At 54.4% G+C, this 113,209-nt stretch carries 117 protein-coding genes and 6 pseudogenes (1 of these 123 cut by a window edge); 86 read left to right on the top strand and 37 right to left on the bottom strand.

The features are described 5' to 3' along the window. The 24 genes and pseudogenes from ACIQAL_RS22315 to pilV form a co-directional block, all read left to right on the top strand. On the top strand, positions 1–442 hold the 3' portion of the coding sequence (locus ACIQAL_RS22315) for a DUF2786 domain-containing protein (protein ID WP_401149590.1). The gene continues 257 nt to the left of window position 1, outside the view; the window shows 442 of its 699 coding nt (coding positions 258–699); the start codon falls outside the window, past its left edge; the stop codon is at positions 440–442. Beyond that, entirely contained in the window at positions 439–1,785 is a 1,347-nt protein-coding gene (dnaB, locus tag ACIQAL_RS22310) for a replicative DNA helicase (protein ID WP_401149587.1), read from the top strand. The genes ACIQAL_RS22315 and dnaB overlap by 4 nt, the downstream gene beginning before the upstream one ends. Continuing rightward, positions 1,782–2,468, top strand: a complete 687-nt coding sequence (locus ACIQAL_RS22305) for a hypothetical protein (protein WP_401149584.1) — start codon at positions 1,782–1,784, stop codon at positions 2,466–2,468. The genes dnaB and ACIQAL_RS22305 overlap by 4 nt, the downstream gene beginning before the upstream one ends. Next, positions 2,468–2,794: a hypothetical protein gene (locus ACIQAL_RS22300; protein ID WP_401149582.1), complete on the top strand. Its 327-nt coding sequence runs from the start codon at positions 2,468–2,470 to the stop codon at positions 2,792–2,794. Before ACIQAL_RS22305 ends, ACIQAL_RS22300 begins: the two co-directional genes overlap by 1 nt. Further along, complete coding sequence (locus ACIQAL_RS22295; RefSeq protein WP_401149580.1) at positions 2,791–3,141, top strand: Arc family DNA-binding protein; 351 nt, start codon at positions 2,791–2,793, stop codon at positions 3,139–3,141. The genes ACIQAL_RS22300 and ACIQAL_RS22295 overlap by 4 nt, the downstream gene beginning before the upstream one ends. Positions 3,142–3,143: 2 nt before the next feature. After that, complete coding sequence (locus ACIQAL_RS22290) at positions 3,144–4,925, top strand: ParB family protein (protein ID WP_401149578.1); 1,782 nt, start codon at positions 3,144–3,146, stop codon at positions 4,923–4,925. A gap of 34 nt (positions 4,926–4,959) precedes the next feature. Next, positions 4,960–5,679: an STY4526/YPO1902 family pathogenicity island replication protein gene (locus ACIQAL_RS22285; protein WP_401149575.1), complete on the top strand. Its 720-nt coding sequence runs from the start codon at positions 4,960–4,962 to the stop codon at positions 5,677–5,679. Beyond that, positions 5,679–7,049: an STY4528 family pathogenicity island replication protein gene (locus tag ACIQAL_RS22280; protein ID WP_401149815.1), complete on the top strand. Its 1,371-nt coding sequence runs from the start codon at positions 5,679–5,681 to the stop codon at positions 7,047–7,049. The genes ACIQAL_RS22285 and ACIQAL_RS22280 overlap by 1 nt, the downstream gene beginning before the upstream one ends. An 835-nt stretch (positions 7,050–7,884) precedes the next feature. After that, positions 7,885–8,664 carry a PFL_4669 family integrating conjugative element protein gene (locus ACIQAL_RS22275; RefSeq protein ID WP_401149573.1) on the top strand — a complete coding sequence of 260 codons (780 nt, stop codon included), beginning with the start codon at positions 7,885–7,887 and terminating at the stop codon, positions 8,662–8,664. After that, positions 8,661–9,233, top strand: coding sequence for a DUF3158 family protein (locus ACIQAL_RS22270; RefSeq protein WP_401149571.1), 573 nt, complete (start codon positions 8,661–8,663; stop codon positions 9,231–9,233). The genes ACIQAL_RS22275 and ACIQAL_RS22270 overlap by 4 nt, the downstream gene beginning before the upstream one ends. Before the next feature lies 1 nt (position 9,234). Beyond that, complete coding sequence (locus ACIQAL_RS22265; protein ID WP_401149569.1) at positions 9,235–9,690, top strand: single-stranded DNA-binding protein; 456 nt, start codon at positions 9,235–9,237, stop codon at positions 9,688–9,690. Positions 9,691–9,794: 104 nt separating this feature from the next. Further along, positions 9,795–10,019, top strand: a complete 225-nt coding sequence (locus ACIQAL_RS22260) for a hypothetical protein (RefSeq protein ID WP_401149567.1) — start codon at positions 9,795–9,797, stop codon at positions 10,017–10,019. Between the two features lie 188 nt (positions 10,020–10,207). Next, complete coding sequence (locus ACIQAL_RS22255) at positions 10,208–10,387, top strand: CrpP family ICE-associated protein (RefSeq protein ID WP_401149814.1); 180 nt, start codon at positions 10,208–10,210, stop codon at positions 10,385–10,387. Positions 10,388–10,493: 106 nt separating this feature from the next. Next, entirely contained in the window at positions 10,494–12,368 is a 1,875-nt protein-coding gene (locus tag ACIQAL_RS22250; protein ID WP_401149564.1) for a PcfJ domain-containing protein, read from the top strand. Further along, on the top strand, positions 12,369–14,324 hold the full coding sequence (locus ACIQAL_RS22245) for a DEAD/DEAH box helicase (RefSeq protein WP_401149561.1): 1,956 nt from the start codon (positions 12,369–12,371) through the stop codon (positions 14,322–14,324). A 116-nt stretch (positions 14,325–14,440) separates the two neighbouring features. Beyond that, positions 14,441–15,631 (top strand): TcpQ domain-containing protein, encoded by a 1,191-nt coding sequence (locus ACIQAL_RS22240; protein ID WP_401149813.1) that lies wholly within the window; start codon positions 14,441–14,443, stop codon positions 15,629–15,631. After that, positions 15,628–17,454, top strand: coding sequence for a PilN family type IVB pilus formation outer membrane protein (locus ACIQAL_RS22235; protein WP_401149559.1), 1,827 nt, complete (start codon positions 15,628–15,630; stop codon positions 17,452–17,454). The genes ACIQAL_RS22240 and ACIQAL_RS22235 overlap by 4 nt, the downstream gene beginning before the upstream one ends. A 3-nt stretch (positions 17,455–17,457) precedes the next feature. Then, complete coding sequence (gene pilO2, locus ACIQAL_RS22230; protein ID WP_401149556.1) at positions 17,458–18,783, top strand: type 4b pilus protein PilO2; 1,326 nt, start codon at positions 17,458–17,460, stop codon at positions 18,781–18,783. Further along, entirely contained in the window at positions 18,773–19,261 is a 489-nt protein-coding gene (pilP, locus tag ACIQAL_RS22225; RefSeq protein WP_401149553.1) for a type IV pilus biogenesis protein PilP, read from the top strand. Before pilO2 ends, pilP begins: the two co-directional genes overlap by 11 nt. Before the next feature lie 9 nt (positions 19,262–19,270). Beyond that, complete coding sequence (locus ACIQAL_RS22220) at positions 19,271–20,830, top strand: GspE/PulE family protein (protein ID WP_401149551.1); 1,560 nt, start codon at positions 19,271–19,273, stop codon at positions 20,828–20,830. Further along, a complete protein-coding gene (locus tag ACIQAL_RS22215; RefSeq protein WP_401149549.1) occupies positions 20,827–21,951 on the top strand; it encodes a type II secretion system F family protein in 1,125 nt (374 codons plus the stop codon). The genes ACIQAL_RS22220 and ACIQAL_RS22215 overlap by 4 nt, the downstream gene beginning before the upstream one ends. A gap of 18 nt (positions 21,952–21,969) precedes the next feature. Continuing rightward, a complete protein-coding gene (locus ACIQAL_RS22210; RefSeq protein ID WP_401149547.1) occupies positions 21,970–22,491 on the top strand; it encodes a type 4 pilus major pilin in 522 nt (173 codons plus the stop codon). A 1-nt stretch (position 22,492) separates the two neighbouring features. After that, on the top strand, positions 22,493–23,428 hold the full coding sequence (locus tag ACIQAL_RS22205) for an ATPase, T2SS/T4P/T4SS family (RefSeq protein ID WP_401149545.1): 936 nt from the start codon (positions 22,493–22,495) through the stop codon (positions 23,426–23,428). Further along, positions 23,425–24,474: pseudogene (gene pilV, locus ACIQAL_RS22200) on the top strand (shufflon system plasmid conjugative transfer pilus tip adhesin PilV); the annotation flags it as partial. The gene ACIQAL_RS22205 and the pseudogene pilV, both read left to right, overlap by 4 nt. 744 nt (positions 24,475–25,218) lie before the next feature. Here pilV and ACIQAL_RS22195 read toward each other — a convergent pair. Both ACIQAL_RS22195 and ACIQAL_RS22190 read right to left on the bottom strand, forming a co-directional pair. Beyond that, positions 25,219–26,355 carry a tyrosine-type recombinase/integrase gene (locus tag ACIQAL_RS22195; protein WP_401149543.1) on the bottom strand — a complete coding sequence of 379 codons (1,137 nt, stop codon included), beginning with the start codon at positions 26,353–26,355 and terminating at the stop codon, positions 25,219–25,221. Continuing rightward, positions 26,330–26,605 carry a helix-turn-helix domain-containing protein gene (locus ACIQAL_RS22190; protein WP_401149540.1) on the bottom strand — a complete coding sequence of 92 codons (276 nt, stop codon included), beginning with the start codon at positions 26,603–26,605 and terminating at the stop codon, positions 26,330–26,332. The genes ACIQAL_RS22195 and ACIQAL_RS22190 overlap by 26 nt, the downstream gene beginning before the upstream one ends. 235 nt (positions 26,606–26,840) lie before the next feature. Here ACIQAL_RS22190 and pilM point away from each other — a divergent pair, with 235 nt between their 5' ends. The 3 genes from pilM (at position 26,841) to ACIQAL_RS22175 (ending at position 30,920) form a co-directional block, all read left to right on the top strand. Beyond that, a complete protein-coding gene (pilM, locus tag ACIQAL_RS22185; protein WP_401149537.1) occupies positions 26,841–27,281 on the top strand; it encodes a type IV pilus biogenesis protein PilM in 441 nt (146 codons plus the stop codon). 96 nt (positions 27,282–27,377) lie between these two features. Next, positions 27,378–29,384: a DNA topoisomerase III gene (locus tag ACIQAL_RS22180; RefSeq protein WP_401149535.1), complete on the top strand. Its 2,007-nt coding sequence runs from the start codon at positions 27,378–27,380 to the stop codon at positions 29,382–29,384. Between the two features lie 663 nt (positions 29,385–30,047). Further along, positions 30,048–30,920 (top strand): hypothetical protein, encoded by an 873-nt coding sequence (locus ACIQAL_RS22175; RefSeq protein WP_401149532.1) that lies wholly within the window; start codon positions 30,048–30,050, stop codon positions 30,918–30,920. An 11-nt stretch (positions 30,921–30,931) separates the two neighbouring features. On the opposite strand, the gene ACIQAL_RS22170 is transcribed toward ACIQAL_RS22175, so the two are convergent. Continuing rightward, the gene (locus ACIQAL_RS22170; RefSeq protein WP_401149529.1) at positions 30,932–31,225 is read right to left on the bottom strand and encodes a hypothetical protein; all 294 of its coding nucleotides are present in this window, start codon (positions 31,223–31,225) and stop codon (positions 30,932–30,934) included. 618 nt (positions 31,226–31,843) lie between these two features. Between ACIQAL_RS22170 and ACIQAL_RS22165 the strand changes: the two genes are divergently transcribed. The 8 genes from ACIQAL_RS22165 to ACIQAL_RS22130 all read left to right on the top strand — a co-directional run bounded on the left by ACIQAL_RS22165 (position 31,844) and on the right by ACIQAL_RS22130 (position 39,762). Next, on the top strand, positions 31,844–32,215 hold the full coding sequence (locus ACIQAL_RS22165; RefSeq protein WP_401149527.1) for a hypothetical protein: 372 nt from the start codon (positions 31,844–31,846) through the stop codon (positions 32,213–32,215). Between the two features lie 735 nt (positions 32,216–32,950). After that, a complete protein-coding gene (locus ACIQAL_RS22160) occupies positions 32,951–33,583 on the top strand; it encodes an STY4534 family ICE replication protein (protein WP_401149524.1) in 633 nt (210 codons plus the stop codon). A 471-nt stretch (positions 33,584–34,054) separates the two neighbouring features. Continuing rightward, positions 34,055–34,405, top strand: a complete 351-nt coding sequence (locus ACIQAL_RS22155) for a hypothetical protein (RefSeq protein WP_401149522.1) — start codon at positions 34,055–34,057, stop codon at positions 34,403–34,405. A 15-nt stretch (positions 34,406–34,420) separates the two neighbouring features. Beyond that, positions 34,421–35,014 carry a DUF3275 family protein gene (locus tag ACIQAL_RS22150; protein WP_401149519.1) on the top strand — a complete coding sequence of 198 codons (594 nt, stop codon included), beginning with the start codon at positions 34,421–34,423 and terminating at the stop codon, positions 35,012–35,014. A 91-nt stretch (positions 35,015–35,105) separates the two neighbouring features. Next, positions 35,106–35,708, top strand: coding sequence for a hypothetical protein (locus tag ACIQAL_RS22145; RefSeq protein ID WP_401149812.1), 603 nt, complete (start codon positions 35,106–35,108; stop codon positions 35,706–35,708). Then, positions 35,686–35,928, top strand: coding sequence for a hypothetical protein (locus tag ACIQAL_RS22140; protein WP_401149517.1), 243 nt, complete (start codon positions 35,686–35,688; stop codon positions 35,926–35,928). Before ACIQAL_RS22145 ends, ACIQAL_RS22140 begins: the two co-directional genes overlap by 23 nt. 36 nt (positions 35,929–35,964) lie before the next feature. Next, the gene (locus ACIQAL_RS22135; RefSeq protein ID WP_401149514.1) at positions 35,965–37,419 is read left to right on the top strand and encodes a DUF6094 domain-containing protein; all 1,455 of its coding nucleotides are present in this window, start codon (positions 35,965–35,967) and stop codon (positions 37,417–37,419) included. A gap of 90 nt (positions 37,420–37,509) precedes the next feature. Next, the gene (locus ACIQAL_RS22130; protein ID WP_401149512.1) at positions 37,510–39,762 is read left to right on the top strand and encodes a DEAD/DEAH box helicase family protein; all 2,253 of its coding nucleotides are present in this window, start codon (positions 37,510–37,512) and stop codon (positions 39,760–39,762) included. 83 nt (positions 39,763–39,845) lie between these two features. On the opposite strand, the pseudogene ACIQAL_RS22125 reads toward ACIQAL_RS22130, so the two are convergent. After that, positions 39,846–41,004: pseudogene (locus ACIQAL_RS22125) on the bottom strand (DUF4113 domain-containing protein); the annotation flags it as partial. 186 nt (positions 41,005–41,190) lie between these two features. On the opposite strand from ACIQAL_RS22125, the gene ACIQAL_RS22120 reads away from it, so the two are divergent. Both ACIQAL_RS22120 and ACIQAL_RS22115 read left to right on the top strand, forming a co-directional pair. Continuing rightward, a complete protein-coding gene (locus tag ACIQAL_RS22120; RefSeq protein WP_401149510.1) occupies positions 41,191–42,624 on the top strand; it encodes a Shedu immune nuclease family protein in 1,434 nt (477 codons plus the stop codon). Positions 42,625–42,833: 209 nt separating this feature from the next. Further along, positions 42,834–43,793: a DNA translocase FtsK gene (locus ACIQAL_RS22115; RefSeq protein WP_401149508.1), complete on the top strand. Its 960-nt coding sequence runs from the start codon at positions 42,834–42,836 to the stop codon at positions 43,791–43,793. A gap of 45 nt (positions 43,794–43,838) precedes the next feature. Here ACIQAL_RS22115 and ACIQAL_RS22110 read toward each other — a convergent pair. Continuing rightward, positions 43,839–43,958, bottom strand: a pseudogene (locus ACIQAL_RS22110) (hypothetical protein); the annotation flags it as partial. Beyond that, complete coding sequence (locus tag ACIQAL_RS22105; RefSeq protein ID WP_401149506.1) at positions 43,945–44,376, bottom strand: LexA family protein; 432 nt, start codon at positions 44,374–44,376, stop codon at positions 43,945–43,947. The gene ACIQAL_RS22105 and the pseudogene ACIQAL_RS22110, both read right to left, overlap by 14 nt. A gap of 218 nt (positions 44,377–44,594) precedes the next feature. Here ACIQAL_RS22105 and ACIQAL_RS22100 point away from each other — a divergent pair, with 218 nt between their 5' ends. From ACIQAL_RS22100 to ACIQAL_RS21980, 25 genes are all read left to right on the top strand, one after another. Beyond that, on the top strand, positions 44,595–45,305 hold the full coding sequence (locus ACIQAL_RS22100; protein WP_401149503.1) for a hypothetical protein: 711 nt from the start codon (positions 44,595–44,597) through the stop codon (positions 45,303–45,305). Between the two features lie 8 nt (positions 45,306–45,313). After that, positions 45,314–46,051 (top strand): TIGR03759 family integrating conjugative element protein, encoded by a 738-nt coding sequence (locus ACIQAL_RS22095; RefSeq protein WP_401149501.1) that lies wholly within the window; start codon positions 45,314–45,316, stop codon positions 46,049–46,051. Positions 46,052–46,059: 8 nt separating this feature from the next. Beyond that, complete coding sequence (locus ACIQAL_RS22090) at positions 46,060–46,605, top strand: lytic transglycosylase domain-containing protein (protein ID WP_401149811.1); 546 nt, start codon at positions 46,060–46,062, stop codon at positions 46,603–46,605. Continuing rightward, a complete protein-coding gene (locus ACIQAL_RS22085) occupies positions 46,602–47,108 on the top strand; it encodes an integrating conjugative element protein (RefSeq protein ID WP_401149498.1) in 507 nt (168 codons plus the stop codon). The genes ACIQAL_RS22090 and ACIQAL_RS22085 overlap by 4 nt, the downstream gene beginning before the upstream one ends. Before the next feature lie 7 nt (positions 47,109–47,115). After that, positions 47,116–49,275, top strand: a complete 2,160-nt coding sequence (traD, locus tag ACIQAL_RS22080; RefSeq protein WP_401149496.1) for a type IV conjugative transfer system coupling protein TraD — start codon at positions 47,116–47,118, stop codon at positions 49,273–49,275. A gap of 17 nt (positions 49,276–49,292) precedes the next feature. Further along, positions 49,293–50,042, top strand: coding sequence for a TIGR03747 family integrating conjugative element membrane protein (locus ACIQAL_RS22075; RefSeq protein ID WP_401149494.1), 750 nt, complete (start codon positions 49,293–49,295; stop codon positions 50,040–50,042). A 22-nt stretch (positions 50,043–50,064) separates the two neighbouring features. Further along, complete coding sequence (locus ACIQAL_RS22070) at positions 50,065–50,550, top strand: hypothetical protein (protein ID WP_401149492.1); 486 nt, start codon at positions 50,065–50,067, stop codon at positions 50,548–50,550. A gap of 16 nt (positions 50,551–50,566) precedes the next feature. Continuing rightward, on the top strand, positions 50,567–52,054 hold the full coding sequence (locus ACIQAL_RS22065; protein WP_401149489.1) for a UvrD-helicase domain-containing protein: 1,488 nt from the start codon (positions 50,567–50,569) through the stop codon (positions 52,052–52,054). A gap of 70 nt (positions 52,055–52,124) precedes the next feature. Beyond that, complete coding sequence (locus ACIQAL_RS22060; RefSeq protein WP_401149486.1) at positions 52,125–52,424, top strand: DUF4177 domain-containing protein; 300 nt, start codon at positions 52,125–52,127, stop codon at positions 52,422–52,424. A gap of 120 nt (positions 52,425–52,544) precedes the next feature. Next, complete coding sequence (locus ACIQAL_RS22055) at positions 52,545–52,901, top strand: RAQPRD family integrative conjugative element protein (protein ID WP_401149483.1); 357 nt, start codon at positions 52,545–52,547, stop codon at positions 52,899–52,901. Positions 52,902–52,903: 2 nt separating this feature from the next. Next, positions 52,904–53,143: a TIGR03758 family integrating conjugative element protein gene (locus ACIQAL_RS22050; protein WP_401149481.1), complete on the top strand. Its 240-nt coding sequence runs from the start codon at positions 52,904–52,906 to the stop codon at positions 53,141–53,143. Between the two features lie 22 nt (positions 53,144–53,165). After that, positions 53,166–53,534, top strand: coding sequence for a TIGR03745 family integrating conjugative element membrane protein (locus ACIQAL_RS22045; protein WP_401149478.1), 369 nt, complete (start codon positions 53,166–53,168; stop codon positions 53,532–53,534). A 16-nt stretch (positions 53,535–53,550) separates the two neighbouring features. After that, the gene (locus tag ACIQAL_RS22040; RefSeq protein WP_401149475.1) at positions 53,551–53,943 is read left to right on the top strand and encodes a TIGR03750 family conjugal transfer protein; all 393 of its coding nucleotides are present in this window, start codon (positions 53,551–53,553) and stop codon (positions 53,941–53,943) included. Further along, the gene (locus tag ACIQAL_RS22035; RefSeq protein ID WP_401149472.1) at positions 53,940–54,608 is read left to right on the top strand and encodes a PFL_4703 family integrating conjugative element protein; all 669 of its coding nucleotides are present in this window, start codon (positions 53,940–53,942) and stop codon (positions 54,606–54,608) included. The genes ACIQAL_RS22040 and ACIQAL_RS22035 overlap by 4 nt, the downstream gene beginning before the upstream one ends. A gap of 95 nt (positions 54,609–54,703) precedes the next feature. Then, on the top strand, positions 54,704–55,531 hold the full coding sequence (locus ACIQAL_RS22030; protein WP_401149809.1) for a TIGR03749 family integrating conjugative element protein: 828 nt from the start codon (positions 54,704–54,706) through the stop codon (positions 55,529–55,531). Then, positions 55,521–57,017, top strand: a complete 1,497-nt coding sequence (locus ACIQAL_RS22025; protein WP_401149469.1) for a TIGR03752 family integrating conjugative element protein — start codon at positions 55,521–55,523, stop codon at positions 57,015–57,017. The genes ACIQAL_RS22030 and ACIQAL_RS22025 overlap by 11 nt, the downstream gene beginning before the upstream one ends. After that, a complete protein-coding gene (locus ACIQAL_RS22020) occupies positions 56,995–57,453 on the top strand; it encodes a TIGR03751 family conjugal transfer lipoprotein (protein WP_401149467.1) in 459 nt (152 codons plus the stop codon). Before ACIQAL_RS22025 ends, ACIQAL_RS22020 begins: the two co-directional genes overlap by 23 nt. Continuing rightward, positions 57,453–60,443 (top strand): conjugative transfer ATPase, encoded by a 2,991-nt coding sequence (locus ACIQAL_RS22015; RefSeq protein WP_401149464.1) that lies wholly within the window; start codon positions 57,453–57,455, stop codon positions 60,441–60,443. The genes ACIQAL_RS22020 and ACIQAL_RS22015 overlap by 1 nt, the downstream gene beginning before the upstream one ends. Beyond that, complete coding sequence (locus tag ACIQAL_RS22010) at positions 60,440–60,757, top strand: hypothetical protein (RefSeq protein ID WP_401149462.1); 318 nt, start codon at positions 60,440–60,442, stop codon at positions 60,755–60,757. The genes ACIQAL_RS22015 and ACIQAL_RS22010 overlap by 4 nt, the downstream gene beginning before the upstream one ends. Continuing rightward, entirely contained in the window at positions 60,754–61,455 is a 702-nt protein-coding gene (locus tag ACIQAL_RS22005) for a DsbA family protein (RefSeq protein ID WP_401149459.1), read from the top strand. Before ACIQAL_RS22010 ends, ACIQAL_RS22005 begins: the two co-directional genes overlap by 4 nt. Positions 61,456–61,544: 89 nt before the next feature. Beyond that, entirely contained in the window at positions 61,545–61,988 is a 444-nt protein-coding gene (locus ACIQAL_RS22000) for a TIGR03757 family integrating conjugative element protein (RefSeq protein ID WP_401149457.1), read from the top strand. 41 nt (positions 61,989–62,029) lie between these two features. Next, a complete protein-coding gene (locus ACIQAL_RS21995) occupies positions 62,030–62,923 on the top strand; it encodes a TIGR03756 family integrating conjugative element protein (RefSeq protein WP_401149808.1) in 894 nt (297 codons plus the stop codon). A 38-nt stretch (positions 62,924–62,961) separates the two neighbouring features. Then, positions 62,962–64,308, top strand: coding sequence for an integrating conjugative element protein (locus ACIQAL_RS21990; RefSeq protein ID WP_401149806.1), 1,347 nt, complete (start codon positions 62,962–62,964; stop codon positions 64,306–64,308). Positions 64,309–64,370: 62 nt separating this feature from the next. Continuing rightward, positions 64,371–64,670 (top strand): hypothetical protein, encoded by a 300-nt coding sequence (locus ACIQAL_RS21985; RefSeq protein ID WP_401149454.1) that lies wholly within the window; start codon positions 64,371–64,373, stop codon positions 64,668–64,670. Continuing rightward, positions 64,667–66,205 (top strand): conjugal transfer protein TraG N-terminal domain-containing protein, encoded by a 1,539-nt coding sequence (locus tag ACIQAL_RS21980; protein ID WP_401149452.1) that lies wholly within the window; start codon positions 64,667–64,669, stop codon positions 66,203–66,205. The genes ACIQAL_RS21985 and ACIQAL_RS21980 overlap by 4 nt, the downstream gene beginning before the upstream one ends. 36 nt (positions 66,206–66,241) lie before the next feature. Here the strand turns inward: ACIQAL_RS21980 and ACIQAL_RS21975 are convergent, their stop codons facing one another. The 8 genes and pseudogenes from ACIQAL_RS21975 to ACIQAL_RS21940 form a co-directional block, all read right to left on the bottom strand. Next, the gene (locus tag ACIQAL_RS21975) at positions 66,242–66,787 is read right to left on the bottom strand and encodes a DUF3742 family protein (protein WP_401149449.1); all 546 of its coding nucleotides are present in this window, start codon (positions 66,785–66,787) and stop codon (positions 66,242–66,244) included. Further along, a complete protein-coding gene (locus tag ACIQAL_RS21970; RefSeq protein WP_401149446.1) occupies positions 66,775–67,173 on the bottom strand; it encodes a type II toxin-antitoxin system VapC family toxin in 399 nt (132 codons plus the stop codon). The genes ACIQAL_RS21975 and ACIQAL_RS21970 overlap by 13 nt, the downstream gene beginning before the upstream one ends. Further along, the gene (locus ACIQAL_RS21965; protein ID WP_401149443.1) at positions 67,170–67,433 is read right to left on the bottom strand and encodes an antitoxin; all 264 of its coding nucleotides are present in this window, start codon (positions 67,431–67,433) and stop codon (positions 67,170–67,172) included. Before ACIQAL_RS21965 ends, ACIQAL_RS21970 begins: the two co-directional genes overlap by 4 nt. 262 nt (positions 67,434–67,695) lie before the next feature. Then, positions 67,696–68,640 (bottom strand): hypothetical protein, encoded by a 945-nt coding sequence (locus ACIQAL_RS21960; protein WP_401149441.1) that lies wholly within the window; start codon positions 68,638–68,640, stop codon positions 67,696–67,698. A 101-nt stretch (positions 68,641–68,741) separates the two neighbouring features. Further along, positions 68,742–68,974 (bottom strand): annotated as a pseudogene (locus tag ACIQAL_RS21955) (helix-turn-helix domain-containing protein); the annotation flags it as partial. Between the two features lie 95 nt (positions 68,975–69,069). Further along, the gene (locus tag ACIQAL_RS21950; RefSeq protein WP_401149438.1) at positions 69,070–69,387 is read right to left on the bottom strand and encodes a helix-turn-helix domain-containing protein; all 318 of its coding nucleotides are present in this window, start codon (positions 69,385–69,387) and stop codon (positions 69,070–69,072) included. Between the two features lie 64 nt (positions 69,388–69,451). Beyond that, positions 69,452–69,760, bottom strand: a complete 309-nt coding sequence (locus ACIQAL_RS21945) for an addiction module antidote protein (RefSeq protein ID WP_401149435.1) — start codon at positions 69,758–69,760, stop codon at positions 69,452–69,454. Then, positions 69,757–70,055, bottom strand: a pseudogene (locus ACIQAL_RS21940) (type II toxin-antitoxin system RelE/ParE family toxin). The gene ACIQAL_RS21945 and the pseudogene ACIQAL_RS21940 overlap by 4 nt, the downstream one beginning before the upstream one ends. A gap of 204 nt (positions 70,056–70,259) precedes the next feature. Between ACIQAL_RS21940 and ACIQAL_RS21935 the strand changes: the two are divergent. Then, complete coding sequence (locus ACIQAL_RS21935; protein WP_401149805.1) at positions 70,260–70,883, top strand: recombinase family protein; 624 nt, start codon at positions 70,260–70,262, stop codon at positions 70,881–70,883. A 666-nt stretch (positions 70,884–71,549) separates the two neighbouring features. Here the strand turns inward: ACIQAL_RS21935 and ACIQAL_RS21930 are convergent. The 6 genes from ACIQAL_RS21930 to ACIQAL_RS21905 all read right to left on the bottom strand — a co-directional run bounded on the left by ACIQAL_RS21930 (position 71,550) and on the right by ACIQAL_RS21905 (position 77,030). Continuing rightward, positions 71,550–72,137, bottom strand: coding sequence for a hypothetical protein (locus tag ACIQAL_RS21930; protein WP_401149433.1), 588 nt, complete (start codon positions 72,135–72,137; stop codon positions 71,550–71,552). A gap of 922 nt (positions 72,138–73,059) precedes the next feature. Further along, a complete protein-coding gene (locus tag ACIQAL_RS21925) occupies positions 73,060–73,434 on the bottom strand; it encodes a tautomerase family protein (protein WP_401149430.1) in 375 nt (124 codons plus the stop codon). Between the two features lie 87 nt (positions 73,435–73,521). Continuing rightward, positions 73,522–74,160 carry a glutathione S-transferase gene (locus ACIQAL_RS21920; RefSeq protein ID WP_401149428.1) on the bottom strand — a complete coding sequence of 213 codons (639 nt, stop codon included), beginning with the start codon at positions 74,158–74,160 and terminating at the stop codon, positions 73,522–73,524. A gap of 65 nt (positions 74,161–74,225) precedes the next feature. Further along, positions 74,226–75,338, bottom strand: a complete 1,113-nt coding sequence (locus ACIQAL_RS21915; protein ID WP_401149425.1) for an alkene reductase — start codon at positions 75,336–75,338, stop codon at positions 74,226–74,228. 53 nt (positions 75,339–75,391) lie between these two features. After that, positions 75,392–76,138: an SDR family NAD(P)-dependent oxidoreductase gene (locus ACIQAL_RS21910; protein ID WP_401149422.1), complete on the bottom strand. Its 747-nt coding sequence runs from the start codon at positions 76,136–76,138 to the stop codon at positions 75,392–75,394. 46 nt (positions 76,139–76,184) lie between these two features. Further along, complete coding sequence (locus ACIQAL_RS21905) at positions 76,185–77,030, bottom strand: alpha/beta fold hydrolase (protein ID WP_401149420.1); 846 nt, start codon at positions 77,028–77,030, stop codon at positions 76,185–76,187. Between the two features lie 151 nt (positions 77,031–77,181). Between ACIQAL_RS21905 and ACIQAL_RS21900 the strand changes: the two genes are divergently transcribed. Next, positions 77,182–78,084 (top strand): LysR family transcriptional regulator, encoded by a 903-nt coding sequence (locus ACIQAL_RS21900; protein ID WP_401149418.1) that lies wholly within the window; start codon positions 77,182–77,184, stop codon positions 78,082–78,084. 73 nt (positions 78,085–78,157) lie between these two features. On the opposite strand, the gene ACIQAL_RS21895 is transcribed toward ACIQAL_RS21900, so the two are convergent. Together ACIQAL_RS21895 and ACIQAL_RS21890 are read right to left on the bottom strand one after the other, a co-directional pair. After that, positions 78,158–79,261: an alkene reductase gene (locus tag ACIQAL_RS21895; RefSeq protein WP_401149415.1), complete on the bottom strand. Its 1,104-nt coding sequence runs from the start codon at positions 79,259–79,261 to the stop codon at positions 78,158–78,160. Between the two features lie 347 nt (positions 79,262–79,608). Further along, a complete protein-coding gene (locus ACIQAL_RS21890; RefSeq protein ID WP_401149413.1) occupies positions 79,609–80,718 on the bottom strand; it encodes an alkene reductase in 1,110 nt (369 codons plus the stop codon). Between the two features lie 361 nt (positions 80,719–81,079). On the opposite strand from ACIQAL_RS21890, the gene ACIQAL_RS21885 reads away from it, so the two are divergent. The 3 genes from ACIQAL_RS21885 (at position 81,080) to ACIQAL_RS21875 (ending at position 85,239) form a co-directional block, all read left to right on the top strand. Then, positions 81,080–82,297 carry an MFS transporter gene (locus ACIQAL_RS21885; RefSeq protein WP_401149410.1) on the top strand — a complete coding sequence of 406 codons (1,218 nt, stop codon included), beginning with the start codon at positions 81,080–81,082 and terminating at the stop codon, positions 82,295–82,297. A 39-nt stretch (positions 82,298–82,336) separates the two neighbouring features. Continuing rightward, the gene (locus ACIQAL_RS21880) at positions 82,337–83,527 is read left to right on the top strand and encodes an MFS transporter (protein ID WP_401149407.1); all 1,191 of its coding nucleotides are present in this window, start codon (positions 82,337–82,339) and stop codon (positions 83,525–83,527) included. A 722-nt stretch (positions 83,528–84,249) separates the two neighbouring features. Further along, positions 84,250–85,239 (top strand): zinc-dependent alcohol dehydrogenase family protein, encoded by a 990-nt coding sequence (locus ACIQAL_RS21875; RefSeq protein WP_401149404.1) that lies wholly within the window; start codon positions 84,250–84,252, stop codon positions 85,237–85,239. A gap of 571 nt (positions 85,240–85,810) precedes the next feature. On the opposite strand, the gene ACIQAL_RS21870 is transcribed toward ACIQAL_RS21875, so the two are convergent. The 4 genes from ACIQAL_RS21870 to ACIQAL_RS21855 all read right to left on the bottom strand — a co-directional run bounded on the left by ACIQAL_RS21870 (position 85,811) and on the right by ACIQAL_RS21855 (position 89,595). Continuing rightward, positions 85,811–86,737 (bottom strand): LysR family transcriptional regulator, encoded by a 927-nt coding sequence (locus tag ACIQAL_RS21870; RefSeq protein ID WP_401149402.1) that lies wholly within the window; start codon positions 86,735–86,737, stop codon positions 85,811–85,813. Between the two features lie 173 nt (positions 86,738–86,910). Beyond that, the gene (locus ACIQAL_RS21865; RefSeq protein WP_401149401.1) at positions 86,911–87,567 is read right to left on the bottom strand and encodes a peroxiredoxin-like family protein; all 657 of its coding nucleotides are present in this window, start codon (positions 87,565–87,567) and stop codon (positions 86,911–86,913) included. A gap of 82 nt (positions 87,568–87,649) precedes the next feature. Continuing rightward, on the bottom strand, positions 87,650–88,765 hold the full coding sequence (locus tag ACIQAL_RS21860) for an alkene reductase (RefSeq protein WP_401149400.1): 1,116 nt from the start codon (positions 88,763–88,765) through the stop codon (positions 87,650–87,652). Between the two features lie 464 nt (positions 88,766–89,229). Further along, positions 89,230–89,595, bottom strand: coding sequence for a DUF427 domain-containing protein (locus ACIQAL_RS21855; RefSeq protein WP_401149398.1), 366 nt, complete (start codon positions 89,593–89,595; stop codon positions 89,230–89,232). A gap of 389 nt (positions 89,596–89,984) precedes the next feature. On the opposite strand from ACIQAL_RS21855, the gene ACIQAL_RS21850 reads away from it, so the two are divergent. The 5 genes and pseudogenes from ACIQAL_RS21850 to ACIQAL_RS21830 all read left to right on the top strand — a co-directional run bounded on the left by ACIQAL_RS21850 (position 89,985) and on the right by ACIQAL_RS21830 (position 94,693). After that, a complete protein-coding gene (locus tag ACIQAL_RS21850) occupies positions 89,985–90,947 on the top strand; it encodes a helix-turn-helix domain-containing protein (RefSeq protein WP_401149395.1) in 963 nt (320 codons plus the stop codon). 46 nt (positions 90,948–90,993) lie between these two features. Next, positions 90,994–92,445: an ergothioneine biosynthesis protein EgtB gene (gene egtB, locus ACIQAL_RS21845; RefSeq protein ID WP_401149392.1), complete on the top strand. Its 1,452-nt coding sequence runs from the start codon at positions 90,994–90,996 to the stop codon at positions 92,443–92,445. Positions 92,446–92,486: 41 nt separating this feature from the next. Continuing rightward, positions 92,487–92,762, top strand: a pseudogene (locus ACIQAL_RS21840) (transposase); the annotation flags it as partial. Positions 92,763–93,131: 369 nt separating this feature from the next. Beyond that, a complete protein-coding gene (locus ACIQAL_RS21835) occupies positions 93,132–93,737 on the top strand; it encodes an N-acetyltransferase (protein WP_401149389.1) in 606 nt (201 codons plus the stop codon). Then, positions 93,734–94,693, top strand: coding sequence for a tyrosine-type recombinase/integrase (locus ACIQAL_RS21830; RefSeq protein WP_401149386.1), 960 nt, complete (start codon positions 93,734–93,736; stop codon positions 94,691–94,693). Before ACIQAL_RS21835 ends, ACIQAL_RS21830 begins: the two co-directional genes overlap by 4 nt. Before the next feature lie 50 nt (positions 94,694–94,743). Here the strand turns inward: ACIQAL_RS21830 and ACIQAL_RS21825 are convergent, their stop codons facing one another. Beyond that, positions 94,744–95,103, bottom strand: a complete 360-nt coding sequence (locus ACIQAL_RS21825) for a hypothetical protein (protein ID WP_401149383.1) — start codon at positions 95,101–95,103, stop codon at positions 94,744–94,746. A gap of 820 nt (positions 95,104–95,923) precedes the next feature. Here ACIQAL_RS21825 and ACIQAL_RS21820 point away from each other — a divergent pair. Continuing rightward, positions 95,924–96,199: a DUF3509 domain-containing protein gene (locus tag ACIQAL_RS21820; RefSeq protein ID WP_401149380.1), complete on the top strand. Its 276-nt coding sequence runs from the start codon at positions 95,924–95,926 to the stop codon at positions 96,197–96,199. A gap of 125 nt (positions 96,200–96,324) precedes the next feature. On the opposite strand, the gene ACIQAL_RS21815 is transcribed toward ACIQAL_RS21820, so the two are convergent. Continuing rightward, positions 96,325–96,615: a hypothetical protein gene (locus tag ACIQAL_RS21815; RefSeq protein WP_401149377.1), complete on the bottom strand. Its 291-nt coding sequence runs from the start codon at positions 96,613–96,615 to the stop codon at positions 96,325–96,327. A gap of 96 nt (positions 96,616–96,711) precedes the next feature. Beyond that, positions 96,712–96,927 carry a DUF2934 domain-containing protein gene (locus ACIQAL_RS21810; protein ID WP_401149374.1) on the bottom strand — a complete coding sequence of 72 codons (216 nt, stop codon included), beginning with the start codon at positions 96,925–96,927 and terminating at the stop codon, positions 96,712–96,714. Between the two features lie 393 nt (positions 96,928–97,320). Here ACIQAL_RS21810 and ACIQAL_RS21805 point away from each other — a divergent pair, with 393 nt between their 5' ends. Continuing rightward, complete coding sequence (locus ACIQAL_RS21805) at positions 97,321–97,512, top strand: general stress protein (RefSeq protein WP_401149371.1); 192 nt, start codon at positions 97,321–97,323, stop codon at positions 97,510–97,512. Between the two features lie 170 nt (positions 97,513–97,682). After that, complete coding sequence (locus ACIQAL_RS21800) at positions 97,683–97,943, top strand: metallothionein family protein (RefSeq protein WP_401149368.1); 261 nt, start codon at positions 97,683–97,685, stop codon at positions 97,941–97,943. Between the two features lie 249 nt (positions 97,944–98,192). Here ACIQAL_RS21800 and ACIQAL_RS21795 read toward each other — a convergent pair whose 3' ends face one another. Beyond that, positions 98,193–99,263, bottom strand: a complete 1,071-nt coding sequence (locus ACIQAL_RS21795; RefSeq protein WP_401149803.1) for a glycosyltransferase — start codon at positions 99,261–99,263, stop codon at positions 98,193–98,195. 1,223 nt (positions 99,264–100,486) lie between these two features. On the opposite strand from ACIQAL_RS21795, the gene ACIQAL_RS21790 reads away from it, so the two are divergent. The 3 genes from ACIQAL_RS21790 (at position 100,487) to ACIQAL_RS21780 (ending at position 103,288) form a co-directional block, all read left to right on the top strand. Beyond that, positions 100,487–101,779, top strand: a complete 1,293-nt coding sequence (locus tag ACIQAL_RS21790) for an APC family permease (protein WP_401149365.1) — start codon at positions 100,487–100,489, stop codon at positions 101,777–101,779. 11 nt (positions 101,780–101,790) lie between these two features. Beyond that, complete coding sequence (locus tag ACIQAL_RS21785; RefSeq protein ID WP_401149801.1) at positions 101,791–102,570, top strand: OBAP family protein; 780 nt, start codon at positions 101,791–101,793, stop codon at positions 102,568–102,570. A gap of 214 nt (positions 102,571–102,784) precedes the next feature. Next, on the top strand, positions 102,785–103,288 hold the full coding sequence (locus ACIQAL_RS21780) for a helix-turn-helix domain-containing protein (RefSeq protein ID WP_401149362.1): 504 nt from the start codon (positions 102,785–102,787) through the stop codon (positions 103,286–103,288). A gap of 127 nt (positions 103,289–103,415) precedes the next feature. Here ACIQAL_RS21780 and ACIQAL_RS21775 read toward each other — a convergent pair whose 3' ends face one another. Together ACIQAL_RS21775 and ACIQAL_RS21770 are read right to left on the bottom strand one after the other, a co-directional pair. After that, positions 103,416–103,634, bottom strand: a complete 219-nt coding sequence (locus tag ACIQAL_RS21775) for a hypothetical protein (protein WP_401149360.1) — start codon at positions 103,632–103,634, stop codon at positions 103,416–103,418. A 289-nt stretch (positions 103,635–103,923) separates the two neighbouring features. Next, positions 103,924–104,169: a hypothetical protein gene (locus ACIQAL_RS21770; protein ID WP_401149358.1), complete on the bottom strand. Its 246-nt coding sequence runs from the start codon at positions 104,167–104,169 to the stop codon at positions 103,924–103,926. A 241-nt stretch (positions 104,170–104,410) separates the two neighbouring features. On the opposite strand from ACIQAL_RS21770, the gene ACIQAL_RS21765 reads away from it, so the two are divergent. The 3 genes from ACIQAL_RS21765 (at position 104,411) to ACIQAL_RS21755 (ending at position 105,870) form a co-directional block, all read left to right on the top strand. Further along, a complete protein-coding gene (locus ACIQAL_RS21765) occupies positions 104,411–104,809 on the top strand; it encodes a response regulator (RefSeq protein ID WP_401149355.1) in 399 nt (132 codons plus the stop codon). Positions 104,810–105,104: 295 nt separating this feature from the next. Further along, complete coding sequence (locus tag ACIQAL_RS21760) at positions 105,105–105,602, top strand: CinA family protein (protein ID WP_401149353.1); 498 nt, start codon at positions 105,105–105,107, stop codon at positions 105,600–105,602. A 193-nt stretch (positions 105,603–105,795) separates the two neighbouring features. Then, positions 105,796–105,870 (top strand): hypothetical protein, encoded by a 75-nt coding sequence (locus tag ACIQAL_RS21755; protein WP_401149800.1) that lies wholly within the window; start codon positions 105,796–105,798, stop codon positions 105,868–105,870. Positions 105,871–106,017: 147 nt separating this feature from the next. Here ACIQAL_RS21755 and ACIQAL_RS21750 read toward each other — a convergent pair whose 3' ends face one another. Further along, a complete protein-coding gene (locus ACIQAL_RS21750; protein ID WP_401149350.1) occupies positions 106,018–106,530 on the bottom strand; it encodes a DUF4142 domain-containing protein in 513 nt (170 codons plus the stop codon). A 223-nt stretch (positions 106,531–106,753) separates the two neighbouring features. On the opposite strand from ACIQAL_RS21750, the gene ACIQAL_RS21745 reads away from it, so the two are divergent. Next, positions 106,754–107,254 (top strand): ferritin-like domain-containing protein, encoded by a 501-nt coding sequence (locus tag ACIQAL_RS21745; protein ID WP_401149347.1) that lies wholly within the window; start codon positions 106,754–106,756, stop codon positions 107,252–107,254. Between the two features lie 109 nt (positions 107,255–107,363). Continuing rightward, positions 107,364–107,552 carry a hypothetical protein gene (locus ACIQAL_RS21740; protein ID WP_401149344.1) on the top strand — a complete coding sequence of 63 codons (189 nt, stop codon included), beginning with the start codon at positions 107,364–107,366 and terminating at the stop codon, positions 107,550–107,552. A gap of 77 nt (positions 107,553–107,629) precedes the next feature. Here the strand turns inward: ACIQAL_RS21740 and ACIQAL_RS21735 are convergent, their stop codons facing one another. Further along, complete coding sequence (locus ACIQAL_RS21735; RefSeq protein ID WP_401149342.1) at positions 107,630–107,851, bottom strand: PLDc N-terminal domain-containing protein; 222 nt, start codon at positions 107,849–107,851, stop codon at positions 107,630–107,632. Between the two features lie 112 nt (positions 107,852–107,963). Then, positions 107,964–108,371, bottom strand: coding sequence for an RcnB family protein (locus ACIQAL_RS21730; RefSeq protein WP_401149339.1), 408 nt, complete (start codon positions 108,369–108,371; stop codon positions 107,964–107,966). A 204-nt stretch (positions 108,372–108,575) separates the two neighbouring features. Between ACIQAL_RS21730 and ACIQAL_RS21725 the strand changes: the two genes are divergently transcribed. The 3 genes from ACIQAL_RS21725 to ACIQAL_RS21715 all read left to right on the top strand — a co-directional run bounded on the left by ACIQAL_RS21725 (position 108,576) and on the right by ACIQAL_RS21715 (position 111,166). Beyond that, positions 108,576–109,085 (top strand): ferritin-like domain-containing protein, encoded by a 510-nt coding sequence (locus tag ACIQAL_RS21725; protein ID WP_401149336.1) that lies wholly within the window; start codon positions 108,576–108,578, stop codon positions 109,083–109,085. Between the two features lie 187 nt (positions 109,086–109,272). Next, a complete protein-coding gene (locus tag ACIQAL_RS21720; protein WP_401149334.1) occupies positions 109,273–110,160 on the top strand; it encodes a manganese catalase family protein in 888 nt (295 codons plus the stop codon). Between the two features lie 478 nt (positions 110,161–110,638). Next, complete coding sequence (locus tag ACIQAL_RS21715; RefSeq protein ID WP_401149331.1) at positions 110,639–111,166, top strand: hypothetical protein; 528 nt, start codon at positions 110,639–110,641, stop codon at positions 111,164–111,166. A 362-nt stretch (positions 111,167–111,528) separates the two neighbouring features. On the opposite strand, the gene ACIQAL_RS21710 is transcribed toward ACIQAL_RS21715, so the two are convergent. Together ACIQAL_RS21710 and ACIQAL_RS21705 are read right to left on the bottom strand one after the other, a co-directional pair. Continuing rightward, positions 111,529–112,008 carry a cupin domain-containing protein gene (locus ACIQAL_RS21710; protein ID WP_401149329.1) on the bottom strand — a complete coding sequence of 160 codons (480 nt, stop codon included), beginning with the start codon at positions 112,006–112,008 and terminating at the stop codon, positions 111,529–111,531. A 492-nt stretch (positions 112,009–112,500) separates the two neighbouring features. Next, a complete protein-coding gene (locus tag ACIQAL_RS21705) occupies positions 112,501–112,686 on the bottom strand; it encodes a hypothetical protein (protein ID WP_401149326.1) in 186 nt (61 codons plus the stop codon). Between the last annotated feature and the right edge of the window lie 523 nt (positions 112,687–113,209).

Below are 113,209 nucleotides of genomic sequence, written 5' to 3'. Positions count from 1 at the left end.
GGCATATCGGGGAACAGCAGAGAGCTACTCCTTCAAGTTCATCGGAGTTGGAGTTTCGCCCGAGCTTGCTGCCTATGCTTACTCAGCACTTCATCAACAGTTGCTGTTGGCGCGCCGCGAACACGTGGCGGCGCAAACACGGTGCAAGCTGTCTACCAAACGCCGACGTGGCCAGCTGTTCGCTGAGTCTTGGATCTCTGCAGTGCATAGCACTGTCGCCCGCTTCTCTGATGAGCAGCCTGAGGACGCCATCCGATCCATAAAAGCCTACCTCGAGCTCCATCACCCCAACTTAGAGTTCAAGAAGGCAAAGACCACTCCTGTGCGCGGGCATGATTCACGCTCGATGATTGCAGGCTGGGAACAAGGCTCATCGGCGTACTTACATCGGGCCGTTGGTGGAAATGCTTCCGGCACTCATCGTTTGGAAGCCAACTCATGAGCCTTACCGAGTTCACCCCTCCCCACTCGATTGAAGCCGAGCAAGGCATCCTTGGTGGGCTCATGCTTGATAATCAGGCCTGGGACGTGATCGTTGATGAAGTTAAAGCTGAGGATTTCTTTCGCAGAGATCACAAGCTCATCTTCCAATGCATCGAAACGCTGGCTCAAAGTGCGAGTCCATTCGACGTCGTGACGGTTTCCGCCTCACTCGAACACCCTGATCAGGTGGGCGGGCTCGGCTATCTGGCGGATCTCGCAAAAAACACACCGTCTGTGGCCAACATCAAATCGTACGCTCAGATTGTCAGCAAGCGTGCTCATCTGCGCCGCCTCATCTCTTTCGGATATCAATGTTCAAGAGAAGCTTCCGAAGAACGAGCCGACCCCGCAGCAGTACAGGAGTCGATTGAGCAACAGATGTTCAATATGGGCCAAGGCCGGAAACGATCGGAGTTCGTTGACATCAATGAGACGTTGCTGAACGTCATTGATGAGATCGACCGAAATTTCAATAGCGGAGACGCCGTCAACGGAGTTCCCTCAGGCATCGAGGATCTGGATCAACTCACCGGAGGGTTCAAGGACACGGATCTCATTATCCTCGCAGCCCGCCCCTCGATGGGCAAAACCAGCCTGGCTCTGAACTTCGTTGACTCAGCACTTCGCAAAGACCCCACCAAGACCGTACAGATCTACAGCTTGGAGATGCCAGCGTCTTCGCTGATCTATCGCCTCCTGGCGATCATCGGGCGTCTGGATTTGAAAAAGCTCATGGAAGGGAAGCTGGAGGATGAGGATTGGCCGAAACTCCAAAGCGCTGTTGCACACATTCAGTCCTACAGATCGCGATTGATTATTGATGACACAGCGGGGCTTTCGCCTTCAGAGATGAGGTCTAGAGCTCGGCGGGGAGCCCGTCAATACGGCACCCCGGCGTTAATCATGATCGACTATCTGCAACTGATGGAAGCACCTGGTGCAGAGAACCGAAACAACGAGGTGGGTGTTATCACTCGCGGTCTTAAAGCATTGGCCAAAGAGTTCGACTGCCCAGTTGTGGCTCTTTCTCAGCTCAATCGTAGCCTCGAGCAACGCGCCAATAAGCGTCCGATGAACGCAGATCTGCGCGAGTCGGGCTCTATCGAACAGGACGCTGACGTGATCATGTTTGTTTACCGGGATGAGGTCTATCACCCGGAAACCGAACACAAGGGCATTGCTGAAATCATCATCAGTAAACAACGAAACGGGCCTCTAGGCACCGCTCGTACTGCTTTCATCCCACACCAAACCCGTTTCGAGAACCTCTCTCCCGCCTATTGGCAAGGAGCGCACACATGAGCCTTCCAGCACAAGAATTGTTCATTAGTCACGAGTGCCTTAACTGTCATCGGCACCACCCAGAGACAGCAGTAAAGCGAGGACGTGCTGTTTCGTGCCCCCATTGCCACAGCGGCGATATTGAGGCCTTACCCGATGCGCAACCACTCCAGCCCTTCCCTGCGCTGCACGCTCGCAGTAATCCCATCAATACCGTTTTTGCGCACGCACAGAAACGTGGCATCGACGCGGATGAGCTGGACGGGTTAACGCAAGCAATCCAGCGCCTAGTCAGACATACCACCACCATCATCACTAGGCGGCAAGCCGGTGAGCTCTCGAATCTGAACGATCTAGGGTACGTCTCCTTCTCACCGACAGCCCAAGGGACCGTCGACGTCGAGCTTCTGGTCCCGGGTGCGCTTCTTAACAGCTATTTCTGGTCGATGTGGGTTCCACATCACCTCCAGTCGAGAGGCTATCAAACCACAGTGATGCCTCAACTGCGTCCCAATGCAGAAGTTCAGCACTGCACGGTGGCCTTTCGTATTACCGGTACTCGAGAGGCAACCCGGCATTTTCTGGCTGATCTGGCCGAACGTTTCAGCGACTTACAGGAAGCCGAAATCGTTCATCTCCAAGCTGGCAACGTTTTCGACGTGCTTACCGACAAGACGACTGGAACTGAACGGAGGGGGTTGTGATGCACACTTTTCATACGACCGATGATGACCTCCCGGGCACAAATGCCCGTGCTCAGGACCAAGCCCGCATCGATCAAGCGGTTGCAGAGTTTTTAGCAGCGGGCAATGAGATCAGAACGGCAGGAGATCCATCTCAGCCCACTCCGACTCCAGTAAATGATGCCGAACTGGTCGAAAAATTGGCAAAGCATTCTGCTGACGGCAAAACACTTTCTGAAGCTGCAAAAGCTTTGAAGGTGCCTGAGGAGCGTTGCCGGCGTTTGGCAGTTGAAAAGCGTATCCCCTTTCGTACGAAGTCATTCCTCAAAAAGAGATCTACAAAATGATCACTCCCCAAACTGCTATGCCGGCGTACAGCGCCAATTCGGGACGCGGGTCTCTTCATGCTGGGGAGCATCTGGCTCTCGAACTTGAAGCATGCACGCCTTTGGCTGCTCAATCGAATGGCCCTATTGATGAAAAATTCGTGGTTCGCTTTCCGGTGGGGATGCGGGACCGGATCGCTCAACGCGCCAAACAACACGGGCGCTCAATGAATGCGGAGATCGTGTACCGCATGAGATCGACTCTTGATCTCGAAGACGAAGTGCTACGCCTCAAAGCTGTAATCGATGCGCTCCTTTCAAACGCCAGCGGCGCGGTTGCTAACCTCGCCCACGGTAAGGAGGTTTGATCATGGCAGGCAAATCGATGTCCCCAGAAGAAATTTCTGGAAAATTGTTACAGGGCTCGTTTACGCGACCAGGTCCATCAGTCGAACGCTTGGCAGATCCGATTGCACCTACGGCTATGGTGTTGACGATCGAGGAGATGATCCCTTACGAGCACAACCCTCGGAAGATGACGAACTCGAAATACGAAGAGCTCAAGGCTTCCATCCGCGCTCGCGGTCTCGATCAACCACCACCGGTTACCCGGCGTCCTGGTCAGCTCAAGTACATCATTCGCAACGGAGGAAACACTCGTCTTCAGATTCTCAGAGAACTCTGGAATGAAACCAAAGACGAGCGTTTTTTCAAGATCAACGTGCTGTTCCGCCCTTGGGATAGCGCGAGAGGCGAAATCATCGCCCTGACTGGCCACCTTGCTGAAAACGATTTGCAAGGGCAGCTCATGTTCATTGAGCGGGCTGTAGGGGTGGATCATGCAAGGCAGATATATGAAGAAGAAGCTGGGGAGCCGATTTCACAACGAGAACTGTCCCGTCGATTGGAGGCTGATGGGTACCCGATCTCGCAATCCCACCTCAGTAAGATGCAGGAAGCGATAAGAACACTATTACCGGTGATTCCGACAGCGCTGTATTCCGGCTTAGGCAAGCCTCAGATCGAAAAACTGCTTTCCTTGCGCAAGGGTGCTGCCCTCACTTGGGAGGGGATTTCGCAACAGACAACAAACCCTGTCGATTTTGAGGTCATCTTTCAGGACGTGTTGTGCCAATTCGACAGCGATGCGTCCGAGTTTGTGTTTGAGCGGTTCCAGGATGAACTGATCGGTACGATGAAATCCGGCACGAGGATGACATACGAACAGGTACTGCTCGATATCACCGAGCACCAAGGTCGCGCTCGGCGCTCGGCTCCCTTGGAGGTTTCTGTCTACCAGAATCGGGCTCCGATTCAAACAGAGAGCCATGCAGCCACACCTCCCAATGAACAGGGTTCAGCGGCGCACCTGAATGAGCAAACCAACGATGCAGGAGCTACCAACCAAAGCGGCGCGCCGATTCGCCGCGAACCTTCGAAACAACCCGAGCCCGCTAAAACGCAAAAAATAGACGCGACCTCGACTGCCTCGGAATTACGTACTGAATCCAAACTCAGTCCAGAGGAGCAAGCTGAGCGAATTGCTGGCCATGTTGTGACACCGGTGGCGACGACGAGTCGAGTCCAAGGCATTAAACAGCAGCTAGCAGCGCTGGACGGAGAAACACTCCCAGACTTCAACTCGAATGCCTTGATATCCATCCCAGTGCAAGCAGGCGGGCTCCATCCAATTTCAGACGTCTGGTACATCGAGCGCGAGATTGATTGGCCAACTGAGCTCCGTCGAGTGTCTGCACAACTGGCACGCGAAATCGCTGAGGTTTCCGAGCTTGGGGGATCGTACGTCGTTGAGGTACCTGGCGGCATTGGGTTCATCTGCAACGAACCACCAGAAGAAATGGAACTTAGTCCCATCGCGATCAACACCCTCACACTGTTGCAAGCGCTGAGCGGTGTGTACGCGATAGCGCTGTCTACACCGGATCCAGATCAACCGCTCAACATCTCAGAGTTCGAGTTCACGGCAGCCTTGGGCCAACTGCTTATGGGCCAGCCGGCTTACGACACATGCCCCCCTTCGATGCTTGGCCGCATTTCGGACGCAGCAACGGTAAAGCTGTTTCGGCTGATTCGCCTCGGCCGTCGCCTGGTCGAGTTGGAATCGAAAGACGCGAGCGAACCCAGACCATGAATATCCGGGCATTGACGTATCGGGGAGAGCTGTCATGGCCAAAAAGCAAAATCCGTTGAATGCAGCGATCATCGATCAGGTACTCCATCAACTACGCAATGGCGAAGTTCGCCGGTGCTTCGAAATGGGGCTTGATCCTGAAATATTGAATCTGCTCCAGATTCCAGGATCTGCGAGCGTGCTGATCAATGCCTCCGTCACGTGGTGCCATGTCGCCGTGGACCAAGAGATGGTCAAGCGCTTGCTCTCTAACAAAGAGCGAAGTGACGAAGAAGCGCGGATCGTACAGCGTGCGCTTCGACTCGGTGCCACGACCCCAATGCTGCAAGAGTTCTTTGGGATGTCTCCCCAAGAAGTCTCGATGCAGCGAATCATGGCTGGTGTGCCAGGAAAGCCAGGACGGAACCGGGATCTACCTGATGACACCCCTCTCTGGCATCGATTCGTGAAACTTATGGAAGAGAACGGTGCAAACCACTTGGACGCCAATGCATTGCTCGACGTTGCAATGCTTCTGACAGAAGAGATCAACGCGCCACTGGATGCCGACACACCAGCCGCAGGAGATCGAATTTCGTTAGGGCTGGTCTGGAGCAAAATTCAGCAATGGCTGAATGAAGGTCTCTACCCAGCAGGACAAGCCCGGAAGCCAGCGAGCCTTGTTCTGTTGAAAAATAACGGCAGGGAAAATTCAGGCCAGGTTAACAAGCAAAAAGGCATTAGTTTGGGCAAGGTAGAAGGCGAACGCATGTGATGAATCAGTCGAGGCGGCCTCTACTCGGCAGAGCAGTCAATGCCGCTGCCGGTGCTTTACAACAGCATGTGCTGCAACAAAACAAAGCCGCAGAGTTACTCAAATCCAGCGCTGCTCAGAGCTCACCGTCTGTCAGAGGCGATGATGAGCAGTACGCTGGGATTGTGTTCAGCGGAAACCCGCACGAAACCGTCCCTCGCCGCTTGTTGCTGGACGACAGGCTATCGCCGCTCGAGCGCAACGCGTGGCAAGTCTTCAGGTTGCTGATCAATAGCGATGGACTCACAGCTTTCCCAACCTATGAGCAACTTCGCCCCTACCTCGGCAGCGAGCCGAGCACGCCGGCATCCAGAGAGACGATCGCCAAAACGCTGACCAAATTGCGATTGACCCGGTGGTTGAGCCTCGGCCGTAGGGTCAGGGATTCGCTCAGTGGCCGCGTACAGGGCAACGTCTACATCCTTCATGACGAGCCAATCGGATGCGCCGAAGCCATGGAGATTGATCGCGACTACATGCTGTTGATAGGCCAGTCTCTGGAACACGCGAACCGTTCGGTAAGACTTCTCGCGGAGCGAGCATTCAATGACGTCGCGTCTGATACGAACCTTCAGACCTCCACGCTTCCATCGCGTTTGGAGGTCATGGAGGAGCGCTTGAGCTATCGAGACATTGCAGATCATCTGCCACCAACAACCGCATTAGAAGCTGAGTTCGGAATCCGAACTCAGATCATTGAAAACACAGAACACCCCAGTTCGGATTCCGAACTCAGCGGTTTAGAGTCGAAAGCTTCTCTCGGGAACCCGAGTTCGGAATCCGAACTCAGACAAAAACTGGCGGATTTGGTCTCAGTTCGGAATCCGAACTCATATAGTACGTATACAAATACAAATACCTCTGTATCTAAAAGCTCTGTACTGCGCGAGCAAGAACCATCAGGTCTGCTGGTCCCTGACCAGTTTCGACGTATGTCTCAAGAGCAGCAGCAGAGAGCCACCACGGCGCTGTCCATGCTCGAAACTCACGTCCAGCAATCTGTCTTGATTCAATGGGGTCATCGAGTGAGCACTGGGACGGTCAAAAACTCATTCGGGTATCTCCTCAGCTGCGTCCAACGGGCGATGAAGGGTGAGTTCAATACGCAGTGGCGAGCTCCATCGGTCCAGGACTCGGGCAGTGCTGTTGCCTCGACATCTGCATCGCAGGTCCGGCCAGACATCAGCCAGACAGGCAGACGCGTTCCGGAACCCAGCTCATCCTCCGCAGGATCTGCACAGCCCGCGAGACCAGAAGCTTCCCTGGAGAACGGGCGAAGCCACATGCTAAGCATTCGGCAAATGGTTGCCCCTAGGATGCCCAAGCCGTGATTTTCGTCAGCCCCTTCCCAACTACGGAGTGTTGCACGGGACTAGCTGGGAGTGTTGCCCCGGGCAACACTCTGGACACAGAAATGAGTTATGCCTTGGGCATAGGTCGAGGTGATTCCGCTGGAATCACTCCGGACACAGATCTGAGCTATGCCACTGACATAGACCAAGGTGATTCCCCGGGAATCTCTCCGGACACAGATCAAGCTATTCCCCGGGAATAGGACGCGGTGATTCCACTGGAATCACTTCGGACACAGATCTGAGCTATGCCTCAGGCATAGGTCGCGGTGATTCCACTGGAATCACTTCGGACACAGATCTGAGCTATGCCACTGACATAGACCAAGGTGATTCCACTGGAATCACTTCGAATACAGATCAAGCTATTCCCCGGAAATAGATCGAGGTGATGCCCCGGGCATCACTCCGGACACAGATCTGAGCTATGCCTCAGGCATAGGTCGCGGTGATTCCACTGGAATCACTTCGGACACAGATCTGAGCTATGCCTCAGGCATAGGTCGCGGTGATTCCACTGGAATCACTTCGGACACAGATCTGAGCTATGCCACTGACATAGACCAAGGTGATTCCACTGGAATCACTTCGCACACAGATCAAGCTATTCCCCGGGAATAGATCGAGGTGATTCCCCGGGAATCACTTCCGACACGGACTCACCCAAGCCATCCAGAGCTCGACCACTCATGACCCCTCCTCTACTTCTCGGGTTTCAAACCATCCGGACATAGAAACGGTTTTCTACTGAAGTAGCAAAACCGGTCCGGCAGTCTTGCCAAGCCCATACACCTATATAGAGGAAGCGCTCAGCATGGCTGACAACTTTCAGGTAAACCTCGGTTCACTGCGTAGCAGCGTCAACCTGACTCTTCATACACACCATGCTTCGCGACTCTGGTTTGGCCGGCAGCGCACCGATGACAAACCCGGGATGATCGGCATGAGTGGGTTCTCCAACCTCCTCGGCCGCATCACTCGTGGAGCTGCTCAGGACGATCCTTATTCAGACTGGTTCATGATCATGATCGAGGAGAAGCTGGCCCAGTCCAAAGAAGAAATGGCCGCCATCGATCAACGCCTGGATCAGGTCATGGCGGCATTACCCAAGATGCTGTCGGTGGGGGAAAACCTATCGGTGCAACCAGCCAAGTTCGATCTGTTTCTCACCAGCCCTCTCGCGTTTCAGGGCATCTACCTTCTGACCGCATATGACGAGCTCGTCCGCCGCGTGCTACTCGCTGGTCACGTAGGCATGATCGACAACCATTCCAAGGGGCAGTGGCTTGACGAGGGTGCTGCAATTCTCCGTCGCCTCTACGGACTGGCCCAAAAGTACAAAGGCTTTTCAGGTGCCAGTCGTGATGACTTTGCAGCAAATAATGCCCGTGCTCAGAATGCACGGGAGATGTACGCGTTTGCCGGCGATCTCCCACAAGACATATTGGAAGGAACACGACGGGCCGCATTCGCACCTCAGATCAATCGTCCGTCGTCGCTGACCAGCCTGCTCGGGGCTGACGACGACTATGAAAGCAGCGATGCGCATGACGATGAAGATGAGCCATGGCAGAGCGGCGCGGCTGATCAATGAGTACCTCCAGTTCTCACACATCAGCTCCAGCGGGCCAGCAACACAGCGCCTTCGAACCGCTGCAACACGAGGCCTTCATCAGCTTGCAACACGCACCCTCCCTAAAAGGCCTTTTGAAACCTTTTAAAGGTAAGGGGGGAATGCTCCAGTTGGCCGAACAGTGCCGCTCTCTTGAAACAGCATTGAATGCGCTGGCCCAGGAAAACATCCATGCCCAGGCCAACCGTTACCCGTTCACTCTTTTGCCCGTGCGTATGACGCTTCAACGCGCAGCCTCCGGAACAGTGTTCTTGCGCTGGCAGGACACAGGTACACGAATGATGGGCGTGGGCGTGTGGACGAACATCTTTCAAGCGTCAAAGACTCCCGACTTCTTACTCCATGACCTGCACCAGATGGAGCTCCAACGCATCGCCTTAAACATGCAAATCAGCCTGGTCCACACCATTGGCCGACAGGCCACTGAATGCGCTGAAAAAATGGCCCAGGCCGATGCCGTGTACGCACAACGGCTGGACCAGATTTCAAATTCCTGCGGCGAGTCGCCGCATCACCCGAAGGAGGCCTGATATGGGCACAGCAGTAGAATGGGAAGGCAACATCGGCTCAGCACCTGAGTTCAAAGAGTTCGCAAACGGCAACAAAGACCCACGACGGCTGCTCCGGCTCAACGTCTACTTCGACAACTCGATCCCGAAAGGCGACGGCTCAGGTTTCGAAGATCGTGGCGGATTTTGGGCCAACGTTGAGTGGTGGCATCAAGATGCAGAGCGCTACAGCAAGCTGTATCAGAAAGGCATGCGGGTAATGATCCAAGGCCGAGCCGTGATGGATTCATGGATCAAAGACGGTGATGAAATGTCTGCCATGAAAGTTCAGGCCAGTCGTATCGCGATTCTCCCGCATCGGGTGTCCGCGGTGACAATGACACCGTCACAGAACTCCCAAGCCTCCAATCAATCACAGCCACCACTGCATGCAGCGAGCGACTACGTCGTGGAGTTCGACGAAGACATCCCGGTGTGAATCAGGATAAAAAAAATCGCCCCTCAGCGTGACTCTCCCGGGCTAAAAAAATTTTCAGCGTCAATCCCCTGGCCCGGGAAAACTCCAATATGTGGAGAACAGCAATGAGCAAATTCATGACGTATGTGATCCGCATGCCGGTATCGGAGGCGGCAAGAGCAGCGCTTTCAAACGGAGTCATCCGTTCGGTTGTCACCAACGGCGGTCAGATAACCGGCCAATCACCAATCGATCACATCACGCTTTCCGAACACCTTGAGTCAAGGCTTGAAATTTGGGATGCCGACGAGGCGCGCAGTGAGGTCGCAACGATCTCTGAACTGCTGTAGGTCCGGGCTTCAAAAAACGCGCCCATACGTGAAGTTGTTGAAAAAAACGGTACTCTTCTTCGGCACTCAGTCGCTCAAAAGACCAGAATTCACCGATAAAATCGCCGAAAAAATCGCGCCAAAGCGTGAAAATGTCGAGTAAACAATCTCGCTATTCGGAATCTCTCGCAGTGACAAAAACTTCGGATATGAAGACCGACCGACGCCAACTCAATAACGCTCATGCCAGTGTGAGAGCCCTTGGCGCAAAAGCGGCGCGGGACGGCTTCCCTATCCATTCTTGTCCCTACAACCATGCAGCGATGCGCGCATCGTGGCTAAAGGGGTTTGCCCAGGAGCAACAGCTTGAGCTTGATCTGGGCATCTGAAGCGCCGTCTGCGCAACTCAAGACAATGGTAGTTACGGTTTACGGTGGAATCTACCGCGTGTGACTTGAGAATTTGGGCTCTGTGTCCGTAAGAGCCTGATCGTCGATGAACGCGCCACTACTGGAGATGGCCGAGGCCACCCCACTCCTGTACAAACTCACCAAATTCTCCGAGCGTCAGCAAGCGGTCGCTGGGACATGGGCCACGCACTTCAGCCTCAGTGGGCTACAACGTACCAGATTTATGGTCGAGTACCTGACCAGCATCACCAGTCGTCGGATCTGGTGTGTCCAATTGAATGACACCAATGAAGGAACGCCCGCACTGCTCCGATTCGGAGACCTCGTGCAGTACTTCGACGGGAAAGTGATCCATGCTCGCATAAGCGACCGCTCCCACAGAGTGCCCAACCGACCTCCAACCCCTGACGCCGCAGGCAAGCTCCTTAGGCGACTTGAGCTGGATCGATGGACTGGCAAATCTGCGCTACTCACTACCTTTTGCGAAAAGGCTAGAGGGTATGCGTTACAAGAAGCCATGAAAGACCTTGGATCTTTCGGGCTTTCTTACACCGTATCGAGGGAGGGCCGTAACAATCGCTTTTTTGGCCCGCGCATGAGGTTCTATCTCTCGCATATGGGCGGAACTCTAAAGCGGTTCTGCAGCGTTCTGGATCAGGGGCTACTTCACGCGATCAGATCAGTGCAGTGTCCATCACCACAACTCTACAACTGGCTCGCAACAGGCAACACGCTCCGTCGATTGCAGGCACTGAAAGCGCAGCCGGTACTGGTGCCTCTGATCGTGTTATCTGAGGAACTGCCACAAGGATGCTATGTGTCCCGCAATCCCCTCCCGGACGGGCTACAGAAGCATATCGCGTATCTCAAAAGGCCCTATGAACACCAATACAACATGGACGGTTTCCACCTTCTCGGTCGGATAGTAGATGCGGGGCTTCCATTGACTGATGTACTCGCGTGGATGCTGGAGACGCCGGTTAGTGCGATTCGATACCTGGGCCAACAGCGCGTATATGACACAGGCAGTGCTCTCACTCGATTCAAGCTCGAAGGCTTCAACAGTGGCTGGCACATGCTGGTAACAGGCGCTCAGCTAGGAAACCGCCGGCCATGCACCAAGAAGCAATGGCAGTCGTTCTCGTACCTTTACGAGTCAATTCCATGGGAAGCACGGTCAGCTCTACGCGACATGAATCGCATGATCAAAGGCTGGCCTACCGACTGGGCACATCCGTCTTGGCCTGCGCACAGGGCGAGCATCCAGGATATCAAAGAGCTGTTCACCAATCTCAACCGAGGTGAGCACCCCGACCTCATGGCGACCTCAGCCAGATTTAAGGCGTTTATTTCATCACTGACAGGCAATGAAATCGCCAGTCTCGTGGATTCCTTCCACCAGGCACTGGCCCAGATCCGCGAAGATTTCGAGAAGGCGAATCCACTGTCTGATTCCGATTCACAAACTCAGTGGCCAGGCTTGCTCCAACAAGGTGCGATCACCACTCCCGAGGGCCTTGAAATCGTAGAGCTCAACTGCCCCGCCGATCTCACAGTAGAAAGCAGGACACTGCACCACTGCATCGATACCTACGACTTCAGGGGCTACAAGGGACTCTGCCGATTGCTATCCGTGCGCGACCAAGGCCGACCGCTCGCTTCGGTTGAAGTGGTTCTTGAAAGACGCCCCAATGAAAAAAACGACATCCCGTGGTCCGTCAGGCATCTCGTGACAGAGCAGATCCGGGGGTTGCGTAACGCCATTCCAAACTCGGCTTCTGCAGAGAGTAGAGCTTATGACTGGTTCATCATGCAGGTCCAAGCCGGCCGGATCCCAGTCAACCTCCAATGGCCCGATCAGACCCAAACGATGAAGCGCTACGCCGACGCAACGGACAGCATCAGGCACTCGCAAGCCGTCGCGAAGTGGATCGACGACTACATGAAGCGGGGTTGCTAAATGGCCCAGCCACGCTTGATGAATCGGCGTCCAGCACTGTTGCGCAAGGTAGTGTTCGACGGCTACGACTTCGGACTCTCATTGAGTTACGTGGAGGGTGCAAACCGATTATTGCTTCGACGGGGTGGCTTTTTTATCCGCAGAGCAGACCACCCGCTGGTTCAGTTTTGGCGGGTACCAGCTACCAAGCTGCTGGATGATCTGGATGTCCTGTTCAGCGAACTGGTCGAACTTGCTGACGGCAAATTCACCGAGAGTTGGCCAACCTTCAGAGAGAAGATTGAGAAAGCTCAAGGAGAGGTGGATCGCAGTGCATTCGTTTGGGGGATGAAACTCAGACTGGCGCCGCTCGTTGAAGGTGGCGTGCTGCTGTCAGGAGACTTTCATCCAGGCTCTGTGGCCGTCTCCAAACGTATGCGGGGGACTTACCTCACTGCGAGCCGTTCATGGCGCATCCATGCGTCACCAGAGGTTGTGCGCAGCAATCTGATTCTCGAGATTGGCATGACCGAAGACCAGTTCGAGCTACTGGATACGCTTCAAGAGCTTTTAAGCGACGGTTCCATCGCTCAAGCATCTGACGTCGTGAGAATGCAGCTGGGCGGCCAGGCGCCAGAAGCAGGCCCAAAATCGGAATCAAACGACGGTGAAGCTGACGTCTATCTGGCGTCCATACCCTCAATTCGCCTAACTGAACTCACGGAGGAATTCATTGATCACGCGCTGCAACAACATTCGCTGATGGAGCATCAGCCAGCAGGTATCCGACACCTGCTACAGCGCACAAGCGCACTACTCGCAGACGACATGGGCTTGGGCAAAACCCGGCAAGCGATCATTGCGGCTGCCATTCGAGCGCAAGGAAAACCGATTTTGGTGATCGTGCTCACGAGCCTGATCATCAACTGGCAACGCGAAATTCAAACTGTTTTCCCAGACGCGCTTATCGCGCTGCAAAAACATGATCCGGGTTGTCAGTGGGTCATAGTCAACTACGAAAGACTCGGAGATTTCGTTCAGTTCGGAAGCCATTTTGCTGTGATGATCGTCGACGAAGCACACAGGCTTAAAGAACCAACCGCAGCATGGACACGCCACGGATTCGACATCGCGGCAAATGTGCCGAATCGATACTTGCTGACAGGCACGCCGGTGCTGAACCGGGAGTCGGAGCTACACACGCTGCTGCGGCTTTCAGGGCATCCGATAGGCCAACTCCCGCTGCGTGAATTTTGTGAGCGATTTGCCGGTAACCCCGATTTTCGCCAGACGCTACGTTCCCAAATTTCCGATTGGATGATGCGTCGTCGCAAAGACGTACTGCCCAACCTCAAGGGTAAGCAGCGGCAAACCGTCTCGGTGGTGCTGACAACTGATGAGCGCAAGGAATACAACGAGATTTTGCGCAGCGATCGACACACGTTCGCACGGCTCGGGGCACTACGTCAGATGCTGGAGCGGATCAAAGTCCGAGTCATCGTGGATTTGATTTCAGAGCTGGACGTCGAGGACAAAGCCATCCTGTTTTGCGAACACAAGGAAACAGTATTCGAACTCGACGATCGCCTCTCGGCAGCAGGCCTTGAATGCGTGACGTTGGTGGGGAGTGACACACCCAAGAAGCGTCAAAAATCGATTGACCGGTTTCAGCAGGATCCTGATGTGCGCTTTTTCATCGGAACCACATCAGCCGCTGGTACGGGCAACAATCTCACGGCGGCAAATTACGTATTTTTTCTCGGACTGCCGTGGACTCCTGGTCTGCAAGATCAAGCCGAGGACCGGGCATTCAGGAACGGTCAATTACGCGCTGTCTTCGTCAAGATTCCACTGGTTGAGGATTCTATCGACCAGCAGCTCTGGCAGATGCTGCAAAGCAAACGATCGCTGGCTCAGGATCTGATCGAGCCCGATCCGATAGCAGCCAGCAGGGAAGCGCTCGCTGCCATTATCTGACTTGGGTTTGAGCCAGGTGCAGCGCAAACCCCAGCCAAACTGATAAGGGTTTGCCGCTGATTTGTGAGCCATGTGCTGGCACCGTGATCCCATCACGAAATGGGGCCATGCCATACATGATCAGGCAGCTGACAACACTTTCCATGCTCGCGCTGGTCGCTGGCTGCATGCAGCAGGAGGTCAAACCGATCAAACCTGCTATCGATAGCAGTCGTAACCCCGAGATCCTATCACCTGATTTGTACCCAAACGGCTCAAAGCCTGAGGACAATGCCAACGTGCGTTACGGGCGATACACGCTTGTGAACACGGCACCAGAAAACGAACAGCGTGATCTGATGGCCCAGATCATTGATGTGAACATCCCGGGGAATATGCACCCACAAGTGCATGACGCTATGCAATACGTGGTGGACCGTTCTGGCTACTCTCTGTGCCCTGACAGCACCGAGCATGTGAGCATTCTCTACACCCGGCCCTTGCCCGCCGCTCAGTACAAGCTTGGGCCCATGACATTGCGCAATACCCTGCAAGTGCTGGCAGGGCCTGCGTGGCAAGTCAAAGTCAATGAAGTCACCCGCCAGGTCTGTTTCGTGTTACGGGCGGGGTATCAGGTGCCTGATTATCCGAAGCCCCCACCGCCACAGACCACGCCTATCGCGGTGAACGCTCCTAAAGCCACTGATCATGATGTCAGCAGCGTAGCTGTCGTGTCAGTCCCTCCGACGACAGCGGCTGTTACAGTGGCTGCAACCACCGTGCAACCTCCGATTACGAGTGCGACACCCGTCGCGGTAGCCGCAAGCAAGTTGCCCGCTTCTCCGGCGAAGCAGAGCCCACAAGAGCACCTCCCCAGTGCTGTGGCCAAGGATCGGCCATCTCCACTGGCATCTGCAAATGTGACTCAGCCGGCCGCTACAACACGCCCAGCACCGGCCGCCGCCGTCGTTTCGCAACCAGCGACCCGAACGCCCGCAATCGAATCAGCTCGCCTGGCTCAAAATGCAGCTCCTGTCGTCGTTCAACCAGCTCAGCCCCAGGAAGCACCAGCCGAAACGTGGGATGCAGCTGTCGGAAGCACGTTGCGCCAGACAGTGGAAGCTTGGGCGAAGAAAGCTGATTGGCAACTGATCTGGGCACAGCCAGATCTGGATTACCCGATTGAAGCAGCCCTGCATTTTCGTGGCAGCTTCGCTGAAGCCATTTCCCAAATTTTTCCTCTGTACGACGGTGCCCGCCGATCATTCGCAGTCGACGGCAACACTTCGCAGAGGATCGTTCACGTATCCGAGAGGAAAAAGCTATGACAGCGCTCCTGAAGTTTGGGGGCCTGTCACTGGTCCTGATGCTGGTCACCAGTTGCTCGGTGCAACGAGTCAACGACTCGGCTCAACGGGCTGAGAATGCAGCTGATCGAGCGTCTGACTATGCAGCAATCGTTCGTAACCAACAGCAGACTCCGCCTCGGGACACAGTCGTGTTCAGCGACAAACCGTGGGTTTCGACCCAACCTATCGTTGCCAAACGAGGTTTGCCGATCGCACTGGACTGTGACCTGGTCTATCGGCCAGCCACCAGCGTCGGCATCAACGACATCGCTCAGTACATTACCAAGCAATGTGGCATCAACGTTCTGGTGTCCCCTGAAGCCGTCAACCCTCGCCTGTTGATGGCCCAGGCTTCTGGTGCAGCCAATAGCAGTGCTCCGGGCTCCGGCAATCCGGATAGCCTCGCAGGGCTGATGCCCGCAGGAATCATCAGTGGCCCAGGGCCGTCAGGCACATACAGCCCACAAAGCCTCGACGCGCCAAGCACGAGCTCCGGTAGCCTTATCAGCGGGATCAAATACACCGGCAAGGCCTCCGGCCTGCTGGATTTAGGTACAGCCCGACTGGGGCTTTCATGGCAGTTTTCCGCGGCGGAACACGCGATCCGCGTGAACTACTTCGATACCAAAGTCTTCGACGTGTACGCATTTGGTGACAAGCAGACGATTGAAAGCACCGTGCGATCGGGGATGAACACATCCTCCGGTACAGGCTCTGGGACAAGCGGCAGTTCCGGAGGAGACTCGAGCAATTCGAGCTCCGGATCATCAGGATCTGGCTCCGGCGTTTCAGGCCAGTCCGGGAGTAACCAGAGCACCAAGAGCGTATTGGAGTCCTCGATAATGGCGGACATCGAGAAAAGCGTACGCGCAATGCTCAGCGTGTCCCCCCCAGGTCGAATGTTCCTGTCCCCGTCAACGGGAACAATCACGGTAACAGACCGCCCCGAAGTGCTGGCCCGTATCGACGATTACGTCAACTCGACCAATCACGCCATCACGCAACAAGTGTTGTTCAACGTCACGGTACTTGAAGTCACGCTTTCCGACAGAGACGACCTGGCACTCAACTGGTCGGCTGTCTACAAGTCGCTTTCAAACAAATGGGGATTGTCGCTTTCCAACTCGGTTGCAGGGATCAGTTCCAGCGCGATCAGTGGGTCTGTCGGCATCGTTGACACTGCCAATTCCGCGTTCGCAGGTTCGAAAGCAATCATTCAGGCACTGTCTGAGCAGGGCCGCGTGTCGAATGTCAGGACGCCATCCGTCACCACCCTCAATTTGCAGCCTGCGCCCATCCAGATCGGTAATGTTCAGGGCTATATCGCTGCAACGACGACCACCAACACCGCACAAGTGGGCTCCAGCACATCACAAACGCCTGCAACGATAACGTCGGGTTTCAACATGACGCTTCTTCCACGCGTCATGAACGAGAACGAAATGCTCGTGAAGATCGATATCAACATGAGCTCCAAACCCGATATCAAGACGTTCGAGAGCAAAGACGGTTCTAGTGCCCAAGTACCTCAGTACGACGCTAAAAGCCTCAGCCCCAAAGTGAAGCTGCGAAGCGGGCAGACGCTGATTCTTTCGGGTTTTGATGAGATGAGCGAGAACACTCTGAAGCAGGGTGTCGGTGACGCCGGATTCATGGGTCTTGGTGGTGCAAAGACCAGAGACACCGAGCACAGCGTGCTGGTGGTTCTGATCACTCCAATCCTCTTGGGAGATGCATCAAACGAGCGTCTCTTTGACGGGTTCGCCTGCCTCGAGCGGATAAAACCGGATTGGGTTGCGTGACAGATGGCCATTCCAATCACTCCACCCAACAAATCCGTCCAGATTCTGACCTACCACGGCAAATCATTCGTGACCGGGCTCTTCTGGCACCCCTTGGGTAGCCTGAACGGCTACATGCGCGAGGCGCGCCAGTTCGGACGCCAGGAAAAGATGGACATCGTGGCCATCCGGCACACTGAGTCGATTATCCAAGCAGGATTTGTCGCTCGCAGCGCAGGTGCCGTCAAAGGCATGTACTCGCTGGCTGCAACGCTGGCAGGGCAGCTAGGGTCGTCCTGGTTTGCCGCATGGAAGCTCAATACAGATGAGGAAAGGTTTGCGCTTGTTGCGGTGTTTGAAGGCGCTGTGATACCGGGCTACGACTTGGTAGGAACAGCAGAAGAGGTCAAGCGTAAGGTCGGCCAGTTGATGAGCCGGCAAATGAAATTTGACCGGACCTATTTGCCGGTCGAATTTGATCCAGAAGCGCAACACCTCAACATCGAGGAGTTGCTGTCTCCAGCAAACCTCAAACGCGAATACCAACTCAGCACTCTTGCATTCGGACTCTCTTCACATGAATTGATGCGCCTGGGCGCACTATGCGGAGTGCTGACTCTATGTCTGATCGGTTGGCAGCAGTGGAGCGCGCACAAGGCTCGCTTGGCACAGGAAGCAGCGATAGCGGCTGAAAAACAGCGACAGGCAGCACTGGAAGCGCTCAATAAGCAGACTCAACAGCAGCAGACAATTCAAGCTCTCGAACATCCTTGGGCGAAGTTGCCGCCTGCTCACGAATTTATCGAGACCTGCAGTGGGGCAATTGATCACCTGGCACTGAGCATCACTGGCTGGCCATTCGCGAGCGCAAAGTGCGAAGGCGAAACCGTCACTGCGACATTCACTCGAGGCGAGACCGCTACATCTGAAGATTTCCTGCGTGCAACGGAAGGCTATTTTTTGGAAGCTCCGATCTTTACCGCAGACGGAAACAGCGCTATCGGCCAGATCAAGCTGAGTTTCTCATTAGCAGGAGATGGACCTCTCCAGGACTCCACAACAGCGCTCAGCCAACTCAGGTCCTGGCTTCACATCCAAAAACTTACACCAACCTTCACCGAACTTGCGGACAAAGCCCCTCAGGTGACGGCCTTACCCGGCCAGCCAGGACCTGCGCCCATGGCGACCCCTGACTGGAGGCACTTCGATGTGAAGTACACCAGCCAACTACCTCCCGCCATCGCGTTGCACGGGGTGCCCGATATCGGACTGCGAATACGCGGGATCGAGACCACGTTACAGAACGACCAACTGAATTGGACCGTCACTGGAGACCTGTATGCGAAATAGCCTTTTGTTGATCACAGCCTTCGGCGCATTCGTCATGCCGGGTCTTGGCACAGCTGCAGGTGAGGCTGGTATGCACGTGGTGAATGTCGGCCAACTCTCCCAGGTTCAGAGCGAAACCATCCTGTTCAAGGCACAGGCTGAAAGAGCCAAGGCGCTCAATTCGATTGAAAGCTCGGCCCCCCAACCCGTGTCTACCGTCGCCTCCGTGCCCTATCAACAATCAACTCGACCTGCGCCCGATCCGGGCAGTCAGCCTCGCACTGAGGGCTTGCCGGTCGTATCGCTCATCTCCGGATCGAGCCGTGCCCCTCAAGCAACTTTGCTGTACAGCAGCGGCTACGAAGTTGAGGCACAGACCATCGGCGCGTCACTACCCGGTGGATTCAAGCTTGCGAGTGTGAGTGTTGATGGTGTGGTCCTGAGCCGAGACGGGAAGCTGTTCCCGCTCGGTTTTTCAAACCATGCCCCGCAACAGTGAGGGGACGAAATGAATACTGCGAGCCAGCTTCAACGTGAAGAAGTACCAGCAAGCGTTATCGAATTCCCGACGCTTAACGTGGTTGAAACAGATCGTCTCCTGACAACTGCCGGCGGACCTTGGGAGATTACCCCGGAACTGCGTCAGCTCTGTGCTCTGACGGCATCCGGCAAACTTTTCATCTCTGCTCACCACGTGAATGACCACTACGTCATGGCATTCATGGATCGCCTGGAACGCGCTGGATTCGAGTACCAGATTCAGAGCGTCACCATGAGTGACGTGAAGGCCTTGTATCAGGCTAACACTGATACCGACGACCTAACCGTCAGCGACATGAGCAAAACCCAAAGACAGCAAGCCGTGATCAAGATCATGGGCCATGCACATGAGAGGAACGCCAGTGACGTCCACTTCGTAGTCGGGCACGAGATCACCCACATTCTGTTCCGTGAACACGGCCTGCTGACGGAATACACCCAGATTCCAAGCTCGATCGGCATCGAGCTGTGCTCGGCGTTGTACAACACCATGTGTGATGTGCAGAAGGATCACTATCAGCCAGCGATACCGCAAGACGCCCGGGTCAGCCGAGCGTTCGTGGACCAGTTGGGGCTCTTCGGCGCTCGGGTCGCGACCCGGCCGCTGGTGGACGGTCCTCTCATGGTTTTGCGTCTTCTGTCTGACGACAAGCGCAAACAGACGCTTGAAGAGCTTGGTTTTTTGCCAGAACAAGTGCGCCTGATGAAGCGGTTCAGAAGCTTGCCGTACGGCGTCATTCTGGTTACAGGCCCGACAGGCTCAGGCAAATCCAAAACTCTGCAAATCACGATCAATCTGATTTCCGCGGAATCACGAGGTACAAAACACATCCTCACCGTTGAGGATCCGCCCGAATACCCATTGATGGCCAACCAGTCTCCGCTGGGGGCCAGTGAGACATGGGACGGCGCTATCACCAACTCAATGCGCCTCGATCCGGACATCCTTATGTACGGCGAGATCCGAGATCTGGCGTCGGCTCAGGCAGCATTTCGCGGGGGCATGACAGGTCACCTGGTCAAAAGTACGCTCCATACCAACAATGCTGTTGGCTCCCTGCAACGGCTCGAGGATATGGGGGTAGATCCAAGCCTTGTGACAGATCCTGCCCTTATGGCCGGGATCATCAACCAATCCTTGCTGCCAGTTCTGTGCGAAAGCTGCCGTGTGCCGGCAACACTGCAACTTGCCACGCTGGACGTCGACCTCGTCGACCGACTGCAGAGGCTCACAGACATCCGGCGGGTGTATCTGGTCGGCAATGGATGTGCGGCATGCCGAGGGCTGGGGGTCACTGACCGTACCGCCGTGGGCGAGGTGCTGCTACCAACCCATAAGTTCATGCAGATCTTTCGCCTCAAAGGCGCAGGCGAAGCACGGAACTACTGGGTCAAGGAGATGGGAGGCATCACCAAAACAGCCCATACGCTGATGAAAGTTTCAGCCGGCCAGATCGATCCTCGGATGGCCGAAACCATCGTCGGACCACTGGACTTTGATCAGTACGTTCTGGAGCGCGATCAATGATTTCGCGCTTGTTCGATGTGTGGTCTTCTCTGGCCGAATCCTGGTATTCCACTCAGTTCGGTGGAAAAGAACGCATCCAGTTCTACGAGAGCATGGTTGCGCTGCTGGAGAACGGCGTCGATATCGACACTGCTCTGGATGAGATCGCAGCGATCTACGGCGGTCGGGACAAAGCCATCACTGCCGGCAAAGGCAAGACGTTCAAGACCTCGAACCATCCGATCGATCTGGCCTGCTCCGGCATGCTGATGAGTGTAAGAAACGGCAAAACATTCGCCTTCAGTTGCAGGACGTGGATGCCCCCGCAAGAGGCATCAATCATCGAGGCCGGTGAAAAATCCGGGAACCTGGAGCAGGCCTTCCGCGACTGCGTACGCATTATCGAGGCGCGCAAACGCATCACCTCCCTCGTGCTCTCGACCACGCTGTATCCAGCGCTACTGTGGGCCTTGATGGCTTACCTGCTACATGTCATTGCTTCTCGCATGGTGCCAGCGATGGCCCGTATGTCGAACCCTGAAGGCTGGAGCGGCGCACCGTATGTGCTGTACCTGATCTCCAGCTTCGTGAATAACTGGGGGGTTATCGCCCTAATTGTTGTGCTGTTGGCCATTGTCATCTCTCTGGTGTCCCTGCCTTATTTTCGAGGTCCGCTTCGGGTGTATCTGGAGCGGATCCCGCCATGGTCCATTTACAAAGCACTCCACGGGTCCACATTCCTTCTCAACATCTCCGTCATGCTCCGATCCAACATCGGTCAGATCGAAGCGCTGGACGCACTCGCCCAAAACGCATCTCCCTGGATGCGTGAGCGGCTCGCAGCGGCGCGCTACGGGGTCAGCATGGGAAAGAACTTCGGGGTGGCCTTGAAGATCGCCGGCCACGACTTTCCGGACAAGATGGCCGTGCAATTTCTTTGCGTTCTCGCAACGCGCCAAGGGTTCTCAGATTCGATTCACCGGTTCAGCAACCGTTGGCTCGACAGTTCCCTAAAACTCGTCGAGCTCTACGCCAAAGGTGTGTTGATGGTCTCGTCAGTGGCCATGGGCTCGTTAATGGTCCTCGTTCTGATCGGCACCTACAGCATGCAATCCAACGTCACCACGACCTTTTCACACTGACCCAAAGAGGTTTTAAACATGCGTCGCAATCAATCAAGGGCTGCACAATCTGGCTTTATCGATCTATCGATGATCTTCGTACTTATCGTCATTGCCGTAGGCGTTGGTTACGCGATGTATAACGGCGGAAGCCTGATGGGTAGCTCCGACGTGAACAACGAGCAATCGAACATCGGCATGCTGATCGCGAACACCCGAAAGCTAAAAGGCAGCACTGGTTACGGCACGTCTGGAACCAGCTTGGTTCCCCAACTGGCCGCCATCAAAGGCCTGCCGAACATGACCTACAGTGGCGGGGCGCTGTACAACGCCTGGGGCGGAACCGTAACGGTGACCTCTGTAGGCAACTCCTTCGCTATTACGGAAAACGGCTTGCCACAGGATGCATGCGTGAGCTTGGGCACGAAGATCGGACGCGGTCAGAAGGTGTCCACCGCCCTCAACGGCGGCACTTCCACAAGTGGTGAAGTCGATGCGGCAACAGCTGCGACCGGTTGCACTGACTCCTCCGCCAACTCTGTCGCATGGACTGTGAACTGAGATGACTGCGATTACCGAGGCCAGTTTTGTGGACCTCTATCTGGGTAATGGCTATAGCGACGTCAAGGGCTTGCACGGTGCGACCGCACGGCGAGTCCCAACTCCTGACGGATGGGAAGCGGACATCGCCCAGCTGCGTGAGCGCTGTATGAAGCACTTCGGCGCGAACAAAGACCCGGAGTTCTCATTGATTGAGGACGGCGTACTGCTCCGGGTTACCCAGTTCGTCGACCCGTTCGGTGAAAACGTGTTCGTGCTTCGAAAATCGAACATCGAGATTCGCGACATCCAGCTTATGGGCTTCCCCAATTCGCTGCTTGACGCCTTGTTGAGTGAGGCCGCACGAGGCTTGGTAGTGATCTGCGGCGATATGGGGGTGGGTAAAACATCAACGGCGGTCGCACTGCTTGTTGCCCGGCTGAAAGCTCACGGTGGGATAGCCATCGCTGCAGAAGATCCCCAGGAAACCAATGTGAGCGGCGTCCACGGGCAGGGACGATGCATACAGATGCAGGTTTCCCGCGCAACCGGCGGCTATGAAGAAAGCCTTACGCGAGCGCTGAGGACGGGGGCCGACATGATCTACGTCGGTGAGATCCGCGATCCTGCCTCTGCCGCGCAAATTGTCCGCGCCTCGATCAACGGCAACTTCATCATCACTACTGGGCACGGAGGTTCAATCTCCGACGTGATCGAGCGCATCGCGTCGCTTGCCGAGCCCTATATCAGCAACGCTCGCGAGATTCTGGCGAAGGGGCTGATCGCGGTCGTTTATCAAAATCTGGAAAACACCGGCAACAAGAAGGTTCTGAAAATCCGGAGCCTCGTCCTGACCAGCGATGACGGGCTGTCGATTCGGGAAAAGATCAGGTCAGGCCACATTCAGCAGATCGAGCACGACGTGGAAAACCAAGCCAAGAGGAGTTTGTGGGGATGATCAAGAACGCACACACCAGATCTCGGGGGTTTGTCTCCATTGAGATAATGTTCACGCTCATCGTGATCGCGATCATGACGTCGATTGGCGTCGCCCTTGAGTCAAAATGGTCGGACTCGCAGAACTATCAGGTCGCCGCTCAACAGCAGCAGGCAGTAGCGGATGCCGCCAGTAAATACCTTAAGGATAATTACTCAGCAGTAGCGACTGCAGCAGCGTCAGCCCCTGTCCAAATCTCAGTCCCAATGTTGCGGACCAGCGGGTATCTGTCATCAGGCTTCTCGGACACGAACGGTTTTGGGCAAACGTTTCTCACGATTGCTCGTAAAGCCGGAACGAACCAACTCGAATCGATCGTCATCACAACGGGCGGCCAAGCAATCGATGAAATAGGAACCCGAGAAATCGCCGAAAACCTCGGAGGATCCGGTGGATTCATTCCTGGAACGAACACTGGCGTTGCTCAAGGCGTTCGCGGTGGCTGGCAGGTCAATCTCGGCAGCTTTGGAATAAGCCCCGGCGTTGGCCACACAGCAAGCGCTTTGTTCCTACAGGACGGCACCTTGGCCAACGATTACCTGTATCGGAACTATATCGCCGGCAAGCCTGAGCTGAACCGCATGAACACCGGGCTCGACATGGGTACGAATGACGTGTCCAACGCCACGAACGTGACCGCACAAGGGCAGGTGCAGGGCGACAAGCTGAAATCAAACAGTCGGACGGAGGTGGGGGAATACATCGACATTCAGAGTGAAGAAGTCGAGGGCACCGCGTGCCCGAAAACAGGGCTCATCTCGAAAAATGCCAAGGGCTTGATACTATCTTGCCAATCCGGTATCTGGACTGCCATGCGCGGCGGAGCGTACGGTGGGACGTTCATGACCAGCTCGAATGCCGGTGATTGCGCTGCACCAAATCCTTATACCAGCGATTGCACGTGCCCGTCGGGTTTTGATGCAGGCAGTGATAAAGGCTGGATCACAACTGCGTCTGGGACTTTTAGCTCTGCCAAGTGTGTAGTTAAAACTAAAAATGTCTATTCCTACACAATCCAGCGGCACGTGAGAATCTATCTGTCTCCTAAAGCCCCTACAACCGTCGACTCAACATGTTACGCCAGCCCATCAGGCTGCGTGTGTCCAGCTGGAACCGTTGCGGCAGCGAGTACAGCAACTTCCTCATACTACACAACCTCAGCGACCTCGATCGTGGACAACAGGCTGGAATATATTAGTTACAGCTGCGTCACAACAACCAGCTAATCCTTATGTTTTGCCCGAAATCAGCCTGTGCTGATACATAGAACCTGTATCTTAGCGGTGCGCTGATCAATGCCTGGATAAGCGAGTGTCTGGTTATCATTAGTCGCCCCGGCAGCTTCCGGCACGCTGCCTGCGGGGCAGGTACAAGGTCCGATATAACAGGATCTGGTTGTAGTAGGCGGGGACGGTTTGTAGATCGTGAGGCTGACCACTTCTTTCAGGTAGTACCAGCTCACCGTTTTCTTGGTGATTTCACAATCAGCAGGAACGTAGTTCAGGTTCTCGGTAACACCGATGCTTCCCCCTGTCGAAGAAGAATATCCACTAGGGCAAGTACATGCCCCCGTCACTGGGTTCGCTAGTGAACACTCACCACCATTGTTCGCATTGGTGAAGTATTTGCCGCCATAGCCACTTCCACGCATGACAGTCCAGATACCGGATTGGCAATGAGGTGTCGGCAATCCTATGGGCCACAGGGGCGCCGCCCCTGATTTACGTTGATACTCTACTGAAATTACGGCTTCAAGCCGCCACCGCCGTCGCTAATGGGTCGATCATAATCACCGCTGATTCATCAACGAGCTCTAAGTACTGGTCAGGAGCAGGTATCGGGCATGCGTCCCGTAGCGACGTCATCAGGCAACGAAGCAGCTTGTCTTGGGCGAGCGCGGTAGCTTGCTCAACCGTTGCCCCACTTGCGCTCACTCCGCTGAAGTCCAGTAGACGGATCGTGACCCCATCGGCGCCCGCGATCACCAAAGCGGGGTATGGGATGAGGTAACTGGCGACAACCTGCTTACCTTTGTGTTTGCCACCTTCGAGCTTGCGAACCAACTTTTGAGCCTTCAGGTGCGTGTATCGCTTGAGCATGCTTAACGATTTGTGACCGCTGATCGCTGCCACTTCCATCATGTCCAAGGTTTGAAGTTCGAAAAGTCGGCTGACAGCCTCGTGGCGAAGGTCATGGAAGTGGAGATCTTTGATGCCCAAACGTTGGATCATGAACCGCCAAGTGGATTTAATACCTGCCGAGGTATAGGTGAAGACCTTTCCCTGCCGGTTGACGCCCATCCGGATCAATGCCTCGCGAGCACGGAGGGAAAGTGGCACATCGCGCCTTGTTCCGTTTTTGGTATCTGGAAGCGCAGCGATGCCAGACTTGAGATTTATGTTTTCCCAGAGCAACCCGAGAATCTCGCCTTGCCGCATTGCTGTTTCTAGGGCTATCACAACTATCGAGTACAGCTCTGGGTTTGAATGGTTGTGGGCGTATCGCAGGATCTGGCGATCCTCTCGTGCAGACAATCGGCGCTCGCGGCCGGGAGGTGATTTGGGCTTGCGAACGTTTTGGACAGGGTTCTGATCCGCCGCTCCCCACTCGATCCTTGCGACATCGAATAGATTGCTGAGCAGAGACATCTCCAAACGCACAGTGGCAGCAGATATCGGCTTTCTGGTTTTGCCATTGAGTTGGCCCAGCCGGGTATCACGATAATCAGCAATGTCGGGACTCGATATCTCTCTTAATGTTTTGAGCGCCATCGATGATCGCTTTAGCTGATCGATCCGGTAGCCCTCTTGCAGGTACCCTTTTTTGGTGATCGATATTTGCAGGCGATATTTGTCGAGCGCGTCAGCGAGAGTTAGATCTTGAGTCATTTTCCCCGTCCAGCGTTGCCTCAACGAGTGTCGACAACTGCGTCAGGGAAACCTGCAGGACCTGACATAGGCGCATGATCGTGTCGAGCGTAGGGGAACGTTTCCCCCGTTCGAGGAGGCTGATAAAAGAACGATCAAAATCAGCCTCAAACCCAAGCTTCTCCTGTGACAAACCCGCGCCCCTTCGCAGATCCGCGAGGACCTGCCCGAACGCAGCATTGTGATCGGCTGAACGAGTGGAAGCTTTCAAGTGAGCGGCCTAAATGAGATGGCCGCGATTGTCGGTTTGATGACTATTGTCGTCAGCGGACTATTGTCTGCAACACGCCCCATTCTGATGCTCAGGGACGCATCTCATGAACTGGTAGGGCTTGAACCCCACAATCCCTCATCAGTGGATAACGATTTGCCGCTGACCTGCGGTTTAAGGAGGTAGACGCTGCATCAGGGCCGTACAACCTGATTCACACCTAGAGAACTGCCAGATGCCAATCTACTGGATTGTATTGTTGCTGGTCGGCATTGCAGCCGGCGCTATGGGACTCGTCAATGAACGAGCAGACGCACACTCCAAGGCTGCTGATCTGTCCTCCATTGCGCACAACATGCTCATTTACCGCAACGCATTGGCAGAATATGCACATGGAAACCAATCGGCCGTAGGGCCTGTCGCAGACGCTGCTCTCGCGTTGCCGTCTTGGTATATTCGTTTACCCGGGATCAGCGGTTATATAGCGTCTGGATCAAGCTACACGTACTACGCCTCACCTCCACAAGGGCTTGTGAGAGAGCTCGTCACGATCACCGGGACATCCCAGGCTGTCGGCTATGTTGTGAATGGTCAGCTCGTAAGCCCGTCAGGAGGGATGATTGGTGTATCGGTTCCTGGGGTCGTTCATAATGGATCAGCTGTCGCCTTCCAGTAAATCCACAGCTCTGCAGTAACGGTTTACTGCGGCGCAGCATGCGGTTAAATGCGACGGTTCTTCGAACAGACAGTGTCTGAACAATCGGAGAATCGAATGCGCTTGTACCTCTGTGAGAAACCTAGTCAGGCGAAAGATATCGCCAAAGTGTTGGGCGCGACCCAGCGGGCGGACGGAGCCATTTTAGGTAATGGAATCGCAGTGACCTGGGGGATCGGTCATTTGCTTGAAACTGCTCCGCCCGAGGCCTATGGCGAGCATTTGAAATCCTGGAACATAGATCACCTTCCCATTCTCCCTCCCAACTGGATAGTTGTCGTCAAACCCAAAACTGCCAGCCAGTTCAAAGCTGTAAAGCAGCTACTCAAACAAGCGAAGCACCTGGTCATTGCGACTGACCCAGACCGAGAGGGTGAAATGATCGCCCGAGAGCTGATCGAGCACTGTGGCTATCGCGGCCCTATCGAGCGCCTCTGGCTATCGGCCTTGAACGACGCATCGATCAAACACGGTTTGACCAACCTGAAGACAGATGCGGAAACCAGACCGCTTTATCATTCCGCTTTGGCCAGATCGCGTGCCGATTGGTTGATTGGGATGAATTTCTCTCGACTCTTCACCCTGCTGGCCAGGCAAGCTGGATTTAACGGGGTGCTCACTGTCGGCAGAGTCCAAACACCAACACTGCGCTTGGTCGTGGATAGAGATCGGGCGATCGCTGCATTTATTCCTGTGCCGTATTGGGACTTGGGCGTCACGCTCTATGCGAACGGACAATCGTTTAGTGCGGATTGGGTTCCATCAGCGAAAGACAGTGATGACCAGGGCAGGTGTCTGAGTCAGGATTCTGCGAGAGCAGCCCAACAGCGCCTTGCTAAAGGCCAAACCGCAATTGCCATCACCGTCGAAACTGAACGTAAAAAAGAGCCTCCACCCCTCCCGTTTTCGCTGAGTGCCTTGCAAGAAACTTGCTCCAGCAAGCTTGGACTAGGCGTCAAAGAAACAGACGGAATAGCCCAGGCGCTCTACGAGACACACAAGGCAATCACGTACCCGCGGACCGACAACGGGTTTCTGCCAGAGAATATGCTGCCGGAAGTCCCACACGTTCTTTCGGCACTCCTGCAGATCGATCCAGATCTCCGTTCTACGGTAGAAACACTTGATACGACGCTCAGATCTCGAGCATGGAATGACAAAGAAGCAGCTGCTCACCATGGCATCATTCCAACACTAGGCGTGTTTAATCTGGCGTCCTTAACCGACAAAGAGCGAGCGGTTTATGAATTGGTCAGAACTCAGTACCTGGCTCAATTTCTCCCTCATCACGAATACGATCGGACCGTTGCGCAATTCGATTGCCAAGGCATCCAGCTCGAAGCGGTAGGGAAACAGATTGTGGTGTCGGGCTGGCGATCACTGTTGGCATCCCAGGGTGAAGAGGAAGACCCCAAGGTTCGGTCCCAAATACTTCCTCAGCTGCAAAACGGCTCGCGTTGCACGGTCCAAGATACCGAGCTCAAGGCTCTCAAAACTCAACCACCCAAACACTTCACGGAGGGGGATCTGATCAAGGCGATGAAGCAGGTCGCTAAATTGGTCAAGGATCCTCGGCTCGCTCAAAAACTGAAAGAGACGACGGGCATAGGTACTGAAGCTACTCGATCAAACATCATTCAGGGCTTGCTCGATCGTGATTTTTTGCAGAAAAAAGGGCGCGCCCTGAAGGCAACGGACAATGGATTTGCGCTTATTGGCGCTGTACCAGCAGTCTTGTCCGATCCCGGTACTACCGCAGTCTGGGAGCAGGCTCTCAGCATGATCGAAGCTGGGGCTCTGACGGTCGATCAGTTCATCGAAAAGCAGTCCGCTTGGATCAGCAAGCTTATTGAACAGCACAAAGGCACAACGATCGCCATCAAAGTCGCTGAGGGTCCGGCATGTCCAATTTGCGGATCGAAAACAACGCATCGTAAAGGCGCAAAAGGCTCATTCTGGGCATGCACAACCTACCCTAACTGTAAGGGCACGGTGAACATCGAAGCCCCGAAGAAGAAGAGCCCTCCTAAATCTGCCAAACCTCGCTCGGTCCGCGCCTCATAGCGGAGAACACCTAATTGGCACGGCGTTGTGCGATATGCCACAATAGTGGCAACAACGGTTTATCAGTTCCACCCCGCTGGTTACTGACGGTCATCAGTGACACCCTGAAGTCGCAGGCTCGCTTGCAGACTTCAAACCCAGAGCACGCTTAGCATCGGGAAGGGCGTGCGGATTTCTGCGTGAATTCTCCCTGTGTCTCCCTGTCCTTCGCTGACACGCAGCCGTCTAACTCGTGAAAACGGGTTCACAGGCACACAGAGTTCACAAGAGGTTCGGTGCATATTTGTCTCAGGACCGCACTGGTGTTGCGGTCCATTTTTTTTATCTACTTGAAGGGTAGCCTGGTCATTTAGCCGGTCCAAATGACCAGGCTACCCTTCAGGGTTTTGCTCATCATTGCCGGCGCCCACCGGTGAAAAAACGGGCTCCCTTTGTGCGCGAATGCGTGCCTTTTAATTACTGGCCCCAGCCACGATGACGGGCCAGGTGAAGTTGATGAAGTGAGTGCGTGTGGTCAATGCCCAGGGATCCACGCCAGTCAAGTCGCTCACAGGTGGCATCTTCCTCCATGATTGCTGACAAACAGAGCCACAAGGGATCACTATCATGCGATCGCTTGTGGCATTTTTTTGCGTTCTGCTCTCAGCATATTGGAAGTGACTGATGGATCAATTTGCTAACGAATCTCCTCGCCTCAAAAAATTTCGGAAAAAACTCATTGCAACCATTCCGAGATTTCCAAACAACAAAGTGACCCTTCAAGCCCTGCAAGCCATGGGACTTACGGAGCTGCTCGTAGTGTATCTTGGGTGGAAAGTGCGGTCGGTCGGCATGCGCCCTCGCCAAGTTATACGTGCTCATCTCTTGGACAAAGATCCAAAGGCAACTGCGTTAATGCCGAACATCGAGGCGTTGTTCAGAGCGGTAGAGGCCGGAGACAACCTGACACCTTACCTGTCCCTTGCTGCGAAGTCGGATGGCTTCACAATCCCAGACCCTAACCACGTCAAGGGTTTGTGGGCCGATAAGGACTTCCTCCTCAACGCTATGGGCTTTCATCATTTCCACCTCGGCCTGACCAAAGAAGCCGCAGGGCATATTGAGCGTACTGACCAAGTCCTTTTTGCCTTGGTCGGCCGGGACGAATTTGAAGTCGTAGGCTTGTTCACACATGACGTCTTTGAACATGATGCTCTAGGGCGCATGACTCCTGAGCGACGAATGCTTTGGTCAATCTACGAAAGAAGGCTCGCGGAAGGAAGATTACCGGGCGAGATGTATATCGGAGGGATGTCAGGTATGGGCGTTTCTGGCTCAGGCGCACCGATAGCAATCGTCGAAACTGCTTTTCACTACATTCGCCAAATCCGGCTCTACGAGAAACAGCTAAAGAATTTCGAGTTTGCCAAGACGCTTTACAGTGATGGGTGCATTCCGGCCACGTCGAAATTTGAGTGGGGATTCAATCACCTGGACTTGGTGCTTCTCGATGAGGCTGCCAGTCTGCGCGCGACAATTGCTAAAGGACCGAATTGATCAGGTAGGGCTTAAGGCAGTACCTCGACGGAAGGTGTGTTTAAAGCACCTGTCAAAGCCATTTTCGCGCCGGATCGCTTAATTATCGGCCCCCAGCTTTCAAGGGTGTAAACCGGGCCGGCCTTGGTGATCTTGACCCCGGCCTGCTCGCCCGCTTGGGTTATGAGGTTGCTGACGGTCTTATTGTCGAGTCCGGTTTTTGCCACAACTTTTACCAGCGTGGCGTCGGGGATTGAGTCGATTGCAGCAAGCACAGAGAGCATGCGCCGCAGGTCGCCTTTTGGATAACTCACAACATCGGTCATTAGGCTGCTCTTGGGTGCTATTAACGCACCAATTTTAGGCGTGCTCATGTGCCTTTGTCACGGCCATAGCGCAATCGCAAAGGTTCGACGCATAACGCCTTGGTCAACCCAAGGTAGGCATGCCCAAGAATCATTTGCACTGCCTCGACGTTGCCGGGCGCAGTAAGGACTTTCGCCGCAGACGAGCGCCTGCCGCTGTGGATTGAGCCGTGTAGATACCAACCGCCGGTTGCGCCTGCTGACTGTCTGCTCAAACGCGTGAAAAGCTCGATATACCTCCGGTCAGCTGTCCAACTAGCGACGTATCAGCCTCATCGTGATCTGCTTACAGCGGGGCAGACTCCAGACATTGCATCTGCTTGACATAGACTCGGCGCCTCCACATTCTTGAGTTATGTTCCGCTGACGCTGTCAGCCACATGCCCGGGCAATCTGGATCTCATGATTGCAATGCGGTTTCCGCATCGATCCTCACCCAAAGTTCGCAAAGCTTCCGGAGGCGCGAACGGTCGATTGGCTCGCCTATCGATGGATGCACACTAAACGCTTCAACCTACCCAGCGGGGATCACTCCCCGTTCAGGGTCGTGCTTCTCCGCAATTTTCCAGGAGAAACACCATGAGCGCACGTACCTTCCAAATCGGCTTTCAAATCGGCACTGTCATGCGCGAATGTATTCGTGCCATCAGCAGCCAATCCAAACCTATAGCTATCACTCTGTCCGCGACGGCCTCCAAGCCTTTCGCTCCACCTCCAGCACCGACATCTGTGCAATTCGAAAGCCTGTGTCGTAGCCCTGCTTTCGTTCGGAACAAAGGTGTTGACCTCAACGCTTGGTTCGCCGCCAACGTACGCGAGTCCCAGCCTTCACCGAAGAAGCCACGCGCTCGTAAGCCCAAGCAGAACCACTCTGAGGCTCTTCCGGTGGCTGTACCAACCGAAAAAAATCATGGTCCGACTTTCGGTTCGCTCAACGAATTGATCGCCTGACTTCGACTCGCGCTTTCACGCACCGACCCTGTTGGGAACCTCCAACAGGAGGTTTCCAATCACATTATTCATGAATGGAAACCCATGAACCCTCATAGACTGGCTGCAATAGCCGAAGACCTGCGTAAGGTGGGAACTACAGCCGTAGCTACCGCTTTAGTCGGCGTATTCTTCAGTGACCACCGGTTCCTAACCGGTTGTGCAGCACTACTTGGTGCGCTACTGTGGACCGTAGGCATCTACCTCACTCGGGAGGATTGACATGAGCCAAGACGCATTCGGCTTGATGATCATGGGATGGATTCTCGCTGTTTCCACTGGCCTAGTCGTTTGGGCCAAATGGCCTGAACTCCAAACTTGGTGGCATAAACACCGATCCCATCGATAGATCAGACGCTATACATAAAGCCCCTTCACTGGGGCTTTTTTTCGTTTTAGGGGATTGACAACCACTTATAGGCTTGGACATTCTTGGGTCATGTTCTGCTGACGTTGTCAGCCACATGCCCGAGGCAATCTGGATCTCAAAATTGCGGTACGATTTCTGTACTGATCCATTCCCGAAGTTCGCCAAGCATTCGGAGGCGCGAACAGTTGACCGGTTAATCCGATCAATGAATGCATATTCAGAATCCCGTGCTTTTGCACAACCTTTCGCTCTATCACCCATGCGGGGAATCCTTCCCCACTGGGCGAAGTATTTCTTCGCTTTCTGCATGAAACTGGAGAACTACTATGAGCAATTCTACTGAAGCCAAATATTTCGACCTGCACACCACTGGCATCGGCTACCTGAATCGCATTCGTGAAGTGAAACCGCGTAAAGGCTCACCCTTCTTCGCCGTCACTGTCGCTGCGTTGAAAGGAAAATCTGATGCTGTCGAGTACTCGTACATCGATTGCAACGTGGTCGGCGCTGAAGCTGAAAAGCTGATCCGCCGCTGCCAGGAAGCTGTCGCAGCTGAAAAGAAAGTCTTGGTGTCCTTCCGAATCGGAGACATCTGGGCTGACTCTTTCACTTACACGAAAGGTGAAAAGCAGGGCCAAGCGGGTGTAAGCCTGAAAGGTCGTTTGCTCTACATCGGAATGATCAAGGTGGACGGCCAAACCGTCTACGAAGCCAAACCGCAAGAGGTGCAACACATGACCACTCCAGCTGAATCGGGAACAAGCTTCGAAGAATGGTATCTCGGGAACAATGAGATTCCTGACGGCGTCGATGTTTTTGAGACTTTCACAGACCCGGACGGTAACGAGCTTTTTTGCTTTGAACATGTTCGAGCTGCACATGCAGAATGGGTAAATGCCCATCCTGTAATGTCGCAAGATACTCCCGCTGATTCTGTTAAACAGTTACTCACTGCCTAACAGCTTCTTTTCATACACAGGCGCCCTAACCGGCGCCTTTTTTTCGTTTCCGTTATGAGGAAGACAGATGGGACACCTTGAACAATTTCAGTTCGTAGACTCACGTGTTGGCGATATTGGCGTTGCGCACACTTTTCCAACGTTTCTTCAAGCACAGGACGCCGCGAGCAAGCTGGGGTTTTCAGGCCACATTCGGACGGTTATCACTGCTTACCCACGTCCACCGTCGGAGCAATTGATGGAGGACCGGGCGCATCGTGAAAAATACGGGTACGGCGATAACGACATCTGCTGGTAACACCCCCTCATCAAAGACCTGGCGATAATGCCGTAACCAGTCGATGGAAATCGTCCTCGCCATTCACGCGTACAACAAGCGTCTTTTCCCAACGCTACTTCGACCATCACACCCAGACAGGGACCGTCTCCCCGTCGGGGAGGGTTCCCTCCTCTGCTTAGGAGAAACCTGCGATGACTAAAACGACTCCAGCAAAAACTCTGCTATCCCGCGACTTCTACCAGCAATGCCCGGTTGTGCTGACAGGCTATGCCTGGAAAAGATTGGTTTACCGGGAGCTTCCCGAAAACTCATCTGAAATTGGGCAGCGACTTGCAACCATCATTACAGCGGCTCACCGAGAGCTCGGCTTCAACACTGAGAAAACGACCTTTCCGTTCGGGCTCTATCACGAAGGTGCTACCGGAGATGAGAGGCAATGGGTAGAGCTGCTTTTGTCAGTCGTAACGCTACCGGGTCAGCCAACCTACCTCCACCTTTCTCTCCTGCACGAGTCCCAAGAACTGGCGAAGGTGTGTGCTTAATCCCGGAGCCTTCATATGATCAAACTCCCCGGCCAGTTGGCCATTCGAACGGTCTCAGGACGCAATGGCGATTTCAACGTAGGACGGTTATCCACGTCTATCGGTGAATTTGTCGTCAAAGATGCGCTGCTAGATCAACACACTGAGGGCAAATATCGTGGTGATTTTGTGATCACCGAAATTCGCCCTTCCTACTACACCACTGGCGGCCGGCTGGTCGTCGAGATTCGTGCAAAGCTCGACAGCATGTCCCTTGAGGATGTCGCCAGTCTTTCACCAGATGAAGTTGATCGACTGTCACAGAGTGAGCAGGATCCTATTGAGGAAGAACGCCGCACTGCTGTGCTATCAACAACTGATCACCCGCCAGTGGGACTGAAAGCCTCTGAGTCCGATGATCGACCGTTTGGTATGGAAGATTCTGTACTTCGTCCTAAATCGATGCCGGAAAACGCCGACGCTGCTTTATTTGGCACGATCTGGCCGCTCGCTAGCTGCGTCAAACTGGATACAACTGTCGATCGGAAACGACTTCGAGCGCAATGCTCCCGGCTCGAAACATTGGGCTACGTACTGGACTTCAAGCAACAGACCTGGAATCTCCACTAATCCACTCACTCCGAGGGGCTGAACAGCCCTTCGCGGGCTCGCAGCCGCTCGATCCACAAGAGACTGCGACGTGCACACGACTTCCACCCCCATGCCGTACCAGATCGAGGAATGCCCTGACCTCTATGTAGACGCCTGCGCATGCGACGAGCAAGGCAATCTGGTCTTTCTTTCCGCTTGGGGCCGCGACACAGCGTTGCAGGAGTTTCTGGCGAGATTGACCTTGGGTTCTGCAGACAATGGGCTGACCCAGTTCCACATTCTTGCGGGCAACAGCCGAATATCTGTTTTTCCCAATCTCGACTTTCTGGACAAACGAACGACCCGGCAGTTGCGCGGCACGTTGTTCGGCAGCCTGCTTCACCTGTGGCTGTTTGATCAACGATGCGCATTGCCGGATCGCGCAAACCATACCGCCTTTGCCCTTCTAAGCCCGGATCAGATTTCGGAACAACGGCTCTGGGCGCTGGCCATGGATATCTGTCCTTTGCCCTTGCTGGACCACTGGCGGGACCAGGTACTCGCGGTCCTGAACCACACCGGAATGCTACACCAGCTCCCTCACACACTTGGCCCGGTCAAGGTATGGCGAATAGCGCTTCAGCTTGAACCGCTGGAAGCCGCTCTCGGCGAATTGATACGCCAGCAAAAACTCACTATCGGAGCAACAAATGACACAGCTACCCCGTGCTGAACTTGTTCAGCTATCGACGCAATTCATCGGCCACGGTCCAAAACTGTTTCACGTCAACCTCTCTGCCGAGGAGTGGGTCACCCCCACCACGTGGCTGGTTGCCGCTACCGATCTGAACGCAGCGTTTGACTTCGCTATTGCTGAATACCCTGAGATTGAACGCGCCGAATTCAACGATGGTCGTGACGGCTATCAAATCGGATTTTTCATCCGCCCTTAATCCTTGCCCGGTTTCCCGGGCCCTACGGAGGCCTCCATGGCTTTGATGTTCCCACGCCTCGCGCGCAATTTTGCTCGTAATGGCTACTACCCTACTGACGAGGTCACGCTCGAGAGAACACTCCAGGCGCTGACGCCGTCACCTAACGGCAAGATGAGGATTCTCGACCCGTGCGCCGGCGAAGGTGTTGCATTAGCTGAAGCAGCGCATGCGCTGGGTCGAGCTGATGTCCTGGCCTACGCTGTCGAATACGATCAAACCCGAGCGGATCATTCTCGAACTCTTCTGGACTGCGTGCTTCACGCGGATCTGATGGATACGATGATTTCGCGACAGTCATTCGGACTGCTGTGGCTCAATCCTCCTTACGGCGACCTGGTTGCCGACCATGCCGGCGCCTCGCAATATCAAGGCACCGGACGTCGACGGCTGGAGAAAGCGTTTTACCAGCGATCTCTTCCACTGCTTCAGTATGGGGGAGTATTGGTTTTCATCGTCCCACACTACGTCCTGGACGATGAACTGTGCGGATGGCTTTGCAATCACTTCACGGATCTGCGTATCTACGCCGGGTCCGACCCAACGTTCAAGCAGGTGGTGATATTCGGCATCCGAATCCGCCGCCAGGACCTAGCTCGAACCAAAGACATCACACTCATCCGCTCGAGGTTGCTTGGCGTAGGTGCAGACCTAAAGACGGCAGAACCGCTTCCTGCCAGTTGGCCATGGGAACCATATCGGGTATTGCCCGTCATCAACGACATTGACCATTTTTATCGGATGACGATGGAGCCGGCACAATTCCAGCTCGAGACTCAACGACTGAAAGGTCTTTGGCCGGATTTCACCCTGCACTTTGGTCAACATAGCAGCGCCTCACGAGCTCCGCTGAGACCGCTCTCACACTGGCACCTGGCATTGGCACTCGCTGCCGGAGCGATCTCAGGCGTTGTTACATCCGGATCAGGCCGCACGCTGATTCTGAAAGGAAACACCTATAAGGATAAAACCCGCAAAACGGAATTTACCGAGGACGAAGATGGCAACGTTAGGGAGGTCAGAATTCTGACGGATCGCTTCGTGCCGATCATCCGTGCGTGGGACATGACGACCGGCTCACCGACCTATGGCCAAGCTCTAATCATCAGCTCGGCTGCGGATGGAGAGTCGCCGCCAGATATAGCGCAAGAGCCGGAGCACCCGCCTCTGGACGTGGCACTATTTGTCCCTGGACGGATGCTTGTAACTCAAACGGTGAAAGCCTTGATGGACAATCATGCCTTTGACGTCGCCCCGTATTTGGCCCGACACCTTTCAGGCGATTGGGGAGACATTGACTCTCAGGATTGGAGCAGTAACCAGCGGGCTCTCGAAACCGGCGACCGTCTTGTCTCGGGATACAACATACACATCAAAGGTGAGTCACGGCTGTTGATCATCACCGACGATAATCGGGAAGCTACCACCGTGATGCTGCCTGCCGACTACTGACCACTTCTAAACCACAAGCATCAATCACCCACAGGGCACACCACCCTGCCGGGGTCGTGCCTGCCCTGTTTCGTCCTCTGGAGAAACATCATGAACGACCTTACCCACGGCTCAGCGTTGGCGGCAAAACCGCCGGTTACTGTAAATCTCAACGACTTCATTGCCGAGTTTGGGGATGATCTGCTGGACTCGCTCAACCGCTCAAACCCGCCGGTCTACAACGGAAACGTCAACATCACCCACCAAGCCGTTATGAACGGTCTAAGCCGCAAGCCCTTTCCGGCTCAGGCCGCCGTGGTGCAGGCCGTAGCCGCCCTGTTGCTTGATCGCAATGAGGATGCCGCGGTTATCAATGCAGAGATGGGCACTGGGAAGACAATGATGGCCATCGCTGTGGCGGCGGTGATGCACAATGTCGGTTACCGCCGAACATTGGTCATCTCGCCGCCACACTTGGTCTACAAGTGGCGTCGCGAGATCCTGGAAACGCTTCCTAGTGCAAAAGTCTGGATACTCAACGGTCCCGACACTTTGGTGAAACTGCTCAAGCTCAGGGCGGCGCGCATGATGACCTATGACGGTCGTCCGGAGTTTTTCATCCTCGGCCGCGTGCGGATGCGTATGGGATTTCATTGGCGGCTGGCTTGCGCCTCACGTAGAACTGCCGGAGGAACGCTGTTGGCCTGCTGCCCTGACTGTGGACGGGCCATCGAGGACCACGAAGGCAATCTCGTAACACTTGAGGCGTTTCACTTGGAAGAACGTCGACGTCAATGCTCTCAGTGCCAAGGAGCTCTCTGGACACTCATCCGCCCCGGAAAACCCGAGGCTAGCAGCAGACATTCGCTCATTCTCAAATCAATGTGTCGGATTCCAACCATCGGCCCTGTTCGTGCGGAACGCCTGATTGCCGACTTCGGTGAGGATTTTCTTGCTGCGATGCTCTCGGACAACGTTTCAGAGTTCATCAATCTGATGGATGCGTCAGGAAACTTCATTTTCAGCGATCGCCAGGCCAACCGCATGGAGCGGGCCATGGCCAACCTCGAGTTTGGATTCGGTGAGGGTGGGTATCAACCCACGGAATTCATCAAGCGCTATTTGCCTGATGGGTTCTTTGACCTCTTGGTCGTTGACGAGGGCCACGAATACAAAAACAGCGGCTCTGCCCAGGGGCAGGCAATGGGAGTACTCGCGGCGAAGGCTCGCAAGACATTGCTGCTGACGGGAACCTTGATGGGTGGCTACGCGGACGACTTGTTCTACCTGCTGTTCCGCATCCTCACACGCCGAATGATCGAGGATGGCTACCGGCCGAATACCCGTGGCAGCATGGCTCCAGCAGCGATGTCATTCATGCGTGATCACGGGGTACTGAAGGACATTTATACCGAGCAGGATGGGGATTCGCACAAAACGGCCAAGGGCAAGAAGCTTTCGGTCCGAACGGTAAAAGCGCCCGGGTTTGGCCCCAAAGGCATTCATCGCTTCGTGCTGCCATATACCGCGTTCTTGAAACTCAAAGACATCGGTGGAAATGTGCTGCCGGCGTACAACGAGGAATTTATCGATGTTGAATTGTCACCGGAGCAGTCCGTTGTCTATAAGCAACTGGCAGGAACACTGACTCAAGCATTACGTCAGGCATTGGCAAAACGGGACACCACGCTGCTTGGCGTGGTTCTCAACGTGTTGCTAGCGTGGCCGGACTGTTGCTTCAGGAGCGAAATGGTCAGACATCCACGGTCTAAAGAAACCTTGGCATTGGTTCCCTCGCTGTTCGGGGATGACGAGCTGATGCCGAAAGAGCGTGCGGTGATTGATCTGTGCCTGAGTGAAAAAGCAAAGGGTCGGAAGGTTCTTGTTTACTCGGTCTACAGCGGCACTCGAGACACGACCTCACGATTGAAACGGCTAATGGATCAGGTGGGTTTAAAAGCGTCTGTACTGAGGGCATCGGTGGACACGATGCGGCGGGAGGATTGGATTCTCGACCAGGTTGATCGAGGGATCGACGTTCTGATCACCAACCCGGAGCTGGTAAAAACCGGGCTGGATCTGCTCGATTTTCCGACCATCGCCTTTCTACAAACCGGCTATAACGTTTACACGCTCCAGCAGGCCGCAAGACGGTCTTGGCGTATCGGGCAACGGCAAGCTGTAAGGGTTCTGTTCTTTGGATACACAGGAACTTCCCAGATCGCCTGCCTGGAACTGATGGCCAAGAAAATCGCGGTGTCGCAAAGCACCTCTGGCGATGTTCCTGACTCAGGACTCGACTCGTTGAATCAAGATGGGGACTCGGTGGAAATGGCCTTGGCCAAACAACTGATTGGTGCTTGAACTCACTTTTACCATCACTTACACCTGAAAAAGAAAACGCCTGGCTTGCCAGGCGTTTTGCTTTTAGATGCCTAGTGTTGAGATCAGTTACAACGTACCGTCCAAAGCTGGTCAGCCTTGGCGTATAACTCTGACTCATCAACTCCCTACGCATCGCCCAGTCAGGGTTGGAGGGCACGCTCGCTGCACGCAGCGTCCCCCTACCCCATCTCTCATTGATCTCATCCAGAACCTCCATTACCTTTTCAGCGGCCACCGGCTGCGCCTGCGCGAACAGGTCGTCGGTAAACTCACCAGGTTGTCGCAGGTCCATCAACAGCACCTCCGCCTTGCTATATTTGAAGCCAGGTCGGAACAATCGATTCACAGCCTCTACAGCCGCTTTCGTTATCAATCGAACGTCGTTCGTGGGATAAGGCAGCTCAACCAGCGCGCCGTTGGCGTATTTGGCTTCCTCCGGATTGAACATCCCGGTGCGAATACTCACCCTGACCTTCTTGCACATGGAGCCTTGGGTCCGGAGTTTTCCCGCTGGGTGTATGTGGCCACCGCCTCTTTGATCGGCTCAATCTCGGTCAAACGCTTACCGAACATTCGGCTGCAGCAGATCTCCTGCTTTGGTGGGTCGCCCTCGCCCAATTCCAGGCACGTAGTGCCAGCCAGTTCCCGAGCTGTCTTTTCGATCACCACGCTGAATTTCTGTCGTAACGTCCAGGCATCTGCCCGAGCCAGATCCATCGCGGTCTTGATACCCATGGCCTCCAGATGCGCTTTCATGCGTTTGCCCACCCCCCAGACCTCACCCACTTCAGTGTTTCGCAGGGTCCAGTCGCGCTTGTATGAATCGCAAATGTCGACCACCCCGCCTGTCTGGGCTTGCAGGCGTTTCGCCGTGTGGTTCGCCAGTTTTGCCAAGGTCTTTGTAGTAGCGATGCCGACGCCAACCGGGATGCCGGTGTCTTTCAGTATCCGCCTGCGGATCTCACGGCCAAACTGGGTCAGATCGCCTTGGATGCCGATCAAATCAGCGAAACACTCATCGATCGAATAAACCTCAGTGGCTGGCACCATCGACTCGATAATCGACATCACCCGCTCGCTGAGGTTGCCGTACAAGGCGTAGTTGCTGCTGAACGCCACCACGCCGTGCCGGCGCAGATGCTCGCGGATTTGAAAATATGGTTGCCCCATTTTGACAAACGGCTTCGCGTCGTAGCTGCGAGCGATCACGCAGCCGTCATTGTATCTGAATGATCCTAACAGTTAGCACAGTGCAACATACTGATTATTAACGTAATTCTTTATCTAACATTTTTTCAAACTTCCGTTGTGTTCACCGTTTTCGTGACGAGGTAGGCTCACAGCCAGAGCCGACATTAGAGAACGTATATTCGGCAGCCAGATATCGACTCCAACGAAGGATGCCAGATGGTAAATGGGATGGGGGCAATTGCGGTCGCGCCGCAGCCGTTTAGTGACGACGACGTGCTAGAAGCGAGCTTCCGATTAGAATCAGCAATCGAGGGAACAGAGCCTGCACGAAAACTCTTCCTCCGAACTTACAGGCTTGCCGACGCTCAGGCTCGAACTTGGCATGCACTGCCTGAGGAGGACTGGCCACTACTGGCGACCATTCTTCCAGACAGAATCATCATGCGGCCGATCCATATCAATCCGTACGCACAGCGTTACCTGGAACCCAAGAACGGGCGTTTCACCACAGTCATCTACGTCGATGACTGTGGCGCCGAGTTGCCGGATGACGCCGAAGCTGCGGCGTTGCGCCTTGACTCACGCTTAGCCTGGCGCCTATTTGATCCTGCAAGCAACGGCCTGGGTCTGACCAAGGATCTTGAACCGGTGTGGCAAGTCGTATCGCGGATTCAGCATGCTGAAGCACTCGTGATCAGCCAGCATCCGGAAATACACGCTAAAGACGGCGTGGTTTCGATTAGCACCCAGGAGATCGATAAACTGCGCCGCGCCTTCGCGCGGGTAACAACGAATGGCCGGAAGCTGATTCGTCAAACAAAGCAAAGTATCGTGCACGACGAACTGCTAACAAGGCTTGATCCAGAGCGATTCCAGCGAGTTGTGCATGAGAACCACACCTTGGTCGCGGTTCGACGCGAAGGTGCGAACCAAGCTGCGGCGCGTGAGCGTGCCGAGCGACGATCAAACGTGCAGGCCTTGCGAAATCAGCTTGGTGCGCTGGTAACGGAGGACCCGCAGGAGCTAATGGTTCTGCACGCCGAAATCGAGCGGGTGACGCTGGCAAAAATGATTGAGGCATTTAAGATGAAGCTCACCACTAAACTGACCGAAGCGCACTGGCAGAAGTTCTTTGAGCAGAACAAATTCGTTTTGAGCATGGCCTTCGCTCGCCCCGTAGAGCTAACTCATACGCAATTCCATGCAATGGGCTCTACCTTGACGGGCGCAGGAGCCCAGATCGGCGACTTCCTTTTCAAAGAATATGGTCAAGCACTTGCCATTGTTGAAATAAAAACGCCGGAAACGGACTTGCTACAGGGCACGGCTTACCGGGGGCAGCATTTATTTGGGCCAAGCTCGCCTCTCTCTGGTGCTGTGACCCAGGTGCTGTTTCAGCAGAGCGAGCTTAGAAAACGCTGGATGAACCATGTTTATGACAACCCGGCCCTGCGCTTGTCCGATGCTGATGTCATCAAATGCGTGGTTGTCGCTGGCCGCACCCCCATAGATCCAATCAAACTGCGCTGCCTTGAGGTGTTCCGAAATGCGTGCAAAGACGTGGACATCATTACCTTTGACGAACTTCTAGCAAAGCTTGAATTCTTGGAGACGGAACTGACTCCGAAGCCTGAACCAGAACTGTTCTAACGCAGACTCCTGTCTGATGATGCCCGTCGCCCCTTGAGCCGAGATCGTCATGCGCTACCCCCTTTGAGCAGTACGACACCGCTGATCATATGGCGTTGAAGCGACAAGCGTTAAGGCCATCGAATTTACGGATTGATGGCAAGTGAACAAATAAAGACCTGGCTCTCGTTAAGCCATCGCAGTTTCTACTCAGCAACATGGAGCGTTAAATGTCTTGGTGGAAAACCCTATTCGGCTGGTCGGCAGTGGAAACAACAGCCCCAGCGGAGTCCTCGCCTCACCTTCACACTGACGTCGGTCTCCCCGCGCTGACCGAAAACGAGGATTCCCTATACATCGATGCTGCGCGCTTTGTTCTATCGACCCGTAAGTGCAGCATCTCTTCTGTTCAACGGCACCTGAAGATTGGATATAACCGAGCTGCACGACTTATCGAAGCTCTTGAGGGTGACCGCGTTATCTCTGAGATGGATCTCAATGGTAACAGGTACCTTTTGAGCGAGCAGGAGCGGAATGCTGCGCGCCAACTGCCGCCCAAAGCAGAGCTCGGACGCCACGGAGAAGCAGTGGACAAATTACTTGTTGATCCTCTGAGTCCCGTTGCTTTAGCTGGTGGGAAGTCAGAATCTGAGCCTGCTCCACCAGTGAAGACCAGTCCGGAACCTGCATCGTCCCTGATCAACTCCATGGGATGCGATCCTAAGCGGGAGTCTTTCGAGACCCAGCCTACGCTCCACGTCAAAACCAGCCTTGCGAAACCAGGAAAGAAGTCAGCCCGCCCCCCTTCTGCGCAAGTCACAGTTCCGCCTCTATCTGGAAGAGTCACAGGGTCGCAGAAATGTGGCTTTGAGATTGTCGGCGAGTCTCACTACCAACCCGCTTTACGCCAACTTCGCAACAGCCGACACATGGCAACCGATAATGACTTTGTTGCCGACATCGTTAGCGAGCCGGACAACCCCCACGACAGCAACGCATGCGCGGTTTACATAGAAAGCTTCAAGGTTGGATACCTTCCACGGGATGCAGCGGCCGAGTTTGTCAGGCAGATGGCGGAAGTAGGCTTATCAGGAGTATTCAGGATACAAGCTCAAGCAAAGCTGTCTGGCGGATGGGGAGACCGCCCATTCATAGGAGTTTTACTCAATCTTCCACCAAGTGTGGACTGAGCATCGCGGACTGTACAGGATTTACTAACGATTTCCACCCCTCAGATCGTTATTCGATAGCACCACTATCGGGGTCTTCGCCAGATCCGGGCGAAAAACTCTTTCGCAGCTCGCGTAGAAGCTGTTGCAATCGATCAACGCAAAGACAGGCTCAAGCTTTGTCATGATCGCGAACGCTATACTTCACAACCCCCCAGATCACCAACTCGTCGCCCTCCATGACGTGCCGCGCCGGGTACCGGGAGTTTTCCGACTGCAAAATGACTTCATTCCCCCGCATGTGCAGACGCTTGCAAACTGGCTCGGAATTGAGTGCAGCAATAACGATGTCACCGTGCTCGGCATACAGGCTACGATCGACAACCACCAAATCGCCGCAGTAAATTCCAGCGCCCTGCATGCTGTCGCCTTCGATTTTCGCCAGATAGACATGAGGGGCTCGAATGTCAAAGAGCTCGTCAAGTGAGATGTGCTTTTCGATGTGATCCGCCGCCGGGGACGGAAAGCCGGCAGGTACTTGAAATGAGTACAGGGGAAGCTTCTCGCCTCCAGTCGCCAATGGACCCAAGATCGTGACGCTCATGATGCAACCCTTATCCTGATTAACTGTATGTACATACAGTTAAAGATCTGAAACCCTTGCGGTCAATCTCCGATGCAAGAAATTTCGACAGATGGTGGAGCTGTGAGCGGCTCGCAGGGTGAAGGCTGCGGAAAACCCATGTGAACTGATTAAGGGTTTTCTGCTGAAGATGCTGTGCGTATTTGCGAAGGTGCCTCGCATCATGAGTGAGGTTGTCCATGAAGTTGCCACTGCGCCCGTCACTATCGAGCCCCATCATCCTCTTGGCATTGTCGGTTTTCGGCTTGGCGGGATGGTGCGGGTACCAGCAATTTGTGATTTTGCGGCTAAGCCAGCAGATCTCAAACGCTGCCAATCAGGAAAGCATTACTGCGTTGGCGCAGCGCGTTGGCGGCATTGAGGATCGGTACGACAAGTCGGCAGACTTCAAGCCCGTCTCAATCGACGACTTCAGGGCCGGTCAGCAAGCCCTCTCCAACCGCATAGATAGCCTTCACGATCAGCTCAAACCACTTCAGCAAACGGTTCAGGAAAGCTCTCAAGCAGCTGCGTCAATGCTCGATGTGGTAGCGCTGGAAGCTAAATTTGAGGGTCTCCAACTGACCGTCCAGGATCTGGTCAGAGTGCGTCCGGAAGCTCCAGCGACGCCTCCAATTCCAAGGCTTAAAACACCCCCCCTCCAAAAGAACGAGGCAGTCGTCAAGGCGGTCGAGTCCACCCCTCCCTTCACCGTGGTCGGGGTCGAGTACCGCGGCGGGGAGCGGTTTCTGTCCGTAGCCCCGCCTGGGAGCACCCGTTTGAGCCAGCTGTACCTCGTGCGTCCTGGCGACATGATCGAGGGCAGCAACTGGAGGCTCAGCGCACTGGACGATAGCCGTGCCCAATTCAACATCAATGGCTCGTCCAGAATCATCGCCTTGAAACCTTAGAGGTTCAAATGCCTTATCAGTGTATCAATCGTTTCGTGTTTTTGGGCCTTATCGGCGCTGCCGCTGCAGGCACCTGTGCGGCGGACTCAACCGATAGGTTGTCGACGGTCCAAAATTCGCAGGGTGCAGCGCTCACGTCGGAAACGTCTGCCTCTGCAGAAGGATTGGAGTGGGGCTTGGACAGGCAGGAGTGGCAGCGTTATCAGGCACTGATGAAAAGCCCTCGAGGAGTCTATTCACCAGGTCTTGATCCATTAACCGCGCTTGGGATCGAAGCTCGCTCAGACGAGGAGCGTCGCCATTATGCCGAGTTGCAAGTCAAAGCCGAGGCGCAGCGCACGGCGAAAGAACTTGCCTACCAACAGGCCTACGATGAGGCCTGGAAGCGTTTTTACCCTAACTTGCTGCCGATCCAATCCAGCACTTCAGTGCAAAAGAGCACAGCACCCACCGCCAGAGGTAGCGGTCGGCTTGCAGTATTCGTGAAAGCGGAATGTGCCGATTGCTCCCTTCAAATTCATAGGCTTCAGGAACAAAAGCAGGGCTTCGACATTTACATGGTCGGCAGCCAAGGTGATGACGCTCGCATCCGCGCTTGGGCTGTTCAGGCCGGTGTAGATCCAACCAGCGTACAAAAACGGCAGATCACCCTGAATCACGATGCCGGACGCTGGCTGAGCCTAGGGCTAGGCGGGGAACTACCTGCGGTAGTACGCGAGGTCAATGGACAATGGCTTCGTCAATAATCGCCCGGATGGTAAAGGCGCTATTCGCTCTGCTGGTGATGCCGTACGCGCTTGCCGCGGAACTTCCACCTCCGGCTTATCAACTCGCTGCATACTCAGCTGGCATCCCTTCAGAGGTGCTTTATTCGGTCGCGCTTCAAGAAAGCGGGACGTACCTACGCGGGCACAAAGGCCAGCTCGTGCCATGGCCCTGGACGCTAAACGTCGCCGGCGCAAGCTATCGCTTTGCCACGCGTGCCGATGCATGCAGCGCACTTCTCATCGCAATTGCAGAGGTCGGTCCAAAGCGCGTCGACTCTGGGCTCGGCCAGATCAACATCGGATGGAATGGCCACCGGTTTAACGATCCTTGCGACTCACTCAACCCGTACAAAAACCTCAGTGTCGCGTCACAAATCTTGGCAGAGCAACATTCCGCAGGTGGCGATTGGTTCGCTGCTGCCGGCCGATACCATCATCCGGCAGGCGGCGTTGCGGCTGCGCGATATCGCAAGCTCTTTGCAAAACACCTCAGCCGGGTAACTGGCATTACACAACTGGCGGACAACCCTTGAACAAGCATAATTATCTGGCTTTTGTGCTGGGGCTGGCCACGTTGCCGGCTATTGCATCGCAACTGGTGATCGTTGACGACAAAGGGGGCACATCAGCACTTCCATATTACCGGGCTCTCAATCCACAAGGCGCACAGTCCGGTTCTGCTACATCAATGGCGAGCTCGGATCATGCTAACCCTCAAGGTTTCCCGGTGATTTCGCATCGACTCACCCCGGCACGGATTCAAGGACGAGCCATTAACGCCCCGGGCTTGCAACCATTGTTCATCATCGGGGACGACGAACTGTCCAGATCCTGGCTGCTCGCGCATGAGCAGGCACTTCGAAATATGCAGGCAGTGGGACTGGTGGTGAATGTCGCGACGGCCGAGCGCTTTGGGGCCATTCAGCGTTGGATCAACGGTGTTCATATATCACCCGCGTCAGGGGATGACCTTGCTCAACGCCTGAACCTTAGCCACTACCCCGCTCTTATCACCGCCACCGCGATCGAGCAGTAGGAATCCCATGCCAAGCAATTTCGCCATTGATTCAATGCTGCGGCCCGCCGTCGAGCTGTACACCGTGGCAGTGTGTGCCGCAGGAGCTTTTTTGTGTGTATTCGCCCCGTGGGCCTTTGCTCTTACCCCGTTATTTGGCGCGATGAGCGCCTTGCTGTTTTTGACGCTGGGTTGGGTCCGTGTGCGGCAAGCCTGGCGAATATTGAAATACCGGAGAAATATCCGGCGACTCCCCCACTACATGATGACCAGCAAAGAGGTGCCTGTGAGCAACGAGCGTCTGTTCATCGGACGCGGGTTTCGCTGGCAGCAGCGACATACTCAACGGCTCATGGATACGTACTTGCCGCAGTACGCAAGCTATGTGGAACCGACAGCCATTTTTCGGATGGCACGCAAGCTGGAACAACGTCTGGAATTTGCCCCCTATCCAATCAAGCTACTGGCGCGAGCGACATCTTGGGACGTCCCCATTAATCCCGCTCGCCCATTGCCCCCAGTAGGCGGGCTGCCCCGCCTTCACGGCATCGAACCCTACGAGGAAAACGTAGGACTACCGCTCGGTGAGCGAGTCGGCCATTCGATTGTCCTGGGCACCACTCGAGTTGGAAAAACCCGTTTGGCCGAGCTTTTCATCACCCAAGACATTCGTAGGAAACGCGGTGGCCAACATGAGGTTGTCATCGTTTTCGACCCCAAAGGCGATGCCGATTTGCTCAAGCGCATGTATGTCGAGTCAAAACGCGCTGGCCGCTTGGGCGAATTCTATGTCTTCCATTTGGGCTGGCCAGATCACTCGGCTCGTTACAACGCAGTCGGACGTTTTGGCAGGATCTCGGAAGTTGCGACCCGGATCGCAGGTCAATTGTCCGGGGAGGGCAATTCCGCAGCGTTCAGGGAGTTTGCGTGGCGATTCGTGAACATCATCGCTCGCGCTCTCGTTGCTCTTGGCCGGCGACCGGACTACCTCCAGATCCAACAGCACGTCATCAACATTGAAGGGCTGTTCCTTGAGTACGCCTTGAAATACTTTTCCGAACATGACGCCAGGGCGTGGGATGCGATTGTCGCCATCGAAGGGAAGCTGAACGATAAAAACATTCCATTCAATATGAAAGGCCGCCCGCTACGCGTCGTCGCGATCGACCAATACCTTTCCCAGACCCGTGTAGCTGACCCGGTCATGGACGGGTTGCGTAGCGCAGTACGCTACGACAAAACTTATTTTGACAAGATTGTAGCTTCGCTCCTTCCCTTGCTTGAAAAGCTCACCACCGGCCGTATGGCGGAGCTGATTGCACCCAACTACCAGGACGTGAATGACCCACGCCCTATCTTCGACTGGATGCAGGTAGTCCGCAAAAGAGCTGTCGTATACGTCGGCCTGGATGCGCTGTCAGACACGGAAGTCGCTGCAGCAGTAGGTAACTCGATGTTTTCCGATCTGGTATCAGTAGCTGGTCACATCTACAAATTTGGCGTCGACGACGGGCTTCCCGGCGCTGTTGCCGGAGCGAAGGTGCCCATCAACCTGCACGCCGACGAGTTCAACGAACTCATGGGGGAGGAATTCATTCCGATGATCAACAAGGGGGGCGGCGCGGGCATGCAGGTTACGGCCTACACCCAAACCTTGAGTGATATTGAGGCAAAAATTGGCAACAAGGCCAAAGCAGGACAGGTGATCGGTAACTTCAACAACTTGTTCATGTTGCGAGTGCGTGAAACATCGACCGCTGAGCTTTTGACCAATCAGTTGCCCAAAGTGCAGGTGTACACGACCACCCCTGCTAGCGGTGCGAGCGACTCGGCCACTGGCGACACCGCGTTTACTTCAAGTTCTCATGACCAGGTGACTGCCGTAAGTGTTCCCATGATCGAACCCGCTCATGTCGTCGGGCTACCGAAGGGGCAGTGCTTTGCTTTGATCGAGGGCGGCAACCTCTGGAAGGTGCGTATGCCGTTGCCTGCAAACGATCCTGAGGAGGTAATGCCACCGGACCTGCAAGCGTTGGCAGAGAGCATGCGTGAAACGTATCAGGTTGGAAAAGTCGGTGAGTCGGGATGGTGGGAAGCACCAGGCTATCGAAATCTCACTGAAGCTCTCCCCTCGGACTTGATATCTGACTTTCAGCAACTTGCATCTGACGCTACCGCCGCCGACTGAGATAGGAGACCACCCTCATGGCCGATGTGGCTGAAAAAGCGCAGCAGCAACAGGTGCGAGAACAGAGCTGGTTCGGATCTCTGCTGACGTTGCCGTTCCGCTTCATTGGAATCATGTTCCTCTCACTGGGCGGGGCTGTTTTCGTGGAGTGGTTATGCCTTTTTTTCATCTGGCCAGAGGCAGGCTGGCATCATTCGCAAGGAATGCTTGATCACGAGCTCGGATGGCTGTCGCAGGGCTTTCTGCAAAGTGTGGTGGTTCAAGAACCGGGGCACACCGCCAAATGGCTGGTCCAACTTACCTACGACTGGCTGATCGTAAAAACCGGCTTGCTCGACTGGCTCACGCAGATGTCGAACATCGCCAAAGCCGGCCAGCATGGTGATGGCCTCGATCTCAATTTTCAGTTGGCACGGACAGTGACCAATATGCAGGACTACGGACTGGCGGCCATCTACACCGTTTTGGTTTTTTGCGTTCGCCTGGTGATCCTCACGCTCGCAATACCACTGTTCACCATGACTGCATTCGTCGGTTTCGTTGATGGATTGGTGCGCAGAGATCTGCGTCGTTTCGGCGCCGGCCGGGAATCAAGCTATCTCTATCACAAAGCTCGATCAACGATGATGCCTCTCGTCATCCTCCCGTGGTCGCTCTACTTGGCGTTGCCATTCAGCCTCAGTCCTTTGCTGGTCCTCTTACCGTGTGCGGCACTGTTGGGTTTGTCTGTGAGCATCACGGCGTCCAGCTTCAAAAAATACCTGTGAGCCATTTGGCGAGGATCTTCAAATGCCTAATCTGATCATCCTTCGGATATTGAAGAGCAACAACGATGACAGCCGTGTGCCGGGACGTTTCATACCCGGCGCCGGCGCGGGCCGAGGAAGCTTCCAGATTGATCCTGATCCGCAGGGATACCCACGCCGTAGAGTCGTGGCTCATGCGCTATTCAAATGGAACAACGACAGCATTCTCAACGAATATGATGAGGAGTCCGGATCAGGCCGATTCGTGCTCGTCGACGGGGACATCCCCTTCCCAGGAACAGTCATTGAGCTGCAGGACACTCTTACGCCGAATTTTCCCTCGGCCCTAGGCCTGACGCTAGGTCCCGAAGGCATCGAGGCGCTCGACAAGTACAGGGCGGCGAGAACGCGTTTCCGCAAGACGGGTCCAGGTGATATGAGAGAGTTTTCGCTTCGACTTGAAGACTGCCAGCGTGAGGGTGCTCAACTGGCGGGTTGGGTGCTGGAAGCGGTATATCCCAACGACTAAAGCAGAGGAGCACGTCATGCGCTGGACCGATGAACAGCTACCAACGATACAGTCCAAATCCCGGAAGTTGCTGGTTCAGGCATTCGCGGGCACGGGCAAAACCACTACATTAGTCGGCTATGCCGAAGAAAACGCATCGGTGAGGATGCTGTACCTTTGCTACAACAAGGCCGTCGAAATGGCCGCGAAAAACCGATTTCCTCGGAACGTGACATGCAAGACAGCTCACGGCCTGGCCTATGCCGTGTACGGCACTCAATATCAGCATAAGCAATCGGGCAACCTTCGTTTGACCGATATTGCCAAAGCTATCAACACCCAGGACTGGGAGCTCGCACGAGACATCGTCAGCACTCTGAATGCATTCATGGCGAGCAAGGATCTGGCTCTGGATGACGATCACTTTGTCCGCTTCAACAATGATCGTCCGCTCACGACATTCCAGCACCAGTACCGCACCAGGGCTTTGGCCTTATCCCGCAGGATCTGGGCGCAGATGATGGACCTAGATGACCGTAGCGTATCCATGACACATGATGGGTATTTGAAGTTGTATCAGATCAGTCGGCCGGATCTGAGCCAGCGGTTCGACGCCATTCTTCTCGATGAAGGTCAGGACGTTAACCCTGTCATCGCAGATCTGGTTCAGTCTCAAAAGATCACACAGGTGACCGTTGGTGATCGACATCAACAGCTCTATCGTTTCCGTGGGGCCGTCGATGCATTGAGTAGCGCGTGGATGGCTGATGCAGAGCGTCATTACCTGACCAAGAGTTTCAGATTCGGGCCGGCAGTCGCGCACGTGGCCAACATCATTCTTTCTTTCAAAGGCGAAACCGTTCCTCTTCAGGGGCTCGGTGAGCCTACGCAGGTGAAGCGATCACTCCCTGACGATCTTCCACATCAAACGTTTCTGCATCGTACCGTCAATGGAGTCATCGAAAATGCGCTGCGATTGGTGGCTAAAAATCACAGAATGCACTGGGTGGGTGGCATCGACAGCTACTCCCTGCGCGACTTGGAAGACCTGTTCTTTTTCAGCAAAGGCCTGAACGACAGCATTCAGAACCGCAAACTACTCAAGGACTACCGGGACTACGACCAGTACGGCCAGATTGCAAAAGCCACGCAAGACCCAGAGATGCTGCGTTCGATCAAAATCATCGAGACTTATCCAGACCTGCCGAAGCGAATTGATGGCCTGCGCAGGTGCTCAGTCACATCAGAACTTGACTCGACTGTCACGCTCACCACTGCACACCGGGCAAAAGGTCTGGAATGGGACTTTGTGTGCTTGTATGAAGACTTCACGGCCGACCCATTGTCGCCAGAGATCGATGCCGGCAAGCGCGACGACGAGCTGAATTTGCTATACGTCGCGGTAACTCGCGCCATGAAAATCCTCGCCGTGAATTCACTGGTGATTAGCCTGATGCAGCACTACAAAGACAACCAGTCGCTGCTCAAGCAGGCCCGCGGAAGCCAACCACTTAACTACGGCTAATGGTTTCAACTTGAAGGGGGCGGCGGTATTTCGCAAGCCTGCGGCTCTGTTCACAAACCGCAGGTGCCCCATGCTTTCCTTTCAATACTGCAACGCTTATCTGCCACTGCCTTATAAATCGGTTACCACGGGCGTCCTGTTTCGCTCGAAGAACGAAACAACAGAGCCCGATGTGAACGCTTACCTTGAGAATCCCGAGTCGAGGGATCTCCTCAACCGACACGGCCAAGATGGATGGGAGCTGATTAGCGTCCAACAAGTAACCCGTGGGCACGATCAAATTGGCAATCAGAATGCCCAGGGATGGGCGTTTGGATACCCGCTCACAATCGGGTTTCTGTTCTTCTTCAAACGACCGGTCCCTGTCTGACACGACTTGCTAGGCCCGGTGGTCAAACCCTCCAGCTCGTGAAAAGGGTTTTCTGCTGATTCAAGTTCGGTCTCTGGTCATGCTGTGGATATTGCCTCCACAGCATCCAGGGTCTGCGAAGTGAATACGTCTCTCCCCGCGAAAAAACTCTTCCCTCTGCGCCGCTGTTACGGGTTGATCGCCGCGGTGTTTGGCTGCCTGCTTTCATCCACGCACGCGGAGGCTGCCGGTACTGCTTCTGAGCAAGCCAACATCGCAATCATGATCCGAGAATTAAACGCTCTCGAGGCCGTGGCCCAGCGCAGCGGCGAACTGCCCAATGACGGATCTCAGCGCTACCACTTCGATTACCAAAGCCTGGCACGGGACATAGCCCGCATGCGGCAGGGACTACAGGACTATCTGACACCCTCTCGCGCCCAGCCTAGAGACACCGCCGAGCTATCCGGGCACTACACCACCAGCAGCGATCACTAGCCATGTCGATGACGTCGGCGCAGGCAAGCGCTTTCTCGACCGCAGGCGGGTTCACGGCAACCGAAAGCAGCACTTTATGGGTAGGCCTAGCGGTGGCCCTGATAGTGCTTTGGGGCGTGTGGACATTTCAGAGCATTTACCGCGGATGGGCCACCCGCAATCTGGATAGAGCAGCTGCTACAGGCGGAGTTATTCGCTGGACCCTGTTGTTCATGATCATGACCTTCATGCTTTTGCACTGACATTCTTCAAAGGAGAAATTCAATGTCGTTCCTTTCCCGCTCAACATCCAGCGGCTTTGGTAAGGCGCTCATTCTAGGCGTGCTGGTAGGCGTCACCGCGCTTCCCGAAATGACTTTTGCAGCACTACCTCAAGCGCAAGCTCCGACACGCGGCGAGGGTAGTAGCTGGATGCAAACGTTCCAGAATTACGCCTATGACGGCTTTACATTTCTGGGGCTGGTTCTTTGCGCTTACGCACTCATCATGGTGGGGCGGCATGCCTTGGGGGTGTATCACGAGATCCACATGGGCAAGGCCAAATGGGCCGACCTTGGCGCGACCGCAGTGGTCGGTGTGAGCTTGATCGGCGTAACGATCTTCCTCGTCACCAAAGCAACTTCCGTCCTCTGATGATGCAGGTGTTCAGATGAGCGAGTTGCTACTAGATCAGCTTGAGGACGGGACACTCAAATTTCTTCCAAGCCGGTTGAACAACCAGCCGGTCGTTATCGGGGGGCTCACAGCCGATGAGATGTGGGCGACCATTTTTGGCAGTGCTGCAATCGGTTTCGTAGCCGGAATCCCGTTTGCATTTTTCATTACCCCCGCGATGCCCGTAATAGGCGCTTTGGGAGGTGGGACACTCGGGCTATTGGTCGCCGCGAAGATTCTTCGCCGCTGGAAGCGCGGTCGACCAGAGACGTGGCTTTATCGCCAAGTCCAGTTGCTGATTGCCCAAAACGGCCCAACCGCTCTGAACGCGGGACGCTTGATCCTTAGATCAGGGGCTTGGACCTGTAAACGGCGGGGGCAGGTATGAGCCGATTCTGGAAGCTTTCGGACGCGCAACGCGCACATATTGTCAGCCTGCGTATCGCGCTCGTAGTGATCGCCAGTGTCTGCGCAGGCCTGGGCTATGGGTGGTGGTCCGCGCCTCGCGACTTGACCATTCACGTGCCTCCAGATCTGCGTTCAGGCAGTACACGGAAGTGGTGGGATATTCCTCCGGAATCTGTCTACACGTTTGGTTTCTACATTTTCCAGCAAATGAACCGCTGGCCAACCAACGGCGAAGATGATTACGACCGGAACCTGTTTCAACTAAGTAGCTACCTGACCCCTTCCTGTAAAGCGTACCTGCAGAGCGACTTCGAACTCCGGCGTAACAGCGGAGAATTGCGTAAGCGTGTTCGCGGCGTCTATGAGATACCTGGCCGAGGATACGGCGATGATCCGACCTACCGCGTACAGCAATTGTCGATCAGTGAGTGGACTGTGAATCTTGATATCACTGCGGATGAGTACCTCGGCGGCGAGCGGGTGAAGCGTGCGCTTGCACGCTATCCACTGCACATCATCAAACAAGACTTCGATGCCGAAAAGAATCCATTCGGTATGGCCTGGGACTGTTACAGCGGAACGCCTCAACGGATCGATCTTAATCCGGATGAGTTACCCAAACCCGCTCAGGCAGGTGGTAAATGAAAAACGATCTTCGTCTTGCACGGGCTGCAATTGCCTTATCGCTGACGCTGCTCACGCTTTCAGCACAGGCCGTTGAAATACTGCGCTGGGAGCGCATGCCTCTCGCTGTACCACTGATCGTGGATCAAGAGCGCATCATCTTTGTCGACCAGAATGTTCGTGTCGGACTGCCCCGCTCCATCAACGACAAGCTCAGAGTGCAGAGCATCGGTGGAGCGATCTACTTACAGGCTAAGGAACCGATCGAGCCCACCCGTCTGCAACTGCAGAACGTACAGACGGGGGAAATTATCCTTGTGGACATCGCCGCAATGCCGCCCCAAAAAGACCAGGCTGCACTGGAACCGGTGAAGATTGTCGCAGGAGAGTCTTCACCCACTCGCTACGGAGGCACAGTAGCCAAGGCACCCTCTAAATCGTCCACTCGGACACCTCCGAAACCGGAGGCATCCAGTGATGAGGAAGAGGCCGAAGAAGAGGCGCCGCCGAAACGCGAAACGCCAGCTCCCGTCGTTCTAACGCGGTACGCCGCTCAAATGCTTTATGCACCGCTTCGAACGGTTGAGCCTGTGAATGGTATTACCCAAGTAAAGCCGGACAGAAAAACCGATCTCTCCAATGTCATGCCAACCCTGCCTGCAGGTGTATCCGTGCTCGGTGCCTGGCGGCTCGATGACTACTGGGTGACCGCGCTCAAGGTGCGAAACCAGACATCCCAGCGCCTAGTGCTAGATCCTCGTGAATTGATGGGGGATTTCGTTACCGCTACTTTTCAGCACAGTTATCTTGGCGCTCGAGGAGATGCTACCGATACCACGACGTTGTACCTGGTAACCCGGGGGCATGGCATCGCCCAGGCAGTGATTCCGGTGGTTGGACAAATAGATCCACGAGCCTCAGCGGAGCGTGCCCATGGCCGGTAATCCATTGCTCAAGTTTTTAGTGCTGCCCGCCGTCGTTCTCGCGATTTTGATCGGCGTCAAAGTTTTCAGCAACAAACCCGCCGATGCAGTGCAACAGGCGCAAACGCCCAAGCTTACGCCAGAGGAAGCAAAAGCGCTCGGCGTCGAGGGTGACACACCCAGTGATACGTTGCGGACCATGGTTGCTGAAAGCCGCGAGCTGAAAGATCAAATCAGCAAAGTGATCAGCGATAACAAAGCCCAAAAACAGGAGAACGATGCGCTAAAGACTCAATTGGGAAACATAAACCAGACCATGGATCAGCGGATCAAAGCAGCTCAGGATCAGATGAAAGAGGATACTCAAGTCCAACAACAGGGGATGGCCGAGCAGCTGAAACAGCAATTCACCAACCTCTCCCAGATCGGCAAGAATAATTCAGGGAGCGACATGCCGATCGGCTTGGGTGTACAAGCGAGCGATGGTGCAGATTTAAAAAAATCAGGAGACGGACCTGAAATAGTCTGGGTCAATCCTCAAGATGCTACTGCGATCGACGCTACAGGCAAACCGCTCCCGGCGGGCTCTGGGCAAACGCCCACAGGATTCAATTTCCCGAGCTCATTTGGAGACTCAATCGACCGAGGCCAGAAAGCGCTGAGTACAGGCGCACAGCAAGTCAATGAGACCGTGAGCGGGCCTCAGGAGGCGCGCAAGAAAGTTCGCCGCGTCTACACGCTGCCTCAGAACTCAACTCTGATGGGATCGGTGGCCATGTCGGCTCTCATTGGACGAGTACCCGTGGACGGTACTGTCAATGATCCCTACCCGTTCAAAGTTCTGATCGGCCCGGACAACCTGACTGCCAACGGAATCGATCTCCCCGATGTGGCCGGTGCGGTGGCCAGCGGTACCGCGTCAGGTGACTGGACTCTGTCGTGCGTGCGCGGCCAGATCCGTAGCATGACCTTTGTGTTCACCGACGGCACGGTCAGAACGTTGCCAGCCCCGTCCAAAGATGGCCAGCAAAACAACTCCAACCAAAATCAGAGTCAATCGACCAATGGCCAGCCACAGCCAGTGCAGGGAGGCATGGGCTGGATCAGCGACCCATACGGTATTCCTTGCATCAGTGGTGAGCGACGCAGCAACGCGACTCAATACATTGGATCGCAAGCTCTTATCACTGCTGCCGGAGCCGGCGCAGCCTCTCTGATCAAAACCGACAATACAACCTCATCATTTGTGACAGGTGCGAATGGGACGCTGGGTGCCACGGGCGTATCAGGGAATCAAGCCATGGGACAGATCCTGAACCAAGGTGTCAGCGACATCTCGAGCTGGGTCAACAAGCTTTACGGTCAGGCATTCGCAGCCGTCTACGTGGAACCTGGCGCGAAGGTGGTACTGCACTTGGACCAAGAGTTGGACATCGACTATGAAATCAAGGGCCGCAAGGTCAACTACGGCACAGGAGCACAACATGCAGCGGCCAATCTGGACTGATCGCGTACCGCACCTCATTCACTTGGTCGTGGCGGGCATGACGATGTGTATGTTGGTGATCAGTGGGTGCTCAACCGATAAAGAAAAAGTGCTTCCCCACGGCGACAGCACGATGCTGGATGTGTGGGATCAAGGTACGACTGGCGTCGGAAATAGCTCTGGCAATCGGCAGATGCTCGACGCTCGAGCCCAGCTTAGGCGCGCAGTGGACGTAGGGAGTCTTGCAGAGCAGGCTGATAATAAAACGTATGCCCGCACCTCCCAAAACGAGATCTACAGCCAGTTCAAGCGTCTGCCTAACCCTGACCTGGTCATGTACGTGTTCCCTCACCTGGCCGGGTCTGACCCTGCGCCGGTGCCGGGATATACAACTGTGTTTCCTCTCTATCAGCGCGTTCAATACGCGATGCCCGGCGAGCGCGTGGAGGAATACTGATGGGCTTTTTTGAAAGACGCCAGAAGTTGTCGACCGAGTTCCTGCATGATCCCGTCCTGGAGCAGCCGCCTCAAGATTCGCTAGTCGCAGCGGACCCGATAGCAGCCAGTCCCTCCAAGTCCCAAGCGAGCTCAGAAGCTCAGTTTCAAGCGAGTCTGGAGCGCTATCTTGAACGCCTCGCCTCTCAAGGCATTCCGGCACCGGGACACTGGCAAAATACCAAACAAAAACCAGCTACACAGCAAGATGTGGCTTCGAAGTACAGCGTCAACCCAAGCTTCGTAGATCTGTTGCCGTGGGTGGAGTATTTGCCACAAGAGCAGGCGATGCTCCTTGAAGATGGGAAGTCGCTCGCGGCGTTTTTCGAGATTATTCCAATCGGTACCGAGGGGCGGGATCCTGAATGGTTACGTCGCGCCCGGGACGCAATGGAAAACGCTCTCCAAGACAGTTTCGATGAGCTGGACACTTCGCCGTGGGTGGTTCAGTTCTATGCCAAGGACGAAACCAGCTGGGAAGACTACCAAGACAAGCTCCGCGCTTACATCCAGCCACGCGCAAGAGGCACGGCATTCACTGAAATGTACCTGCAGCTGTTCAAACACCACCTCGCGGCTGTATCCAAGCCCGGCGGCTTGTTTGAGGATACGAAGGTGTCTCAACTTCCATGGCGAGGCCAGGAACGTCGGGTGAGGATGGTGGTTTACCGTCGAAGCACTGGAGACGGCGTTATTCGTGGACAGTCACCTGCCGTATACCTGCAAAACATTTGTGAGAGGCTGGTAGGAGGGCTAGCCAACGCCGGCATCAAAACTCGACGCATGGATGGCCACGACATCCGTCACTGGCTTCTGCATTGGTTTAACCCGCACGCCGATCATCTCGGCTCTAGCCGTAAGGACATCGATCAATTCTTCGAACTGGTTAACGCCCGTGCAGGAACGCCCGAAGAGGACGAGCTCCCACTGGCCAGCGGTGGAGACTTCGCTCAGGGGCTTTTTTATCGCGAGCCACAGTCCGATGCACAAAAGGGCCTCTGGTATTTCGACGGCCTTCCCCACCGCGTGATCGTCCTCGATCGGCTGCGCGATGCGCCTAAAACAGGTCATCTCACAGGTGAGACCCGGAAAGGCGGAGACGCTTTGCATGCCCTGTTCGATAAGTTGCCTGAGGACACTGTCCTCAACATTACGTTGGTCATCACTCCTCAGGACGTACTTGAGGCACATCTCCAAAAATTGGCTCGAAAATCGGTAGGGGACAACCAGGCGTCGAAACTCACTCGGGAAGCCGTTGATGAGGTAGGGAAACTGATCGGCCGTAAGCACAAACTCTATCGCGGCAGTGTCGCCTTCTATCTGAGCGCCCGAGATGAGCAGCAGCTGAACAGCCGGAGCATGGAGCTCACAAACGCTTTACTCGGGGCAGGCATGGAGCCCGTCACGCCGAGCGACGAGGTAGCGCCATTGAACAGCTATCTGCGGTGGCTGCCGGCGAACTTTGATGTGAACCAAAAAAACGCTCTCGACTGGTATGCCCAGATGATGCTCGCCCAGCACGTAGCAAACCTTTCACCCGTGTGGGGTCGATCAAGCGGTACGGGCCATCCCGGTTTGACGCTATTCAACCGTGGTGGCGCCCCGCTGACGTTTGACCCGTTGAACAAGCTTGATCGGCAGATGAATGCCCACATGTTCCTGTTCGGCCCGACTGGGGCGGGCAAATCAGCAACACTCAACAACCTTCTCAATCAGCTGATCGCGATATACCGACCAAGACTATTCATCGTTGAGGCCGGAAACAGTTTTGGGTTGCTAGGCGACTTCGCTAAAAAACTCGGATTGACGGTGAACCGCCTGAAGCTTTCTCCTGGTTCAGGTGTCAGCCTGGCGCCGTTTGCGGATGCCATCCGCTTGGTAGAAACACCTCATAAAGTAACCACCCTCGACGCAGAAGACATCGAGAGCTCGGATGCGCACCTCAACACAAAACCTGAACAGGATGATGAGCGGGACGTGCTCGGAGAAATGGAAATCGTTGCTCGATTGATGATCACCGGCGGTGAGGAGAAGGAAGATGCCCGCCTCACGCGGGCGGATCGTAGCGCAATACGTCATTGCATCCTCTCGGCGGCGAAGGCCTGCTCAATCGAAGGTAGAACTGTAAGAACTCAGGATGTTCGGGACGCCCTGAGCAATGCAGGCAAAGATCCGGGGATTCCCGAAAACCGCCGCGAGCGCATGCATGAGATGGCGGAGGCGATGGACATGTTCTGCATGGGTTCAGACGGTGAGATGTTCAACAGAGAGGGGACTCCGTGGCCCGAAGCGGATGTCACGATTGTTGATTTGGCCACATATGCACGAGAAGGCTACAACGCGCAGCTATCCATTGCGTATATCTCGTTGATCAACACCGTGAACAACATCGCTGAACGCGACCAGTACAAAGGCCGACCCATCGTCAACGTGACGGACGAGGGCCACATCGTTACCAAAAACCCACTGCTCTCCCCCTACATCATCAAGATCACCAAAATGTGGCGAAAGCTGGGTGCATGGTTCTGGTTGGCAACCCAGAACATCGACGATCTTCCTCCAGCGGCTGCACCGATGCTCAATATGATCGAGTGGTGGATCTGTCTCAACATGCCGCCGGACGAAGTTGAAAAAATCGCGAAATTCCGAGAACTCACGCCGGCACAGAAAACACTCATGCTGTCTGCTCGAAAGGAAAGCGGTAAATACACCGAGGGAGTCGTCCTATCCAAATCCATGGAGGTATTGTTCCGTGCGGTCCCTCCCAGCCTCTATCTCGCTTTGGCGATGACTGAGCCTGAAGAAAAGAAGCACAGGTACGACCTGATGCAAAGCCTGGCAGTTGACGAACTGGGGGCAGCGCTTGAAGTCGCCGCAGACCTGGATCGCAAACGCGGAATTGAACCCGCAAAGCTCACCTTTCCACGCAATAAACTGGAGAACCAGGCATGAGAACCATGGACGCCTTGACACAGAATCTGATCGACTCACTGACGCGAATTCTAAGTGAATCGGTCGAGGACTCCCTGGCGACGCTGCATGTGTGTGCGCCGGTCCTGATCGAAAATCTGCAAATGGTGAAACGCAGTGCGGTTGATCGCAGGGAAATCGAGGCACAAATCCGAAAAGCGCTCGATACATGGCAAAAACAACATCCGTTGCCTGACGCGGCTCAACAGGCCCTGCTCGAGAACCTAGAAAACGAGCTGTTCGGCAAACCACTCTCGATTGAAACTGACGTTCGTGCTGGCGGAACGGTGATATGAAAAAAATCCGGAGTCTAGGATTGCTTTTCAGTCTGGCGATTGTGGCAGAGGTATTGTGCTTCTTTGTGTTTAGAGATTCGCCGGCGACACGCGCTGTGCCACAGTCCCTTGCAGGCCCGTGGACCTCCGGCAGCGAGACAGCCCGCTTCACTATCACTGAATACGCTGATCTGGAATGTCCGTTTTGCAAGGAATACTTTCCGGTGCTCCGTAGTTGGGTGGATCGCCACCCTGACGTGAATCTAGAATGGCACCATCTTCCGCTGTCGATGCACGACCCGGTGGCCAGTCACGAGGCACGTCTAACAGAGTGCGTAGGGTCAAAAGGAGGCAACGCTGCATTCTGGGCAACAGTTGATCTGATCTACCAACAAACACGATCAAATGGACAAGGTCTGGCCAATGGCGTGCCTACCACTGCCGAACCCAAACTGGCGAACTACTTAGAGCAGTGCGCAAAGCCTGATATCAGCATCGGTCTAAGAATCCAAACCCAAGCGAACCAAGCCCGATCTGAAGGCATAACGGCAACACCGACGATAGTCATCAGGGACAAGCAAACCCGGCGTTCGATCAAGTTGATCGGTGCGTCAAACGACGATGCTCTAATGTCGGCAATCGACTGGCTTGCAGCATCAGGAACCGATACCACGAGACAAGCCTCCATCGGGCAGAAACCGTCTGAGTCGCTGCACTGAAACCCTCACCTTTCCAGTAATGGTTTCGTGCTGACGGCTCTGCTCTAATCCCGTCTTCTGTACCTGATATCAATCTCAGGTACAGCCACATGGCCATCCCATCGACGTCTGGCGCGCTGCGCCTTTTAACGCAGGTGCTGAAGGCGCTCTTGCTCTGCGCCGTAGCACTCCCATCTATTGCACACTCCGAAGCGTGGGTGATCACTGACAGTCATCATCCTGTCCAGTCTCCAGCGGGTGTTCGTATCATTCTGCTGGACGATAGCGAGCGACTGCAGGACAAGCTTTCCGAACACCTTCCCGCAGATCCGCAGCAAGGGATGGCCATCGCGCAACAAAGGCTTCGCTCAACCGATGGAGTCCGCCTGCAGAAAGATCTGACGAGAGCTCAACAGGGGATTGCAGACGCCTGGAGCCTTGGGATCACGAAAGTCCCAGCCGTCGTAGTTGATCGTAAGTACGTTGTGTACGGCGAATCGAACGTGTCGGTCGCGATGCAGTTGATCTCGAATTATCGGGAGATGCATCCATGACCTTCATGCGCAAACCACGCCGATTAATACTCGCGCTGGCAATGGCCAGTGTATCTCCAGCGTTCGCAGCAATCACATCAGCGACAATCACCGCGGCCTCGTTGTCGCCAGACTGCCTTGAGTACAAGGTAGTAGGCATCTGCTACTGGCTCCTTTGCACGCCCATAGGATGCACGGTCAAAACATCAGCCAAGGTTCGGCATTATATCCCTGATGCCGTTGTTTCAAGCTTCTCCAATACCGGCGAAAACCCTTGGGTTGAGATGTCCGCTCTGAGCTCTCCCACCTCGTTCGCTCAGAATGGTGGCGACGGGACCACCAACCACAACAACGAAAACGATCTCGCAAAATTCAAAAACGCAGACGTGATCGGCCACCCCTCGGGTCCAATCTTCAGTCAGTTTGCCAGTGGTTCTGGTTACGCCTGCAAAGGGGCTACGACACCGCTCGTGCCCTACCTGCTAAGCACGCTGGACACGATCGCGTGGAGATATGGGATTCCTGAGTCTGTATACCCCGAAGCCCTGATCCCAGGGCGTCGCGACGTCGGAGGAATGGCATCAGGCAATCTCTGGGGAAATGTCTACCCACGGGGCGGATTTCTTCATCAGTCCGACGATTACAAAGCCGGTGCTGTTGTCGCGGAACGAGCGGGCGATGTCGTGACTCGTGATGGCCAAGTCCACGTGTATCTCTCGATAGTTGCCGCGCCTCAGGATGGGTATTGGCCGGCAGGAGGGTTGATCGAGGGAGACCCCACGACTGGCAAATGGCAGGAGCTCACCCCGACCCTCAGTCAGACATGCGCGGTCTTCCCGCACGATGGCCCTCAGGTTCAAGCCCAGGACGGGGGGTACGCCTGGGCGCTATGGCGGCCTTACTCATGCTGTGAGCGCAAAGGACAGACCTTCCTTGGGAGCACTGACTTCCAATGACTACCTCCCGGAGAGACGTTATGAAACCTGTGAGCATCATGAGCGCAGCGCTCATCTGTATCTTGGCTGCGAGCACGGCCTCGGCGGCAGCCAATCCCATCAACGCCTCATCCTCAGGCAGTGTCATCGGTGACGACCTCCTCTATAGCGTCGGTGGTGGCAGCGCGGTCAGCATGGGTAGCGCCGGTAACATGGACCATATCGAAGTTGGCGGTGGCTGGAACTCAAACTTGATCTGCGGAAACATGAGCCTCACCAATACACTGCAGAATCAGCTCAACGGCGCAAGCCAAGGCTTTCAGACAATCATGGGCTCCATACTGACGAACGCCACACAGGCAGTTTCCTCGCTACCAGGTCTAATCCTGCAGCGTGCCAACCCTGCGCTCTATAACCTGCTGACCAACGGGATACTTCAAGGCCGTCTGGACTTCGACCGGTCCAAAGGCACCTGTCGGGCTATTGCTGACAAGATGGTCGACGTTGCCGGCAATCAAATGGGCTGGAACAAGTTGGCCGAAGGACAAGCGATGACTCAGGCCGTAGCGTCCAACACTGACGCAGTCACCGCCGTTTCTGATGTGGAAAGGAAAAGCGGGAATGACGGCGTCACCTGGGTTGGTGGCAAAAAAGCTGGCGGTTCTGGCCAGCAACCGATCAAGGTTGTGGGTGACGTTACCAGGGCGGGGTACAACTTGATGACTGGTCGCAGCCCAACCGAAACCTCTTCGATCAGCTCATCCAGTTGCGGCACGGGTCTCCTATGCAACACCTGGTCATCCCCTCAGCAAGCGACAGATTTCGCGAACCGAGTATTGGGCGAACAACAGCAGCAGACCTGTGATAGCTGCAGTAAGACAGTGACAACCGCCGGCGTGGGACTGACCCCTCTGATCCAAGAATCGTATGACAGCAAACTCAAGGCTCTCAACGATATGTTGTCTGGAAGCAAGCCAGCCACAGCCGAGAACCTTGCGTTGGCCAGCAGCGACTCCTTGCCCGTCACTCGAGGAGTGGTAGAGGCGCTGCGCACCGAACGTGATCAGGACGTGCTCGCAAAACGGCTTGCTTCTGAGGTAGCACTGTCCGACGTATTGGGTAAAGCACTGCTATTGCAAAGAACCATGCTCACCGGCACCAAAGAACCGAACGTTGCGGCGAATGACGTCGCGATTAAAGCGATCGGTCAGCAAAACTCTGGGCTTCAGCAGGAGATAGATAATCTCAAAACCGAGCTGGATTTGAGACGAAGCCTGGCCAGCAACTCTCCGGCAACGATCCTTGAGCGCGCTCATAACCGCTCAGACGGATCGAAAGGAATATTCCAAGGTGATCCAGTGCCAAACCGGCTCGATCGGCTCCAAAGCACTGGACAGGGGAAATGACCATGCGCTCATTTCAGCCAGCGTCAAAGTTACTGCTGAAAGGGTTGCGGGTCAGTTGGTCGTTGACCTTGATGTTCTTCGGGACACTCACAGTCGCGGCGGGGCTGACGCTGCTGATTGACCAACTTTTCGGTGATTTTGAACATTTCAAAGTCTGGCAAGCGTCGCATTACATCTATCTGCTCGGCTGGCGAATCACCGTTTACGCCGTGTTGGCAGGGTTGTGGCTGCGCGTCCGCCGGCGCATTAGCGCTCGCAGCGGGGCGGGTCAATTGATTCGCTGTGAACTGCTCTTGGCGTTACTCGTCTGCTTGTTCGAAATCAATCACGCAGGCTTGCTTACAGGTGAGGTGTCATCATGACCCTGCACACCAACGATTATCTCGAATACTACCTGACGCTAGTGGGCTGGCTGATTAACAGTGGTATCTGGGACATCATCTCGAGCTCAGGGCTGTTCGCAGCGCCTTTCGCTGCCATGGTTGTACAGGAATGGCTCAAAGCGCGAGGGGAAGGTGCAGACGAAGGCAACAAAGGTGTCCTGGCACTTGCTCGTGTCGAGAACCGGTTCTACACCGCAATTTTTGTCATCATGCTAGCGTGTATGCCCCTGGCCACGGTCAGCTTCGACACGATCACATTCGACAGAACGCGTTCAGAGCAATGCCAGTATTCGCTGCCAGCTCCAACGGACACTGGATGGAATACCTCATTCAGCACTCTGAACGGCCGGAGCGCAACGGTACCCGTGTGGTGGCTGGTGGTTCACGGACTTTCCAAAGCAATGACCGCCGCATCTGTTGCATCCATACCCTGCGGAGTGGATCTGCAACAAGTTCGTATGGACGTCAACAGCACCCGGATCAATAACCCTTTGCTCGCCCAAGAAGTCGCTGACTTCACGAATGACTGCTACGGCCGCGCCCGGGCAAAGCTATTCATGACTCAACCAGCTTTGACCAATGACCAACTCAACGACGTGAACTGGATAGGCTCGCATTTCTTTCTCCAGACGTCTGGCTACTACAGCGATGGACAATCGGGTTTTCGCTCTCATACGCCCCGGGAGACGTGGCCTTACGACTCCACCCGGGACGCAGGCCTGGCTCAGACAACCGGAGATGGCGGCTACCCAACCTGTACACAGTGGTGGTCTGACTCAGGCGTTGGTTTGCGGCCCAGACTGCTGCAACAGGTATCACCCGACCTGCTGACCAAGATCGCTCAGTGGGCAAAGTTTGTGTCCCAGGATGAGGTCGACGATGCGGTGATCAGAGACCTTGTGTCACCGAAAAAGCAGATGCTGACTCAGGGAGCTGTCTATTCGGATTACGGCGGTCAAGTAGGAGGCTCAGTCGCAAACGATGTGACCCGTATCGCGGCGTCCGTTGGCCAAGCGTTCGGCTCCTTAGCAATGTACCCCGCAATGGACAGCGTCCGCCAAGCAGCACCCATGGCCATGGCATTTCTAAAGATGGCCTTAATTATCTGCATCCCGTTCGTGATTACGATCGGCACCTTCGATTTGAAGGTAGTGATGACTATCACATTCGCTCAGTTCGCTCTGATATTTGTCGACTTTTGGTTCCAACTGGCTCGCTGGGTAGACAGCACCATTTTGGACGCACTGTATGGGAACGGAATCGGCAGTAACGTTCCGCATAACAATTTAGATTTAGTATTTGGCGCAAGTAATACGCAAGGAGATCTATTGCTTGATTTTGTGATAGGCACTATGTTCATTGCCCTGCCAAGTTTTTGGGTAGTTGCCTTGGGGTGGTCAGGTATGAAATTCGGGTTACTGGTAAGCGGGCTAACAGCCGGGACGAGCACCGCACAGGAGGCCGGAGGCAAAGGTACGGGGAACTTACTTTCAATTACAAAAGGGAAACTTTGATTTTCAAAATGGGTATCTCAAAAGGTAGATACCCGTTTAATCAATGCGCTGACTGCCAATATAAGTCCCGTAACCGTCCAAGCCATCGCGAAGTTCTGCCACAAACGCCTTACGTTCATCGTTACTGGAATGCACGAGCTGAGAGCCTCTCGCAGCGCGTTCAAAGTCCGGATTAGCCAGCAGCCCTACGATGATCGCAACAAAGACCGCTACCGACAGAGCATACAGAAGGCCCAGCGCAGCATAGTAAGCTCCGCCGCCGATCACTAAGGCACGGGTCAGCCACTTCATGAGGAATACCAAGGCGCTTGGCACACCTGCACGATATAATGAGCCCCAGGCAGATCGCTCTACGCGCAGAATCCGACCCACGCCACGGCCCAGGGATTGCCCCAAGCGCATTGCAAAGCTATCGCGGTTACCGGCTTGAGTGACCATGGGTACTTCTCCATGCATCTGGAAAGATGTCGTTCTGATATCAGTTATAGACCTGACAGATGAAACTTTCAAGACCTCGGCGGTAAAACTTTTGAAATTTCGCCAGACTGCGGTTGTATAAAATGCGCCGATCAGCTCATCCAATCATCCAGCTTAATATTCTTGATATAAGTAAAAGCTTGATCGCTAGTTACTATCACTGCACCACTACTCATACCCTGAGCAGCGATCAATAAATCTAGTGAACCCGGGGTTTTACCGCCCTCCTCTGCCTCAGCCCGAATTATCCCATACATACTTGCAGCGTCGCGATCCCATTCCAGCACGTCGACACGCTTGAGAAACTCTTCAACCAACGCTTTCAATTTGACTGCTTCAGGACGTTTTGCCAGCCCATACCTAAGCTCACCCTCTGTGATGACTGAAATGCACAGAGCAGACATAGGGACGCTTTGCACTTTGGCCACCACCGCAGGGTGACCTCGTAGCAGCTGGCTAACCGTATTTGTATCGAGCATGTACTGGCTCATTCATCGATCCCGTCTAGTGGGTCTCTCTCAGCCCCAAGTGAACGGTGTCGTTCGGCATCTGAGAGGAAATCCTCTGGTACATGCACATCTGAGAGCAGGCTAAAAAAGTCACTCCAGGAATCGGGCTTGCGCGACAAAATCACGTCGCCGGTCGAGGGATCCCGACGAATAAACACTTCGTCAGTGTCGAACCGGAATGAAGCTGGTAGTCGAACGGCCTGGCTACGGCCGGTGACAAACACCTTGGCGGTCTGGCTCATGTGAATCACCTCAAAGGGCCTTGATACATATCAAAGTATATACCACCTCCATTACATTTGAAACGGGCATCGTCACGGGGACCCAGAAAAGGTAAATGGCTCAGGCAAAAGGCTTGAAGGGGGAATGGAATGGGTAACAAGGGTAAGTGCCTTACCCGAAAGGGGCTTTCGGCGACAAAAGGAAACGCTACGCAAAGGGGAAGGCTTGCAGGCAAACGCTTTAGAATGGAGCGTTTACCCGATTGCCAGCCGTCCCCCAGGTTTATTTACGTTTTAGAACGAACCCTCCTTCATTTCCGTCGCAAGACTCAAACGCTTTACGACTACCCACACTCAAGGCGCCAAGATATACTGTAGATAGAGGACGCAGCGGTAACAACTCAACATCATAGAGCACAGTTGCCTTACTGAGCTTTTTCAACAGAGCCACTGATAACCCGTTGTGAAAACCCGGCGCAACCTTCTTAAAAATCTCAGGTGACACTATGAACGAAACTGAGTAGCACCATAGGATGACACTCGCGGGCACCACAAATGAGGCAAGCCCGGTTATTGCACCAACTTCAACCAGATAAAAATCGTGCTGATAATAAAGCGTATATTTCCACATTGCACCAGCTAAACAAATACCCGTTAAAAAAATACATAGGCATAGCACGACTAAAAGAAGGCACCGCCGGAATCTCTTTGCCACGTCCAACTTTGCGTTATGAGTACCAAGCACCCAGCTTTTAAAAACCACATCGTATGGTTGATCCATATCGCTGAGCCTCAACAAGTTCCTCGCCACAATCTGAGTCACCTCCTGTCGGTGCTTAAGCATATTCTCACCTACATGAAAGCTAAACACATATTCCGACGTTTCCACACCCAGGTCAGGAGCTTTGTCGATTGTGAGCTTAACTCCATACCCTAACGGAATAAACAGCCCCTGAGACCTAAGCCAGAATGCAACACCGAGCCCAAACAAGAAAGCTACAAAATATGCTTGAATGTCCCAAGGCGCAATTCCACATATCCACATTAATGATCGAGCAAAGCAGAAGAACACGAAGCACATCAAAATCGGCTGTGACAGCACTTCAAAAGTCCGTACAGTCCAATTATCTAGTGGTAACCGGAATCTATTGGACCGCGAGTTAGCAACAATCACAACCAACAAGCCCCAACCAACTACGCTGACGATCTGTATGAAAATCATTGACACATACAGGTATCCCGATATCACATTACCAAAACCCATATAGATTACTACGCTCCCTTAGCCGCTCAAATTAGCTACTAGGACTTCCGAAACCTGGATAGTCTTTAAGCAGAAAGGGCCGACTCCAAGGCCAGCCTTTTACCTGATTCGACCGCCCTGATCAGGCGGCTTTTTCTTTGGCGATTATCGACTTCTAAATTCGCGCAGGCCAGCAGGTTCACCAGAGCATCAAGGGTGAACTTATCAATCTTCCCGTTCAGCAGCTCACTCAGACGCGGCTGGGTAACGTGGAGCTGTCGTGCGCCTCTTTTTGCGGCAGATCCCATGACCGTACGGTACCTGAACGTGATCAAGCATTTGCCGGATATGGTTGGCCAGCTCTGCAACATGCGAATCGATTGCCATGATCAATGTCTCAATGAAAACGGCAATCTAACGATTATTGGCACCACTTGTAACCATATTCGATGTGCTGCTGACTGTGACGTCTACCCGCCATCCCGCCTGGACCAACATCAGGATAAGTCGATCGATGCTGAACAGGTTGATCTTTCCACGTTGTAACTCGGAGATTCGGGGTTGAGTGACCTTGAACAGTCGAGCGGCTTGCGACTGTGTTAGGTTTCGACTCGAAATAAACTCCCGAATGGCCATCATCAGGCAGGACCGAATGCGCATGTTTTCCGCCTCGGCAGGTGAGCCTTCTAAGGCGTCCCATACACTATCGATGGGTTGAACCGATTCCGTCATTTATCTTCCCCGTAGGCCGCTCAGGTCGCCCTAGGGCTTCGATATCGACCAGGTTCGGTCCACATCACAAATGAGCTTCTGTTACTTGCTCATGCGGTCGGGCGGTCAAATCCACTCCCAAGGCCCGCATCACGATAAGCATGGTCTTCAACGTGGGGTTCCCACGGTCACTGAACGACTTGTATAGCTGCTCGCGGGCCAGGCCGGTTTCCTTGGCCAGCTCTGCCATCCCCTTGGCTCGTGCAACCACACCCATAGCCTTGGCAATGTAGGCTGCGTCTCCTGTGTCCAGAGCATCTGCAATAAACACCGCAATGGCTTCTGGGCCGTCTAACGCCTGTGCAGGATCGTAGTCGTAAATGGGTTCGGTCATTGTGCCCTCCACTCGGTGGCTAATCTTCTCGCTGTCTCAATGTCCTTGACCGGGCTTCCTTTATCCCCACCACACAACAAAATGACAATCTCTGATCCGCGTTGGTGGAAATACACGCGATAACCAGGGCCGTAGTGGATTCGCAGCTCACTAATGCCCTGCCCGACTGGGGACACATCTCCAGCAAGCCCGTTGGCCGGTCGAAAGATCCGAGCGGAAATAGCGGCCTTCGCCTTCTTGTCTTTGAGACAACTTTCCCAGTCATGAAGGCCGCTGTCTGTTTGATCTCGATCATAGCAGCATTGTAATTTATAAATCACAACATTGCATAATGTCCTAAGATAAATCTGTCACCACTTATCAGCTCTGTGGATGTATTTCTAGGGTGCACCATAAGTGATATGTTTCGTTAGATGATCATGAAAGAGATGAAAGGACTTAACGCACACCCAATCTGTTACAATGCAATAACTACACCCAAAATGATACAGAGGTGATGATGTTCATACGTGCGTACCTTCGAGCCTCGACAGAAGACCAGGATGCAGGGCGCGCTCGCGATTACCTCGAAGAGTTCGTCTCGGGGCATGGAAAGGTCATCGCGGCCAGCTACATGGAAAATGCCAGCGGCACTCATGCTGATCGACCAGAACTGATCCGATTGCTAAAGGATTCGCGGCGCGGCGACGTGCTGCTTGTTGAGAGCATCGATCGGCTGTCACGGATGGATGATCAAGCCTGGCGATCGTTGAAGTCAGCGATCGATAGCAGAGGTATCCGGATCGTCTCGGTGGACCTGCCCACGAGTCATCAAGGCATCACCGCCCAGTCGGGTGACGAATTCACTGATCGGATGGTGGCCGCGATCAACTACATGATGATCGATATGATGGCGGCAATTGCCAGAAAGGATTACCAGCAGCGAAGGCTGCGCCAGGCTCAGGGGATCGCTAAGGCAAAAGGCGCAGGTGTTTACAAGGGCCGACCGGTTGACGTCGAGCTGCGTAGACGCGTGCGTGAGCTACTGAGTTCAGGTCTTGGGATCCGAGCGGTGGCCAGACACGCTATGTGCTCGACGACCACTGTAATGAAGGTCCGCGATGAACTCGCGGAGCAAGCTTAGGGTAACGTTGCCATAATACGATTTTTCAGAGGGTTGTGCTGCAATTGACCTCCCTGCCCTATGACTTTTCAGAGGTGATCGTCGCCTGGCTGGTCGATAGCTTCTCCAGATCTCGAACTCTGATAATACTAGGATCACACGCGGCAGCTATCGGCCAAAAGCGGACCTTCAAATGCCGGTCACCTCAAACCTTGACGTACGCAACCGCTCCAGTTGAAAGGTGTTGAGCAGCTTGAGAACAGCATCGGTGACCGCGACAGCGATCTCCGTCAGCCTTGGAGCGGATGCAGTCCCCCGCAGCGCGGAGATCTGTCGGTTGAGATGCTCAGCCACGCCAGCGGTTTTTGCCTCTCCTTGACGCAAGGTCTCGACTTGGTTGTAGAACGATTGAACCAGGGCTTCCTGAAGATATGTACAGCCACCGCTCCATGCGGCGAGGGTTTGCGACCTGGGCGTCTGGGAATAGGTGGGATATCAAGGCACTTATGGGGTACGTCGGGTGGAAGGACATGAAATCAGCGTTACGCTATGTCGATTCCAGTGTGTCTTTTGGTGGTTTGGCTGTTTGGTCGACATCTGCAAATTAGCTCTGAGCCCCGTTCTGTCAAATGTTCCCATGCGCGAAGCACCTACAACAGCCAGATGCCTTGCGCACTTTTTTCCCGGTCAGCTGTTGATGAACGTCAAGTATCGCATCAACATTTCGTTCACGAATGGCGGCGGATCGTCTTGGGTGCATAGTCGACGCTCTTCATCCTTTGAACTCCTATATGCGTCATAGCCAATATTTAATAAATTAAAGCGATTAATCGCAAGCCGCTCGAACTCCCTTGGTTTTAGATGCGCGCTGATCTGCATCAAATCCTCTACTCCCCAGAACGCGTCCATGACCTTGTCCCGGTATGGCTCAGGGGCATAAACGGTCAATTCGCGCGCGGCGTAGAGTGCCTTTTCTGCGGCAGAATAATAGGCGTCTGCACTGACAGCGGGATTGATAGTCTTGCTGACAAAGACGCCTAGCGCGGCCGTTAGAGCTCCCGTTTTCTCTGTTACACGTGATTCCTCACTGTCCACCCGCGCAATGCAGGCTTGGCTGATGCTGATTTGCTGCGCTTTGTACGGGATCCACACACCTACGAGGGCGAGAATCGTTGGAAGGAGTCCGGGTATCCATCTGAACGGTTTTTTCACTTCGGGGCTGGGAGTTTGTTTATTCACGGTGTTGCGAGCTGGAGGGTATTTTCTGCGATTCATTCGTTTTTCTCTCAGGCTGATTCTGCGTTATCGGCGTTAGGAAAACGAATTTGAATCGTCAGAACCGCTTCGTAATTGGGCGCACTGAAATTCTCGGTGTGATTCGAGATATAGCTTCGTTGCGGAGGTGATCACACATCGGAATACGGTAACGAAGCTTTTTACGGTCCGAGGATGATGGCTGCCCTCGCAGCCGTGATTGATCTAATATTTCTTCTTTGCGCAGCAAAAATTGCCACCAGCGACAACTTCACCTCAGCGCGCGAAGCACTCCATCGGCTTGGGAATGCACCTGGTGATGCGGCATCTTCGTTAGCGATAAAGCTCGGGCGAAGGTCCACACATGAGAGAGGGAACAGCGTAGCAGGAAACACTTTCAGATTGCCTACACGGCCGTCCGCTTAGGGTCGATAGCTGCCACTCAATGAAGGCGGAAAAGCCTCGAAGTCAAGTATGAGGCTTCACGCACATTTCGTGTTTCATTGATAGCAGCGTTCCGAGTACGTCGGCCGCAGAGACCTGTTCATAATCCGTAGAAGTGACTTGGAAAGAGCACGCCAAGGCGCCGTCTAGGCCAGCGTTGTTACTGCTGCATCAAGTCGGGCAAATGTCGAGACGGTCACGTCGATAAGGGCGTACGAGATCGTTTCATGACCACCATCGGCCCGCTAAAACACCGCCTAAACGCTTGGTGCTTCCAAGTCCGCGTTCGGGGCCTGTCCTGCCTCGTAACGACGCTCCGAGATCATCAAACGGTATTCAGCCTGTCCAAACGCGTCGCTCAGCCGATGACCGTCAGCACTCACGTTATCAGTGCAACCGGCGTGTCATTACCTTTGCTCAATTAACTGCTCATCATGTTTCTCCCGAGGTGTTGACTCTTGTTCCCGCGATTCTCGCGTAGATGCCTACAATTCACCCGTCAGAAACTGAGCCCGTCTCCAGCCGAAGCTCCAGTCCGCATCCGTATTTGTGTGATAGAAACCATCACATCGCTGGGCTCGATGCTGCAGCGCGCGAGCAGTTCCTCGCAAACCCGTCGGTAAAACTTCACCTTGGCCGACTCGGTGCGTCCACGACTGGAAATGCTGATCAGGGTTTGCTTGGCAGTCCGGGGAATATTCAGCCCTGTGTCTTCCATGACCAGTCGACCAGGCTTGTGCTCGGAAAGAACTTGATAGCGATCGCGCACCGGTACTTCGAACGCGTCGACCATGGCGACATGAACGCCCTCTAGCAATTGATGGACGTAATCGTCGCTGTGGCCTTCCAGAATATCGATTCGGATAACAGGCATGGTTGCTCCTGAGATCGGTTGCCAAATGAATGTTTGAGAAAATGCTGGACGTCTCAGCATCCAGCCAATCCTCCCTGCCAAGAAGAATTAGGCCAACGCACTTGGCCGTGCGGCGACGTTCTCGTACCAAGCTTGCAAGGCCGTCTGGTCTTCGCCGATCGCCATTTTCAAGGCAGCTTTGCCAAAATCCAGGGTGACCAGAGCGGTGATGTCGGCAACGCTGAAATGCTCTCCGGCCACGAACGGCGTGGTCAGCAGGCGTTGGTTAAGGTCCGCGTAGAAGTTGACCAAGCGCAAGCGACTGCGCTCGGCCAGTTCAGGGATCTGCTCATAGAAATGCGGCCCCGCCAGCGCTCGCCCGGCCAGCCCCGGTACGGCGTTGCGCACCGCTTCCATCACGGCAGCAAAACCATCGAGCTCGGCGCGCCGCTCCCACATGGCAACCAACGCCTTCTCAGTCGCAGTGCGGCCCAGCAGCGGCTGCTCAGGGTAAGCCTCTTCTAGGTAGCGCCAAATGGCAGGCACTTCGGCAACCGAGGTACCGTCGGTGAGCACCAGGGTCGGCACCATGCTGCGTGGGTTGATGGCCTTGTAAGCGTCGGAGAATTGTTCCTTGTTACCCAGGTCCACCGGCACCATCGGCACCTGCAGGCCTTTTTCGGCGATAAACATGCGAACGCGGCGAGAGTTGGGTGAACCAGTAGCGTGATACAAAGTGGACGTCATGACTGCCTCCTGAGGATGGCGAGATTGCTTGGTCGCCCTCGTAAACCAAAAACCGAGGGGAAAGATCATGCGGGTTGCAGTTGCTCGGAGAGGGGGAAGTCGATGTAGTCAGTTTCGTCGCCGCCCCAAAACGCTTCGCGCTTATAAGCCGTCAAAGGGACACCGTGACGTAGCCGCTCGGGCAGATCAGGGTTGGATGTGAAGAAGCGGCCAAAGGCGATTGCGTCTGCATCGCCACTGCGTACCATGGCACTGGCGCCTTCCCGATCAAAACCACCTGCGGCGATGATTGGCCCGCGAAAGATCTTTCTCAGAGTCGCCGCGGCAACCGGTTGCTGGGAGACATTCGGATTTTCATCGGTACCCTTGATGCGCGGTTCAATGACATGCAGATACGCCAATTCGAGCTCGTTAAGACGCCCGGCTAGGTAGCCGAAGGTCGCCTCAGGATTGCTGTCTGAAATGCTGCCCCACTCACCACTAGGCGAAACGCGAATTCCTACGCGGCCAGGGCCCCAGGCCGAGATCATCGCCTCAAGCACCTCAAGGGTGAAGCGAGCACGTTTTTCTACTGTGCCCCCGTAGGCATCATTGCGTTTGTTAGTTCCATCCTGCAGGAAGGTGTCTGCGAGATAACCGTTAGCATTATGAAGTTCTACGCCATCAAATCCCGCATCGAGCGCCCGCTGCGCAGCAAGGCGAAACGACTCCACCAAAAGAGGTATCTCCTCAATCTGGAGCGCGCGATGAGGGGAGTTCGGCACCCAGCCGTTAGACGTTAATACATGAGTTTCGAATGGCACCACTGAGGGAGCTACAGGGGATCTACCTTCGCTGAGGTCTATATGAGACTGGCGGCCGTCATGAGCAATTTGCATGACAATTTTCCCACCTTTGGCATGCACAGCTTCAGTGATCTTGCGCCACGCACTGACATGCGCTGAGGTGTATATACCTGGCGCTCCGAGATAACCACGACTGTCGATCGAAGGGTGTGCGCTTTCGGTGATAAGCAATCCACCCTCAGATGCACGCTGTCTGTAGTACTCAACCATCATCGCGCTGGGGCTGTCGTCAGCGTCGGAACGTAACCGAGTCGTAGGAGCATGAACTACCCGATGGGCAAGCCGTATTGCTCCCAGTTTCAACGGTAAGAACAGTGCAGACACGTTAGTCATTGATAACTCCAAAACTGGCGCCGAAACGCCTGTAATCGTGGTAAGTACGAGTTTTAAAGCTTTGAGCCACCGTCAACCTTTACGGTATCGCCGGTGATCCATCGAGCGTCATCCGATGCCAAAAAGGCTACGACGTCGCCAATGTCGGTTGGCTGAGCTACACGCTTGATCGCCTGCATGCCGAGTGCGATTTCACGCCCGGCGTCAGTTCGTGTGAAGTTGGACATGTCGGTGTCTACAACACCTGGAGCTACAGCGTTTACTCTGATGCCGCGTGGGCCCAGGGCAGCAGCAAAATGGGTGACGAGTGTGTCAATCGCCCCCTTGGTGGACGCATAGGCGGGCAACGAGCCCACTGCCGCTCTTGCAGCAAGGGAAGAGAGAAGCACGATGCTGCTGCCTTCTCGAAGTACCGGAAGCAACTGCTGGACGAGGAAAAAAGGCGCCCGTACGTTGACCGCAAACAACCGATCGAAGTCTTCAACAGTGGTGTCTTCGATTGAAGCTGCCTTGGAGATACCTGCGTTAGCGACGAGGATATCGAGTCGAGCGCCCACGATGTCGATTACCCGCTGCGACAGAACGTGTGCACCGTCGGCTTTGGACAAATCGGCGGAAATTGCTTGCGCGCGACCGCCGAGGCTAAGAATCTCCTTGACCACTTCCTTTGCCTCGTGTGCGCCGGTGCTGTAGTGCACCAATACCTGCGCACCACCTTTGGCGAGCGCCAGGGCGCTGGCGCGACCGATTCCACGAGAGGCCCCCGTCACCAAAGCGGTTTTTCCACCTAAAGCATTCATGATGTTACCTCTGAGTGGTTGGGTAAATTGCAAAACGCGAGATCACTCACTGTTCGTTCAGGAATGCGGACACATGGCCAACGAAGCGTTCTGGGTATTGGTACTGGGAGCCGTGGTTCGCATCCGGATACAGGATCAGCTGTGCATTGGGGATGTTTTGCTGAAGATGCCAGGAGTTGATTGAGTAGATGATCACGTCGTTGTCGCCGTTGATGACCAAGGTGGGTTGCTTAAGCGCGGCCAGGTAATCAAATGGGTTTTCGCGTTGTTCTCCCCACTTAGCCAATGCAGCCAACTGAGCAGGCGCAACGGTTTCGTTGACCTCTGGGTCTCTTCCTCCGCAGCGAAGACGAAAGCGTCTCAGGAACGCGTTACCCGCCGCCTGGCTTTGCGCAGAAGGGGAAAAGAATGCGCCGAGCCAAACGTCATCCGGATTCTCATAGGTCGCGGAGAAAATCTGCGCAGCTTCTGGAGTGAGTGAAGCCATGCCTTCGCCGCCTTTAGGGCCAGTACCGAGCAGGATCAATTTGCGGACCAGAGCTGGCTGATCAATCGCCAGCGTTTGTGCGACCAGCCCCCCCAGCGAGAAGCCCAGCACGTCTACCTGTTCCAGCTCCAGCGCCTTAATGAAGTGCGCTGCGTTGGCCGCCATTTCCTCAATCGAGGTGGGCACTTCGCCTGAGGTGCTGGAGATCCCCGCATTGTTGAAAAGTATGACTTCGCGCTCCCGTGCCAACCCGTCGGTGACCAGAGGATCCCAGTGGTCCATTGTGCCGGTGAAGTGCATGTTCAAAATAAGTGGCAAGCCTTGAGCTTTACCGAATCTGCGGTACGCGAACTTGATACCGTTCGCATAGACATACTGCGTTGGTGCGGTTTGATGGGTATGCATGTGCAGCCTCGCAATCGTTTAAAGAGGTTGTTTTCAGAAGCTTGTTGAGGCGAATTTAGGCTGTGTTTGCGGCGCCGAAAAAGACTTTGTAAGCTTGGCCCCATACCTTAAAAGCATGATCAATGGAGGGTCGGAGGTGGAGCTACGTCATTTGCGTTATTTCATCGCCGTCGCAGAAGAAGGCAGCATCACTTTGGCTGCGCAACGTCGACTCTTCACGTCGCAGCCGTCGCTGAGTCGACAGCTGAAGGACCTTGAAGACGAGATCGGCGTCGACTTGATATTGCGCAGCGCCAAGGGTGTTGAGTTGACTGAGGCTGGCACCGCATTTTTGAAACACGCCCGGCTGGCACTGGAGCATGTGGAAACAGGTGTAGACGCCGCAAACAGGGCGGCCAAGCCAGCGAAACCGACATTTGCCGTCGGTTTTTTAACCGGCCAGGAAGTGGACTGGTTGCCCGAAACCACGCGGTTGCTGCGAGACCAATTGCCCAATATGGAGATGACCATTTCAAGCCAGTACTCACCCGAACTAGCGGAAGCGCTTATCCGCGGAAAACTGGACATCGCTTTCTTGCGCGAGGAGCGAAATACGCCCGAGCTGATATATATTCCGGTGACCAGCGAGCCCTTCGTTGTGGTCATGCCCAGCGATCACCGGCTTGCGACGAATGAAGACATTGATGTGCATGACCTGGCTGGCGAAGTCTTCATTGGCGCCTCCAATATTGCCTACCCCATGCGCGTTGCAATCGAGACGTATCTGGAAGAATCCGGCGTGGCCCTTGAGCCCAGCCATCGCATTCACAACCTAACGATGGCGATGTCATTGATCGCGTCCACTCGAGGAATGGCACTGTTGCCCGCGTACGCAAAAAACTTCCTACCCTGGTCAGTTACCAGCCGGCCGCTACGTGGCAATCAGCCTACTTTAGAGCTGATGATTGGCTACAGCCGCAATAACGTGTCGCCTCTTTTGAAGCTGTTTCTATCGCGGCTCGAAGGGCTCGCCAAGCAGCCTCAAATCCGTGCGGCGCTTTCGCGCCGAACGTAAAGCAACACAGGTCTCTATATCGCTTACGACAGTACGTCGCTTTCGTCAAAAGCACCCGGCAGCGCAGTTGCCCTTAACGCTTCGACTCGGCATCGTAAGTCGGGAAGTTGCTGTAGTGCGTTTCATCGCCCCCCCAGAAGCCCGCCCGAACATACGGTGTAAGCGGAAGCTTGTGTTTGAGCCGATACGGTAGGTCAGGGTTCGAGGTGAAATGTCTGCCGAATGCGACCATGTCGGCGTCTCCAGAGTTTACGATTGCGACGGCTCCGTCTCCATTAAATCCACCTGCGGCGATGATGGGGCGCTTGAAGTGCGGGCGCAGGTAACTGCAGGCGACGGGCGGATGACCATCATGCAGGGTGTCGTCACCTTTCACTCGAGGTTCGATGACGTGTAGATACGCAATCTGATAGTCATTTAATACCTTGGCGACATGGCTGAATGTCGCCTCAGGATTGCTGTCGGAGATACCGCCCCACTCGCCGGAGGGAGAGATCCTTACCCCTACGCGGTCTTTTCCCCAGACCGAAATCAACGCCTCCACCGACTCCCGAAGAAACCGGACCCGCTTATCCACTGATCCGCCGTACGCGTCCGTACGTTTGTTGGTGCCGTCCTGGATGAATTGATCAACGAGATATCCATTGGCGCCATGTAACTCAACGCCGTCATAGCCGGCATCGAGTGCAAGTTGGGCAGCTATGCGAAAGTCTTCGACAATCCCAGGGATTTCGTCGAGCTCCAACGCTCGATGAGGGGACGCTGGCACGAAACCATCTTTAGTGAGTGCAACCCCACCGAATGGCACGACGGATGGAGCTACCGGAGCAACGCCGCCGGTCATCTCGACATGACTCTGCCTACCACCATGGATGAGCTGCATAAAAACTCGGCCGCCCTTTGCGTGGACGGCATCCGCTATCGCCTTCCAACCTTCAACTTGGCCATCATGGAAGAAGCTCGCCGCACCGAGATAAGACCTCGCCGTTATTGAGATGCTTGTACCTTCAATAATCACTAGGCCGCCATCCGAAGCCCGCTGCCCGTAGAAATCCGCCATCATCGGGCTCGGAATATCGTCCGGTTGTATGGTGCGCAGCCGAGTCATCGGCGCGAGCACGATCCTGTGAGCGAGCGAGTAATTTCCTACATTTATCGCGGTAAATAGCTTATCCATGATGCGTTCCTTTGGTTTTTTCGGAAGCGGCTTAGCTTTTGAAAGAGCTTCTTACCCGACAATATTTACCTCCTGAAACAAATTAAATAGTCGGGATGGAATGAGGCCCATTCCCAGGAAGCATGAATGGACATGCTCGGTATCGGCATCGCTGAAACGCGCTAGAAAGAGGGCTTCATTGCCACTGCTAGGCTCGATCTGATGCCTATCGGCGGGAGCTTGACGGTGAAGGATGGGAGAGACGGCCCACTTATAGTGGGCTGCGTCGAATAAACTACGGTTCAGGAACCATGTCTGCCGTCGGTTGACGACGACGGAACACCGAACCGCAGATCTTTTTTGCTGTGTCAGGCGGGGGACTGAGAACGCTCGTACGTCGGATAGTCTATGTAGCCCTGCTCATCACCACCGAAAAACGTATCGCGGACATACTCATTCAACGCCCAATTATTACGCAGGCGCACTGGCAGGTCAGGGTTCGACACGAAATGTCGTCCAAAGGCCACAAGATCCGCGTCTCCCTGCTTGAGGATTGCTTCGGCCGTATCAGATTCGAAGCCCCCGGCCGCAATAATCAGACCCTTATAATGCTGACGTAAAAGTTTGGCAGCGACAGCATTCTGATCTTTTGATGGGTCATCTGCATTTCCTACGACTCGAGGTTCAATCAGGTGCAAATAGGCCAGGCTGAGCTTGGAGAGCTCTCGGGTCACGAAGATGAAGAGCTCCTCAGGGCTGGTATCCGACATGTCTCCGAACGTGCCACTGGGTGCAAGGCGAACCGCTACTTTGTCGCTGCCGACAACTGAGATAACAGCCTCGGTGGCTTCTTTAAGGAAGCGGAAGCGGTTTTCAATTGACCCACCGTATTCATCGGTGCGGTGATTGCTGCCATTTTGCAAAAACTGGTCGAACAGGTAGCCGTTCGCAGCGTGGAGTTCAATTCCGTCAAAGCCAGCGGCCAGTGCGCGCTCCGAGGCGGCGCGAAAGCTCTCTACCAGATCTTTTATCTCGGCTACCGTTACGACACGGCTCGGCGTATTAGGAACCCAGCCTTCATTGGTATAGGCAACGCCGCCATGTTCGATTGCCGACGGGGCAATTGGAGCCGCGCCGCCAGGCTGAAGCTCGCTGTTTGACTGGCGCCCTGCATGGTAAAGCTGAAGGAAGATGCGCCCCTTTTTTTCATGAACGGCATCCGTGACGCGCCTCCAGCCTTGGATTTGACTATCGTCGTACAGTCCTGGCGATCCCAGGTAACCGCTCCCATTTTCAGAAACGATAGTAGCTTCGGAAATGATCAGTCCGCCTTCAGAAGCGCGTTGCGAATAATATTCGACCATCAGGTCACCTGGGACCGCGCCAGATTCCGCGCGCATGCGTGTTAGGGGGGCCATTACCACGCGGTGGGACATTTCATACGGGCCGACTTTCACTGGCTTAAAAAGATTAGACATGTTTTTCACCATGGTTAGCTGACGACTGCAGGAGTCCTGTGCACCGCCAAAGCGGCTCCGATAACTGGTGCAGGACTCTACCGACTAGGCCACGTCGTCTGAAGGTATGCAAAAGGGATAAGGCTCATTCCAAATCTCGCAGGATTGAGCTGTCGCTAATGGTTGACGCCGGAGGCATCCAGAAAACTACCCTATGAAGCCAGCGCCTTTGTCCGCCGCAGGTGTTTTGAGAACCTATGGTTTTCTGGAATGAACCCTATGCGGTTTTGCTCCTATTTAGGCCTGTTTGCCCCCGATACATTCGCCCTCGAATTGGCGAATGCACCTCGCATGGCGCCTATACACTTTCGAGGAGTCGAACATGTCGACACAGTCTTCAACATCGTTTGCAAAAGGCACGTTAAGCGTGCCCAAAGTAAAACTGCCCCTATCTGGTCTGCTTGCGCTGGCCATGACCGGCTTCATCGCGATCGTGACGGAAACGTTGCCTGCGGGTTTGCTGCCACAAATCAGTATCGGCCTTGGCGTACCTGAATCCTGGGCGGGACAGTTAGTCACGCTATACGCATTGGGATCGGTTACAGCCGCGATTCCGCTCACCCGATTTACGCGCAGCTGGCCTCGGCGCACTGTTTTGCTCAGCGCGATCATTGGCTTTCTGGTTTTCAACACGATCACTGCGATATCGCCATGGTTCTGGCTCACCATGATTGCCCGTTTCATGGCGGGAGTTGCTGCGGGGGTGACGTGGGGTTTGGTGCCAGGCTATGCACGGCGTACCGCTCCCACTCATATGCAAGGTAAGGCTATGGCGATCGCTCTTGTCGGGCCCCCTGTTGCGCTTGCCCTCGGAGTGCCCGCTGGGACGTGGCTCGGAGATCTGCTGGAGTGGCGTGCTGCCTTTGGGGTCATGTCGGCGCTCACTGTAATCCTCGTCGTATGGGCACTCTGGAAAGCTCCCCGGTTATTGGGCCAACCGAAGGGAGACACTCCAAGTATCAGTGCAGTTTTTGTCACCCCCGGCATTCGACCGGTGTTGTTCGTGATTTTTACCTGGATGCTCGCCCACAACATTCTCTATACCTACATCGCTCCATTTCTAGTCGCAGCTCGCATGTCCGAGCGTGTTGACTTGGTCCTGTTGATATTCGGCCTCTTTGCCATCGTAGGGATCTGGATTACAGGGTTGCTCATCGACCGGTGGCTTCGAGCGCTTGTTCTGGCAAGTCTCGCTGCATTTTCCCTCGCCTCAGTCGCTCTTGCCGTAAGCGGCGCGGTACCGGCAGTCATCTACATCGCAGTGACTTTCTGGGGCCTCACATTTGGCGGGGCGGCCACGCTGCTTCAAACGGCATCGGCGGACGCCGCTGGTAAAGGTGCCGATACGGCCCAGTCAATGATTGTGACCGTGTGGAACGGCGCGATCGCTGGCGGAGGTTTTGTCGGCGGGATTCTCCTCGATACAACAGGTGTAGGTGCGATGGCGTGGGTGCTGCTCGCGCTGCTGCTACTGAGTTTGGTCGTCGCTTGGCAATCGTCTGGTCACGCCTTCAAACCCGGTCGCAGGGCGGCAGCCTGACGTCGAGATATAAATCCCTCATTTTCGGAAGAATCCATCATGACCTTAGCCCTGTTAGCGCTGACGATTGGCGCGTTTGCAATTGGGACGACAGAGTTCGTGATTGTCGGTTTGATGCCGACCATCGCAAATGACCTGTCAGTAACACTCCCCTCAGCCGGACTGCTGGTGAGCTTTTATGCATTAGGGGTGGCCGTAGGTGCCCCGCTGTTGACCGCCATTACAGGCAACGTCGGACGCAAGACTTTGCTGGTCTCTCTCATGGTCCTTTTTACGCTGGCGAATCTCGCCGCTTGGTGTGCCCCTGGATATGACACTCTGGTTATCGCGCGCATATTCAGTGGTCTTGCGCACGGTGTGTTTTTCTCGGTTGGCTCTATTATCGCGACAAACATGGTTGCCAAGGACAAAGAAGCTAGCGCCATCGCAACGATGTTCAGCGGGCTTACCGTGGCGTTTGTCACGGGTGTCCCGTTGGGGACTTTTGTCGGTCAGCACTTTGGGTGGCGTGTAACGTTCCTGATGGTAGCTGCGTTTGGCCTAATCGCGCTTATAAGCGCCCTGGTGTTCGTGCCGCGCCACATTGCCAACCCTCCCGCTGCCTCCCTGCGACAACAGGCAGAATTGTTTCTGCAACCTCGACTTTTGCTAGTTTTCGCGATGACGATAGTGGGCTACGGAGGATCATTGGTGGCGTTCACTTATCTTGCGGCAATTCTTCAGGAAACCGCAGGATTCAGTCCGTCCGTGGTCGGACTGGTGCTGTTACTTTATGGAGCCTCAGTGGCAGTCGGGAATATGCTTGGGGGGAAGCTCGCGGATTTACATGGGCCAATTGTCGCGCTCAAATTGATTTTCGCCCTTCTTGCAGGCGTTCTTTTTCTGTTGGAGTTCACAGCAACAAACAAAGCATTGGTCATCGCGGTTGTCTTGGCATGGGGAGCAGTTGCCTTCGGTAACGTTCCTGCTCTTCAGGTTTACGTCGTGAAACAAGCCGAACGATTCGCCCCCCATTCGGTGGGTGTGGCCTCTGGGATGAACATTGCGGCCTTCAACCTTGGCGTAGCAGGTGGTGCATGGACAGGAGGTGCGGCTGTGGATCACTTGGGCCTAATGAGTACTCCTTGGATTGGTGGGCTTGTGGTCCTGTGCGCGCTTGGCCTTACCTGGGTTAGCGGTCGCATCGATCAACGGGACCTGAGACAAGATCTGGCTACGGATCTTCCATAATCGGCTGTCTGGTGGATTGCTAGCCGATCTCAGCGCCAAGCAATGGAGAATTCTTTAGCGAGCCATGCTTGGTGCTGAGGTGGGTGACGCGATCCTTCAAGATAAAGAAACTTGCCGTTAAGCTCGATTTGACTATCTCAGGTAAAGATTTCCTGCCTTTAAATCTTCGTTGGCACGTTTTTTTGGCCCCCGGAGGCGCAGTCTCGTGGGGCGATACTGTCGATGCAAAATCTGGTAGCCAGGGTTAGCCGAACGACCTGCTGCGGGAAGGTCGCGGACTAGCGGCTCGGCTTATGCTTCCTCTATACCTGTGGAGTTGGCTGATCGCTTCACGGCGAGGTTTGACGAGGCATTTGATCAACGTTACGGGACGCGGAGCCCGACATCAGCCATCACCAGGCTCCAAAGGCGCGGCGGCTTCGAGGAGACTACGGCCGAAGCGTGGCAAATGACCCACACCCCTTATGTCAGTTATCCCTCTTTGGAATGATCCCTATTCCTGGTGCCCAAGTTATCGGGGCCAAGAGCAACAGATAGATTGTTCTCACCGTGTCGGCCACCGGTAGACGTCAAACAGGTGCCGCTTTTTTCATCGACTGCAAACTGCCTGCGGGTGGTGAGCAGGCACCACCAGATTTCCCGCCGATGCAACTCCCGTTCGGACGACGTTTTAGTTAGCCGAGCTGCACAGTCCGTGCACCTATTCTTTCGAGGAAACACTTATGTCTCGCGTGATCAAATTTGCTAAAGCAGGCGGACCAGAAGTCCTTCAATTTGTCGAAGTAGATGTGCCTGCACCTGGCCCAGATGAGGTTCGTATCAAGGTCAAGGCGATTGGTATCAACCGCGCCGAGTCGATGTGGCGCACTGATATATACATTGAGCCGGTTGCCTTCCCAGCCGGGCTTGGTTATGAGGCTGCCGGCGTGGTGGACGCAATCGGTCAGAATGTCACAGACGTTGCTGTTGGTGATTCGGTCAGCGTTATACCGTCGTTTTCTATGAATCAGTATTTCACCTATGGCGAAGTCGTCACATTGCCTGCCTATGCAGTAGTGAAACACCCGACATCGTTGTCTTATGAAGAGGCAGCATCGGTCTGGATGATGTTTATCACCGCCTACGGAGCACTGGTTGAAGACGCGAAAGTCGGGAAAGGCGACTTCGTCGTCATTTCGGCTGCTTCCAGCAGTGTGGGGCTTGCCGCCATTCAAGTCGCCGCCTATCAGGGCGCTACCCCCATTGCACTGACCCGAACACCGGCCAAGAAAAAGCAATTGCTCGACGCTGGGGCAGCACATGTGATCGCCACCGAGGAGACGGATCTGGTGGCAGAAATCATGCGAATTACGGATGGAAAAGGTGCTCGGGTCGTCTTCGATCCTATTGGCGGTTCCAACTTTCCAAAGCTGGTCTCGATTATCGGTTTTCAAGGCATCATTTATCTCTATGGCGCCCTCGCAGAGGGTCCTGCCCACCTTCCGGTACTAGATATGATCGCAAAAATGCCGGTCGTGAAGGGTCACAACATCTGGCTGACAAGTGGCGATGAAGCTCGCCGTAAGGGAGCGGTCGAATACGTTGTAAAGGGCCTGGAAGCCGGTGCCCTGAAACCGGTCATCGACCGCACCTTCCGCTTCGACGAGATGGTAGATGTTCACAGCTACCTGGAGAATAACGGACAGTTCGGCAAGATCGTTGTAACGGTGTAAAGCGTGATACTGCATCCTTATGGGCTTTCATTTACTCAGTCAGGAAATTGATGTGACTACCAGTAAACGGAGAGTGCCGTAACCGATGCAACTGGGCAAATCAGGGGAGAACTGATTGGAATTCTCACCAAAGATGACAGACTTGAAGTTATTGCTGCTGCGCATAACCCGGAAAAGCTGAAGGGATCGGCAGTACGGCGTTTACTTACTGATTCCGTTAACACGCTATATCCTTTTAAGGCGCCTTTACAGCTCAACTGTAAAAGCGCCTCGGCGATCACTCGGGTCGAGCACCTGAGAACTTGCCGAGAGACAGACTTGGCTTTCCTCTCAGTAGTCTTTGACAGCGTGGCTAGATCAACTTTCAGTCACGCAGCGGCAGGCTATCAGCGGTGCCGTTTACTGTTGTAACGGCCAACAGTCTTCATCATCCGAGTTTCGATGAGTTTCACCGAATGTAAACCGCTTCCGCGAATCCCCCATGTCAGCCCCAAAAGCTGCTCCTAGCACTATAACCGTTGCTTCGATGCCCAATGCCAGAGCGGTCGTCTACCGAAATGCTCATCATCTCTTAAGACCGATCACTCGCACCCAGCAATTCGGGAGCGAACTCAGGCGCCAGGCTATTTTGGACAAATGTCGCGAAGTGTCGCGCCTTGCTGCTTGCCATACGTCCCGTAGGATACAGCGCAGAGAGGGCGATATTGGGCAGATACCAATCATCGATTACCGACACGACACGGCCTGAACGGAGTTCGGGCGAAAAGGCCCACTCAGAGGCAACTGCGATTCCTAAGCTGGAAAAAACTGCTGCTCGCAGACCCTCAGTGGCAGAAATGGTCACACGCCCCTCCAGCTTTACCGACTGCTCCACGGTTTCTTTCTTGAATGTCCAATGCTCACCGCCTCCCAAATCGCGCGAATAAATTACTGCACGATGGGAAAGAAGGTCGGATGGAGTTGTAGGCGTTCCGTGTCGGGCCAGATATTCAGGCGTTGCCAGTACCCGGCGCCTTGCCTCTCCGATACGCTTGGCGGTCATGCTGGAGTCGGGCAAAACGCCCATCCGCAAAGCCAGATCAATTCCTTCCGCAACAAGATCGATATTGCGATCGTCCAGAATCAGTTCAAGGTCAAGCTCGGGATGCTTCTCCAAAAATTCCGGTAGCCGAGGGACAATGTGCAGTCGCGCAAAGCACACGGCGGCCGACACACGAAGTTTTCCGGTGAGCCCCGCAGCTGTACCGCGCGCCGCTAGGACAGCTTCATCCGCTTCCTCCACTGAGCGTTTGGCTCTTAGATAGAAGCTCTGACCGGCTTGCGTAGGGGTTAGCGATCGGGTGGAGCGAAGCAGGAGTTTGACGCCGAGCCACTCTTCTAACTGCGCAACTGATTTTGACACCGCCGGCTGTCCAATGTCGAAGTGCCGGGCCGCCGCCGAGAACGATCCTGTATCCACCACTCGGATGTAAATTTCCATCGCAGCGAGGCGATCCATCAAGATCCTCCAGTAAGAGAGACGCGAGGTCCAATAGAGCTGGTGGCTGCGCCCATCGAATGATTGCCTAAGTCGGGATTGTGCCTAAGATTGTCAGCATGGCAGATTATCCGAGGCGCAGATACGTTGACACCTGAACCGTGCCTTGGGGGTTTAAGCAAATTTAGTTTGAGTTATTTGAGGCGCCAGTTGCCCTTCGACTTTGCGGCATGCTCGCGCGCTTGCGACCGGGCTTGTATTCCTTTCAGCGCTCCCAACAGGGCTTTATTATCTAGCTGATGACGATAGTCTGCATCGATATGGGCGAGCAGAATGACGCCCTTCTGATCAATGAGATAAGTCGCCTGGATAGGCGCCAAAAAGCTATCAGGTTTGCGAGACTTGGGGGGGATATAGCCAAGCTGTATATATCTCGACCTGAGCTCTTCAGGGAGCTCGAACGCAAGACCGAACGAACGCGCTACCTTCATCTCCACGTCTATAAGTTCAGGAATAGGAAGCGGCGGCCGGTGTGCAGCTGCACGACTGGGCGGAGCAACAGCGAAAGCAACTCCACCTGCCTCGAGGATCTTTTCATATGTTGAGGCAAGCCGAGCCAGGCTGGATTCGCCAAAGCTACACCACGCGCCCCTTAAAAAATTCAAAACAACTGGGCCCGCTTGAAGGGCCGTTTCGAGCATGACCGGATTACCTTTGGTGTCGATCAGCCTAAACGAAGGCGCACGCTCGCCTGCGCGTAAAGCTTTGGGTAAAGCACTGGCTGCTGCTGCGGTTGCAATATCCGCCGCATAGTCGGTTTCATCTTTTTTCCCTGAAGAATCCCGGCTCATGTCTACATCTCCTTTGTGGAAGCAGGCTGTAGAGGGGTTCAAGCGAAAGCCGCGCCTCGACTACCCGAGGCGCGGCATTCGATCAAACGGCCTCCGCTACCGCTTCGCGCTCGGCGTAGGTTGGGAAGTCCGAGTAGTTGGTCTCGTCCCCGCCCCAGAATGCCGCACGAACATATGGAGTCAGTGGCAAATTGTTCGCCAAGCGGTATGGCAGATCCGGGTTCGAGGAGAAGTGGCGGCCGAAGGCTACGAGGTCCGCGTCGCCTTTTTCAACGATTGCAATGGCACCCTCGCGGTCGAAGCCACCAGCGGCGATGATCGGGCCAGAAAAGCGCGGACGCAGGTAAGACGCCACCACCACACCCTGTCCTTCGTGCAACGTGTCGTCACCCTTCACACGCGGTTCGATCACGTGGATGTACGCGATTTTGTAGCTATCCAAGACTTTTGCCACATGGCTAAAGGTGGCTTGAGTATTACTGTCGGTGACGCTACCCCACTCGCCGGAGGGGGAAAGACGTACGCCCACTCGGTCAGGGCCGAATACGGAGATCAAAGCTTCCAACGCTTCGCGCAAGAAACGCACACGGTTCTCTACCGGACCGCCGTATTCATCGGTGCGCCGATTAGTACCGTCCTGAATGAACTGGTCAACCAGATACCCGTTGGCGCCATGCAATTCGACGCCATCGAACCCCGCCTTTTTAGCTCGTACTGCTGCTTGGCGAAAATCTTCGATTAGGCCAGGAATCTCCTCGATCCGTACCGCACGATGAGCGGACGCCGGTACAAAACCATCTTTCGTCAGCGCGACACCTTCGAAAGGCACAACCGATGGTGCGATCGGCTGAGCGCCGTCTGCCACATCTTCATGGCTCTGGCGGCCGCCGTGAATGAGTTGCAGAATTGCGTATCCGCCTTTAGCGTGAACTGCATCCGCGATGGCTTTCCAGCCTGCGTCCTGACCATCATGGTAGATGCTCGCGGCACCAAGGTAGGACCGTGCCTGAGCCGAAACGCTTGCAGCTTCGATCACCAGCAAACCGCCTTCAGATGCGCGCTGACCGTAGAAGTCCGCCATCATTGGGCTAGGAATATCGCCAGGTTGGATTGTGCGAAGACGAGTCATCGGAGCCAGCACCACACCGTGGTTTAGGTCAAAAGCGCCGACTTTCACCGGTTTGAATAACTTGGTCATTTTAGGCCTCAGGAGCATTTAGGATGGCCGGAAAGCTCCGGCTTGCATGTTGCGTTGAGGGAAATTTAGAGGTTCGCCGCTTTGTCAGATAGCCATCCGGCGGGATAGGGGCTATTCCAAAAATGGATGAGTCTTTCCGAGTGAACTAGTTGAAATCGAGCCCGAGCAATAACCGGTCCGACGCCGCAGACGGCCAAAGTAGCAACTTGAGTGGGGGTAACTGGTTCGAGAACAGGGGATGGTGAACTGGAGTCAGTAGAAGTGACCGGAGCCGAAGGCGGCGCTTTCCAGAAGAGAAATGCGATTCAAGAATCAGATATAGCACCAGCCTAGATCGTGTTTCGAGCCAGCGGGTTCGCCATATCAAGTGAAACCAATTGCGCGGCTCTTGGACGACGGCTTCGGGGTGCAAGCATTCGTTGCGCAGCCGGAGATCAGCCCCGGCTGAGCACAGTTGGTAGCCCTCAAATCAACGGTGAGGTAACGATTTCGACCTGGTCAGTGTAAAACGCCAAGTGCTCACGGATTTGCTCCATTGCCGGATAGGGCTGCTCGTAGCTCCATACCGCGTCTAAGCCGTCTCCCGGTGTGTCACTTAGGCTGCGGTAGGTGGCGTCCCCTTTATATGGGCAGTAGGTCTGTCGCTCGGATGGAGCCATCAGATCCATTCGCACGTCATCGCGAGGGATGTAGTAAACGGTTGGGTAAGTGGCCTCTTTCAGCTCAAGCGCGCGGGCTGTGCGAGCAATTTCTTCGCCGTGGAAACTGACGACGATCAATTTTTCACTTTGAGCGATAGTGATCGGATGATCTGGTCCTGGTAGCTTCATTGGTTTCTCCTGAATATGTGAACGGCTGTATGTGCAGTGTTGTGGTTTCTTCACCCTGAGGGTGACCGCATTCATAGGCCAGTGGGCGTCGACCACCCCCGAGATCCAAATCCACCGCTATTCAAACCCGACCCATGAAATCCATAACGAGGAAGGAAATGGGAGCGGGGCGGCGATCAAGATCAAGGTTTTTGTTGGGACGTCATGGCCTCATAGATCTCGGTAGGGCGGCTAAGCTCAGACTTCGAACTCAAGGTCATCTTCGTGCGGCCACGAGAGTGAATGGATGGAGATAACTACGAGTGCTACCGCTTGCCGTCAATAGCGTTTGGAACGGCGAAATGCGCAGGTTGTTAACTTGTGCATAGAAAATACAATCGGTGGTTGTTTTGTCCAATCGCACCGAGCTGCAACCGACGAAAAATATCTCCGTGTTCTGCAAGGGGGTGATGATGTCGCTCAACGATATTGAGGAAACTTTAAGCCGCCGTTTCCGAATCCAGACCCCGCCGACGGTTGTCGTGCCAGCGGCCAACAGCCCGATAGTGTTTACGCACCTGCGCAGCGATGAGGTCTTGAAGGGTCATACGCTGGCCGTTCCCGGAGAGGACGCTTACGCGTTTCAGGTTCCAGTGACGGGCCGCTTTTTTGGACACTTATGGACTGGTTCCCGCCATACCCAACTGCGCCCAGCGCAAGGAGGATCGGTTTACCTTTTTGACTTCAATGATTCACCGGCTGTGGCGCTGGACCGGCCGTTCGACACACTCCGTATGTATATCTCTCAGAAAACACTAGAGGAACTCGCTCAAGAAAACGAAATCGAGGGGACAGCCGGATTGCGGGCTGGCCGTTACGGAGAGGTAGATCAGGTCCTCTACGGCATAGCCCAAAGCCTGCGGGCCAGCCTTGCCACCGGGACGGCACCTTCGATGTTCTACCACTACATGGCGCTGGCATTTTATGAGCATGTCCGAGTTCATTACGGTGACAGTCAATCCTCGCGAGGCTTGATACGTGGTGGATTGGCGCCTTGGCAATTTCATCGGGTACAAGAATATATAGATTCTTACTACGCGCAGGATGTCCCGCTCGACACCCTCGCCAAGCTTGTAGGGCTGTCAGCTAACCACTTTGCCAGGGCATTTAAGCAAACTACGGGAACCACTCCGCACCGATGGTTAATCAGCTTGAGGCTACAGAAAGTTAGAGAGTTCCTGTTACTGGGCGATGCACCGCTGGCCCAGATCGCAATTCTTTGCGGCTTTGTTGACCAAAGTCATCTCTCTAGGGTTTTCATTAAATCCGAGGGCTGTACGCCAGGTGCATGGCGTCGCATGCATAAGCGTTAAGTCATTTAGGCTCGGGTCGTTTCTAATTGATGGAAAGAAGTGATCCGTGCTTCAAAGCCAGCCAGCGGCGCTGCCGACGAAATTCTATCCGGCACGATACGCGCAAATGGAGCGGCGCTCAGAGCTTGGACTGTTCCGGAATCTAAGTTTCACCCCTAAAAAACTTAATCAGGCCGCGCAGGCGTCTACTCAGTTGGAGTTTTCGGTAATGCTTTCCCATGTTATAGCCAAAGAATCTTCGTCGGACGACGATGTTCTTGCCCGACGATATGCGGTCGTCAGGAATCACACAGAGAAGCTCATAGAGACGTTGACGCCAGAAGATATGGTGGTGCAATCAACGCCCGATGCCAGTCCTGCCAAATGGCACCTAGCGCACACGACCTGGTTTTTTGAGACGTTTATTCTACAACCAACTGTGGGAGGCTATTCAGTCTTCAATGGCGCCTACGCATACCTTTTCAACTCCTACTATGACGCTGTTGGGCCTCGGCATCCTCGTGCAGCGAGAGGGCTAATGACTCGGCCTTCTATTGATAACGTATTGTCTTACCGAACCTATGTAGACGAGCACATTCGTAAAATGCTCAACAGGCCTGTCTCGAAAGACGTCAAAGAGCTTATAGAATTGGGTATCGCTCATGAGGAGCAACATCAGGAACTTTTACTGATGGACATATTGCATATGTTCAATACCTCATCGCTAAAGCCTGCATTCGATGCAGCATGGCCTAAGCCACACGCTGGACGTCGTGGTCGATACACGCTTATAGAGCCTGGCATTCAATCGGTAGGACACAGCGGCGAGGGATTTGCATTTGATCATGAGGGGCCTAACCATCAGGTGCTGCTGTCGAGTTACGCAATTTCGGACCGCCTTGTAACGAATGGGCAATGGCTTGAGTTCATGCAAGACGGTGGATACGAGAAGCCCGTCCACTGGTTGGCTGACGGATGGGCAACAGTTCAGACAGAGAGATGGGTCAGCCCGCTGTACTGGATGCGCATTGAACAAGAGTGGATGCAAATGACGCTTCGCGGTTTGGAGGCAATCGACCCGGAGCAACCCGTTCTTCACGTGAGTTACTACGAAGCAGCAGCTTTTGCTGACTGGGCAAAGGCTCGGCTCCCGACTGAGTACGAATGGGAGGTAGCTGCGGAGCTCGGGGTTCTAGAGCAGGCCTTTGACGTAGCTTGGCAGTGGACCCAAAGTGCATTCAGCCCGTATCCAAAGTTTCGCCCTGCATCAGGTGCGATAGGAGAGTACAACGGAAAATTTATGGTGAATGTCATGGTCCTTCGCGGGGGGGCAGGTATCACTCCCCAAGGCCATAGCCGTACTACCTACAGAAATTTTTTTGGACCGGAGAAGCGGTGGATGATGTCCGGTGTCCGCCTTGCCAGAGATGTTCTGGAGTCTGACTCTTCGATCACATCGGAATCTAGGTTTGCGAAGGATGTGATCAGTGGGCTGTCTGAATCACCCCTGGTTTCATAGACACCTCCAAGCCTCATGATGAGGTCCAAATAGGAGGTACCATGAGTTGTCAGCGTTACCCCGAAGAACTCAAGATCGAAGCGGTCAAGCAAGTGACTGAGAAAGGCAAACCTGTCGCCGATGTTGCCAGCGACCGGGCATGTCCTTTCACAGCCTCTGCGCCTGGATCAAGCTCTACAGCAAACCCCAAGAGCAGCGTCAGCAAGACGATGACCAGCAAGCCGAGCTGCGTCAGCTTCGCTCCGAACTCAAGCGTGTGACTGAAGAGCGAGACATCTTAAAAAGGCCGCCGCGTACTTTGCCAAGGAGTGCAGCTGAGCAAACGCTATTTCCTGAGCGTGGAGAGTATCTAGAAAATCCGGGGCGATTCACTTGCTTGATCTGTAGCGCCCCAATCGGTTGTCCAAAACAAAGAATATCTCCCAGAGATGCGCTGGGTCCCGACATGGTGACACCACAAGATAGGCCCGCCGTGATCATCTCACTAGACCCTGAGCGATCCGCTGAACATGAGGCAGACAGACCATAGGTTGGCAAATTACTACAGTCATAGTGATACAGACCCCTCCTCCTTCAACTAATCCAGTACCTACGATTGATCGGAGGCGTATCGCGGCCCGATAACGCAGAAGCGTCTACGGTCATTTTATGACGAAAAAAAAGCCAGGGTCATTAACGAATAAATAATGATAAAATACGTTATCATCAGTTTTGAGGCAGGAGGCCGTATGTCTGTTTTTAGGAAAATTCGAGAAATTCACCATAGACGTAATGCAAAAAATCTGGATCAGGAAAGCAACACTGTCGCACTAGTCACCGTGCGGGAAGAATCGCATCGCGGGAATTTCGTTTACCCCGGCATTGACACCCTTGCCCACATAGAGGTCGAGGGTGTCCGCGTCGGAGAAGTGGACTATGGCATCAATCCACTCGGTGATCGGCTCTACATCAATATGATCGAAATTCGAAGCGGGTTTCGTTTTCGGGGTTATGCGCTGGCGACCCTTTGGCGACTGTGGAAAATGCACCAGGTGCCGATCATTCCACTGCATCAGCGTGGTGACTCAATTCTGTTTTGGGCCAAAGCACGAAAACGCTTTGCAGCGGCCGGCGGGCAGCTTGAGCAGGACCTGCGAGTGAGCGAGATGGACCAGGCGAAACAACGTTGGGCGCACCTGGTGCCCGAGCTGCCTTACGAACGCAAGATCCGCGAAATGCAGGCCTCGCCAGAATGGCCGCAAATTAAAGCTGAGCTCATCAAAGCCCGTCACCATTCAGGGTCTAATAAATGAAGGACATGATCGTTGTCGCCGAAGGCGAACGCCGCCTGACGGCGGCTGAATTTCAGCACCTGGCCGCAGTGCCGGCCGCGGTGGAATGGTTCGCCAATATCGACAACCCTCGGACCCGTCGTGCCTACCAGGCGGATCTGGAAGATTTCTGTGGGTTTGTTGGACTGTCCGCAGCGCAAGAGTTTCGCTCGGTGAACCGGGCGCACGTGCTGGCTTGGCGCGCTCAGTTGGAACACCGTGGGCTGGCAGGGGCAACGATCCGGCGCAAGCTCGCTGCGCTGGCCAGCTTGTTCGATCATTTGCTGGAAAGCAACGCGGTCGCCGGCGGTAATCCGGTGCACGGCGTGAAACGCCCGAAGATCGAAAGCAATGAAGGCAAGACCCCGGCGCTAGGTGATCACCAGGCGAAAGTGCTGCTCGATGCGCCTGACCCAGAGACTCTTAAAGGTCTGCGCGATCGGGCAATTCTGGCAGTGCTGCTGTACCACGGCCTGCGCCGCGAAGAAGCGGCCTTATTAATGGTGGCGGACCTGCAGGAGCGACGCGGCATCAAGCACCTGCGTATTCACGGCAAGGGCAACAAGCTGCGATTTCTGCCCTTGCACCCGGTGGCTTTGGAGCGGATTTATGCGTACCTGGAAGCGACCGCGCATCACCAGCTCGACAGCAAGGCGCCGCTGTTTTTGCCGTTGCGCGGACGCTCGACCGGTGTCGGCATCAGCGCCGACGGCATCTATGCGTTGGTCGGCAAATACGCCAAAGCGGCGGGTATCGAAGTCGCAGGATTAGGTGTGCACGGCTTGCGAGCCACGGCCGCCACCAACGCATTGGACCACGAGGCCGACATCGCCAAGGTGCAGGTCTGGCTGGGGCACGCCAATATCAGCACCACGCGGATCTACGATCGGCGGCAAAGCCGACCTGAGGACTCCCCGACCTTCCGGGTTAAATATTGAAGACTGCGCGGAGCTCAACCCGCGCATAAAGACCGATCAGACGAGGCGGCTCAATAAAACAACCCTTTCTTGCCAGGGCCACCCCAACTCGCTACATACAAGGTGCATTGGGTATGGTCATGCTCTTTCAGCACGTAGCGAGTGATGACACCCGAAGGATTTGCATAAAAGGTCAGCTCGCAATAGCTCGTCGGCGGCTGGTAGTAGCCTCCCGCAACCTCCCCCATGACCATCTGACCGTTCCCATCCTGGCCCTGGGCCTCTTGATGCGTCGTATTGACGTAGCCCCCATTTTTGCCAAACGTCCAGTAGTAGCCAGTTTCAGCGCCGTTTTTGAACACTGGGGTAGGCGGGTTTCCCCATTTTTGCAGTAAGGCGTTCACGTTCAGACCCACCCATGACTGGGCCACTTCGTGCGGGTCCTTATTTAAAAGAGTGATGCACCCAGCCAGCTGGAGCGTGCTAGTCAGTAAACCAAGCGTCAAAAAACGCCGGTACATTGCAGAAGTTATGCGGCCCAAAACCCTACCCCCTTTTTAGATTTATTCGCGCTGCAGCCATATCTCAGCGTGTCACGGCAGTTTAGCGTTCCGCCTGGAGACAACCAGTCCTTGAGCACCAGGCCGAAATGGCCCAGCTTAAGGGTGACTCACCACACCACCGTGAACATGACCGGATCTGCGATACGTCGGCTCCGATTCAAGGCAATCACATTCAGATGAATTTCCGAAAGAGGCTGCGAGGACAGTTCTACGCAGATTCGATAGACACCAGTTCGATTTACTTGAACTTTTTGCGCGCCGCTTTGGTGGCGTCAAGCTCTGCCTGCAGTGCGCCTGGGCCGCCTCACAGTCATTTTGCCCTAGTTTCGATGTTTGAGACCTACTGAAAGTCGACAGTTGCGAGCCTCAATGCTGCCCTGTCTGAAAGGCCAGCAAGCCCGATCCTTCATGCTGGGCGTTTGCCCGACAATCGTCAGCTTGACGTTCTTGGGAGCCTCAGCCGAAGCGATATCCGAGGGGCTGACCGCAACTTGATAGCGCTTGGAGCTGGCTCAAGAGCCTTTGCTTTTTGCCCTATCTGTAACGGATCAATCAGGCAAAATGCCTGACGGCCCAATACAGTAGTAATCCTATCCCATTGAAATAAAGAGGAAAATTTAGAACTGCGAATATGGCACGCTTGCTGCGATGACGATTGCATATTCCAGCCTGCAGCGAGTTCGCGATAATGCATCAAATCGAAAAGCTTCTATCCGCTTTTTCCGAATTTCAAACCAGCACCCAATCCCGTCCCGATGGTGGTCTGCTGTTCAAGATGCGGGACAGGACTGGCCGCAGCGTCACGCGCGTTCTGTCCTACCATCAGCTGCAAAGCAGCTTGCAAATCGAATGGGTCATTGGAGCCATCAAACGTGACCTAGCAATGCAACCAGGCGAGCTGCCCGCCATTGCCTCCCTGCAAAGCCAGCACCGTTTCGACATGCCGACCTACATTCACCGCTAAAGCGCTCTACCGAATCTCTCCTTCAACCACGGTTCATCCGTGGTTTTTTTTGCCCACGCATCCGTCTAGAGTTTTCATAATAAAATGCAGGTGCTTTCTCCTACAGATGCTCAGCTTGGTCCCGTCTAGCTAACTCCCCAGTGTTCCGCAAGGTCGTTATTGAGCTTGAGTGACAGGTCGGAAAAGTGAGTTTCTTTTGATAAAGCAGACTTCTCTATTTCACAACAAAGGGCATCGTCCGCTGCGTTCTTAAGAACTTGCCACTCCTCTAGGCTTATGATGTTCTGCAGCACTAATTCATCAGCTCGGCGGATTAATGCCTTGTGGTAATCTTCAGGTCTATCAGCGCGATACAAATCGTCATAGAGGATGAGGTACCACGCCTCTAGCTTGGATTTCTTTGAAAGCATTGACATGAATAACTCCTTAACCAATTGCCGGAAACATCTCATAGCAATCCGGCAACTTGGTTAGACTAAACTGTCTGAAATGTCCATAAAAAAGGGGCGATGCTATTCTCTATCGTTTGCGTCCTCGAGCATCGCTACATGGACACCAGAGGACGGCCCGTCCTGGGCAGCTGACGCAGTGCCTTCATTTGTAGGCACTTGTTCCGCTTCTAATTGTTCACCAGCTTCGCGCCAGTGATCCGCATGGGAACCCTCCGGGGAGCCATCACGTTGCCACAATTCATACGCACGTTTACGAATTTCGTTTTCATCAATCATATCTTTGCCCTCTTCTCAATAGCTTTGACCGTGCGGCTCGATATGGGATTTTTTTCACACCGTGTTTACCGCGACCAAATCTAGTTTTCATTACTTCAGATGCGGACTAGGCTAACATCCGATTTTCCTTTTTGGCACGTTAACGATAGACCGTGAGCTGAGGGTAAAGATGTTAAATTGGACCAACGGCATACATCGTACATTTATCGTCGTAAGATATCGCATCAAGAAAGGTCAACTCTCATCCAAACAGATGTACATTATCTATACTATCCAATTGAATAACATCTTGCCGTTCGTCTGCATTATCAAATTTCAAATCAACGTCGTGCAAAGCGGTCCGTCTTAACGATAACCCATCAACTGTGATGGGTGCTCATATTGGAGAAAGCTATGACAACTGAAAACAAAAACCCCGGCAACTTCGCGAATGATCCGAAAAAAGCATCCGAGGCCGGAAAGAAGGGTGGGCAAGCATCCGGTGGAAATTTCGCCAACGATCCCGAGAAGGCATCTGAAGCTGGAAAAAAAGGAGGGCAGAACAGTAATAGCGGCGGGAATAGTGGCGGGCGTGATAAATCCTAAGTCATGAGGAATGGTGGCCTTGGCACCCGCATCGACAGCAATAGCTTTCGTCGCGGGTGCCAGCCGCTATTAAAGCAGCTGCGAGTTGTGTATGGCCAAACGCGCAAATTATTCAAATGGCTGTTCATAAATTCAGGAGCTATGCATCGAAGAATACCGGAGATTGAACGATGGATTCGCGTGATCAATTAGGGAAATGTGCCTGTACGGATTGTAAATGTATGGCGAGCGCCGTCGAAAATTTTCGACGTGATGGAAAGGGCTATTGCAGTCAAGCGTGCGCTGACCTACATCCGGCAGGGGCCAGGTGTTCGGACGAAACCTGCCATTGTGACCAAATCACTGCCACCCAAAACCGGTCGATCAGTGAGTCTCAGCTCGATCAGGCGGTGGAGGAGAGCTTTCCGGCTAGCGACCCTATTTCTCCCTGAATATTCACGCGTGTCCTCAATAATCGAAGCCAGCAGCGCGCGCTCAACCATGATTGAGTAACGGTATCTCGCAAAACCTTGCTCGCTGGTCTAAATCCGCGGCGGCATGGCGAAGAGTTGCTGAACGTCCTTTCATCAGCACCCGACCGATCACCGGTATCATAGTGACCACAGCTAGGCTATCCGACTGATAACCTATCTCCCGCTCACTGGCCCACCAGATCATTCACATGCTGCCACCATCCACTCCTAAACGGAGCCAGCGTTTTCCTCTTTCGGTCCGTTAGCGTTGAACGTTATTGCTTCAGAAATGCTACCAAACGAAGGGCGGGGTCGGAGTCTAGCTACCTTCGCCAAAGCAGCCTCGTAACGTGACACTTGCTCGCTAAAGGACCACCGGTTTAGTGCGGTAGCCCTGCAGGCATCAGATGACAATTTAAGGGCCAATCTGATTGCACCTGCCAAGGCGGCTACATCGTCAGGGTCGACCAACACACCCACATCGCGGGTGACTAATTCTGGCAGGGCTCCACGACGGAAACCCGCAACTGGCGTTCCACACGCAATAGCCTCCGCGACGACTAATCCAAACGGCTCTTCCCAACGGGGAGTTACGAGTGCGACCGAAGAACCAGCGACTTCCGCCGCTAGCGCGGCCCTAGAAAGGTGGCCTAGATACGTGACACCTGAGCCCAACCGCGGTTGGATGTATTGCGCGAAATAGACAGGATCTGAAATAGGCCCAGCAACCCGCAGCGTAATGTTCGCCATCCTTGCTGCGTCTATTGCCAGATGGAGCCCTTTTTCAGGCACTATACGCCCTGACCAGATCCCCGAATCTGATCGCGGGCCGAGGGGCCTCCACAATTCTAGATCCACTGCGTTAGGAATGACTTCGCAGGCTGAAATCAATTTACCCCAATTCTTCGCGTTCGCTTGGGAGGGCGAACACAAATATCCTCCTACATCAGGGTGGGCATAAGCCTGACTCAGCTCCGGAATTGGCGGTGTATGAAGCACAGTCAGCATCGGGGTTCTGATGGAAGTCGCCATTGTCGGTGGCACATAATGCAAGCTGTTGTTAAATATAACGTCAAGTCCATGTAGATCAACCGTTAGCATTATCTGCAGATACTCGCGATGTGCCAACAAAGAGAAGTCTGACTCGCCATAGATGGTGCCTAACGAACTGGGTGTCAGACACTGGATTGACATCAAGCTTTCTGGATCGCCTCTTACGCCAAACACAATCAGTTCATGCCCGCGATTTCTAAGTTCGGTGATCAAATCGTGCGTAAACGCCTCTAGACCACCGTACATAGGCTCGGCTAGGGCATATTTGTTATGAGTAATTAATCCTATACGCATAGCGAAGGCTCCGCAAAACAGTAGTAATTATTAGTTAGCAACGACCTCATCAAGTTCGATTTATTTATTAGCGACGGGAGATAAATTCTAAAAAAAAAACGTATAACCATCAATATGGATAGTTTTCTGATAAATCGGCCTCTCGGGTAATTTTTACTATCCGAACGGATAGCATACGGAAATTTGATCAAAACCAAACCCTTTGCGTCCAATAAGGGTCACGAAGAGTTAGCGGTAGCATTCTGACAGTAGTGACATATTAGGTTCAATGTTGGCCATCGCTCACGCTATATGAAAATTATGCTTGGATCGTTTCGCGATAAAAAATTGTCTTGCAGCTTTTCCTTCACGGTAAATTTCTCAATTTGTAGTCGAACAGAGAGGGTAGCCATTCGAATGGGCACGTCACAAAATGGGGTGTCAAAAGATAGTTTTTTACAACGCACATTCTGGAAATCTTGTAGTCAACCATGTGTGCGTTTAGCGCACACCCTCGGTAATCCTTAAGCCCGCCTAGCGGGCCTTTTTTCTACTTAGAAATTCAGAAGCGTCGTATGAGATCAGATGCCCCAAAAAAAACAGCTGAATCCCAGGAGTGCAGGCATTCGTTTGTTCGCAAGGCCTACTACTTGGGAGTCAATTTTGATGGCTATATCTGCCTTTCTTGCGGCGAACGATTTCCAGAGGCCGCCGCTGGGAGACCTCGTCAGGCAAAGCTTAAAGATTGAGCTATTACAAATGCCAAGAAAAACTTGTGAAATGCTACCTCTGTGATATGGATGCCCAACGAGCCGAATCCAGTTCAGCCGGTGAGATTGTAAGCTGCCGGGACTGTGGTACCTACAAAATATCAGAGATCGTCCTTAGGAATTTAGGGGCGAGAAAAATCAATTTTTTCCAAGATGCGTGACGACCTGCATCGACAACGTCAGTACAACGCTACGGCTGTCGCCGAGATCAATACTGAAACGGCGATATGGGCGTGAACGTTGATGACTAACAATAGCGAGATGAGATGAATTTTACCAAGTTGCGGTGATCTTTCTATTAGCCGTGTGTCATCTGCGGTAAGTCCGTCGAGATTCCCTCACGGACGGGACGAAAGCAGGGAGTGGCACATGTCAACGAAAACGTCTCAGCCTCGCACGGCGCTCAAAAGAGCGGTAAGCGGGCCCATGTTGCTGTTGTTCATACTGGGCGACGTGCTAGGCGCCGGCGTGTATGCGCTGGCGGGCACCATTGCCGGTCAAGTGGGCGGCGCGATCTGGGTACCGTTGCTGATCGCTCTGTGTTTCGCGTTGCTGACCGCAGGGTCTTACGCCGAACTGGTGACCAAATACCCGCACGCCGGGGCCTCTTCGGTATTCGCCGGGAAAGCCTTCAAGTCGCCGCTGATCTCGTTTCTGGTGGGGTTTTGCATGTTGGCCGCGGGGGTGACCAGCGCGGCGGGGCTTTCCTTGGCGTTCGCCGGCGATTACCTCTCGGCATTCGTGGACGTCTCGCCACCGGTGGCGGCCCTGCTGTTCCTGGGCGTGATTGCACTGCTCAATGCGCGTGGCATCAAGGAGTCCCTGTCGGCGAATCTGGTCATGACGGTGATCGAGGTCTCCGGGCTGTTGATCGTGATCTTTGCCGCCGTCTGGTTCTTCCGCACGGGCGAAGCGGACCTGGGCAGAGCGCTCACCTTCAAGCCAGGTGTGAATCCGGCGATTGCCGTGCTGAGCGCGGCGCTGCTGGCCTTCTATTCGTTCGTTGGCTTTGAGACCTCAGCCAATCTCGCCGAAGAGATTCGCGACGTGCGCAAGACCTACCCTCGCTCGCTGTTTGGCGCGCTGCTAATCGCCGGGGCGATTTACATGGGTGTCGCAGTCGCCGCAGCCGCCGTCATGCCTGTCGAGCGGCTGCTCACCTCGTCGGCGCCGCTGCTAGAGGTGGTGAAAGCATCCGGATTGGGCATCTCCCCGCGCCTGTTCGCGTTCATTGCGTTGGTGGCCGTCGCCAACGGCGCGCTGTTGACCATGATCATGTCGAGTCGGCTGGCCTACGGCATGGCCTGCCAAGGGTTGCTCCCCGGTGCGCTGACCCGGGTTTTGCCGCACCGACGCACCCCGGGCATGGCCATTCTGGTGACGTCAGTCGTCGCCATCGTGCTGACCCTCACGGGGTCTTTGCAAACCCTGGCGCAGACCGTGGTGCTGTTGCTGTTGTTCGTCTTTATCAGCACTAATCTGGCAGTACTCGTGCTGCGCAAGGACAAGGTTGAGACCCCGCATTTCAGAGTACCGACCTGGATGCCGGTGCTGGGCATCGTGTCTTGCCTGCTGCTCTTGAGCCAGCAGGGAGTGGACACATGGCTCCGCGCCGGGGCATTGATTCTGGTCGGCGTGGTCCTGCATGTCAGCGCCCGCGCAGGTGGTGTGCGCCCCGTGGCGCCTGCCGACATCCAACTGGCGCATGAGAAACCATGATGATCTCTCGTATGCATACCCAACGTTCTTCTTCAGCCAAACTGACGTTCTTGGCGACCGGCCTGACTTCACTGATGGCCTGTTCTACGCATCGCTCCCCTTCCCCCGTTGAAAGCCCAGGAAAGCCAGCCACGCCGATGACCAGGGCCCTTGAGACGGGCGCAGACATTCTGCAAAGCCACGCGCCAGTGGATCAGCTAAATGCTTACCTTGACGGATTCCACTTCTACAACGGCAACCGCCAGGCGCAGATGGAGGCGCATCACTACTGTTCAGTATTGAATGAGGAGGTCATCCAGTGCGCCATCTTCGACGGCAACACCAAGGATGCCAAGCTGATGGGCGTTGAGTACATCATCAGTGCAGCGTTATTTGCCCAGTTACCCGATGAAGAAAAGGCGCTGTGGCACAGCCACAAGCATGAAGTGAAATCGGGGCAGCTGATAGCACCAGGCATTCCTGAGCCTGCCGAGCATGCGCTGATGGAAAAGCTGGTGAATACCTATGGCAAGACTTGGCACACCTGGCATACAGATCAGGACAAAACGCTTCCCTTGGGGGTGCCGCAACTCATGATGGGCTTCACCGCCGACGGGCAGGCCAATCCACGATTGATTGGGGAACGAGACCATCGATTCGGCATCAGCAGTGAGGCTAATCGAACCGCACGTGCAGATATCCTCGCACCGGACCCATTACCTGAGGCAGATGCCTGGCGTCATGGCAAGGTCATACAGATCAACGATCCCACTGGCACCTCACACACAGTGCATCCGCAGAGCGCTCAATAACGATAAGCATGGCGGATGCTGGCTAGCCGGATATTGTCTTCTAAACCATGAAGTACCCGGTCATCGATTCAATGCATTGAGGGGTGTTTAGGCTTCATTAAGGTGTATGATTGACCTCTAAGTACGAGGTATTTTCGCTGAATTAGGGAATCTCGCGCTCCAGCCCCCATTGCACTCACCGATTCGAGTGAGTGAATTTCGCAGGAGTTTGCACATGGATACGCTTGGCTTACGCATAAAAAAAGAACGTAAAAGACTAGGCTTCACGCAAGTGGCATTTGCAAAGATCGGCGGGGTCGAACCTAATGCACAAGGCCACTATGAAAGCGGCTACCGATCACCCAAAGCCGATTATCTTCAGAAGCTAAGCGATGCTGGTGTAGACGTCGCCTATCTGTTCTCAAGTACGCCTTTGGCTCTATCAGAATCGAAACAGGTCGAACCCGATACGACGCACCCCTCGCTGCAACGTCAGCCCAGCTCCATGGAGGATGCCCAGTCGACGGCTGTCCATGTCAGCTCGCTCCTAAGCGCACTCCACACCAGTTTATCTGATACGACCGACGTGATCGTCGGCGTTGCCAGCTGTTTCAGCCTTCCTAATACCGGTCCACGAGAACAGAATTTCGAGCGTCAAGTGACAGCCTTCAGAGAAGACGCACGGCGGTTTATCAATCAGGCGTCGTTCAGAATCAAGTGCTCGACGCTTGATAGCTGATCTCGCTAGTTTATATCGTAGGGCAATACTCATCATGCTGGGCTTATAGGACTTAGAGCCTTCCTTCTATTTGCCCAAATCGATTAGCCCCTGAAGCTGTGTCGACATGATTAAATTTGGACTCAGGTCATTTGAGCCGAATGACGTTAGGGTATTTACTGCTGGCTGATTCGTGATACATGTCGTCGAACCATCCTGCTATCTCGTGTTCCTCAATAAAGTCAGGTATCACGATTTCCATAAGCCTTGAATATTTGCCTTGGCCTTCGTCGACGCGAAAGATCTGCCAACCATTTTCAGTCTTCATCACACCCAACGTTCGGCCAAAAACCTCAAATATCATCATGCTCTCTCTTTCCTATCACAGTTCGCGTTCGCGGTTACGCGTGGCGGCTTTCAGCTTATCGCACTTCGACTCCCCAGATCCCCTCAGAATGAAATTGAAGACCTGGTATGTGCATTGAATGCCGCTGAAGGACCTCAAGCCATCGAGCACGAACGAGCCATGCAAGTGGCCTTTTATCCTGGCCCTCGAAAAAGCGAAGGGGCTGCGACCAGCTGACATCAAGGGCGCTGTACATGATGTTCGACGATGCGGTAGAGGCCGATTGCGAAGCTTGGCATCCATTGAGTAATCACCGGGGAATCAGAACCTGGATTTTCTGACCAAGCGCCTGATCGAACATGGCGTTTAGCCGTTCCGCATCCTCTTCAGTAATACTGCCGGCCTTCAAACTGGCCTGGATGAAGTCATCACATCGGATCGCACGGGTCATGAGCTGCTCTGCAGAACGGGCATCTTTCAAACGCTGAAACAACTCCTCTATCACATTGCTAAACCCCTCGGGCAAAAGGGCCCCGTATGAATTGCTTTCGCTCACATTTCACCTTCGTCTTTGAAGCCATTCAGGTCCCCGCTACGGAATCCCGAAGTCGTCTTAATTATTTTTCTGTGCGTATGATACGAGTGAGCGCGGTTCGCGAAAAGAATTCCGAGATTTGCGCCGAGCTGCATTTTTGTAGACGAATCGCGCATCCAAGCGCAGCGCTGCAGTCAGCGCTTCATGAGGCAGGCTCAAGACGATAATATTGAACGGATATTTGTTGAAGTGAGCTGGAACTGTGAAACCGATTCTCATTGTCGAGGATGACCCTCGTGACCTGGAACTGACGCTGGTAGCCCTGGAACGGAGTCAACTGGCGAACGAAGTCGTATCCGTCGCCGATGGCGCTCAGGCGCTGGATTATCTGATGCGTAGAAATGCTTTTGCCAGCCGAATTGAAGGTAATCCTGCGGTCATATTGCTGGATTTGAAGCTGCCAAAGATCAATGGTCTGGAGGTGCTGGCGGCTGTTCGCAACACTGAAAACCTGCGAAACATTCCAATCGTGATGCTCACAAACTCCAAGGAGCCCGTCGATCTGAGCCGAGCTTATGAGCTGGGTGTGAATTCATACGTTGTGAAGCCGGTGGTGTTCCAGGATTTCGTTGCAGCCGTCGCCGATTTGGGGATCTTTTAGGCTGTGCTGAACGAGCCACCTCCCGGATCAATGCAGGCGTCACTCCGGTCACCAAAGACCTAAACACTCTAGCCCGCACGTTGCATAGATGCCTCGGATCTCAAGATTTGGCGGCTCACCCTCTCCAGCGTCTACCCAGGTCTGTCTCAGCCTGGGTAGACCCCTTAACCATTCGGTTGATGCCGATTCATCCCCGCTATCAGATGTGGTCACCGCAGCGAGCGGGAAATAAAGTGCAGCCGAACACTCTGCGCCATGTCTAACGCTCATGAACGAACGAGTGGTGGAGTGGACAATGAACCCTTCTGAGACAGTCCAATACCTGGAAGAACATGGATTATTGCTTGCGACAGCAGAGTCCTGCACGGCCGGTCGCATTGTCGCCTTGCTCGCTGAAGTACCAGGCAGCGGGGCCTTCGTCGAATGCGGCTATGTGGTCTACTCACCCGAAGCCAAGCAGCGCCTTTTGGGCGTGAGCCCTCAAACGATCAAGCATTTCAACCTGACCAGTATCGAAGTCGCGTATGAGATGGTGAAAGGCGTGTTACGGGATAGCCCAGCCAATGTGGCGATTGCCACGACCGGCCTGTGTGGAACAGAGGACGTTGATGGTATCCCAGCCGGCACGGTGTGCTTTGCCTGGGGATTCCGGCATGGTCAGCACGTAAGCGTTTTCACCCGAAAACACCGCTTTTTCGGGGACCGAGCATCGCTGCAGCATGATGCCGCGATACATGCGTTAGAAATGCTGCCTCATTTTCATGCGCGCATGATGGCAGGAGAATCCGCTTAGAAAAACGCAATGCGCCACTGTTTCTTATGCCTTACCCATTTAGATGGACTTAAAGGGTGCAATGTCTGTCAACCACAGACAACAATCATAAGGAACGCCGTCATGGGCATGTCTTTGCTGGAACTGCGACACATCATTGATGTCGGGCTTCCTGCCGATAAAATGCCGATGCTCGGTCGATCAAAATGGCGACCTGACAATCGAACTGGTTGACCCGTCCACCGGTACCAATCTGGTCACGGGAGGAATCCCTGTCACCAGCCTTTAAACCAGTCGCGATATCGCCAACCTGATTGGCGAGCTCAAGGCAGAACTCGGCTTGTCCTCATCTCAGACTGAACGTGTCCGAGCCTCATGAATTTCTGAGACCCTGGCCGGTCGGAGATCGCCGGGCTAAGCCCGGCGCCTCTTAGCGTCAGTTGGCAGCGTCCCCACCGTGAGCTTTGGCCAATGCCTGCGCATGGGCAAGGTGCTCTTTCAGCTTAGGCAACGTTTCAGCAGCAAAGGCTTTGAGTTCTGGATCTTTGCCATTGGTAGCCTCGTCCTTAAAAATCTTGATCGTGGCCTCGTGAGCTTTTACCTGGTTGTTGGCATAAGCCTGATCAAACGACTTCGAGCTGCGCAATTCCAGAATCATGGATTTGGCCTTGTCCATGAGCTGAGCGTCATCAGACACTTTCAGCTTTTTGGAACCAGCGATCGACTTGAGTTTGGCGTTCGCCGCGGTGTGATCCTTGATCATCATGTCCGCAAAGCTCTTGACGTCGGCAGCGCTGGCCTTTTCCTGTGCAAGCTTGCCAGCCTCCACTTCTGCGACACCTTTTGCAGAAGCGTCCTCAACGAAGTCGTCGTTATCCGTAGCAGCGTAGGCATGGCCTGCCAGCGTGACCATCAGGGCAAGTGCAGAAGTTTTAAAGAGATGTGCCATGGGATCATTCCTTTTTAGTGATCAGTCGTGCGTTCGGTTGCGTTTGTTTCGAGCAACTCGCCTGGTCAGAGGTTCAGCGTTTCCACCGCATGGATAATCAACAGCTTTTGTAGGCCGTCCATCAGACGTCTCGGAACCGTCGGTGACAATGCCGGGTCGAGGTATGTACTGGACTTGATTCCAGCCTCAGCATCTCAATCATCAATGGACGAGGAGACACACCATGGCTAGAACAACCGTTGACGATCTATTCATTCACGAACTGTCTGATGTCTACAGCGCCGAAAAGCAGATCACCAAGGCCCTGCCCCGGCTTGCACGGGCTGCGACCAACCCCAAACTTGCCGAAGCCTTCACTTCGCATCTTGAGGAGACTCAAGGTCAGATTGAACGCATCGATCAGCTGGTGGAACAGGCGGGTTTGAAACTCAAGAGAATGAAGTGCGTAGCCATGGAAGGTCTGATCGAGGAGAGCAAAGAGCTGCTCGATGAGATCGAAAAGGGCGAGGTACTGGATGCGGCTTTGATTGGTGCGAGTCAGAAGGTTGAGCATTACGAGATTGCTTCCTACGGCACGCTGATCGCAATGGCCAAGCACCTCGGTCTGACAGATGCCGCGAATCTGCTGGCTGAAACGCTGGCCGAAGAAAAAGCGGCTGATGAGAAACTGTCAGCGATCGCGGAGCAAGGCGGCAATCAAGCAGCAACGCTGACGAAGAAATGAAGCCGGCTAAGGGGCTCTGATGCGACGCTGGGCGCTCTCGTAGCGCTCAGCTCGCCAGGTGGTGATGTAGCACTCGTCACACCCGCACGTGCCATTGAGGGAGAATGTCATGCCAGCAACTGAAAATGCCCGTACTGATTTGCGCGAGCCCTCCGAAGAGTTCGAAGCCAAATTCCAGAGTACCTTTACCCACTTCCATGCTGACGCAAAAGCCTTGAAACGCGGAATGCGAACTGCCTTGTTCGTGCAACGATTCAAGCGTGGATTGACGATCCCAATTCCGGTCGGACAAGGTTGACTCTGACTACTCTTTGGAAAAAGCCCGTGACTTGCACGGGCTTTTTTGTTCCACCGAAGAGTCGAAATGCCGCACCCTCAACCCTTGCTATGCTCCTTCGACGTAGGAGGCTGTGCGACACCTCGGGGTCCAAAGATGCCCCAGATGACCACACCCACCAGGGGCAAAATGATCACCAGCAATGCCCATCCCAGCTTTGTCCCTGGAGCCTTTGTCGTTCGCCATACACTGGCTATGACCCAGGCATCCAGAAGCAACAGCACTATGGCGAAAACTACAGAAACAAGCGTCATGTCCATTTCACACCTTCAACGTTTCATACGTAAGTGGGTAATTCAGACGAAGAGAAAAAGCATCCCGCTGACCTCAAAGCACCAAAAGTGAGGTGGGAGGAGCGCCTGCGCGTCTAAATCACTTGGTGGTGTCGGATTTCTCGATCATCTGCTTGATCGTTCCAGTGGGTATATCCACCAGCAGATATTTGTCCTGAATCTCGACCCATTGTTCGTTTTTTTCAGGTGCTTTCAGGTGCCGCTTTTCCCAATCCTTGAGTGCCAGGCTGTCGCGTTGATATTGATCCGGGACGTTGTCCCCTTCCTTGAACTCTTTGACACCAGCACCTGGCCTATCCAAAGAGACACTGGGCTCTTCAGCGCCGTAAGAAACGCTGGAGAGACTACATAGGGCGGCTAGAACCAATGACGGCAGATATTTCCGATTGATCATGGTGGCTCCGCATAACAATTGAATGGTTAACAACTTTGTGACTGTCATCACAACGGATGTATCCATCTCATTTTGTTGACCGCGCAGGCCCATCCCAGTCATTCGAGGCCATCGAGTCATTTAGGCTGAACAGATCCGCATCCTGACACTCACTCTTTATGCGGATGTGAATCCGTGGTCAAAACTCCTTTAGCCCACAGTCATGTGGGCTTTTTTAATCTGGATCGGATCGGCGACATGCAAGCTGGCTCGCAGAGATCGTCGATCCGCAGGCAACCTCTGAAAAAGGACCTTCCCATGGCAACTCCACAAGAAAACCTGCTGGACTGGCTGCGTGATGCTCATGCGATGGAGCAGCAAGCAGAAAAGATGCTCAAGGCACAGTCTGAGCGGCTTGAGCATTATCCCAAACTGAAAGCGCGAATTGATCTGCATCTACAGGAAACCCTTGGCCAACAGAAACTGGTCGATGAATGCATCACCCGCTTAGGTGGGAGCTCTTCCACGCTCAAGGATATGGCAGGCAAGCTTATGGCGTTCGGCCAGGCCTTGGGCGGCTCAATGATGAGCGATGAGGTCATTAAGGGCGCCATGGCCGGCTACGTGTTCGAAAATGTTGAGATCGCCACCTACACCGTGTTGATTGCTGCTGCGAAAGCGGCAGGCGATACGCAGACAGCGGCGGCCTGCGAACAGATCTTGCCTCAGGAAGAAGCGATGGCTCAGTGGCTACTCGCGCACTTGCCTGAGCTGACTGAAGCCTTTTTGGCACGCTCAGCGAACCCTGATACCGAGGCCAAGAAATAGACTCGCTACCGCCCTGGCAAGCCAGTGCCCAGTGCGCTGGTTTGCCAACTTTCCCAAGGTTTGCTTTTACCGTTCGTCCTGAACAGTACAAATAACAGAGACAAACCGGCCTGGCCCTCCTCGAAACTTATGCAAGCGCAAATGCCCACAGAGGCATTTCGCATAACCTGAGCCAGAGGAAAGCCTAATGTTTCTACACAATAAGCGTCTTCAGTATACCGTCCGCGTCGCAGCACCTAATCCAGGTCTTGCAAACTTGCTCCTTGAGCAGTTCGGCGGTGCCCAGGGGGAACTCGCTGCCGCCGCTCGCTACTTTACCCAGGCTTTGGCAGAAGAAGATCCAGGTCGCAAGGATCTGCTGATGGACATTGCCACCGAAGAGCTGAGCCACCTTGAAATCGTCGGTTCAATCATCGTCATGCTCAACAAGGGCGCCAAGGGTCAGCTGGCTGAGGGTGTGCAGGAAGAAGGCGAGCTCTATCGTGCAATCAATGGCGCGGGTAACGATTCGCATATCACCAGCCTGCTCTACGGCGCCGGTGCACCGCTGGTGAACTCAGCAGGCGTACCTTGGACTGCCGCATACGTAGACTCGATCACTGAACCTACTGCGGATTTTCGATCCAACATCGCGGCTGAGGCACGGGCCAAGATCGTTTATGAGCGCCTGATGAACGTGGTGGACGATCCAGGTATCAAGGATGCACTGGGCTTTCTGATGACCCGCGAAATCGCGCATCAACTGTCCTTCGAGAAAGCGCTGCATTCGATCCAGCCAAATTTCCCACAGGGCAAGCTGCCAGGCATGCCAGAGTTCGCGCGCACGTATTTCAGCATGTCGAACGGCGAGCCGAACGTGCGGGGCCCATGGAACAGCGATGCCGATTTTGAATACGTCGAGAATCCGCACCCGGCTGTTGATGGCGGCGATGGCACTGCATCTGTGGATCTATCCGAAGCGGATGCGGTGACGTTGACCATGCTGAAAGAACGCACCAAGTCCGATCTGACCGCCTCCCCTGTTACCGGCGCGGACCTGGGATCTGGGTTGGCCCAGGGCAAAGAAACTCTCTAACGGTAGAGTATTGGGCGCTTGCAAAAGGCGCCCTTTTTTCATTCCAAAAGGACTGGGGCATGAAAACACTAAGCAAGAATAACAATGTACAGATTGCTCGGTTGGGGTCGCGGCCTTCCGTATTTCTGGGTCTTTTTATATTTTTCACCGGCTTTGCGGTGTTGATAGTTGAAGGGCTGGACTTGCTATCCCGATGAGGGTACGGCCATGAACAATAACGGACGGCGATTTACAAAACTTTTCAGGGCTGCGAAAACCTACATTGCGCACCTGATACGTCCTGCAGGACCCAGGGAAAGGCTGTTGCACCAATGCCGAAGCGCAAGCAGCTGCAGGCGTTCCACGCGTGATGTGCCCATTGTGGCAACCGAAAGCTGCAGATCAAACTTCGAATCGCCGTATCAAGCGTCTATGCGCTTCTGACACCCCAGTTTTTACCTTTGCGTCGTCAGAGCAGAAAATTCTATCAAGGATACATATGAAAATTGCCTGCCTTGGCTGGGGTTCATTGATCTGGAATCCGGGAGAGCTCTCGCTCGCATCTGAATGGCAGACCGACGGCCCCATGCTCCCTATTGAATTCTCCCGTGTAGGGGATGGAGGCGAATTGGCGACTGCCATATGCCTGAATGCACCGCCGTGCCAGGTACTTTGGGCACCGCTGAGCTGTGAGTCGCTTGACTTGGCGGTATCTGCACTACGAAAGCGGGAAAAAATTCCTTTTGATCGCGAGGATGGCGTGGGTGTTTTCACTATCAACAGTTTGACGGTGGGTGTGCTGGGCAAGTGGGCAGCTGATCGCCAATTGGACGCCGTCATCTGGACCGCATTACCGCCTCGTTTCGAGAGGGTTGAAGGGCTCATTCCTTCGCTCGATGACGTACTCTCCTATCTGATAGGCCTGGATGGGCAAACATTGCAACATGCAAAGTTTTACATGGAAAACGTGCCGGAACAGATTGAAACCCCTTATCGGAAGGAGATCAAAAAACTGGGTTGGGATTGATTTTAGGTCCTCAGTAAATTTGATCCACGCTGCCGGAGCCAACTCAGAGCGTTGTCTACAGACCGATACGGGACAATATGGCGTGGTCCTGGCTGATCACAAATGATCAATGCCCCTTGTAATTGCTTGTGAATTTTGAGACAATTTTCTACTTATCAGCCTCGTACGCAGTGATTCAGTTCACTGGCCGTTGAGGTGAGAAAACCGGCCTAGCGCCGTTTTTTTCGTTTCTAAGGACTGAAAATATTGCGTACGTCCTGCTTCGCGTGATCCGTTCCGGAGCATCGTTGAAATCCGCTTTCATCCATACCTACCTGTGGTGTCGTCCTGGCTATCGGCGTTGTTTCTCGGCGACAGGTTCGTCAATCATAAGGTCGTCCATCTTTATGCGTGAAAATCCACACACCATTTGGTCCCGCGACCGCTTGAATATCGTCTGAAGGGTAAGTCACGCTATCTCCCCTACTACGGTCGCCGACCTCCAAGATAACGCAATTCTGCCCAGACCGATTCTCCAGATGGTGCGCACGCCCATTAGAAGGAAATCCTGCAACCATCCCGGGAGCCAGGTCTATCACAGCGTCCCCAAGATGCAACGTGGGATAGCCTTCCAATACGTATATGAACTCGTCTTGCTGAGAATGGGTATGGTGAAGCGCGGAAAGGCTTCTTGGGGAAAGATGGACCAGGTTTACACCAAAGTTTTTAATATTGAAGAGGTCGCCAAGCGGGCGCTTGTCGCGACCTTGCATGAGCGATGCAAAAGGTTCGGGGTAGTTGCTGGAGCGTGTTCTTTTGGGTACCTCAACAGCAAGGAGGGGGGATTGCTCTTGGTCTAACATTTTTACTCCTTAATATCTGCTATCTACTCACCCTAGAGCAGTGTGCAAGATATGGCGATTCGGCGCAAAAATCATGCAGGGTCGATGGCGTGATGGCGTGACTGTGCACAGACAAACGCGCAGAGGCAGTTGTGCGCAGCCTGGATCTTGTCGAGCCGCACCTGCAGCTCGTTGTTTAGCTCCGGCGCCAGGTCCAACGCGCTGAGCTCAGTTTCGGCGATAGGCCGGGAGTGATGAGTTCACTGCCGGCAAGAAGATGAGGCGTGCGAGTGTTCCTTCGGCGAGTGAGGACAGGATGTGCGTAAACCGTTTTCCCTTATTGGTCAACGACTATTTTGGTGTAGCGGTCTTTTCTCCGGCGCATCCATAAAGTCAGGCGCTAATATCATGCGATCCCAGAGGTTTATTTTTCCTCCACTGCATTCCCGCCTCACCACTACAAAATAGTGAACTATGTGCGCAAGACGCAGACCTGACGTTAATAACTGCCGGTTATCTTGGCTCGGAATGGTTTTCAGGGAGCGTAGCTCGGGTCTTGGGCTTGCCTAACACATAAGTTACGCCGCCATCCTTGGTGCTTTCGACAAATCCCAGTAGCCGCCAACCCTGTTCGAGCAGTTGGTTGGCCTCTTCGGCAGTATGACCTTCTTTCACGACTGCAATGGTTTCAAACGACATAACTGGCTTCCTGATATGGGTGAGGGCATGACATCAGACACTGAGGCTAAAACGGCGTTCTATGGCGATGCCGCTCGTCAAGCTAGCTCCACGTGTGACCCCCGGCACCGATTTCTATCGCCTTGCAGTTTCACCTGTTTCTCCCAGGTCGAATCGCCTTCGGAAGATGCCACCAGCCCGTTCCCTGAGGAGCACATGGGTGCGCTCCTGCAATGCCGGGGCTATCCGCGCCGAGTCCATCTCACTGTTTCCGCGCTTGACCCGCCGCTTATGCACCATCGATCGGAATTGGCAGAGCCTTTCTGCACGGCTTACCCAGGTACGCGTCCACCATAGGGGTGCGCCATACGAGTGCTGCGCCTCTGCTTTCGCCAACTGCCTATGTCTGTATCTAGATTATTCGCAGATCATTGCCAGGATGGGCTTTAGCCAGCGCCTGGACGTCGTTAGCCGGAAAGTGTGACGAAGCCGAAAACTCCAGCAGCCAGCGAGCGGCGGCCTCCTGCCACTGCTGCGCTGGAGG

Origin of the sequence: Pseudomonas sp. NPDC088368 (assembly GCF_044753445.1) — a bacterium.
GTDB lineage: Bacteria > Pseudomonadota > Gammaproteobacteria > Pseudomonadales > Pseudomonadaceae > Aquipseudomonas > Aquipseudomonas bambusae.
The sequence above is the reverse complement of the archived record's forward strand: the minus strand, read 5'-3'. Positions and strand labels throughout refer to the sequence as shown.

Coding starts and splice junctions, on each gene's coding strand:
- dnaB (WP_401149587.1), top strand. CDS start 439: ATGAGCCTTACCGAGTTCACCCCTCCCCACTCGATTGAAGCCGAGCAA.
- ACIQAL_RS22305 (WP_401149584.1), top strand. CDS start 1,782: ATGAGCCTTCCAGCACAAGAATTGTTCATTAGTCACGAGTGCCTTAAC.
- ACIQAL_RS22300 (WP_401149582.1), top strand. CDS start 2,468: ATGCACACTTTTCATACGACCGATGATGACCTCCCGGGCACAAATGCC.
- ACIQAL_RS22295 (WP_401149580.1), top strand. CDS start 2,791: ATGATCACTCCCCAAACTGCTATGCCGGCGTACAGCGCCAATTCGGGA.
- ACIQAL_RS22290 (WP_401149578.1), top strand. CDS start 3,144: ATGGCAGGCAAATCGATGTCCCCAGAAGAAATTTCTGGAAAATTGTTA.
- ACIQAL_RS22285 (WP_401149575.1), top strand. CDS start 4,960: ATGGCCAAAAAGCAAAATCCGTTGAATGCAGCGATCATCGATCAGGTA.
- ACIQAL_RS22280 (WP_401149815.1), top strand. CDS start 5,679: ATGAATCAGTCGAGGCGGCCTCTACTCGGCAGAGCAGTCAATGCCGCT.
- ACIQAL_RS22275 (WP_401149573.1), top strand. CDS start 7,885: ATGGCTGACAACTTTCAGGTAAACCTCGGTTCACTGCGTAGCAGCGTC.
- ACIQAL_RS22270 (WP_401149571.1), top strand. CDS start 8,661: ATGAGTACCTCCAGTTCTCACACATCAGCTCCAGCGGGCCAGCAACAC.
- ACIQAL_RS22265 (WP_401149569.1), top strand. CDS start 9,235: ATGGGCACAGCAGTAGAATGGGAAGGCAACATCGGCTCAGCACCTGAG.
- ACIQAL_RS22260 (WP_401149567.1), top strand. CDS start 9,795: ATGAGCAAATTCATGACGTATGTGATCCGCATGCCGGTATCGGAGGCG.
- ACIQAL_RS22255 (WP_401149814.1), top strand. CDS start 10,208: ATGAAGACCGACCGACGCCAACTCAATAACGCTCATGCCAGTGTGAGA.
- ACIQAL_RS22250 (WP_401149564.1), top strand. CDS start 10,494: ATGAACGCGCCACTACTGGAGATGGCCGAGGCCACCCCACTCCTGTAC.
- ACIQAL_RS22245 (WP_401149561.1), top strand. CDS start 12,369: ATGGCCCAGCCACGCTTGATGAATCGGCGTCCAGCACTGTTGCGCAAG.
- ACIQAL_RS22240 (WP_401149813.1), top strand. CDS start 14,441: ATGATCAGGCAGCTGACAACACTTTCCATGCTCGCGCTGGTCGCTGGC.
- ACIQAL_RS22235 (WP_401149559.1), top strand. CDS start 15,628: ATGACAGCGCTCCTGAAGTTTGGGGGCCTGTCACTGGTCCTGATGCTG.
- pilO2 (WP_401149556.1), top strand. CDS start 17,458: ATGGCCATTCCAATCACTCCACCCAACAAATCCGTCCAGATTCTGACC.
- pilP (WP_401149553.1), top strand. CDS start 18,773: ATGCGAAATAGCCTTTTGTTGATCACAGCCTTCGGCGCATTCGTCATG.
- ACIQAL_RS22220 (WP_401149551.1), top strand. CDS start 19,271: ATGAATACTGCGAGCCAGCTTCAACGTGAAGAAGTACCAGCAAGCGTT.
- ACIQAL_RS22215 (WP_401149549.1), top strand. CDS start 20,827: ATGATTTCGCGCTTGTTCGATGTGTGGTCTTCTCTGGCCGAATCCTGG.
- ACIQAL_RS22210 (WP_401149547.1), top strand. CDS start 21,970: ATGCGTCGCAATCAATCAAGGGCTGCACAATCTGGCTTTATCGATCTA.
- ACIQAL_RS22205 (WP_401149545.1), top strand. CDS start 22,493: ATGACTGCGATTACCGAGGCCAGTTTTGTGGACCTCTATCTGGGTAAT.
- ACIQAL_RS22195 (WP_401149543.1), bottom strand. CDS start 26,355: ATGACTCAAGATCTAACTCTCGCTGACGCGCTCGACAAATATCGCCTG.
- pilM (WP_401149537.1), top strand. CDS start 26,841: ATGCCAATCTACTGGATTGTATTGTTGCTGGTCGGCATTGCAGCCGGC.
- ACIQAL_RS22180 (WP_401149535.1), top strand. CDS start 27,378: ATGCGCTTGTACCTCTGTGAGAAACCTAGTCAGGCGAAAGATATCGCC.
- ACIQAL_RS22175 (WP_401149532.1), top strand. CDS start 30,048: ATGGATCAATTTGCTAACGAATCTCCTCGCCTCAAAAAATTTCGGAAA.
- ACIQAL_RS22170 (WP_401149529.1), bottom strand. CDS start 31,225: ATGACCGATGTTGTGAGTTATCCAAAAGGCGACCTGCGGCGCATGCTC.
- ACIQAL_RS22165 (WP_401149527.1), top strand. CDS start 31,844: ATGAGCGCACGTACCTTCCAAATCGGCTTTCAAATCGGCACTGTCATG.
- ACIQAL_RS22160 (WP_401149524.1), top strand. CDS start 32,951: ATGAGCAATTCTACTGAAGCCAAATATTTCGACCTGCACACCACTGGC.
- ACIQAL_RS22155 (WP_401149522.1), top strand. CDS start 34,055: ATGACTAAAACGACTCCAGCAAAAACTCTGCTATCCCGCGACTTCTAC.
- ACIQAL_RS22150 (WP_401149519.1), top strand. CDS start 34,421: ATGATCAAACTCCCCGGCCAGTTGGCCATTCGAACGGTCTCAGGACGC.
- ACIQAL_RS22145 (WP_401149812.1), top strand. CDS start 35,106: ATGCCGTACCAGATCGAGGAATGCCCTGACCTCTATGTAGACGCCTGC.
- ACIQAL_RS22140 (WP_401149517.1), top strand. CDS start 35,686: ATGACACAGCTACCCCGTGCTGAACTTGTTCAGCTATCGACGCAATTC.
- ACIQAL_RS22135 (WP_401149514.1), top strand. CDS start 35,965: ATGGCTTTGATGTTCCCACGCCTCGCGCGCAATTTTGCTCGTAATGGC.
- ACIQAL_RS22130 (WP_401149512.1), top strand. CDS start 37,510: ATGAACGACCTTACCCACGGCTCAGCGTTGGCGGCAAAACCGCCGGTT.
- ACIQAL_RS22120 (WP_401149510.1), top strand. CDS start 41,191: ATGGTAAATGGGATGGGGGCAATTGCGGTCGCGCCGCAGCCGTTTAGT.
- ACIQAL_RS22115 (WP_401149508.1), top strand. CDS start 42,834: ATGTCTTGGTGGAAAACCCTATTCGGCTGGTCGGCAGTGGAAACAACA.
- ACIQAL_RS22105 (WP_401149506.1), bottom strand. CDS start 44,376: ATGAGCGTCACGATCTTGGGTCCATTGGCGACTGGAGGCGAGAAGCTT.
- ACIQAL_RS22100 (WP_401149503.1), top strand. CDS start 44,595: ATGAAGTTGCCACTGCGCCCGTCACTATCGAGCCCCATCATCCTCTTG.
- ACIQAL_RS22095 (WP_401149501.1), top strand. CDS start 45,314: ATGCCTTATCAGTGTATCAATCGTTTCGTGTTTTTGGGCCTTATCGGC.
- ACIQAL_RS22090 (WP_401149811.1), top strand. CDS start 46,060: ATGGTAAAGGCGCTATTCGCTCTGCTGGTGATGCCGTACGCGCTTGCC.
- traD (WP_401149496.1), top strand. CDS start 47,116: ATGCCAAGCAATTTCGCCATTGATTCAATGCTGCGGCCCGCCGTCGAG.
- ACIQAL_RS22075 (WP_401149494.1), top strand. CDS start 49,293: ATGGCCGATGTGGCTGAAAAAGCGCAGCAGCAACAGGTGCGAGAACAG.
- ACIQAL_RS22070 (WP_401149492.1), top strand. CDS start 50,065: ATGCCTAATCTGATCATCCTTCGGATATTGAAGAGCAACAACGATGAC.
- ACIQAL_RS22065 (WP_401149489.1), top strand. CDS start 50,567: ATGCGCTGGACCGATGAACAGCTACCAACGATACAGTCCAAATCCCGG.
- ACIQAL_RS22060 (WP_401149486.1), top strand. CDS start 52,125: ATGCTTTCCTTTCAATACTGCAACGCTTATCTGCCACTGCCTTATAAA.
- ACIQAL_RS22050 (WP_401149481.1), top strand. CDS start 52,904: ATGTCGATGACGTCGGCGCAGGCAAGCGCTTTCTCGACCGCAGGCGGG.
- ACIQAL_RS22045 (WP_401149478.1), top strand. CDS start 53,166: ATGTCGTTCCTTTCCCGCTCAACATCCAGCGGCTTTGGTAAGGCGCTC.
- ACIQAL_RS22040 (WP_401149475.1), top strand. CDS start 53,551: ATGAGCGAGTTGCTACTAGATCAGCTTGAGGACGGGACACTCAAATTT.
- ACIQAL_RS22035 (WP_401149472.1), top strand. CDS start 53,940: ATGAGCCGATTCTGGAAGCTTTCGGACGCGCAACGCGCACATATTGTC.
- ACIQAL_RS22030 (WP_401149809.1), top strand. CDS start 54,704: ATGCCTCTCGCTGTACCACTGATCGTGGATCAAGAGCGCATCATCTTT.
- ACIQAL_RS22025 (WP_401149469.1), top strand. CDS start 55,521: ATGGCCGGTAATCCATTGCTCAAGTTTTTAGTGCTGCCCGCCGTCGTT.
- ACIQAL_RS22020 (WP_401149467.1), top strand. CDS start 56,995: ATGCAGCGGCCAATCTGGACTGATCGCGTACCGCACCTCATTCACTTG.
- ACIQAL_RS22015 (WP_401149464.1), top strand. CDS start 57,453: ATGGGCTTTTTTGAAAGACGCCAGAAGTTGTCGACCGAGTTCCTGCAT.
- ACIQAL_RS22010 (WP_401149462.1), top strand. CDS start 60,440: ATGAGAACCATGGACGCCTTGACACAGAATCTGATCGACTCACTGACG.
- ACIQAL_RS22005 (WP_401149459.1), top strand. CDS start 60,754: ATGAAAAAAATCCGGAGTCTAGGATTGCTTTTCAGTCTGGCGATTGTG.
- ACIQAL_RS22000 (WP_401149457.1), top strand. CDS start 61,545: ATGGCCATCCCATCGACGTCTGGCGCGCTGCGCCTTTTAACGCAGGTG.
- ACIQAL_RS21995 (WP_401149808.1), top strand. CDS start 62,030: ATGGCCAGTGTATCTCCAGCGTTCGCAGCAATCACATCAGCGACAATC.
- ACIQAL_RS21990 (WP_401149806.1), top strand. CDS start 62,962: ATGAGCGCAGCGCTCATCTGTATCTTGGCTGCGAGCACGGCCTCGGCG.
- ACIQAL_RS21980 (WP_401149452.1), top strand. CDS start 64,667: ATGACCCTGCACACCAACGATTATCTCGAATACTACCTGACGCTAGTG.
- ACIQAL_RS21970 (WP_401149446.1), bottom strand. CDS start 67,173: ATGAGCCAGTACATGCTCGATACAAATACGGTTAGCCAGCTGCTACGA.
- ACIQAL_RS21965 (WP_401149443.1), bottom strand. CDS start 67,433: ATGAGCCAGACCGCCAAGGTGTTTGTCACCGGCCGTAGCCAGGCCGTT.
- ACIQAL_RS21950 (WP_401149438.1), bottom strand. CDS start 69,387: ATGACGGAATCGGTTCAACCCATCGATAGTGTATGGGACGCCTTAGAA.
- ACIQAL_RS21945 (WP_401149435.1), bottom strand. CDS start 69,760: ATGACCGAACCCATTTACGACTACGATCCTGCACAGGCGTTAGACGGC.
- ACIQAL_RS21935 (WP_401149805.1), top strand. CDS start 70,260: ATGTTCATACGTGCGTACCTTCGAGCCTCGACAGAAGACCAGGATGCA.
- ACIQAL_RS21930 (WP_401149433.1), bottom strand. CDS start 72,137: ATGAATCGCAGAAAATACCCTCCAGCTCGCAACACCGTGAATAAACAA.
- ACIQAL_RS21925 (WP_401149430.1), bottom strand. CDS start 73,434: ATGCCTGTTATCCGAATCGATATTCTGGAAGGCCACAGCGACGATTAC.
- ACIQAL_RS21920 (WP_401149428.1), bottom strand. CDS start 74,160: ATGACGTCCACTTTGTATCACGCTACTGGTTCACCCAACTCTCGCCGC.
- ACIQAL_RS21915 (WP_401149425.1), bottom strand. CDS start 75,338: ATGACTAACGTGTCTGCACTGTTCTTACCGTTGAAACTGGGAGCAATA.
- ACIQAL_RS21910 (WP_401149422.1), bottom strand. CDS start 76,138: ATGAATGCTTTAGGTGGAAAAACCGCTTTGGTGACGGGGGCCTCTCGT.
- ACIQAL_RS21905 (WP_401149420.1), bottom strand. CDS start 77,030: ATGCATACCCATCAAACCGCACCAACGCAGTATGTCTATGCGAACGGT.
- ACIQAL_RS21895 (WP_401149415.1), bottom strand. CDS start 79,261: ATGGATAAGCTATTTACCGCGATAAATGTAGGAAATTACTCGCTCGCT.
- ACIQAL_RS21890 (WP_401149413.1), bottom strand. CDS start 80,718: ATGTCTAATCTTTTTAAGCCAGTGAAAGTCGGCCCGTATGAAATGTCC.
- ACIQAL_RS21885 (WP_401149410.1), top strand. CDS start 81,080: ATGTCGACACAGTCTTCAACATCGTTTGCAAAAGGCACGTTAAGCGTG.
- ACIQAL_RS21880 (WP_401149407.1), top strand. CDS start 82,337: ATGACCTTAGCCCTGTTAGCGCTGACGATTGGCGCGTTTGCAATTGGG.
- ACIQAL_RS21875 (WP_401149404.1), top strand. CDS start 84,250: ATGTCTCGCGTGATCAAATTTGCTAAAGCAGGCGGACCAGAAGTCCTT.
- ACIQAL_RS21870 (WP_401149402.1), bottom strand. CDS start 86,737: ATGGATCGCCTCGCTGCGATGGAAATTTACATCCGAGTGGTGGATACA.
- ACIQAL_RS21865 (WP_401149401.1), bottom strand. CDS start 87,567: ATGAGCCGGGATTCTTCAGGGAAAAAAGATGAAACCGACTATGCGGCG.
- ACIQAL_RS21860 (WP_401149400.1), bottom strand. CDS start 88,765: ATGACCAAGTTATTCAAACCGGTGAAAGTCGGCGCTTTTGACCTAAAC.
- ACIQAL_RS21855 (WP_401149398.1), bottom strand. CDS start 89,595: ATGAAGCTACCAGGACCAGATCATCCGATCACTATCGCTCAAAGTGAA.
- ACIQAL_RS21835 (WP_401149389.1), top strand. CDS start 93,132: ATGATAAAATACGTTATCATCAGTTTTGAGGCAGGAGGCCGTATGTCT.
- ACIQAL_RS21830 (WP_401149386.1), top strand. CDS start 93,734: ATGAAGGACATGATCGTTGTCGCCGAAGGCGAACGCCGCCTGACGGCG.
- ACIQAL_RS21820 (WP_401149380.1), top strand. CDS start 95,924: ATGCATCAAATCGAAAAGCTTCTATCCGCTTTTTCCGAATTTCAAACC.
- ACIQAL_RS21815 (WP_401149377.1), bottom strand. CDS start 96,615: ATGTCAATGCTTTCAAAGAAATCCAAGCTAGAGGCGTGGTACCTCATC.
- ACIQAL_RS21810 (WP_401149374.1), bottom strand. CDS start 96,927: ATGATTGATGAAAACGAAATTCGTAAACGTGCGTATGAATTGTGGCAA.
- ACIQAL_RS21805 (WP_401149371.1), top strand. CDS start 97,321: ATGACAACTGAAAACAAAAACCCCGGCAACTTCGCGAATGATCCGAAA.
- ACIQAL_RS21800 (WP_401149368.1), top strand. CDS start 97,683: ATGGATTCGCGTGATCAATTAGGGAAATGTGCCTGTACGGATTGTAAA.
- ACIQAL_RS21795 (WP_401149803.1), bottom strand. CDS start 99,263: ATGTACGGTGGTCTAGAGGCGTTTACGCACGATTTGATCACCGAACTT.
- ACIQAL_RS21790 (WP_401149365.1), top strand. CDS start 100,487: ATGTTGCTGTTGTTCATACTGGGCGACGTGCTAGGCGCCGGCGTGTAT.
- ACIQAL_RS21785 (WP_401149801.1), top strand. CDS start 101,791: ATGCATACCCAACGTTCTTCTTCAGCCAAACTGACGTTCTTGGCGACC.
- ACIQAL_RS21780 (WP_401149362.1), top strand. CDS start 102,785: ATGGATACGCTTGGCTTACGCATAAAAAAAGAACGTAAAAGACTAGGC.
- ACIQAL_RS21775 (WP_401149360.1), bottom strand. CDS start 103,634: ATGATGATATTTGAGGTTTTTGGCCGAACGTTGGGTGTGATGAAGACT.
- ACIQAL_RS21760 (WP_401149353.1), top strand. CDS start 105,105: ATGAACCCTTCTGAGACAGTCCAATACCTGGAAGAACATGGATTATTG.
- ACIQAL_RS21750 (WP_401149350.1), bottom strand. CDS start 106,530: ATGGCACATCTCTTTAAAACTTCTGCACTTGCCCTGATGGTCACGCTG.
- ACIQAL_RS21745 (WP_401149347.1), top strand. CDS start 106,754: ATGGCTAGAACAACCGTTGACGATCTATTCATTCACGAACTGTCTGAT.
- ACIQAL_RS21740 (WP_401149344.1), top strand. CDS start 107,364: ATGCCAGCAACTGAAAATGCCCGTACTGATTTGCGCGAGCCCTCCGAA.
- ACIQAL_RS21735 (WP_401149342.1), bottom strand. CDS start 107,851: ATGGACATGACGCTTGTTTCTGTAGTTTTCGCCATAGTGCTGTTGCTT.
- ACIQAL_RS21730 (WP_401149339.1), bottom strand. CDS start 108,371: ATGGGCCTGCGCGGTCAACAAAATGAGATGGATACATCCGTTGTGATG.
- ACIQAL_RS21725 (WP_401149336.1), top strand. CDS start 108,576: ATGGCAACTCCACAAGAAAACCTGCTGGACTGGCTGCGTGATGCTCAT.
- ACIQAL_RS21720 (WP_401149334.1), top strand. CDS start 109,273: ATGTTTCTACACAATAAGCGTCTTCAGTATACCGTCCGCGTCGCAGCA.
- ACIQAL_RS21715 (WP_401149331.1), top strand. CDS start 110,639: ATGAAAATTGCCTGCCTTGGCTGGGGTTCATTGATCTGGAATCCGGGA.
- ACIQAL_RS21710 (WP_401149329.1), bottom strand. CDS start 112,008: ATGTTAGACCAAGAGCAATCCCCCCTCCTTGCTGTTGAGGTACCCAAA.
- ACIQAL_RS21705 (WP_401149326.1), bottom strand. CDS start 112,686: ATGTCGTTTGAAACCATTGCAGTCGTGAAAGAAGGTCATACTGCCGAA.